Origin of the sequence: Streptomyces sp. NBC_01775, from assembly GCF_035917675.1 — a bacterium.
GTDB lineage: Bacteria > Actinomycetota > Actinomycetes > Streptomycetales > Streptomycetaceae > Streptomyces.
The window spans coordinates 6,829,031-6,944,373 of the sequence record NZ_CP109104.1; the positions used below are offsets into that span (position 1 = coordinate 6,829,031).

Annotated in this window: 94 protein-coding genes, 1 pseudogene and 1 riboswitch (2 of these 96 running past the window's edge); of the genes and pseudogenes, 46 read left to right on the forward strand and 49 right to left on the reverse strand. The window is 72.4% G+C overall.

Annotated elements, in window-relative coordinates:
* Both OHB04_RS30395 and OHB04_RS30400 read left to right on the forward strand, forming a co-directional pair.
* On the forward strand, positions 1 to 731 hold the 3' portion of the coding sequence (locus OHB04_RS30395; protein WP_326808712.1) for an alpha/beta hydrolase. It extends 169 nt beyond the left edge of the window; only the last 731 of its 900 coding nucleotides appear in the window; its start codon lies beyond the left edge, outside the window; the stop codon is at positions 729 to 731.
* 192 nt (positions 732 to 923) lie between these two features.
* Positions 924 to 1,175, forward strand: a pseudogene (locus OHB04_RS30400) (nuclear transport factor 2 family protein); the annotation flags it as partial.
* A gap of 181 nt (positions 1,176 to 1,356) precedes the next feature.
* Here the strand turns inward: OHB04_RS30400 and OHB04_RS30405 are convergent.
* A complete protein-coding gene (locus OHB04_RS30405; protein ID WP_326808713.1) occupies positions 1,357 to 4,410 on the reverse strand; it encodes an FAD-binding and (Fe-S)-binding domain-containing protein in 3,054 nt (1,017 codons plus the stop codon).
* A 167-nt stretch (positions 4,411 to 4,577) separates the two neighbouring features.
* Positions 4,578 to 5,804 carry a pyridoxal-phosphate-dependent aminotransferase family protein gene (locus OHB04_RS30410; protein ID WP_326808714.1) on the reverse strand — a complete coding sequence of 409 codons (1,227 nt, stop codon included), beginning with the start codon at positions 5,802 to 5,804 and terminating at the stop codon, positions 4,578 to 4,580.
* Positions 5,805 to 5,901: 97 nt separating this feature from the next.
* Here OHB04_RS30410 and OHB04_RS30415 point away from each other — a divergent pair, with 97 nt between their 5' ends.
* From OHB04_RS30415 to OHB04_RS30440, 6 genes are all read left to right on the forward strand, one after another.
* Positions 5,902 to 6,714 carry an IclR family transcriptional regulator gene (locus OHB04_RS30415; protein WP_326690831.1) on the forward strand — a complete coding sequence of 271 codons (813 nt, stop codon included), beginning with the start codon at positions 5,902 to 5,904 and terminating at the stop codon, positions 6,712 to 6,714.
* A gap of 222 nt (positions 6,715 to 6,936) precedes the next feature.
* Positions 6,937 to 8,562, forward strand: a complete 1,626-nt coding sequence (locus OHB04_RS30420) for an SLC13 family permease (protein WP_326690832.1) — start codon at positions 6,937 to 6,939, stop codon at positions 8,560 to 8,562.
* 90 nt (positions 8,563 to 8,652) lie between these two features.
* Positions 8,653 to 10,509 (forward strand): UvrD-helicase domain-containing protein, encoded by a 1,857-nt coding sequence (locus OHB04_RS30425; protein WP_326808715.1) that lies wholly within the window; start codon positions 8,653 to 8,655, stop codon positions 10,507 to 10,509.
* Positions 10,506 to 11,228, forward strand: a complete 723-nt coding sequence (locus OHB04_RS30430; protein ID WP_326690834.1) for a DarT ssDNA thymidine ADP-ribosyltransferase family protein — start codon at positions 10,506 to 10,508, stop codon at positions 11,226 to 11,228. The genes OHB04_RS30425 and OHB04_RS30430 overlap by 4 nt, the downstream gene beginning before the upstream one ends.
* Complete coding sequence (locus OHB04_RS30435) at positions 11,225 to 12,682, forward strand: ADP-ribosylglycohydrolase family protein (RefSeq protein ID WP_326808716.1); 1,458 nt, start codon at positions 11,225 to 11,227, stop codon at positions 12,680 to 12,682. Before OHB04_RS30430 ends, OHB04_RS30435 begins: the two co-directional genes overlap by 4 nt.
* Positions 12,683 to 12,767: 85 nt before the next feature.
* On the forward strand, positions 12,768 to 14,987 hold the full coding sequence (locus OHB04_RS30440) for an NADP-dependent isocitrate dehydrogenase (protein ID WP_326690836.1): 2,220 nt from the start codon (positions 12,768 to 12,770) through the stop codon (positions 14,985 to 14,987).
* Positions 14,988 to 15,117: 130 nt separating this feature from the next.
* Here OHB04_RS30440 and OHB04_RS30445 read toward each other — a convergent pair whose 3' ends face one another.
* From OHB04_RS30445 to OHB04_RS30455, 3 genes are all read right to left on the reverse strand, one after another.
* Positions 15,118 to 15,972 (reverse strand): DUF1206 domain-containing protein, encoded by an 855-nt coding sequence (locus tag OHB04_RS30445; RefSeq protein ID WP_326808717.1) that lies wholly within the window; start codon positions 15,970 to 15,972, stop codon positions 15,118 to 15,120.
* Positions 15,973 to 16,106: 134 nt separating this feature from the next.
* Complete coding sequence (locus OHB04_RS30450) at positions 16,107 to 17,435, reverse strand: DUF5685 family protein (protein ID WP_326808718.1); 1,329 nt, start codon at positions 17,433 to 17,435, stop codon at positions 16,107 to 16,109.
* A gap of 173 nt (positions 17,436 to 17,608) precedes the next feature.
* Positions 17,609 to 18,667: a serine hydrolase domain-containing protein gene (locus OHB04_RS30455; protein WP_326690839.1), complete on the reverse strand. Its 1,059-nt coding sequence runs from the start codon at positions 18,665 to 18,667 to the stop codon at positions 17,609 to 17,611.
* A 280-nt stretch (positions 18,668 to 18,947) separates the two neighbouring features.
* Between OHB04_RS30455 and OHB04_RS30460 the strand changes: the two genes are divergently transcribed.
* Complete coding sequence (locus OHB04_RS30460; RefSeq protein WP_326808719.1) at positions 18,948 to 19,967, forward strand: GbsR/MarR family transcriptional regulator; 1,020 nt, start codon at positions 18,948 to 18,950, stop codon at positions 19,965 to 19,967.
* A gap of 444 nt (positions 19,968 to 20,411) precedes the next feature.
* Here OHB04_RS30460 and OHB04_RS30465 read toward each other — a convergent pair whose 3' ends face one another.
* Entirely contained in the window at positions 20,412 to 21,143 is a 732-nt protein-coding gene (locus tag OHB04_RS30465) for a DUF7873 family protein (RefSeq protein WP_326690841.1), read from the reverse strand.
* A gap of 172 nt (positions 21,144 to 21,315) precedes the next feature.
* Here OHB04_RS30465 and OHB04_RS30470 point away from each other — a divergent pair, with 172 nt between their 5' ends.
* The gene (locus tag OHB04_RS30470; RefSeq protein WP_326808720.1) at positions 21,316 to 23,538 is read left to right on the forward strand and encodes a family 2 encapsulin nanocompartment cargo protein terpene cyclase; all 2,223 of its coding nucleotides are present in this window, start codon (positions 21,316 to 21,318) and stop codon (positions 23,536 to 23,538) included.
* A gap of 106 nt (positions 23,539 to 23,644) precedes the next feature.
* Here the strand turns inward: OHB04_RS30470 and OHB04_RS30475 are convergent, their stop codons facing one another.
* The 4 genes from OHB04_RS30475 to yczR form a co-directional block, all read right to left on the reverse strand.
* On the reverse strand, positions 23,645 to 23,881 hold the full coding sequence (locus tag OHB04_RS30475) for a hypothetical protein (RefSeq protein ID WP_326692992.1): 237 nt from the start codon (positions 23,879 to 23,881) through the stop codon (positions 23,645 to 23,647).
* Positions 23,882 to 24,063: 182 nt separating this feature from the next.
* Positions 24,064 to 25,785 (reverse strand): FAD-dependent oxidoreductase, encoded by a 1,722-nt coding sequence (locus tag OHB04_RS30480; protein WP_326808721.1) that lies wholly within the window; start codon positions 25,783 to 25,785, stop codon positions 24,064 to 24,066.
* A gap of 287 nt (positions 25,786 to 26,072) precedes the next feature.
* Complete coding sequence (locus OHB04_RS30485; RefSeq protein ID WP_326690844.1) at positions 26,073 to 26,963, reverse strand: TIGR01777 family oxidoreductase; 891 nt, start codon at positions 26,961 to 26,963, stop codon at positions 26,073 to 26,075.
* A gap of 9 nt (positions 26,964 to 26,972) precedes the next feature.
* A complete protein-coding gene (gene yczR / locus OHB04_RS30490) occupies positions 26,973 to 28,403 on the reverse strand; it encodes an aminotransferase-like domain-containing protein (protein ID WP_326808722.1) in 1,431 nt (476 codons plus the stop codon).
* A 64-nt stretch (positions 28,404 to 28,467) separates the two neighbouring features.
* Here yczR and OHB04_RS30495 point away from each other — a divergent pair, with 64 nt between their 5' ends.
* Positions 28,468 to 28,830 (forward strand): cupin domain-containing protein, encoded by a 363-nt coding sequence (locus tag OHB04_RS30495; protein ID WP_326690846.1) that lies wholly within the window; start codon positions 28,468 to 28,470, stop codon positions 28,828 to 28,830.
* Between the two features lie 15 nt (positions 28,831 to 28,845).
* On the opposite strand, the gene OHB04_RS30500 is transcribed toward OHB04_RS30495, so the two are convergent.
* Positions 28,846 to 29,829, reverse strand: coding sequence for an SMP-30/gluconolactonase/LRE family protein (locus OHB04_RS30500; protein ID WP_326690847.1), 984 nt, complete (start codon positions 29,827 to 29,829; stop codon positions 28,846 to 28,848).
* Between the two features lie 205 nt (positions 29,830 to 30,034).
* On the opposite strand from OHB04_RS30500, the gene OHB04_RS30505 reads away from it, so the two are divergent.
* The gene (locus tag OHB04_RS30505) at positions 30,035 to 30,478 is read left to right on the forward strand and encodes a MarR family winged helix-turn-helix transcriptional regulator (RefSeq protein WP_326690848.1); all 444 of its coding nucleotides are present in this window, start codon (positions 30,035 to 30,037) and stop codon (positions 30,476 to 30,478) included.
* Between the two features lie 37 nt (positions 30,479 to 30,515).
* Here the strand turns inward: OHB04_RS30505 and OHB04_RS30510 are convergent, their stop codons facing one another.
* Positions 30,516 to 31,040 carry a DUF4240 domain-containing protein gene (locus tag OHB04_RS30510; protein ID WP_326692993.1) on the reverse strand — a complete coding sequence of 175 codons (525 nt, stop codon included), beginning with the start codon at positions 31,038 to 31,040 and terminating at the stop codon, positions 30,516 to 30,518.
* A 232-nt stretch (positions 31,041 to 31,272) separates the two neighbouring features.
* Here OHB04_RS30510 and OHB04_RS30515 point away from each other — a divergent pair, with 232 nt between their 5' ends.
* Positions 31,273 to 32,286, forward strand: coding sequence for an SDR family oxidoreductase (locus OHB04_RS30515; protein WP_326690849.1), 1,014 nt, complete (start codon positions 31,273 to 31,275; stop codon positions 32,284 to 32,286).
* Positions 32,287 to 32,297: 11 nt separating this feature from the next.
* Here OHB04_RS30515 and OHB04_RS30520 read toward each other — a convergent pair whose 3' ends face one another.
* The 5 genes from OHB04_RS30520 to OHB04_RS30540 all read right to left on the reverse strand — a co-directional run bounded on the left by OHB04_RS30520 (position 32,298) and on the right by OHB04_RS30540 (position 40,034).
* On the reverse strand, positions 32,298 to 33,320 hold the full coding sequence (locus tag OHB04_RS30520; protein WP_326690850.1) for a helix-turn-helix transcriptional regulator: 1,023 nt from the start codon (positions 33,318 to 33,320) through the stop codon (positions 32,298 to 32,300).
* Positions 33,321 to 33,411: 91 nt separating this feature from the next.
* Positions 33,412 to 36,117 carry a pyruvate dehydrogenase (acetyl-transferring), homodimeric type gene (aceE, locus tag OHB04_RS30525; protein WP_326808723.1) on the reverse strand — a complete coding sequence of 902 codons (2,706 nt, stop codon included), beginning with the start codon at positions 36,115 to 36,117 and terminating at the stop codon, positions 33,412 to 33,414.
* A gap of 231 nt (positions 36,118 to 36,348) precedes the next feature.
* Positions 36,349 to 36,978: a GntR family transcriptional regulator gene (locus OHB04_RS30530; RefSeq protein WP_326690852.1), complete on the reverse strand. Its 630-nt coding sequence runs from the start codon at positions 36,976 to 36,978 to the stop codon at positions 36,349 to 36,351.
* A 126-nt stretch (positions 36,979 to 37,104) separates the two neighbouring features.
* Positions 37,105 to 38,463: a copper amine oxidase gene (locus OHB04_RS30535; protein WP_326808724.1), complete on the reverse strand. Its 1,359-nt coding sequence runs from the start codon at positions 38,461 to 38,463 to the stop codon at positions 37,105 to 37,107.
* Positions 38,464 to 38,492: 29 nt separating this feature from the next.
* Positions 38,493 to 40,034 (reverse strand): hypothetical protein, encoded by a 1,542-nt coding sequence (locus OHB04_RS30540; protein WP_326808725.1) that lies wholly within the window; start codon positions 40,032 to 40,034, stop codon positions 38,493 to 38,495.
* Positions 40,035 to 40,176: 142 nt separating this feature from the next.
* Between OHB04_RS30540 and OHB04_RS30545 the strand changes: the two genes are divergently transcribed.
* The gene (locus OHB04_RS30545) at positions 40,177 to 44,148 is read left to right on the forward strand and encodes an nSTAND1 domain-containing NTPase (RefSeq protein WP_326808726.1); all 3,972 of its coding nucleotides are present in this window, start codon (positions 40,177 to 40,179) and stop codon (positions 44,146 to 44,148) included.
* Positions 44,149 to 44,260: 112 nt separating this feature from the next.
* Here the strand turns inward: OHB04_RS30545 and sucB are convergent, their stop codons facing one another.
* From sucB to OHB04_RS30585, 8 genes are all read right to left on the reverse strand, one after another.
* Positions 44,261 to 46,030 carry a 2-oxoglutarate dehydrogenase, E2 component, dihydrolipoamide succinyltransferase gene (sucB, locus tag OHB04_RS30550; protein ID WP_326690856.1) on the reverse strand — a complete coding sequence of 590 codons (1,770 nt, stop codon included), beginning with the start codon at positions 46,028 to 46,030 and terminating at the stop codon, positions 44,261 to 44,263.
* 58 nt (positions 46,031 to 46,088) lie between these two features.
* A complete protein-coding gene (gene lpdA / locus OHB04_RS30555; protein ID WP_326690857.1) occupies positions 46,089 to 47,477 on the reverse strand; it encodes a dihydrolipoyl dehydrogenase in 1,389 nt (462 codons plus the stop codon).
* Positions 47,478 to 47,787: 310 nt separating this feature from the next.
* Entirely contained in the window at positions 47,788 to 49,362 is a 1,575-nt protein-coding gene (locus tag OHB04_RS30560; protein ID WP_326690858.1) for a leucyl aminopeptidase, read from the reverse strand.
* Positions 49,363 to 49,638: 276 nt separating this feature from the next.
* Positions 49,639 to 50,439 (reverse strand): adenosylcobinamide-GDP ribazoletransferase, encoded by an 801-nt coding sequence (locus tag OHB04_RS30565; protein WP_326690859.1) that lies wholly within the window; start codon positions 50,437 to 50,439, stop codon positions 49,639 to 49,641.
* Positions 50,440 to 50,450: 11 nt separating this feature from the next.
* A complete protein-coding gene (locus OHB04_RS30570) occupies positions 50,451 to 51,149 on the reverse strand; it encodes a hypothetical protein (protein ID WP_326690860.1) in 699 nt (232 codons plus the stop codon).
* A gap of 42 nt (positions 51,150 to 51,191) precedes the next feature.
* A complete protein-coding gene (locus tag OHB04_RS30575; RefSeq protein WP_326690861.1) occupies positions 51,192 to 52,928 on the reverse strand; it encodes a phosphatidylglycerol lysyltransferase domain-containing protein in 1,737 nt (578 codons plus the stop codon).
* A gap of 201 nt (positions 52,929 to 53,129) precedes the next feature.
* Positions 53,130 to 54,275: a nicotinate-nucleotide--dimethylbenzimidazole phosphoribosyltransferase gene (locus tag OHB04_RS30580; RefSeq protein WP_326690862.1), complete on the reverse strand. Its 1,146-nt coding sequence runs from the start codon at positions 54,273 to 54,275 to the stop codon at positions 53,130 to 53,132.
* A gap of 86 nt (positions 54,276 to 54,361) precedes the next feature.
* Positions 54,362 to 55,567 carry a bifunctional adenosylcobinamide kinase/adenosylcobinamide-phosphate guanylyltransferase gene (locus OHB04_RS30585; protein ID WP_326690863.1) on the reverse strand — a complete coding sequence of 402 codons (1,206 nt, stop codon included), beginning with the start codon at positions 55,565 to 55,567 and terminating at the stop codon, positions 54,362 to 54,364.
* Positions 55,568 to 55,823: 256 nt separating this feature from the next.
* Between OHB04_RS30585 and OHB04_RS30590 the strand changes: the two genes are divergently transcribed.
* Complete coding sequence (locus tag OHB04_RS30590; RefSeq protein WP_326690864.1) at positions 55,824 to 56,078, forward strand: hypothetical protein; 255 nt, start codon at positions 55,824 to 55,826, stop codon at positions 56,076 to 56,078.
* 271 nt (positions 56,079 to 56,349) lie between these two features.
* Positions 56,350 to 56,787 carry a hypothetical protein gene (locus tag OHB04_RS30595; protein WP_326690865.1) on the forward strand — a complete coding sequence of 146 codons (438 nt, stop codon included), beginning with the start codon at positions 56,350 to 56,352 and terminating at the stop codon, positions 56,785 to 56,787.
* A gap of 134 nt (positions 56,788 to 56,921) precedes the next feature.
* Here the strand turns inward: OHB04_RS30595 and OHB04_RS30600 are convergent, their stop codons facing one another.
* The gene (locus OHB04_RS30600; RefSeq protein ID WP_326692994.1) at positions 56,922 to 57,671 is read right to left on the reverse strand and encodes a class I SAM-dependent methyltransferase; all 750 of its coding nucleotides are present in this window, start codon (positions 57,669 to 57,671) and stop codon (positions 56,922 to 56,924) included.
* Between the two features lie 11 nt (positions 57,672 to 57,682).
* Positions 57,683 to 58,279, reverse strand: coding sequence for a DUF3043 domain-containing protein (locus OHB04_RS30605; protein WP_326808727.1), 597 nt, complete (start codon positions 58,277 to 58,279; stop codon positions 57,683 to 57,685).
* Positions 58,280 to 58,532: 253 nt separating this feature from the next.
* On the opposite strand from OHB04_RS30605, the gene OHB04_RS30610 reads away from it, so the two are divergent.
* From OHB04_RS30610 to OHB04_RS30630, 5 genes are all read left to right on the forward strand, one after another.
* Entirely contained in the window at positions 58,533 to 59,330 is a 798-nt protein-coding gene (locus OHB04_RS30610; RefSeq protein ID WP_326808728.1) for a PspA/IM30 family protein, read from the forward strand.
* A 26-nt stretch (positions 59,331 to 59,356) separates the two neighbouring features.
* Entirely contained in the window at positions 59,357 to 59,635 is a 279-nt protein-coding gene (gene pspAA / locus OHB04_RS30615; protein WP_326690868.1) for a PspA-associated protein PspAA, read from the forward strand.
* An 88-nt stretch (positions 59,636 to 59,723) separates the two neighbouring features.
* Positions 59,724 to 61,016, forward strand: coding sequence for a sensor histidine kinase (locus OHB04_RS30620; RefSeq protein ID WP_326690869.1), 1,293 nt, complete (start codon positions 59,724 to 59,726; stop codon positions 61,014 to 61,016).
* Positions 61,013 to 61,699: a response regulator transcription factor gene (locus OHB04_RS30625; RefSeq protein WP_326690870.1), complete on the forward strand. Its 687-nt coding sequence runs from the start codon at positions 61,013 to 61,015 to the stop codon at positions 61,697 to 61,699. Before OHB04_RS30620 ends, OHB04_RS30625 begins: the two co-directional genes overlap by 4 nt.
* Before the next feature lie 163 nt (positions 61,700 to 61,862).
* Positions 61,863 to 65,009 (forward strand): efflux RND transporter permease subunit, encoded by a 3,147-nt coding sequence (locus OHB04_RS30630; RefSeq protein WP_326808729.1) that lies wholly within the window; start codon positions 61,863 to 61,865, stop codon positions 65,007 to 65,009.
* A 100-nt stretch (positions 65,010 to 65,109) separates the two neighbouring features.
* On the opposite strand, the gene OHB04_RS30635 is transcribed toward OHB04_RS30630, so the two are convergent.
* Positions 65,110 to 65,991, reverse strand: a complete 882-nt coding sequence (locus tag OHB04_RS30635) for a GNAT family N-acetyltransferase (RefSeq protein ID WP_326808730.1) — start codon at positions 65,989 to 65,991, stop codon at positions 65,110 to 65,112.
* 10 nt (positions 65,992 to 66,001) lie between these two features.
* Positions 66,002 to 67,189 (reverse strand): quinolinate synthase NadA, encoded by a 1,188-nt coding sequence (gene nadA, locus OHB04_RS30640; RefSeq protein ID WP_326808731.1) that lies wholly within the window; start codon positions 67,187 to 67,189, stop codon positions 66,002 to 66,004.
* Positions 67,190 to 67,435: 246 nt separating this feature from the next.
* Between nadA and OHB04_RS30645 the strand changes: the two genes are divergently transcribed.
* A complete protein-coding gene (locus OHB04_RS30645; RefSeq protein ID WP_326690874.1) occupies positions 67,436 to 67,789 on the forward strand; it encodes a HesB/IscA family protein in 354 nt (117 codons plus the stop codon).
* Between the two features lie 203 nt (positions 67,790 to 67,992).
* On the opposite strand, the gene OHB04_RS30650 is transcribed toward OHB04_RS30645, so the two are convergent.
* Together OHB04_RS30650 and OHB04_RS30655 are read right to left on the reverse strand one after the other, a co-directional pair.
* Positions 67,993 to 69,516, reverse strand: coding sequence for a hypothetical protein (locus OHB04_RS30650; protein WP_326808732.1), 1,524 nt, complete (start codon positions 69,514 to 69,516; stop codon positions 67,993 to 67,995).
* 98 nt (positions 69,517 to 69,614) lie between these two features.
* A complete protein-coding gene (locus tag OHB04_RS30655) occupies positions 69,615 to 69,818 on the reverse strand; it encodes a hypothetical protein (protein ID WP_326690876.1) in 204 nt (67 codons plus the stop codon).
* 162 nt (positions 69,819 to 69,980) lie between these two features.
* Here OHB04_RS30655 and OHB04_RS30660 point away from each other — a divergent pair, with 162 nt between their 5' ends.
* Positions 69,981 to 70,955 (forward strand): carbohydrate kinase family protein, encoded by a 975-nt coding sequence (locus tag OHB04_RS30660; RefSeq protein ID WP_326690877.1) that lies wholly within the window; start codon positions 69,981 to 69,983, stop codon positions 70,953 to 70,955.
* 365 nt (positions 70,956 to 71,320) lie between these two features.
* Here the strand turns inward: OHB04_RS30660 and OHB04_RS30665 are convergent, their stop codons facing one another.
* On the reverse strand, positions 71,321 to 72,820 hold the full coding sequence (locus OHB04_RS30665) for a cysteine desulfurase/sulfurtransferase TusA family protein (protein ID WP_326808733.1): 1,500 nt from the start codon (positions 72,818 to 72,820) through the stop codon (positions 71,321 to 71,323).
* 285 nt (positions 72,821 to 73,105) lie between these two features.
* Here OHB04_RS30665 and ctaC point away from each other — a divergent pair, with 285 nt between their 5' ends.
* From ctaC to OHB04_RS30685, 4 genes are all read left to right on the forward strand, one after another.
* Positions 73,106 to 74,080 (forward strand): aa3-type cytochrome oxidase subunit II, encoded by a 975-nt coding sequence (gene ctaC / locus OHB04_RS30670; protein ID WP_326690879.1) that lies wholly within the window; start codon positions 73,106 to 73,108, stop codon positions 74,078 to 74,080.
* Positions 74,077 to 75,807 carry an aa3-type cytochrome oxidase subunit I gene (ctaD, locus tag OHB04_RS30675; RefSeq protein WP_326690880.1) on the forward strand — a complete coding sequence of 577 codons (1,731 nt, stop codon included), beginning with the start codon at positions 74,077 to 74,079 and terminating at the stop codon, positions 75,805 to 75,807. Before ctaC ends, ctaD begins: the two co-directional genes overlap by 4 nt.
* Positions 75,804 to 76,202, forward strand: a complete 399-nt coding sequence (locus OHB04_RS30680) for a cytochrome c oxidase subunit 4 (protein WP_326690881.1) — start codon at positions 75,804 to 75,806, stop codon at positions 76,200 to 76,202. Before ctaD ends, OHB04_RS30680 begins: the two co-directional genes overlap by 4 nt.
* A gap of 109 nt (positions 76,203 to 76,311) precedes the next feature.
* Positions 76,312 to 77,631, forward strand: coding sequence for an Ig-like domain-containing protein (locus OHB04_RS30685; protein WP_326808734.1), 1,320 nt, complete (start codon positions 76,312 to 76,314; stop codon positions 77,629 to 77,631).
* Positions 77,632 to 77,753: 122 nt separating this feature from the next.
* Here the strand turns inward: OHB04_RS30685 and OHB04_RS30690 are convergent, their stop codons facing one another.
* Positions 77,754 to 78,164 (reverse strand): hypothetical protein, encoded by a 411-nt coding sequence (locus tag OHB04_RS30690; protein ID WP_326690883.1) that lies wholly within the window; start codon positions 78,162 to 78,164, stop codon positions 77,754 to 77,756.
* Between the two features lie 209 nt (positions 78,165 to 78,373).
* Between OHB04_RS30690 and ctaE the strand changes: the two genes are divergently transcribed.
* From ctaE to trpD, 5 genes are all read left to right on the forward strand, one after another.
* On the forward strand, positions 78,374 to 78,991 hold the full coding sequence (gene ctaE / locus OHB04_RS30695) for an aa3-type cytochrome oxidase subunit III (RefSeq protein ID WP_326690884.1): 618 nt from the start codon (positions 78,374 to 78,376) through the stop codon (positions 78,989 to 78,991).
* Between the two features lie 98 nt (positions 78,992 to 79,089).
* A complete protein-coding gene (gene qcrC, locus OHB04_RS30700; protein ID WP_326690885.1) occupies positions 79,090 to 79,902 on the forward strand; it encodes a cytochrome bc1 complex diheme cytochrome c subunit in 813 nt (270 codons plus the stop codon).
* On the forward strand, positions 79,899 to 80,966 hold the full coding sequence (gene qcrA, locus OHB04_RS30705; protein ID WP_326690886.1) for a cytochrome bc1 complex Rieske iron-sulfur subunit: 1,068 nt from the start codon (positions 79,899 to 79,901) through the stop codon (positions 80,964 to 80,966). The genes qcrC and qcrA overlap by 4 nt, the downstream gene beginning before the upstream one ends.
* On the forward strand, positions 80,963 to 82,612 hold the full coding sequence (gene qcrB / locus OHB04_RS30710; protein ID WP_326690887.1) for a cytochrome bc1 complex cytochrome b subunit: 1,650 nt from the start codon (positions 80,963 to 80,965) through the stop codon (positions 82,610 to 82,612). The genes qcrA and qcrB overlap by 4 nt, the downstream gene beginning before the upstream one ends.
* A 164-nt stretch (positions 82,613 to 82,776) precedes the next feature.
* Positions 82,777 to 83,844, forward strand: a complete 1,068-nt coding sequence (gene trpD, locus OHB04_RS30715; protein WP_326690888.1) for an anthranilate phosphoribosyltransferase — start codon at positions 82,777 to 82,779, stop codon at positions 83,842 to 83,844.
* Positions 83,845 to 83,975: 131 nt separating this feature from the next.
* Here trpD and OHB04_RS30720 read toward each other — a convergent pair whose 3' ends face one another.
* The 3 genes from OHB04_RS30720 to OHB04_RS30730 all read right to left on the reverse strand — a co-directional run bounded on the left by OHB04_RS30720 (position 83,976) and on the right by OHB04_RS30730 (position 85,685).
* Positions 83,976 to 84,458: a VOC family protein gene (locus OHB04_RS30720; RefSeq protein ID WP_326690889.1), complete on the reverse strand. Its 483-nt coding sequence runs from the start codon at positions 84,456 to 84,458 to the stop codon at positions 83,976 to 83,978.
* A 68-nt stretch (positions 84,459 to 84,526) separates the two neighbouring features.
* Entirely contained in the window at positions 84,527 to 85,453 is a 927-nt protein-coding gene (locus OHB04_RS30725; protein WP_326808735.1) for an EamA family transporter, read from the reverse strand.
* Positions 85,437 to 85,685, reverse strand: coding sequence for a hypothetical protein (locus OHB04_RS30730; protein ID WP_326808736.1), 249 nt, complete (start codon positions 85,683 to 85,685; stop codon positions 85,437 to 85,439). Before OHB04_RS30730 ends, OHB04_RS30725 begins: the two co-directional genes overlap by 17 nt.
* 73 nt (positions 85,686 to 85,758) lie before the next feature.
* On the opposite strand from OHB04_RS30730, the gene OHB04_RS30735 reads away from it, so the two are divergent.
* The 8 genes from OHB04_RS30735 (at position 85,759) to OHB04_RS30770 (ending at position 97,116) form a co-directional block, all read left to right on the forward strand.
* Positions 85,759 to 86,679 carry a LysR family transcriptional regulator gene (locus OHB04_RS30735; protein ID WP_326690892.1) on the forward strand — a complete coding sequence of 307 codons (921 nt, stop codon included), beginning with the start codon at positions 85,759 to 85,761 and terminating at the stop codon, positions 86,677 to 86,679.
* A gap of 101 nt (positions 86,680 to 86,780) precedes the next feature.
* Positions 86,781 to 88,265: an MFS transporter gene (locus OHB04_RS30740; protein ID WP_326808737.1), complete on the forward strand. Its 1,485-nt coding sequence runs from the start codon at positions 86,781 to 86,783 to the stop codon at positions 88,263 to 88,265.
* Positions 88,266 to 88,269: 4 nt separating this feature from the next.
* A complete protein-coding gene (locus tag OHB04_RS30745; protein ID WP_405803250.1) occupies positions 88,270 to 90,417 on the forward strand; it encodes a molybdopterin oxidoreductase family protein in 2,148 nt (715 codons plus the stop codon).
* Positions 90,414 to 92,090 (forward strand): FAD-dependent oxidoreductase, encoded by a 1,677-nt coding sequence (locus OHB04_RS30750; RefSeq protein WP_326808738.1) that lies wholly within the window; start codon positions 90,414 to 90,416, stop codon positions 92,088 to 92,090. Before OHB04_RS30745 ends, OHB04_RS30750 begins: the two co-directional genes overlap by 4 nt.
* A 71-nt stretch (positions 92,091 to 92,161) precedes the next feature.
* On the forward strand, positions 92,162 to 94,675 hold the full coding sequence (gene nirB, locus OHB04_RS30755) for a nitrite reductase large subunit NirB (RefSeq protein WP_442815114.1): 2,514 nt from the start codon (positions 92,162 to 92,164) through the stop codon (positions 94,673 to 94,675).
* Positions 94,676 to 94,710: 35 nt separating this feature from the next.
* Positions 94,711 to 95,106, forward strand: coding sequence for a nitrite reductase small subunit NirD (gene nirD, locus OHB04_RS30760; protein ID WP_326690896.1), 396 nt, complete (start codon positions 94,711 to 94,713; stop codon positions 95,104 to 95,106).
* Between the two features lie 28 nt (positions 95,107 to 95,134).
* Positions 95,135 to 96,340, forward strand: a complete 1,206-nt coding sequence (locus tag OHB04_RS30765; protein ID WP_326690897.1) for a uroporphyrinogen-III synthase — start codon at positions 95,135 to 95,137, stop codon at positions 96,338 to 96,340.
* Positions 96,337 to 97,116, forward strand: a complete 780-nt coding sequence (locus OHB04_RS30770; protein ID WP_326690898.1) for a sirohydrochlorin chelatase — start codon at positions 96,337 to 96,339, stop codon at positions 97,114 to 97,116. The genes OHB04_RS30765 and OHB04_RS30770 overlap by 4 nt, the downstream gene beginning before the upstream one ends.
* Before the next feature lie 57 nt (positions 97,117 to 97,173).
* Here OHB04_RS30770 and OHB04_RS30775 read toward each other — a convergent pair whose 3' ends face one another.
* Together OHB04_RS30775 and OHB04_RS30780 are read right to left on the reverse strand one after the other, a co-directional pair.
* Positions 97,174 to 97,401 (reverse strand): DUF397 domain-containing protein, encoded by a 228-nt coding sequence (locus tag OHB04_RS30775; RefSeq protein ID WP_326808740.1) that lies wholly within the window; start codon positions 97,399 to 97,401, stop codon positions 97,174 to 97,176.
* A gap of 13 nt (positions 97,402 to 97,414) precedes the next feature.
* Positions 97,415 to 98,260, reverse strand: a complete 846-nt coding sequence (locus OHB04_RS30780) for a helix-turn-helix domain-containing protein (protein ID WP_326692996.1) — start codon at positions 98,258 to 98,260, stop codon at positions 97,415 to 97,417.
* 179 nt (positions 98,261 to 98,439) lie between these two features.
* Positions 98,440 to 98,558: riboswitch (SAM riboswitch) on the forward strand.
* Positions 98,559 to 98,773: 215 nt separating this feature from the next.
* Between OHB04_RS30780 and OHB04_RS30785 the strand changes: the two genes are divergently transcribed.
* Positions 98,774 to 100,225: an aminotransferase class V-fold PLP-dependent enzyme gene (locus OHB04_RS30785; RefSeq protein ID WP_326690900.1), complete on the forward strand. Its 1,452-nt coding sequence runs from the start codon at positions 98,774 to 98,776 to the stop codon at positions 100,223 to 100,225.
* A gap of 36 nt (positions 100,226 to 100,261) precedes the next feature.
* Here OHB04_RS30785 and OHB04_RS30790 read toward each other — a convergent pair whose 3' ends face one another.
* Both OHB04_RS30790 and OHB04_RS30795 read right to left on the reverse strand, forming a co-directional pair.
* Positions 100,262 to 100,912 carry an NAD(P)-dependent oxidoreductase gene (locus OHB04_RS30790; RefSeq protein ID WP_326692997.1) on the reverse strand — a complete coding sequence of 217 codons (651 nt, stop codon included), beginning with the start codon at positions 100,910 to 100,912 and terminating at the stop codon, positions 100,262 to 100,264.
* A gap of 71 nt (positions 100,913 to 100,983) precedes the next feature.
* Positions 100,984 to 102,120 carry an MFS transporter gene (locus OHB04_RS30795; RefSeq protein WP_326808741.1) on the reverse strand — a complete coding sequence of 379 codons (1,137 nt, stop codon included), beginning with the start codon at positions 102,118 to 102,120 and terminating at the stop codon, positions 100,984 to 100,986.
* A 192-nt stretch (positions 102,121 to 102,312) separates the two neighbouring features.
* On the opposite strand from OHB04_RS30795, the gene OHB04_RS30800 reads away from it, so the two are divergent.
* Complete coding sequence (locus tag OHB04_RS30800; RefSeq protein WP_326690902.1) at positions 102,313 to 103,203, forward strand: LysR family transcriptional regulator; 891 nt, start codon at positions 102,313 to 102,315, stop codon at positions 103,201 to 103,203.
* Between the two features lie 39 nt (positions 103,204 to 103,242).
* Here the strand turns inward: OHB04_RS30800 and OHB04_RS30805 are convergent, their stop codons facing one another.
* The 9 genes from OHB04_RS30805 to OHB04_RS30845 all read right to left on the reverse strand — a co-directional run bounded on the left by OHB04_RS30805 (position 103,243) and on the right by OHB04_RS30845 (position 110,741).
* The gene (locus OHB04_RS30805; protein WP_405803248.1) at positions 103,243 to 103,479 is read right to left on the reverse strand and encodes an aromatic-ring hydroxylase C-terminal domain-containing protein; all 237 of its coding nucleotides are present in this window, start codon (positions 103,477 to 103,479) and stop codon (positions 103,243 to 103,245) included.
* 197 nt (positions 103,480 to 103,676) lie between these two features.
* Complete coding sequence (locus OHB04_RS30810) at positions 103,677 to 104,036, reverse strand: hypothetical protein (RefSeq protein ID WP_326690903.1); 360 nt, start codon at positions 104,034 to 104,036, stop codon at positions 103,677 to 103,679.
* A 9-nt stretch (positions 104,037 to 104,045) separates the two neighbouring features.
* Positions 104,046 to 105,425, reverse strand: a complete 1,380-nt coding sequence (locus OHB04_RS30815; RefSeq protein WP_326690904.1) for a glycerate kinase family protein — start codon at positions 105,423 to 105,425, stop codon at positions 104,046 to 104,048.
* 92 nt (positions 105,426 to 105,517) lie between these two features.
* Positions 105,518 to 106,966, reverse strand: a complete 1,449-nt coding sequence (locus tag OHB04_RS30820) for an SLC13 family permease (RefSeq protein WP_326808742.1) — start codon at positions 106,964 to 106,966, stop codon at positions 105,518 to 105,520.
* A gap of 115 nt (positions 106,967 to 107,081) precedes the next feature.
* A complete protein-coding gene (locus OHB04_RS30825; protein WP_326808743.1) occupies positions 107,082 to 107,741 on the reverse strand; it encodes a response regulator transcription factor in 660 nt (219 codons plus the stop codon).
* Entirely contained in the window at positions 107,738 to 109,156 is a 1,419-nt protein-coding gene (locus OHB04_RS30830) for a sensor histidine kinase (RefSeq protein WP_326692998.1), read from the reverse strand. The genes OHB04_RS30825 and OHB04_RS30830 overlap by 4 nt, the downstream gene beginning before the upstream one ends.
* An 88-nt stretch (positions 109,157 to 109,244) precedes the next feature.
* Complete coding sequence (locus tag OHB04_RS30835) at positions 109,245 to 109,592, reverse strand: hypothetical protein (RefSeq protein WP_326690907.1); 348 nt, start codon at positions 109,590 to 109,592, stop codon at positions 109,245 to 109,247.
* 112 nt (positions 109,593 to 109,704) lie between these two features.
* Positions 109,705 to 109,986 carry an Lrp/AsnC family transcriptional regulator gene (locus tag OHB04_RS30840; RefSeq protein WP_326690908.1) on the reverse strand — a complete coding sequence of 94 codons (282 nt, stop codon included), beginning with the start codon at positions 109,984 to 109,986 and terminating at the stop codon, positions 109,705 to 109,707.
* Positions 109,983 to 110,741: a rhomboid family intramembrane serine protease gene (locus OHB04_RS30845; RefSeq protein WP_405803247.1), complete on the reverse strand. Its 759-nt coding sequence runs from the start codon at positions 110,739 to 110,741 to the stop codon at positions 109,983 to 109,985. Before OHB04_RS30845 ends, OHB04_RS30840 begins: the two co-directional genes overlap by 4 nt.
* Before the next feature lie 175 nt (positions 110,742 to 110,916).
* On the opposite strand from OHB04_RS30845, the gene OHB04_RS30850 reads away from it, so the two are divergent.
* From OHB04_RS30850 to OHB04_RS30865, 4 genes are all read left to right on the forward strand, one after another.
* On the forward strand, positions 110,917 to 111,156 hold the full coding sequence (locus tag OHB04_RS30850; RefSeq protein WP_326693000.1) for a hypothetical protein: 240 nt from the start codon (positions 110,917 to 110,919) through the stop codon (positions 111,154 to 111,156).
* A 182-nt stretch (positions 111,157 to 111,338) separates the two neighbouring features.
* Positions 111,339 to 112,640: an NYN domain-containing protein gene (locus tag OHB04_RS30855; RefSeq protein WP_326693001.1), complete on the forward strand. Its 1,302-nt coding sequence runs from the start codon at positions 111,339 to 111,341 to the stop codon at positions 112,638 to 112,640.
* A gap of 372 nt (positions 112,641 to 113,012) precedes the next feature.
* Positions 113,013 to 114,038, forward strand: coding sequence for a C40 family peptidase (locus OHB04_RS30860; RefSeq protein ID WP_326690909.1), 1,026 nt, complete (start codon positions 113,013 to 113,015; stop codon positions 114,036 to 114,038).
* Positions 114,039 to 114,296: 258 nt separating this feature from the next.
* Positions 114,297 to 115,343, forward strand: partial view of a C40 family peptidase gene (locus OHB04_RS30865; protein WP_326690910.1) — the 5' portion only. 18 nt of this gene lie beyond the right edge of the window; 1,047 of the gene's 1,065 nt are visible here — the first part of the coding sequence; the start codon lies at positions 114,297 to 114,299; its stop codon lies beyond the right edge, outside the window.

The window sequence follows — 115,343 nt, forward strand, 5'->3', positions numbered from 1 at the left end:
AGCTGGCCCGACGCGGCTTCGCGGCCCTGTCCTTCGACTTCACCGGATACGGCGAATCGGCAGGTGAGCCGCGCGACTACGAGTCGCCGGAACTGAAGATCCGGGACATCCGCGCGGCGGCCGACTTCCTGACCGGGCATCCCGCGGTGAGCGACGGACAACTGGGAGCGTTGGGGGTGTGCGCCGGCGCGATGTACGCGAGCGCCTTCGCCGCCGAGGATTCAAGGGTGCGGTCGCTCGCCCTGGTGGCGCCGTGGCTGCACGACCGCCGTATCTGCGAGGAGAACTACGGCGGCCCGGAGGGCATCGACGCGAAGAAGGCCGCGGCGGCCGAGGCCCGCCGCAGGTACGAGGAGACCGGGGAGGTCGCCTACGTGCCGGTGGTCAGCGGCAGCGACCCGGACGCGGCCATGCCCTTCGACATCGACTTCTACCTCAACCCGGAGCGCGGCGGAATCCCGCAGTGGCCCAACCGGTTCGCCGTCATGGCCTGGCCCGGCTGGCTGGACTTCGACGCCGTCGCGATCGCCCCGAAGGTGACCGCGCCCGTGCTGCTCGTGCACAGCGAGGACGCCGCCGTCCCGGACGGCGCCCGCCGCTTCCACGACGGCCTCGCTGGCCCCGGCCAGGTCATCTGGACCGAGGGCGTCCAGTTCGACTTCTACGACCAGTCACCGCAGGTCGGCATCGCCTCGGACGCGGCGGCCGAGCACTTCGCCCGCACGCTGTGAGCACCCCGCACCCCGCACCCCGCACCCCGGCCACCCTTCACTCCGTACCCCGGCCACCCCGCACATCGCCCCGACAGGAGACCACCCCGTCATGTCCGAGCCCCTTGAGGCCGCCGCGCCGTCCCCGTCCGGGACCAGGACCGAGGTCGTCGAGACCTGCACCCGGATGGCCGTGCACGCCGACCGCCGTGAATGGGCCCTTCTGCGCGGCCTGTTCGCCGAAAGGTGCACCTCGACTACACAAGTCTCAACGGCGGCGAGCCCGTCCAGCTCACTCCTCAGGAGATCGTCGATGCCTGGTCGGCGACGCTCGGCGGATACGACGCCACCCAGCATCTGATCGCCAACCAGCTGGTCCAGGTCGACGGGGACCGCGCCGTCCGCACCGCCTCCTTCCAGGCCACCCACCGCCTCGCCACCCCGCACGGGTCTTCGCTGTGGACGCTCGGTGGCGACTACCGGTGGGGACTGGAGCGGGCCGGCGGCCGATGGCTGATCGACTCCGTGGTGATGACCGCGACGTGGGGGGACATCCAGGCCCCGATGACCGCCGAGGAAGTGGAGCGGCGGAGGGCGCGGGCCGGGCGGCAGCGGGGCCGCGGCTCCGCTCACCGCCCGGTGCCGGCTACCGCGGCTCCACCACCTCCCGCACCAACTCCAGCGGGTGCCGGGCGCGTCGGTGGGTGCCGTGGTGGACCTGCTGGCGGCAGGAGACGCCGGTGGCGGCTATCACCGTGTCGGGGGGTTCGGCGTTGACGGCGGGGAACAGGCGGTCCTGGCCCACGGTCATGGACAGGTCGTAGTGCTCCGACTCGAAGCCGAACGAGCCCGCCATGCCGCAGCATCCGGCGTCCACCTCCTCCACCTGCGCACCGGGGATGCGGGAGAGCAGGGCGACGGTCGCGGCGGTACCGACCTCGGCCTTCTGGTGGCAGTGGCCGTGATAGAGCACGCGCCGCCCCGCCGGCCAGACGTCGTCGCGCAAGCGCAGGCGGCCCTCGTCGATGGCCTCGACCAGCAGTTCCTCCACCTGGCGGACCCGTCCCGCGAGGTCCTGGACGGCCGGGTCGCCGGGGAGCAGTGCCTTGTGCTCGTCGCGCAGCGTCATCAGGCAGGAGGGCTCGCACCCTACGACGGGGGAGCCGGGCGCGCTCTCCTCGGTGAGCAGCCGGGCGAGGTGGGCGGCCTTGGCGCGGGCGTCGTCCACCAGGCCCTTGGACAGGCTCGACCGCCCGCAGCAGCCGCGGCTCTCCAGGCGTACGCGCCAGCCCGCGTGCTCCAGCAGTTCGATCGCCGCGCGGCCGATGGCCGGTTCGGTGTAGGTGGTGAACGAGTCGGCCAGGAAGGTGAGTTCGCCCTGGGGGGATACCCCTTCGTCCTGGGAAGCGGGCGCGGGCCTCCTCGTCGTCGCGGGCGCCGCTCCTCCCCGCCGTCGGCCGTCTCGCCACAGCACGTCCCATCGTCGTCCCCGCGCGCGGAACCACCGCGTCAGGCTCCGGCGCGCGAAGACCGGCAGGGGGCGTTCGCGTGCGATCCCCAGCCTGCGGTCCAGCAGGCGGCGCAGGGCTGCGATCCGGCCCGGCAGGTTGGACAGCGGCGCGGTCGCCGAGCCGAGCCGGTTCAGCAGGCGGATGGCGCCGAAGACGCGCGAGCGCAGCGGCGTGCCGTGCAGGTCGTGGTGGTGGGAGAGCGCCTCGCTCTTGAGTGTCGCCATGTCGACGCCGAGCGGGCACTCGCTCTTGCAGGCCTTGCACATCAGGCACAGATCGAGGATCTCGTGCAGCCGCTCGTCGCCCAGCGCGGTGCGCGGATCCGGCTCGGACAGCGCCTTGACCAGCGCGCCGGCCCGCCCGCGCGTGGAGTCCTCCTCCTTGCGGGTGGCCATGTAGGACGGGCACATGACGCCGCTGCCGCTCTTGCGGCACAGCCCGATGTTCATGCACCGGTCGGCGGCGCCGCGCATCCCGCCGACGACCTCGAACGAGAGCCGCGTACGCAGCGGGCCCGGCGCGGGCAGGGCGGCGTCGCGCAGGTTCTCCGTCATCGAGGGCGCGTCCACGATCTTGCCCGGGTTCATCAGGTTGTCCGGGTCGAAGACGCGTTTGACCTCGCGCATCGCCTCGTAGAGGTCCTCGCCGAAGATCTGCCGGTTGAACTCGCTGCGGGCCAGGCCGTCGCCGTGCTCGCTGGAGTTGACGCCGCCGTACTCGGTGACGAGGTCCTTCACCTCCTCCGCCACCGCCCGCATGGTGCGCTCCTGTGCCGGGTCGGCCAGGTCCACGAAGGGCCGTACGTGCAGACAGCCGACCGAGCAGTGGCCGTAGAAGCCCGCGGTCAGCCCGTGCCGGTCCAGCACCTGCTTGAACCGGCGGGTGTAGTCGGCCAGATGGACAGGGTCGACGGCGGTGTCCTCGACGAAGGCCAGCGGGCGCCGGGTGCCCTCGCTCGCCGCCATGAGCAGGCCAAGGCTGGACTTGCGGACCTTCAGCAGCGCCGACTGCTGGGCCGGGGTGACGGCCTTGAGGGTGTGGTAGCCGTGCCCGTGCCGCTCCCACAGCCGGGTGAGCCGCTCCAGTCGCCCCGTCAGCTCGTGCTCGTCGTCGCCGGTGAAGCTGACGAACAACAGCGCGTCCGGGTCGCCCTCCAGCAGCGCGCCGAGGGAGGCGTACTCGATCCGCTGCCGCGACAGGTCCAGGATCGTGCGGTCCATCAGCTCGACGGCGGCCGGGTCGCACTCCAGCGCGTCCTCCGTCGCGGCGACGGCGGCGGCCACCGAGGTGAAGTGGCCCACGGCGATCACCGTCCTGGCAGGCTTGGGTACCAGGTCGACCAGGGCCCGGGTGGCGAGAACGAGGGTGCCCTCCGAGCCGACGACGAACTTGGCGAGGTCGAAGGGGACGTCCTGGCGCGCCAGCCGGTCGAGCCGGTAGCCGCAGGCGCGCCGCCAGAACGGGGGGAAGTCCTCGGCGACGGCCTTGGCGTTCTCCAGCAGGATCCGGGGCAGCGCGCGGTAGAGCCGGCCCTCCAGGGTGGTTTCGCGGGCCCGGCGCACGACCTCGTCGTCCCCCACGGGGGCGAGGCGGGCGAGGCTGGCGTCGGAGAGCACCACGTCGAGTTGCTGTACGTGGTCGATGGTCATGCCGTACCGCAGGGAGCCGCTGCCCGCCGAGTTGTTGCCGATCATCCCGCCGAGGGTGGCGCGGTTGCTGGTGGAGGTGTCGGGGCCGAACATCAGGCCCAGCGGAGCGGCGGCGCGGTTGAGCTGGTCCTGGACGACGCCGGTCTCCACGAGCGCGGTGCGGGCGCCCTCGTCGATCTCCACGATGCGGTTCATGTGGCGGGACAGGTCGAGGACCAGGCCCGGCCCCACCGTCTGCCCGGCCAGGCTCGTGCCCGCGCCCCGGGGCACCAGCGGCACGCCGTACTCCCGGGCCGCCGCCGTCGCCGCCTGCACGTCCCCGACGTGCCGGGGGAAGACGACGCCGACGGGCGTGATCGTGTACATGCTGGCGTCGCGGGAGAACAGATGGCGGGTGTAGTCGTCGAAGCGGACCTCGCCGTCGAGGTCCCGGTGCAGCCGGTGCGCCAGCCCGGCGGTGGCGTCGGGGGGCGGGGCGTCCCGCTCCGCGCGCTCGGTGCTGTCACCCGCCGCGGCGGCGCCGGTGCTGATCGCTGTCATGTGCGCGTGCTCCCTTGGCCTTGGGGGGAGGAGGGTTACGGGATGCGCCGATCCTTGAGGGGCGGGGGGCCTGTTCGGGGCTCGGGGCTCGGGGCCCTTTGGGGGCGCTCCGCGCGCGGTCCGTCCGTCGTGCGCGGTCACGAGGTGCGCGGTCACGTGGTGCCCGGTCACTCCGCGCGCAGCACGTCCAGCGCCGCCGCCAACCCGCCCTGGTCGACGGGTACTCCGGCCAGCTCCAGCCCCATCTGCACCCCGGCGAGGGTTCCCGCCAGGGTCAGGTCGCTCAGGTGTCCGAGGTGGCCGATGCGGAAGACGCGTCCGGCCAGCTTGCCGAGCCCGGCACCGAGTGACATGTCGAACCGGTCCAGCACGATCTCCCTGACCTTGTCCGCGTCGTGGCCTTGAGGCATCAGCACCGCGGTGAGCGAACCGGAGTGCTCGCGCTCGTCGGCACACAGCACCTCCAGGCCCCAGCCCCGTACGGCGGCCCGGGCGGCGCGCGCGTGCCGGGCGTGCCGTGCGAAGACGGCGGGCAGCCCCTCGGCGTTGAGCATGCGGAGTGCCTCGTCGAGCCCGTAGAGCAGGTTGGTCGCCGGGGTGTACGGGAAGAAGCCGTTCCGGTTCGCCTCCAGCATGGGCTGCCAGTCCCAGAAGGACGTGCGCGAGTGCGCGCGGCGGGAGGCGGCGAGGGCCTTCTCGCTGACGGCGTTGAAGCTCAGGCCCGGGGGCAGCATGAGCCCCTTCTGCGAGCCGGCGACCGTCACGTCGACGCCCCACTCGTCGTGCCGGTAGTCGATCGAGCCGAGCGAGGAGATGGTGTCGACGAGCAGCAGCGCGGGGTGGCCGCTCGCGTCGATCGCCCCCCGGATCTCGGGGATCCGGCTGGTCACACCCGTCGAGGTCTCGTTGTGGACGACGCACACGGCTTTGATCAGGCGTTCGGTGTCCGCCGCCAGCTTGTGGGCGAGGGTCTCGGGGTCGGCGCCGTGGCGCCAGTCGCCCGGCACGAGGTCCACGTCCAGGCCGAGTTCGTCCGCCATCCGCTGCCACAGCGTCGCGAAGTGCCCGGTCTCGAAGCACAGCACGCGGTCGCCGGGGCTGAGCGTGTTGACGAGTGCGGCCTCCCAGGCACCGGTGCCGGAGGACGGGTAGATCACCACGGGTCCCGTCGTCCCGAACACCGGCTTGAGCTCGGCCAGCAGACGCAGCGTCAGTTGGGCGAACTCCGCCCCGCGGTGGTCGATGGTGGGTGCCGCGAGGGCGCGGAGCACCTGGTCGGGGACGTTCGTCGGGCCGGGGATCTGGAGGAAATGACGGCCGGTGTGCAGGGTCTTGGCATGCGGCGCCCCGGCGCGTGGGGTCCCGGCGTGCGGCGTCCCGGTGTGCAGGGTCAAGGAGCCAGCCCCCTTGAATTTTGTGCCGCCTGACGGCACGATGTGTCGTGCGATGGCACGGCGGAGCATAGGTGCGACCGGCTGAGGGAGTCAACGGATGCAGAACGTCCGCAACGCGCTGCGCGTCCTGGAAGAGGTCGCCGAGCGGCAGCCCGCCGGGGTCGCCGACCTCGCCCGTGCCCTGGAGATCCCCAAGAGCACCGTCCAGCGGGCCCTGTTGACGCTCCAGGACGCCGGTTGGCTGCGCCCCTCGGACGGCACCGGCGCCACCCGCTGGGTGCTGACGACAAAGCCGTTGCTCATCGGGCGCAGCACCTCGGGAGACCTGAGCCTGCGCGATGTGGCGGTGCCGGTGATGGAAGAACTGCGGGGGCGCTGCGACGAGACGGTCCATCTGGCCGTGCCGGAGGGCGGCAAGGTCGTGCTGATCGAGCGGCTGGAGACCTCCCAGCCGGTGCGCATCATCCTGCCGCTGGGCAAGAACCTGCCGCTGCACGCCTCGGCGAACGGCAAGGCCGTGCTGGCCGCCAGCGGGCCGGAGTTCATCGAGCGCTATCTGGCCGAGGGCCTGACCCGGTTCACCGGCACCACGATCACCGAACGGGAGCGGCTGCGCGCGGAGTTGGCGCTCATCCGGAAGCGGGGCTACGCGACGAACGACGGTGAGTGGCGCACGGACGTCTCGGCCGCCGCCGCGCCCGTTGTCGGACGGTCCGGAGAGCCCGTCGCGAGCATCAGCATCAACGTGCCCAGCAGTCGTGTGACCAGCGAAACCCGCGCCCAGCACGGTGTGTTGGTGTGTGCGGCGGCGGCGGAGATCGGCTCCGCGCTGGGCGGGGTGCGTGAGGTGGGGTCCTCGGGGGGTAGGGGTAGACGGCGCGGTGACGCCCCGTCGCCGCACACCCCTTGACGGGGTGTGACGCAGGTCTCAATACTTCCCCGAGTGAATGATGTATTCCGCATCGCGGAATACATGCTGCCCGCTGGGCACCGCACGGCTGCGGCGCGGGCGCGGTCGTTCAGCGCTGCCCGCGCACCGGCGGGCCGGCGTGCTGAGGTCCCCACTGCGCCTCGCCCCGCTCCGCCCCGCGAGCCGGACCGCATGACCATCGGCCGAAGGCAGGGAAGCCTCGTGTCAGATCACGTCATCTCCATCATCGGGATTGTGCTGGTATTCCTCGTCGCGACCACGTTCAACGTCCATATGGGAGTGCTCGCTCTCGTGGCCGCCTTCGTGGTGGGAACGGCATTCGCGGCGCAGTCGACCGACGACATCTTCTCCGGATTCCCCGGTGACTTGTTCGTCGTCCTGGTCGGCGTGACCTTTCTGTTCGCCATCGCCAGGAACAACGGCACGGTGGACTGGCTCGTCCACATGTGCATGAAAGCGACCGGGGGCCGCGCCGCGCTCATGCCCTGGGTGATGTTCCTGGTCACGGCGCTGCTCGCCGGGGTCGGCGCGGTAACTCCCGCCGCCGTCGGAATCATCGCCCCCATCGGAATGAGCGTCGCCCGGCGCTACGGGATCAACCCGCTCCTGATGGGAATCCTCATCATCAACGGAGGCAGCGCGGGCGGATTCTCGCCCATCGGCGTCTACGGCACCATCACGAACGGCGTCGTCGCCCGCAACGACCTCCCGGGAAGCCCCGGCCTGATTTTCCTCTACTCCCTCCTGTTCAACCTCCTGTTGAACACCGCCGCTTTTCTTCTGTTCGGCGGACGGGAATTGCTCGGCCGCCGCGGCGAGGTTCCGCTGCCGCCGTCGCAGCCGCGTGAGACCGCCGCCGTGGGGGTGACGCCCGCTTCGACGGTGACGGCCGCGTCGGGGACGGCGGTCGTCCCGGAGGCGAGGGCCGGCACGGGGCTCGTGGAGCCGCCCGCCCCGGCCGACAGCCGGGAGCCGCTCGACGCCAACGGGCCGGTTGCCGCGGCCACCTTGGGCGGCGGCTCTGTGCCGGGCACCGAGCCTTCGGCCGACGGACCGGCTTCCGGCGACGCCTCGCCCGCGACGGGCGGCACAGGAACCATGGCTGGCGCCGCCGGGAGGGTTGGCGCCGACGGGCCGGTTGGCGCCGTCGCGACGGATGGCGGCCCGGCCTCCGTCGGCGGTCCGGCCGCCGACGACGGGGCGGGTTCCGGCCCCGGGGACGGGAGCCCGCCGCTGGACCTCTCGCGGGGGCTCACGCTCCTCGGGCTCGTCGGAGTCGTCGTCGGCGCCCTCTTCTTCGACCTCGACGTCGGACTCATGGCGCTCACCGTGGCGGTCGTGCTCTCGCTCGTCTCGCCGCAGTCCGCGAAGGGCGCGGCGGAGAAGTGCGCGTGGACGACCGTGCTGCTGGTGTGCGGCATCGTGACGTACGTGAACCTGATGGAGCGCATCGGCACCATCGACTACCTCGGCGACAAGGTGACCTCGATCGACGCCCCGCTGCTGGCGGCCCTGCTCATCTTGTTCATCGCGGCCCTCGTCACCGCGTTCGCCTCCACCACCGGCATCCTGGGCGCCCTGATCCCGCTGGCCGTGCCGTTCCTGCTGAGCGGCGAGGTGGGCGCGGTGGCGCTCATCGCCGCGCTGGCGATCTCCTCCTCGGTCGTCGACGCCTCCCCCTTCTCCACCAGCGGCGCCCTCGTCACCGCGAACGCCGTGGAGGCGGACCGCGAGCTCGTCTTCCGCCGTCTGATGATGTGGGGCTTCAGCCTGGTGATCGTCGTACCGCTCGTGACATGGGGGGTGTTCGTGGTGCCGGGCTGGTAGTGGGGGCTGGTGGGGCGGGCTGTCGGCCGGGGCCGGGCTCCGGCGTGATCCCCTCTTGTCCCTCGTCGCCGAGGTCCGGAGGATACGGGCATGGCGGAGGAGCGTTGTGTGCACGAGATGGTGGTCGGACAGTGCACGGTGTGCGCCCCGGCCCCCAAGGGGCTGTCGGCATGGGTCTACATCACGCGAGGGGGCTCGGTCTTCCACCGTACGACCGGCTGCGAGGCGCTGTACGACGGGCAGCGCAAGGCCGTTCGCTCCGGCAGGGACACCCACGCCCCGCAGCACATCCCCCTGGCCGACGTCCAGGAGAAGCGGGGGCCCTGCGTCATCTGCTTCCCCGCGCACCGCCCCTCGGCCATCCCAGGCACCGGCACCAACCCGGGCACCGGCACCCGCATCAACCCCGGCACCGGCCACAGCACCCGCACCGGCACCAACGTCCGTACACGATCGGGTACATCGGCGTCCCCCAAGGCGGCGGGGCCCGAGCTGCCGGAGCCGAAGGGCCACCAGCGGGACGTCGTGTTCCTCAAGACCGAGGGCCACTGCGTCGTCCTCGGCACCGCGGGCAGCGGCAAGACGACCATGGCGGTGCACCGCGCCCACTTCCTGGCGGGGGCGCCCGGCATCGGCGGGCCGACGCTGCTCGTCACCTTCAACCGAGCGCTGGTCAACCACCTGCGCGCTGTCGCGGGCGGGACGCCCGGCCTGCGCATCGAGACCTATCACGAGTTCGCGCGCGGTTATCTCAACGGGCGGAGACCCACGCCGGTCAGCATCTGCGGGGACAAGGCGGCCTTGGTCGAACGGGCGTTGGCGGCTGTGCGGCCCGTCCATCCCACCCAGCCCGTCGCGCGGCGTCCCACGCGGTTCTTCCTCGACGAGCTGCGCTGGATCGCCGGCCACGGCATCGACGAGAGAGCCGCCTACGTCGATGGCCGTACCCGCCGGTTCGGCCGGGGCTCCGGACTCCGGTCCGCCGAGCGGGAGGTGGTCTTCGACGTGTACGAGGCGTACCTCGAACTCCGGCGCGCGCGAGGCTCCCACCACGACTGGGACGACCTCGCCTCCGCCGTGGCGGAGGAGCTGGCGGCCGACCGGTCGCAGCGGCACTACCGCCACATCGTCGTGGACGAGGGACAGGACTTCACCCCCGAGATGCTCCGGAGCCTGGCCGCCGCGGTTCCGGCCGACGGCTCGTTCACTTTCTTCGGAGACTACGCACAGCAGATCTACGGCAGGCGCATGTCGTGGCGTTCGGTGGGCCTGGAGGTCTCCGGGGTCGTGAAGTTCGTCAACAACTACCGCAACACCAGGCAGATAGCGGCGCTGACGCGGGCCGTCGCGGGGATGCCGCACTTTCGCGGCGAGACCGCTCCGGGCCGGAGCGCGGAGCCGGGCCAGGACGAGACCGGCCCTGGCCAAGACGACGAGGCCGATCTCGTCCAGCCGGTACGGCCCGCCGTCAACGGCCCGGCGCCCACGCTCCTTCAGGCGGCGAGCAGGGCGGAACAGCTCCGGATGGCCGTGCGGGTCGCCATCGCGCGGGTCGCGGAGTACAAGCGGGTGGGGGTCCTCATGCGCACCCGCGAGCACGAGCGGGAGCTGGAGCGGCTGTTCGGCGCCGCCCGGGTCACCGCACGCCGGCTCGACCGGCACCTGGAGGGCTGGGTCGAGGGGCCGGGGCTGTGCTACGGGACATACTCCGCCGCGAAGGGGCTGGAGTTCGACTCGGTGATCCTGCCCCGGTGCGACGCCGACAGACTGCCCCACCCGGAGGAGGTGGCGGCCCACGGCCCCGTCGAGGCGCGGGCCAGGGAGGCGCGCCAGCTGTACGTGGCCCTCACCCGGGCCCGCACCGATCTGTTCCTGCTGCACTCCGGTCCGCTCACCGACCTGCTCCCGGACGAGATGTCAGACCTCTTCCATAGGGTCGTCACATGAACGCGATCCTCGACGAGGCACGCCGCAGGGGCATCACACGGCTGTGCCATCTGACCCCCTCGGCAAACCTGGCGCACATCCTCGCAGCGGGTGAGCTGCGGCCGGTGGCCGACCTGCGCCAGGGCGGGGACGCCTACCGGCCCGTCGACCGCGAGCGCCGCGACGGCGCGCCGGGGCACCTGTTCCTGTCCGTCGAGTACCCCAACGTCTGGTACCACGGCAGGGCTTCGGCCCGGGATGCGAACTTCACGGGCTGGGTGGTGCTGACCTTCGGTGCCGAACTGCTGGCGCGGCCCGGCACCCGGTTCTCGCCGTACAACTCCGCGCGGGACGGCAGCGCCGGTGCCCTCGAGGGGCCGGCGGGATTCGGCGCGCTGTTCGCGCCCGCCGTCACGGGCAACGCCACGCGGGTGCGCCGCCCCGGCCACCCGGACTGGTGGCCCACCGACGACCAGGCGGAGATACAGATCTCCGGTGCCATACCGCTCTCCGCCGTGCGCGAGGTGCTCTTCCCCTCCGAACAGCAGGCGGCTCTCGACCACTTCGCACTCGCGCGGCAGTTCGGGATGGGGCACCTCCTGCCGCCGCTGTCGGTCGCACCGGAGGTCTTCGACGCGCCCACGCTGAGCGGTGCGGTGCGCGCGGGCAGCCGGGTGGGGGAGACGCGGTTCGTCCCGGCCGCCGAGGGAGCGGCCCCGGCCGGGGGAGCCACCCCGTGAGCGCCGGGCCGCACCCGTGGGGCGACCGGGCCCGGGGCATGCTGCTCGGCGCGGCGGTCGGGGACGCGCTGGGCTGGCCGGACGAGCGGCGGGACCGCACCCGCTCCGTGCGCCCGCCGCAGGAGACCGGCACGAGCTTCCCCGCATGGGAGCGCGTCGCGGGCAACCGCTTCCGCCCCTTCACGGAAGAGGTGGCGCCGGGGGAGTACAGCGACGACACCCAGATGATCCTCGCGGTGGCCCGCGCCCGGCTCGCCGCCGGGGCGGCGTGGCCCGGGTGGCTCCAGCGGGTGGAGTGGCCCCTCTTCCCCGCCTACGAACGGGGCGCGGGAGCGAGCGTCAAGCGCGCCTGTCGTGCCTGGGAGGCACACGGCGCCCCGTGGGGACGCCGGGCCGACGACGCCGCCAAGTACTTCGCGGCCGGGGCCAACGGCGCCGCCATGCGGATCGCGCCGCACGTCATCGCCCATCACGCCGGGCCGTTCGAGGCCCTCGCCCAGGATGTGGTGTGCGACGCGGCCACCACGCACGGACATCCGCGTGCGCTGGTCGGCGCCCTGGTGCACGCGTACGCGCTGTGGGCGGCCATGCGCCGTCCGACGCCGCCGTCGTACGGCTGGCTGCCGGAGGCGGTCGCCGAGGGGATCGACGCGTGGCGCGCGCCGGTGTGGCGGTCCCTGGACCCCGACTGGCGCACGGCGGCAGCCGAAGCCTTCCCCTCCGGCTACGCGCGGGCGTGGGACGAGACGGTGCGTGAGGTGGCGGACCTGCTGGAGGTCGCCCGGGACGAGCCGGGAGCCCGCGACGAGCCGGGCGCCGGGGACGAGCCGGGCGCCGGGGACAGCGGGGACAGCGGTGCCCTGCGGGAGCCGTCCCGCTTTCTGGAGGCGCACGGGCTCACCCGCCGGAAGACCAGCGGCTCCGGCACGCTGTGCGCGGTGGCCGCCGTCCTCCTGGCCGCCGCGCACGCGCACAGCCCCGCGGACGGCCTCGCCGTACCCGCGCACCTGCCCGGCGCTGACACGGACACGCTCGCTTCGATGACGGGCAGCCTGCTGGGGGCCGGGCTGGGCCAGGGCTGGCTGGGTGGCTACGGCCAGGAGGTCCAGGACGCACAGCTCCTCGCCGCGCAGGCCGAGGCACTGTTGCGCGCGCCGCACGACGGCCACGACGGCCACGGCCACGACCACGACGATCACGACGGTCACGACGGTCACGACGGCGAGGTTCCGCCCCGTGAGCGGGCGGGGGAGGAGCTGAAGCGCTTCCGCGCCGCGCTGGACGGCGCGGCCCCGGGCGACGGCCTGTCCCTCCCCGGCGGGCGCACGGCCCGCGTCCTGGCCGCCGATGAGGCCGTGGCGGGAAAGTGGCGGGCCCGTCGCCACCGGCTGGTGACAGCGGACGGACAGACCCTCGTCCTCCTCCACGGCGTGCACGCCGCTCCGAAGCCGTAGGGTCCGATGCCGGGGTGCTGTCCGCACCGGCCGCGCTACGAGATATCTTGATATCGAGACGATGTAGACGCGAAGCGGAGTAGCGGTGACTGACTCGACCATCATCTATACGCACACTGACGAGGCCCCGGCCCTGGCGACGTATTCGTTCCTGCCCGTGGTCGAGGCATACGCCTCCACGGCGGGTGTCGCCGTGGAGAGCCGCGACATCTCGCTGGCCGGGCGGATCATCGCCGGCTTCCCCGAGCGCCTCGAAGAGGGGCAGCGCGTCGAGGACGCCCTCTCCCAGCTCGGCGAGCTGGCCAGGACGCCCGAGGCCAACATCATCAAGCTGCCGAACATCTCGGCGTCCATCCCTCAGCTCAAGGCCGCCATCGCCGAGCTCCAGGAGCAGGGCTACGCGCTGCCGGACTACCCCGACGACCCGAAGACCGACGAGGAGCGGGACGTACGTGCCCGCTACGACAAGGTCAAGGGCAGCGCCGTGAACCCGGTGCTGCGCGAGGGCAACTCCGACCGGCGGGCGCCCGCCTCGGTCAAGAACTACGCCCGCTCCAACCCGCACCGCATGGGCGCCTGGTCGGCCGACTCCAAGACGAACGTCGCGCACATGGAAGGCGACGACTTCCGCTCCACGGAGAAGTCCGTCGTCCTCGCCGAGGACGCCACCTTGCGCATCGAGCTGGTCGGCGACGACGGCAGCACCACCGTGCTGCGCGAGTCGGTGCCGGTGCTGGCCGGTGAGGTCGTGGACGCCTCCGTCATGCGCGTCGCCGCGCTGCGGGAGTTCCTCGCCGCGCAGGTCGCCCGTGCCAAGGAAGAGGACGTGCTCTTCTCCGTGCACCTGAAGGCGACGATGATGAAGGTCTCGGACCCGATCATCTTCGGCCACGCGGTGCGCGCCTTCTTCCCCAAGACGTTCGCCGCGTACGGCGACAAGCTCGCCGCCGCCGGCCTGACGCCGAACGACGGGCTCGGCGGCATCTACAAGGGCCTGGAGTCGCACCCGGAGGGCGCCGAGATCAAGGCGTCCTTCGACAGCGAGCTGGCCCAGGGCCCCGACCTGGCGATGGTCGACTCGCACCGCGGCATCAGCAACCTGCACGTGCCCAGCGACGTCATCGTCGACGCGTCCATGCCCGCGATGATCCGCACCTCGGGTCACATGTGGAACAAGGACGACCAGGAGCAGGACACCCTCGCGGTCATCCCCGACAGCAGCTACGCGGGCATCTACCAGGCCGTCATCGAGGACTGCCGCGCCAACGGCGCCTACGACCCGGCCACCATGGGCTCGGTCCCCAACGTCGGTCTGATGGCGCAGAAGGCCGAGGAGTACGGCAGCCACGACAAGACCTTCGAGATCCCCACCACCGGCACGGTGCGGGTCCTGGACGGCGCCGGCAACGCCGTGCTGGAGCAGGCCGTCGGCGAGGGCGACATCTTCCGGATGTGCCAGACCAAGGACATCCCGATCCAGGACTGGGTCAAGCTGGCCGTCTCCCGCGCCCGCGCCACCGGCGACCCGGCCGTCTTCTGGCTGGACGCGGGCCGTGCGCACGACACCAACCTGATCGCCAAGGTCCGGCAGTACCTCGCCCTGCACGACACCGAGGGCCTGCGCATCGAGATCATGTCGCCCGTCGACGCGATCGCCTTCTCCCTGGAGCGCATCCGCCGCGGCGAGGACACGATCTCCGTCACGGGCAACGTGCTCCGCGACTACCTGACCGACCTGTTCCCGATCCTGGAGCTGGGCACCAGCGCCAAGATGCTCTCGATCGTCCCGCTGATCAACGGCGGCGGGCTGTTCGAGACCGGCGCAGGCGGCTCGGCCCCCAAGCACGTGCAGCAGCTCGTCAAGGAGAACTACCTGCGCTGGGACAGCCTGGGTGAGTTCCTCGCGCTCGCGGTCAGCTTCGAACACCTCGCGCAGAAGACGGGCAACGCACGCGCCCAGATCCTCGCGGACACCCTCGACCGCGCCACGGGCACCTTCCTGAACGAGAACAAGTCGCCCAGCCGCAAGCTCGGCGGCATCGACAACCGCGGCAGCCACTTCTACCTCGCCCTGTACTGGGCCCAGGAGCTGGCCCAGCAGACCGAGGACACGCAGCTCGCGCAGGCGTTCTCCGCGCTCGCCCAGACCCTGGCCGAGCAGGAGCGAACCATCGTCGACGAGCTGCTGGCCGTCCAGGGCTCCCCGGCCGACATCGGTGGCTACTACCAGCCGGACTCGGCCAAGGCCGCCACCGTCATGCGCCCCTCGAAGACCTTCAACGAGGCGCTCGGCGTGCTGAGCTGACGCGTATACGCGGGCCGTGTGTGCGTACGCGTACGCACACACGGCCCGCGGGACGAGGGTCCCGGGAGCGCCGAACGGCTGCCGCTCCCGGGACCTTTCGCGTTTCCCGCCCGTCAGGCGTCAGGCGCGCTCACACCTTGCGCCAGCGCGCGACCGCGAAGGAGAAGACCCCGAACAGCGCGAGGCACAGCGCCACGGCCACCAGCAGCCACGGCCCCGCCGGGGTTTCGGTGAAGGAGCGCAGGGTGTCATCCAGGCCCTTGGCCTTGTCCGGCTCGTACTCGACGGCGGCACGTACCGCGAACGCGCCCGCAGCCGCGAACACCAGCCCGCGCGCCGTCCCGCCCGCGACCCCGGTCCCGTCCACCAGCCGCTTGGTGGCACGGGACATCTGGCCCATACGCAGGTGTTCGTGGTACTTGCGCAGCAGTGCCCGGATCGCCATCCACACCCCCGCGACGACGATCCCGGCCGCCACGATCCCCACCAGCCACTGCCCGCCCGGCAGATCGAGGGCCTTGGCCGTCACGTCCTGCGACTGCTTGTCGCTCGACCCGCTGCCGCTGCCCTCGTCACCGGCGGCGAAGGCGAGCACCGAGTAGGCGACGAACCCGTAGAAGACCGCGCGGGCCGCCGACAGCAGCCGCTTGCGCACCTTTTGCCCGTCCGGCCCGGCGGCGCCGAACAGCGCCTCGAACAGCCGCCACAGCGCCATCGCCGCCAGCCCGAGCCCCAGCGCCCACAGCAGGAACGCGCCGAACGGCTTGCCCGCGACCTCCTCCAGCGCCCCGCCCCTGTCGGCCTGTCCGCCGCCCTTCTTGCCTCCCTCGAAGGCGACCTGGAGCGCCAGCAGCCCCACCAGCAGATAGATGACCCCCCGCGCCGCGAACCCGGACCGCGCCGCACCCCCGACCACGGGCCGCGCATTGGCCTTCGCCTTGCGTGCGTTCCTGCGGCTACGTCCCCTCGCGACGGATATTTCCATGTAACCCTCCCGGCGACTCCTGCGGCGAGTGCCCACAATCGGTCGGGGCACACTCGCCGTAGCACGGGGCTACGTGGGGTTACAGATGGTGGGGCGGTCGGCCCCCTGGGACGCCGCCGGGCGCTGCGGCTCCTTCAAGCCCCGCAGTCGCAACAGCCGCAGCATTCACAGCACTCACAACTGTCGCAGCAATCGCAGCAGTCGCAGTCCTGGCAGCACCCCTCGCGCTTCTTGCGGGACCAGGGACCTTCGTACTCCTCGGCGCAGCACAGCTTGCAGGTGCAGCACAGGCCCATGAACGCGCCGCATCCGGCGAGGAATCCGCGCGGTGGCTTCCGCCCGTGCGGCAGGTGGGGTCCCGAGCCGCCGGGGCCGCCCGGTCCGCCGCCGTGGCCGTCACCGCCCGCGCCGCCGGGCGGCACCTGGTCGCCCGCGTACGGGTGCTGAAGCCCGTTGAGCCCCTGCGGCCCTTGCCCGTAGGGCGGCTGCTGGCCGTAAGGCGGCTGCCCGTACGGGGACTGCCCGTAAGGCGGCTGGCCGTACGGGTACGGGCCGCCGGGCTGTCCCTGGTGCGGGTCCGCCGCGCCGTGGCCCGGGTGGGAGCAGGTGGTGGTGCCGAACGCGCGGTCCACCGAGCGGGGCAGCTCGTGCACCAGCAGCGCGTGGGCCAGCGCCGGGTCGGTGAACTCCACCTCCCGCAGCGCGAGCCGGATGCCGTGCAGCGCGTCGTCGCACAGCCGACGGGCCTCGGCGAGCGTGGCGCCGGTGGCGGTGAGCGGGTTCCAGGCGCCCTCGGCGGCGTCCGCCGCGCGGTCCTCCACGGCGTCCAGCAGATGCGCCAGGCGCCCGAACAGCCGTCCGGCCTCGGCGAGCGGCGCGGCGTTGCCGGGCCGTCCCGCCAGCTTCGCGGTGTGGGCGAACGCCGCCGAAGTTGCCGTCTCCGTCGGCTCGGTCACGGCCGTCAGCGGGGTGCCGGGGCCCGCGAGCAGCTCGATGCCGGTCTGCCGGTCGACCGCGTCGACCAGCACCGCCGTGTCGAAGCCCAGCGTGCCGCCGGAGCGCGCACCGGCCCGGTCCCAGCCCTTCGCGATCTTGCGCGCGGCGGCGGCGAGGGGGCGGCGGCGCAGCATCCCGTTGCCGTCGGCGATGTGGTCGCGGACCTTCGCCGAGGCGAGCACGAGCGAGACGGAGGCGGCCAGCCGCGCGCCCTCGCCCCGCGCCACCGAGGCGGTGCGCATGCCGCGCAGCGGGCAGGGCCCGGCGGTGCGGCGGTCGGCGTCGGCGCGGCCCGTCTGCGCGTCGGTCAGCACCGACACCAGCAGCCCGTCGTAGTTGGTGACGATCCGCGCGAACTGCCCGTGGTCGCCGCGGAGTGTGAGACACAGCCCGCACAGGTGTGCCATCCACTCGGACCTGAGCCCCTCGGACAGGCGGTGCTGGCAGGGCCTGACTATTCCGAACACGTGAGTATCCCCCCGTACCTCTGCGCGGTGCTTGTGCAGTGCGGCGATCGTATCCACGGAGGCCACGGCTCTGTCCATGGGAGGGGTTCAGCGAACGCGCGGGCGGAAGCCTGCCGAGGGCTGCGACGGCGAAGCCGTCAGCGGCCCGGTCAGGGGCCCGGCCGTGGATCCCGTCACGGCATGTGTGCCGCGGGCCGGAACGCGGCGTGCAGTACGTCGTCGAAGATGCCGATGGGGTCCTCCCAACACCCCTCGGTCCAGTCGCTGTTGACGTTGAGGGCGACGGTGCGCGTGCCGTCCCGCGAACCGTAGACGTAGGTCCAGGAGCCGAACAGGGCCCCGCCCATGCCCCACAGGCGGCGGCCCGAGGGCAGAGTGAGGGAGGAGATGCCCAGGCCGTAGGCGGTGTTCGGGATCCAGTCCCGGGTCGGGGTGGTGGTGAACATCTCACGGCCGGAATCCGCCGGGAGCACCTGCCCGTCCAGCAGCGCTCGGAAGAACGCGCTGAGGTCGCCGAGGGTGGAGATCATGCCCCCTGCCGCCCAGAAGAGGGAGCTGTCCAGCTCCGTCGCGTCGTGGACGGGGGCCTCGGGGCCGGGGACGAACAGCTTTGTGTAGTGGCGGGCGTGCGGGCCGCGTATCTCCGGGTCGTCACCGTTCGGCAGGTAGGTGCCGGTCAGCCCCAGCGGTCCGGCGACGCGGCCGGTGATCTCGTCGGCCAGCGCGCCGCCGGTGGCGCGCTCGATGATGAGTCCGGCCAGGACGTAGTTGGTGTTGGAGTAGCCCCAGTGCGTGCCCGGCGGAGCGAAGACGGGCGGGTGGGCGGCGGCGACGCCGACGAGCTGCTCGGGGGTGTGGGTCTCGCGGCGGTTCAGGGCCTCCTGGTCCTGGGTGTAGTTGAAGATTCCGCTGGTGTGGCCGAGCAGCTGGCGGAGGGTGGCGCTCCCGCCGCCCTCGTGGAGCAGGCCCGGCAGCCACTGTTCGACGGTGTCGTCGAGGCTCAGCCGGCCTTCGTCGGCCAGGCGCAGCGCCACGGTCGCGACGAAGGTCTTGGTGACGCTGCCGACGCGGAAGCGTTCGGCCGCCGTCCGTGGCGCGCCGGTCGCCGTGTCGGCCGTCCCGGCCGTGCCGAACCAGCGCTCCGCACCGTCGCGGATCTCCGCCACGATGCCGGGGACGCCGCCCTCGCTCACGGCCCGGTCGAGCACGCGCTGGACCTCACTTGTCGTCATCGGCTCCTGCCCCGTCCGGTCGGTCGCGCACGCCGGTGTGCGCGTCGGTGGTGCACGTCGGCGGCACACGGCGGTGCGCCCAAGTCGCGCGCGGCTGTCGCACGCGGCTGTCGTGCACGGCGAAGCTACGTTGCGTTTTGCCGTCTCTCAACGCTTCCCGGACGTTCAGCGGCCACAATTCGCGTAATTGTGGCCCTGTGTTGCAATGGCCTGAGCGCGAACGCACACCCGGCGCCTTCGGGCCGACGGACAGGAACGGACAGGAAGCGGGTGGCCGCCGATGCCAGGGGGACGGCTGACGTACGAGGACCGGCGGGGCATAGCGGCCGGGCTGGCCGAAGGGCTCGGGTACGCCGCGATCGCGCGCAGGCTCAACAGGCCCACCTCGACCGTCAGCCGGGAAGTGGCCCGCAACGGCGGCACCGGCGGCTACCGTCCCGACCACGCCCACCACGCCACGGCGCACCGCGCCCGCAGGCGCCGGGAGACGGGGTGGGGCGCGGAATCCGCGCCCTCCGGCACGCAGCGGGACGCGGCGGAGGACACGGCCGGCACGACGGACGGGTACGGGCGCGACCCCGGCGCGGTGCGCGCCTTCGGGGAGCGGTTCGCCGCGCTGCTGACCCGTACCGGCGTCCCGCGCATGCCGGCGCGCGTGCTCACCTGCCTGGTCACCACGGACTCCGGCGCCCTCACCGCCGCCGAACTGGTCGAGCGGCTACGGGTCAGTGCCGCCTCGGTCTCGAAGGCCGTCGGGTACCTGGAGGGGCTGGAGGTGATCCGCCGCGAACGCGTCAGCGGCGGCACCGGCGCCACCGGGCCCAACCGGCGGCGGCGTGACCGCTACGTCGTCGACGACGGGGTCTGGCTCCGGGCATGGGCCACGAGCGCCCGGAAGACCACGCTGTGGGCGGAAGCGGCGCGGGAGGGGACCGCGGCCCTCGGCCCCGGCACCCCCGCCGGGGCCCGGCTGGGCGACATGAGCGTGCTCTTCGCACGGCTCGGCGGCGACATGGCCGGCGGCCCCGGCGACGCGGCCGTGTCCGATGTGCGCACCGTCGCCGCCGCGCTGGTCCACACCGCCCCGCCCCTCACGGCGGATCAGCTCGCCACGGCTTTGGGCTGGCACCGCCCACGCGTCATCGCCGCGCTGCACGACGCCGAACGCCGGCCCGATCTCACCGATCCGGTCGCCGTGGGCCGCGCGGCCGACGGCGGCTGGTCCGCCGCCGCCCGGAACGAACGCCTCACCCCCGCGCAGCGCGAGGCCCTCGGCCGCTTCGGCGGGGTACGGCTGTGAGGCCGCCGAAGGCCCCCGCCCTGGCGGCCCGGTGCAGCGCCTCCAACGGGAGCACAAGAGGGACCCCGGGGCTTTGCCCGGCCCCGGGGTCCTGGTTGCCGCTCGTTCGCACACCCTGACGGTTCATGGGCGGATCGTTAGGCGATGTCCTTGCGTGGAGCCACTCCACCACGGCCGCACGTGGAACGGCCGGCCGGGTTCGAACCGGCGTCTCAAGGTCGTCACCGCCCCGGTTGCCGGGCGATGAGCGGCGGGTGCTGAGCTTGGAGCGAGAGTCTGAGCTTGACCGGGCCCCTGCGTCGGGCAGGGTGACCGGGGGTTCACGACATCAGCTTCAGCTTCAGCTTTGCGCTCCTGGCGCACCCCGGGCCCGACGCTGGGGCCCGGCCCGGGGAGTCTGTGTCACGGACAAGGGTCCGTCACGGGTCAGGAGAGTACGGCGGATCAGGCGAAGAGGTAGCCGAAGACGGCATCCCCGACCCGCTTGTCGGTGACCTCGGCGGCGTTGGCCTCCTCACGGGCGAACTTCACAGCGGCGGCCAGCTTGTCCAGCCGCTCCAGCAGCTCGTTCACGCGCCGGGCGGGCAGGGCGCCCGAGAACTTCACCGTCGTCCAGTATCCGACGGGTATGTCCTCGTAGTACACCTCGACCTGCGCCGGGTGCTTCTCCGTGGCCTCCGCCTTGACGTGGTTGCGCGGCACCTTCTTCGTGCGGACGGTGCGCACCTGCTCGGTCTTCCACCAGTCCGTGGACGGGTCGAGCGACCACGCCTCGGCGCCGTCCAGTATCGGCAGGCGGCGCAGGAAGGAGCCCAGCTCGCCCAACTGCTTCTCCAGGAAGAGCAGGTAGGAGACCGGCACCTCGGCCAGCACGGTGTGCCCGTCGACGACGACGTCCGCGCGGGCACTGAGGTTCGCCCAGTCCTTCGTCGCCGTCACATCGAACAGCCGCGACAAGACCTTCGCGGTTTCCTTCAGCACATCCTCGGCCTTGACCTGCACCCGCGTGGACTCCGGAGGAAGCTGCTCGCCCTCCTCGTCCTTCGGCTGGTACGTACGCGAGATACCGGCCAGCATCTGGGCCTTCCCCAGCCCGTGCTGCGCCTGCGCCAGGTCCTGGGCAACCTTGGACTTGACGCCCTTCTCGACCGCGATGATCTGATTCAGCTTAGCCACGTTCGCGAACGTACCAGCGCAACAGGCCCATGCGCCAAACCTTTTGGCGCCCGGTCCGTTCGAACGTGCACCGCTGCACCGTCACCCCTTCGGGTGCAAAAGGGTGGCCTCCCGACACACCGGGGTAGACCGAGGCCGCAATCCGACGCGCCCGAGTGGGGGGAACCGCACGTTGTCGCAACCCTTCGAACTGCCCGACTTCTACGTCCCGTACCCCGCCCGACTCAACCCCCACCTCGAAGAGGCCCGCGCCCACACCCGCGAGTGGGCCCGCGAGATGGGCATGCTGGAGGGCTCGGGGATCTGGGAGACCCAGGATCTGGAGGACCACGACTACGCGCTGCTGTGCTCCTACACGCACCCCGACGCCACCGGCCCCGACCTCAGCCTCGTCACCGACTGGTACGTGTGGGTCTTCTTCTTCGACGACCACTTCCTGGAGGAGTTCAAGCGCACCCAGGACCGCGAGGGCGGCAAGGCGTATCTGGACCGGCTGCCGCGCTTCATGCCGCTGGACGACACGACGCCGGTGCCCGAGCCGGCCAACCCCGTCGAGGCGGGCCTGGCCGACCTGTGGGCCAGGACGGTGCCGTCGATGTCGGCCGGCTGGCGCGCCCGCTTCGCCGAGAGCACCGAGAACCTCCTCAACGAGTCGCTGTGGGAGCTGTCCAACATCAACATCGGCCGGGTGCCCAATCCGGTCGAGTACATCGAGATGCGCCGCAAGGTCGGCGGCGCTCCCTGGTCCGCGGGCCTGGTGGAGTTCGCCGCGCACGCCGAGGTCCCCGGCCAGGTGGCCGGCTCGCGCCCCCTGTGCGTGCTGCGCGACTCCTTCTCGGACGCGGTGCACCTGCGCAACGACCTGTTCTCCTACCAGCGTGAGATCCAGGACGAGGGCGAGCTGTCCAACGGCGTGCTCGTACTGGAGACGTTCCTGGACTGCACCACCCAGGAGGCGGCCGACGCCGTCAACGACCTGCTCACCTCCCGGCTCCAGCAGTTCGAGCACACGGCGCTCACCGAAGTGCCCCCGCTGTGCGTGGAGAAGGGCCTGGACCCGGCCGCGTGCGCCGACATCACCGCGTACGTCAAGGGACTCCAGGACTGGCAGTCCGGCGGCCACGAGTGGCACATGCGCTCCAGCCGCTACATGAACGGCGCGGCGGAGCGACGGGAGGCGGACGCCGTCCCCTCACCGCTGCCGCTCCAGCCCGCCGGGCTCGGGACCTCGGCGGCCGGGCTCGCCGGCACCATGGCCCGCGCCAACGCCCGGCGCGTACGCGCCTTCACACACGTACCGCACGAGTACACCGGCCCCTCCCGACTGCCCGACTTCGACATGCCGTTCACCGCGAAGCTCAGCCCGCACCTGGACGGCGCCCGGGAGCGGGTCGTGGAGTGGTCGCGCGCGATGGGCCTGCTCGACCCGCAGCCCGACGTCCCCGGCGGCCGGGTGTGGGACGAGGGGCTGGTCCGCGACCACGACCTGCCGCTGTGCGCGGCCGGCATCCACCCCGACGCCACCTCCGAACAGCTCGACCTCAGCTCGGCCTGGCTGGCCTGGGGCACCTGGGGCGACGACTACTATCCGGTCCGCTTCGGCCGTACCCGCGACCTGGCCGGGGCCAAGCTGTGCACCGACCGGCTCCCGGCGTTCATGCCCGTCGAGGGCGAGCCGGCGCCGCCCGCGACGAGTCCGCTGGAGCGCTCCCTGGCCGACCTGTGGGCGCGCACGGCGGGCCCGATGGGCGTGGACAAGCGCCGCAAGTTCCGCAGGACCATCGAGGTCATGACCGACAGCTGGCTGTGGGAGCTGAACAACCAGGCGCAAAACCGCATCCCCGACCCCGTCGACTACATCGAGATGCGCAGGATGACCTTCGGGTCCGACCTCACCATGAGCCTGTGCCGCCTCGCCCACCCGGACACGATCCCGCAGGACATCTACCGCAGCGGACCCATGAAGTCCCTGGAGAACGCGGCGGCCGACTACTGCTGTCTGCTCAACGACGTCTTCTCGTACCAGAAGGAGATCGAGTACGAGGGGGAGGTCCACAACGGGCTGCTCGTCGTACGGAACTTCTTCGACTGCGACTACCCGACGGCGCTGCGCATCGTGGACGACCTGATGAAATCGCGCATGCGGCAGTTCCAGCACGTCGCGGCGCACGAATTCCCCGTGCTCTACGACGACTTCGGGCTGGACGACGAGGCGCGCGCCACCCTCGACGGCTATGTGCGCGAGCTGGAGAACTGGATGTCGGGCATCCTCGTGTGGCACCGCGACTGCCGCCGCTACACCGAGGCCGACCTGCGGCGCCACGCCTCGCCCGGCTGGCCGTTCGACGGCCCGGCGGGTCTGGGCACCTCGGCTGCCCGGTTGGTGGCGCTCTAGCGGACGGGCTCACATGGCGCGGAGGAAGACCTCGCCCCGGGTGCGTCCTTGAACGCACCCGGGGCGAGGGCCTCGGTGTTGGTCTCGGCCGGTGTTCGCCCGGCCGCTACGGGAGCAGGGCCCGCACCAGGCGGCAGGTGGTGAGCGACGGGGGATGGACCCCGATGCACTCGGCTGTGTACCGGATCGTGTGGTTGTGCGCCCGAGCCGCGGTGTAGACACCGGTGTCGAGCAGCGCTATGGCGATACGCATCGCCTTCAGCTGGCGGTTGTGGGTCTCGTACCACTCCCTGGGGCGCCCGGCCGGCAGCGGTTTCTTCGGCAGGACGGGCAGCGTGGACATCTTCGGCAACGGCTGTTGATGTGCGGTGGGGCGGGGGTGCGAACGAGAGGTGCGGGTACGGACAGCAGTCATCGACGGCCTCCTCCAGAACGTCGGTGCGCTTCCTGGTAACTACCCCTATTCTACCCCGCTCCACTGACAAAACCCGCTGGTCATTGGGGAGTTCGGGATCTTTGTTCGATTCAGGCGGCAGCCTCCTCAGAGATGTCTCCCGGCACCACGGGGCGTCCGAAATCCCGCAGGATCTCCTCCGTCGCACGCTCCGCGGAACGCAGCGCGCCGCGCGGTGTGCTGGTGTCCCTGTGGTCACCGCAGACATACAGCCCGGCCAGCACCCGCACCGGCCGCCGCGGATCGTGCGGTGCCGGCATCGCGGGGACCGCGTCCTGGTCGTAGAAGGAGGCGAGCAGTTCCCAGCGGTCCGTGCAGGTGCCGTAGACCCCGGACAGCTGGTACCGCGCCGCCTTGTCCAGCGCCGCGAGGGGCTCGCCCGTCTGTTCGCCCAGCACCACGGAGGTGACGAGCGTACGGCCGGGCTCGGCCCGCGAGGGGTCGACGGCGGAGGCGACCCACGTATGGCTGACCGGGTGCGCGTCGGCCGCGAGGCCGCCGGCCGGAGCGCCCCGTCCCTCGCGGAGGGAGCCGGCACCGCCCTCCGCGCGTGCGGCGCGTTGAGTGCGCTGGGTACGTTCCACGCGCTCCGCCCGCTCCGCGCAGACGGTGAACGACGCCCCGTGCGGGTCGTGCTGACCGAGCGGGAACGGCTCCTCCACCGCGTGGTGCAAGACCGTCACCGGGTGGAACTCCGGCACCCGCAGCCCCGGCAGCAGCTCGGCCGCCGAGCGGGCGCCCGTCGCCACCAGCACCGCCTCGCAGGCGAGGGAGCCATGCCCGTCCGTCCCGACCGAGTGGGTGCTCACGGAGGTGACGCGTACGCCCGTGCGGATCGTACCGGCGGGCAGAGCGGCTGCCAGCAGCTCGGGAAGCGCTCCCTGGCCACCCGCCGGAACGCACAGCCCCCCGCGCGCGAAACCGCGCAGTGTCAGGTCCGCGACGCGGCTGGACGTCGTCAGGTCCGGGTCGGACAGCAGCGCCGTCAGCAGTGGGCGCACCAGCGAGTCGACCGTACGAACGGGCAGCCCGCGCTCCGACAGGGCCTGGATCGCGGGGAGTTCGGGCTTCCCCAGCAGGCTCTGCGGCGGCAGCGCGGCGTAGCGGTCCAGCGCGGCGCGCAGCCGCGCCAGATCGAGCGCGTCGGACATGTCGGCGCGGCTTCTCGCTCCGGTGAGGGCGCGCGCCGTCGTGAATGCGCCCCGTGTGCCCCTTGTGCGCCGGTTGAGCCGTGTGCGCGGGGACGCGCCCGTACGGGACGCCTTCTCCGCTCCGCCGGTCGCCTTGGAGGTGCCGGTCTTGAGGTGGGCGGTGTTCCTGTCGGACCTGTCGGACCTGTCGGACCTGTCGGTCCTGGCGGGCCTGTCGGGCCGGCTGGGACGTCCCGTCCGGCCGGGCCGGGGGTCCCGGTCCGCGCCTTGCGAGGCGATGCGCACGGTGCGGCCCTCGGAGTACAGCAGGGCGCCCGGTGCGAACGGGCGCAGTGCCAGCGGGTCCAGCGCTGGCAGCCGTGCGAAAGCGTCGACGTCCTGGTCCAGGCCGAGGAGGCCCGGCCCCCGGTCGAGGCGGTAGCCCTCCACTCTCTCGGTGCGCAGCCTGCCGCCTACGCGTGATGCCGCCTCCAGCACCACGACGCGCAGCCCCGCACTCGTCAGCCGGTGCGCGGCGGCAAGCCCCGCGAGCCCCGCACCAACGATCACCACATCCGCCGCTACGCCCCGGCCGACGGCATCCGCTCCCTCATCCCCCTCTTCTGTCTGCCCTGTGCCTGCGCGTGCGCTGCTGATCAGCACGGTTCCTCCCCGTCGTCGACGCGCGGTGCGGGTCCGGTTGTGCGTGCGCTGTCGTCCTGATGCCCCAAGCAGCACGCGTCATACCCGCCTTGTAGCGTCGGTGCGTGAACCGCGCCGCGGTACGTCGCGCGAGGGGGCGCCCTGGGGCACACCCGGAGCCTGCGGTCCGCCGGACGGGGAGAGGAGAGGGCCGCGGAGCCCACCCACCCACCCGCCCGTCGGGCCGCTCACCACCGCCGCGCACCGGGCGGGGTGACGGGCTGGTGGGTGGAGGAAAAAGCGCGGTCTCAGCCAAGCGCGGCGCGGATGGCGTCGTCGAGGCGGGGGAACGCGAAAGTGAACCCGGCGCCGAGAAGCGCCGCCGGCACCACCCGCTGGCTGCCCAGCACATCCGAGGCGAACTCTCCCAGCGCGACCCGCAGCACGGGCGCGGGCACCGCGAAGAGCGTGGGGCGGTGCAGCACGCGCCCCATCGCCTTGGTGGCCTCGCGGTTGGTGACCGGCTCGGGCGCGGTGAGGTTCACCGGGCCCGCGAGCGACCGCTCCTCCAGCAGAAACCTCAGCGCCGCCACATGATCGTGCAGCGCGATATGGCTCCAGTACTGGCGCCCGTTCCCGAGCCGCCCGCCGAGCCCGGCGCGGAAGAGGGGGAACAGCGGTCCCCACGCGCCCCCTCGGCGGGCCACGACCAGCCCCGTACGGCCGTACACCGTGCGGATGCCCGCCGCCTCCGCGGGCCGCGCCGAGGCCTCCCACTCCTGGCACAGCTCGGCGAGGAACCCCTCGCCGGGACCCGCCGTCTCGTCGACGGCGCGGTCACCGGTGTCGCCGTAGTAACCGACGGCCGTGCCGACGATCAGTGTGTGCGGCGGGGAGTCGAGCGAGGCGAGGGCCTCGGCAAGCGCCGTCGTGCCGAGCACCCGGCTGTCGCGCAGCTCCCGCTTGTACGCGGCGGTCCAGCGGTGGTCGCCCACCCCCGCGCCCGCCAGGTGGACGACGGCCTCGCAGCCGGCGAGCCCCGTGGTGTCCACGTACTGCCGTACGGGGCTCCACTCGACCTCGTCGGCGGCTGCGGCGGGCCGCCGCACGAGGCGCAGGACGTCGTGCCCCTCGGCACGCAGGGAGCGGGTGAGCGCGGACCCGATGAGCCCGGTGGAACCGGTGACGGCGATACGCATGGGGCGACCTTAGACCGCCATCACCGGCCGCGCGGCGGTCGGGCGCCGGGTGTCGTCGTAGGCATGCCAGGCCCGCGCCAACCGCCGTACGCCTTCGGCCAGTTCCGCTTCGTCCAGCCTGAAGTGCAGCCGCAGGAACTCCCGGCTGCCGCCGCCGGCGTCGAGCCCGGCTCCTGGGAGTACGGCCACACCGTGACGCAGCGCCGTCTGTGCGAAGGCCGCCCCGTCCCCTCGGGGCAGCCGTACCCACAGGGTCTGCCCTCCCCGCACCGGCGGCGCCTCCCAGTCGGGGAGATGGCGGGCGAGCTGGGCGCGCAGCCGGTCGTGGCCGGCCGCACGCTCCCGCGCCCGGGCGGGGTCGGTCTGCGGCAGCGCGGGCAGCAGCTCGGCGGCGACGAGCTGGGCCGGAATGTTGCCGCCGATGTCGTGCACCGCGCGCAGCCGCGCCAACCGGGCGACGGTCTGCGGCGTCGCCCGCACCCAGCCGACGCGCAGCCCGCCCCAGACGAGCTTGCTGAGCGAACCGACCGAGAGCACCGTGCCTTCGGGCGCGTGAGAGGCCAGGGGCGGGGGCACTTCCTCGCCGGGGAAGGGCAGCCTCGCGAGGACCTCGTCGTCGATCAGCGGGACGCTGTCGGCGGCGGCAGCCTCGGCGAGCGCGCGCCGGGCCGCGGGCGGGAGCGTGGCGCCGGTGGGGTTGTGGAAGGTGGGCACCGCGTAGGCGAGGGCGGGACGGTGGTCCCGGACGGCCTCCGCGAACCCCGCCAGGCCGGGTGGCAGCGCGCGGGGTACGGCCGCCTCCTCACGGAACGCCTCCAGCGCGCCGGGGTAGGTGGGCGCCTCCACCAGCACCCGGTCCCCTGGGGTCAGCAGGGCGCGGGCGAGCAGGGCGAGAGCGTGCTGCCCTCCGTTGGTGACCATGATCTGGTCCGGCCCGGTGGGCAGTCCGCGCCGGGTGTAGTCCTCGGCCACGGCCTCGCGCAGTACGGGGTGCCCGGCCGGGTGGTAGCCGATGTCCCCCGTGGTGGCGGCGAGCCGGGGCAGGATCCGGGAGTAGGCGTCGACCAGTTCGGGCGGCGGGGCCTGCGGTGCGGCGCAGGCGTGCATGAGGACGCCGTCCCTGGGCTCCATCAGGTGCAGGAACGCGGGCTGGGCGGTGGTCTCCTGCGGCGGGGTGCCGGGCGTCCCCGCGACGCGGGTGCCGCTGCCCTGGCGCCGTTCGATGCGGTCTTCCGCCCGCAGCGTCTCGTAAGCGGCGATGACGGTGCCCCGCGCCACGGCGAGCGCGGCGGCCAGCGCGCGGTCGGGCGGCAGCGGGGCGCCAGCGGGGAGTTCGCCCTCCTCGATGAGGCGTCGCAGTGCCGAGCTGAGCAGGGCGTGCAGCGGGCCGCGTCCGGAGGACCACCGCCCCAGCCGTTCGGCCAGTTCCATTGGTTCCATAGGTGGACCAATTCTGCCTCATTGGATCTGGGCGGGGCCGGCGGGCGCGGCGAGGATGACGGCCATGACGACACGACACGAGGTGCCCCGGCACCACTCCGCACCCGGCGCGGTCTCCGTGGACGCGGCGGCAGCCGCCCTGCCCGGTCCCTTCCAGCAGCACAACCTCGCCTTCGTGAACGACACGACCGCGGTGCGCCTCGCCCGGCTGGAGGGGGCCTTCCCCTGGCACCATCACGACGAGGACGAGCTGTTCCTGTGCTGGGAGGGCACCTTCCGAATCGAGCTGGAGGGGCGCGAGCCCGTGACGCTGCGGGCCGGGGAGCTGTTCGTGGTCCCGCGTGGGCTGCGGCACCGGCCCGTCGCCGACGAGCCCGCGCACACACTGCTGATCGAGCACCCCGACACCCGGCAGTACGGCTCCTGAGTGTTCCGGCCCGCCTCACAGCCCCCTGACGGCCGCCACCGTGAACGGGGTCTGAGGGGTGCCGGGCCCCATCGGGCCGCCCTTGTCGAACTGGGAGCGGACGACATACAGCGTGCCGTGCTCCCGGGCCACCGTGGTGGGCAGTTGGAGCGCGGGGTCGCTCTCGCGGCGCTCCAGGTGCGCCGCCGTGCCGTCGCGGTCGAGGCGCCAGCGGCTGAGCGCGTAGTCGGTGTTGTGGACGGCCCACAGCTTGCCGCCCGCCGCCTCCAGGCCGTCCGCGTTGCGCAGGTCGCCGCCGCGCAGCGCGACGCGTTCCGCCTCGCCGGTGGCGGGGTCGAGGCGGTAGAGGCCGCCGTGGATCATGTCGGCGGTCAGCAGATAGCGGCCCCCGGGGCCGGCCACGATGCCGTTGAGGGCGCTGGGCTTCCCGCCCGGCGGGGCCTCGGGCAGCAGGCCGGTCAGGTCGAAACGGGGCACGAGCTCACCCCGTCCGCCGTGTGCCCTCACGTGCGCCAACTGCCCGGACGTGACGCGGTAGACGACGCCGCGGGTGCTGTCCGTCAGATAGGCGGAGCCGTCGGGGGTGAGCGTGACGTCGTTGACGAAGGCGGGGTCCCGCGTGTCCTTCCCGGCGTCGCGCGGTACGTCGAAGCGGGCGAGCAGTTCGCGGGTGCGGGTGTCGTAGACGAAGACGCCCGAGGTCGAGTCGGTGACCCACAGCCGCCCGGCCCGGTCGACCTTGAGGCCGTTGGCGGTGTGCCGGCCGTCGGCGCCCGGCGGCAGGAAGGTCTCGGCGACGCGGTGGCCTGGAGTCATGCGGTAGACCGCGCCGTTCTCGTAAGAGGCGGCGTACAGCCGGTCCGAGCGGGGGTCGGCGCCGATCCCCTCGGGGTAGACGCGGTCGCCCGGCAGTTCGTACGCGGTGGATATGCGCAGGTGGGACGCCGGGGGAGCGGTGAACGCCGTCAGCGCGGTGGCCGCGGTGACGGCGGCGAGCACCGCGAGGGCGCGGGGCCGGTACGGACGGATGTGACGGGCGGGATCACGGACGGACCCGTGGGAGGGATGGCGGGAAATGGTGTGCCTCCTGTAGCCGCACCCGGGCCTCGATAAGGCCCGTACGTGTAGGACATATACTTACGTTAATTAGAACTCTAATCCTCGTCAAGAGTCTTACTTCCTCGCGGGTCGTTACGATGCGCTGATGACCTCCATGCCCGCCTCCGAGCGCCTGGGCTCGCACATCAAGGGCGCGGCCAACGCGCTCAACGCGACGAAGCACGCCGTGCTCAAGCCGGCCGGCCTGACGGTGCCTCAGTACGCGGCCCTGCTCCAGCTCGCGGAGAACCCCGGCATTCCCGCGGCGGCACTGGCCAGGGCGTGCCGGGTCACGGCGCCGACGATGAACACCATCCTGAAGAACCTGGAGCAGCGCGGCCTGGTCGTCCGCACCCCGCACGAGTGGCACCGCAACGTGCTGGAGACCCGGCTGAGCGACCTGGGTGCCGAGGTGATGAAGGAAGGCGACGCCGCGGCCGTGCGCGTGGAGCGGGGCCTGGCGGCGGAGTTCAGCGACGAGGAGCGCGAGCAGCTCATCTCCCTGCTCGCGCGCTGCGCCGGCTACCTGGAGTCCGTACGCCCGGAGTGAGCGGGAGGAGCCGGGCGGGCCGGAATCACAGGCCGGGCTACCGGTCGCCCCCGAAGCGCGCCCACAGCTCCGGCAGGCGCTCGGCCAGCGTGGCCGGGTCCTCCATGTTCAGGGCCATCCCCTCCGGGTCGGGCGGCGGGTCGGGGAGGCCGAGGTCGGGCAGTACGGTGCCGGTGAGCTGCTCGTACGCCTCGTCCGCTGCGAAGCCCAGGTCCTCCGCCTCGCCGTCCAGCTCCGGGTCGAATTCCACGAGCAGCTCGGCCAGCGCGTCGGCGTCGTGTGCCGCGCCCTCGAAGACCTCCCGTCCCTGCCCGATCAGCCAGCAGCGGAACGCGTCGAAGACGTCGTCGCTCGCGCCGTCCAGCAAGATCCACGCCGCGGCCCACAGATCCCACTGGTAGGCGCGGTTGTAGCGCGACTCGAAGTGGCGGGCGAAGAACGTCACGGCGTCCGGGTCGAGCTGGGTGAGCTGCTCGATGAGCAGGTCGGCCTGCTCCTCCGGGTCGCCCTCGGCGGCCCGGCGGGTGGAGTCGATCAGCTCCCAGAACTCCGTCTCGTCCATCACGCCCTCAGCATCGGGCCTGTGGCCCCGCCACGCACGTGGAGTGCGCCAGATGCGGCTGTGTCGTTATGTGCGGAGCGGGAGGGGATTTCCGGGACGACCCGTTCGCGGCACGCCGGCGATCCGTTCGGGGCGCTTCCGCGATCCGTTCGCGATACCGGACAGAAGCTGACGGGTATCGCTGTCAGCGTGGTCCTCCGGACGGAAAGCACCAGATGAGGAGGGGCTACGAGTGAACGCACAGGCCGCACACGGTGAGCGGGACACCGCGAAGAACGCGAACGGAGCCGGACGGGGGCCGCTCACCGGGAAGGTCGCGCTCGTCGCGGGCGCGACCAGGGGAGCGGGCCGAGCCATGGCCGTCGAGCTGTGCCGCGCGGGCGCCACGGTCTACGCCACGGGCCGCACCACGCGCGGGGACGGCCGCCAGGGCACCGGCGCCGGCCGGGTCAGCGAGGTCGGCAGGCCCACCGAGACGATCGAGGAGACCGCCGAGCTGGCCACCGAGGCGGGCAAGGAGAGCGGCGGTACGGGCATCGCCGCGGTGGTCGACCACCTTGTGCCCGAACAGGTGGACGAGCTGGTCGCGCGCATCGACCGGGAGCGGGGCGGGCTCGACATCCTGGTCAACGACCTGTGGGGCGGCGACCCGCTCGTCGGGTTCGGCAAGAAGATCTGGGAGCACGACCTGGCCGACGGCCTGCGCATCCTGCGGCTCGGCATCGACAGCCACCTGATCACCGCCCACTACGCGCTGCCGCTGCTGAACCGGCGCCCCGGCGGGCTGCTGGTCGAGGTGACCGACGGCACCGAGGAGTACAACCAGCACTACCGCGAGCCCGTCTACTACGACCTCGCCAAGGCCGGGCCGCTGCGGCTGGCCCGCGCGTTCGCCGAGGAGACCAAGGAATACGGCACGACCGCCGTCTGTCTGACCCCCGGCTGGCTGCGCTCGGAGGCGATGCTCGACACCTACTTCAAGGTCACCGAGGAGAACTGGCGCGACGGCTGCGCGCACGACCCGCACTTCGCGATCTCCGAAACCCCGGTGTTCGTGGGCCGCGCCGTCGCCGCACTCGCCGGCGACCCGGACTTCGCCCGCTTCAACGGCCAGTCCCTCTCCAGCGGCGGCCTGGCCCAGGTGTACGGCTTCACCGACGTGGACGGCTCGGCCCCGGACGCCTGGCGCTACATCACCGAGATCCAGCACCCCGGCAAGCCCGCGGATGTGACGGGCTACCGCTGATCCGTGACCGGTCAGCTCTGGTCCTCCGCGCGGTCCTCTGAGCGGCCTTCCGCGTACAGCGCCGCCGTCCGCCGCGCCGCCTCCCCGAAGCGGGCACGCAGCGACGGCGGCGCCAGCACCTCGCACTCGGGCCCCAGCGCGAAGAGTTGGCTGTAGCCGACCTCCTCGTTCTCCACCCGCAGCCGCACCGTCGTACGCCCCTGTCCGTCCACGGTGCCGGCGGCCAGCGCCTCGGCGGCGGCGGCGCTGTCGGTGACATGGCGCAGCCGCCGCGCGCCCGCCTCCGACAGCCGTAGCGTCACCTCGGTCCGCAGGAGGGCGCGGGCGAAAGCGGTGGCGCGCTCCGTCCAGAACGCGGGCAGGTCGAAGTCGGCCTGCCGGGTGAAGAGGTCGTCGCGGACGGCGACCTCGGTGAACCGGTCGACGCGGTAGACGCGCCAGGCGTCCCCCCGCCGGTCGCCCTCGCTTCCCCGGACGCGGGCCGCGAGATACCAATGCCCGGCCTTCAGCACCAGCCCGTACGGCTCCAGCTCGCGTTCGACCTCGGCGTCCTTGCGGCGGTAGCGGACGGCCGCCTGCCGGTCCGACCAGACCGCGTCCGCGAGCGCGGGCAGCAGCGGGGGCGTCTTCGGTGCCTGCCACCAGCCCGGCGCGTCCAGGTGGAAGCGCTGTGCGGTGCTGTCGTGGACGTCGCGCAGGGAGGGGTCCAGCGCGGCGGAGACCTTCAGCTTTGCCGCTGACGCGATGTCGTCCAGGCCCATGTCGCGCAGGGCGGAGGGCACACCGGACAGGAACAGGGCCTCCGCCTCGCTGCGGCCCATGCCGGTGAGGCGGGTGCGGTACCCGCCCACCAGGCGGTAGCCGCCGGCGCGGCCCCGGTCCGCGTATACGGGTACGCCCGCCTCTGAGAGGGCCATCACGTCGCGCGAGACGGTGCGCTCTGAGACTTCCAGCTCTGTTGCCAGTTCTGCGGCGGTCATCTCTCTGCGTGCTTGCAGGAGCAGCACCATCTTGATGAGGCGGGAGGCACGCATGCCTCTGATTCTCCCCTGACCTCTTGCCGGGGCTCCGCCCCTGGGTCCCCGTCTTGGGGCTTCGCCCCCAGGGGGCGGAGCCCCGAGCGGACTACGCCAGGCCGTACTTTTCGGCGGCCCGGCGAACATCGTCGGGCTTTACATCACCGCGCCGCGCCAAACGAGAAAGCGAGGCGACAACAATGGACTCGGCGTCGACGCCGAAGTGGCGGCGGGCCGCCTCGCGGGTGTCGGAGAGGCCGAAGCCATCCGTCCCCAGCGACGACCAGTCCTGCTCGACCCACTGGGAGATCTGGTCGGGCACGGCCCGCATCCAGTCGCTGACGGCCAGCACCGGCCCCGGTGCGCCCTCAAGCGCGCGGGTCACATACGGCACCGAGTCCTCGCCGCGCAGCGCCGCCGCGTCGCACTCCAACGCCTCGCGCCGCAGCTCCGTCCAGGACGGCGCCGACCACACATCGGCGGCGACCCCCCACTCGTCGGCGAGGATCTGCTGCGCCTCCAGGATCCAGTGGATGGCCGTACCCGAGGCCAGCAGCTGGATGCGGGGGGCGTCGTCGGAGGCGGGGGCCACCGCCGCCGCCTCTTCCGCGCCGCGGAAGCGGTAGAGGCCCTTGAGGATGCCCTCCTCAACGCCCTCGCCCTCCGGCATGGCGGGCTGCACCTTGGTCTCGTTGTAGACCGTGAGGTAGTAGAAGAGGTCCTCCTGCGCCTCCGCGTCCGGACCATACATCCGGCGCAGGCCGTCCTTGACGATGACGCCGACCTCGTAGGCGAACGCCGGGTCGTAGGAGATGGCCGCCGGGTTGGTGGAGGCCAGCAGGTGGGAGTGGCCGTCGGCGTGCTGGAGGCCCTCGCCGGTCATCGTCGTACGGCCGGCCGTGGCGCCGATCACGAAGCCGCGGCCGAGCTGGTCGGCGAGCGCCCAGAACTGGTCGGCGGTGCGCTGGAACCCGAACATCGAGTAGAAGATGTAGAACGGGATCATCGGCTCGCCGTGGGTGGCGTACGACGTCGCGGCGGCGGTGAAGTCGGCCAGCGAACCCGCCTCGGTGATCCCCTCGTTGAGGACCTGACCGTCCTTGGCCTCCTTGTAGTACAGGAGCTGGTCACGGTCGACCGGGTCGTAGTTCTGGCCCAGCGGGGAGTAGATCCCGGCGGACGGGAAGAGCGACTCCATGCCGAAGGTGCGGGCCTCGTCGGGGACGATCGGGACCCAGCGTTTGCCGGTCTCCTTGTCCCGCATCAGGTCCTTGACCAGCCGGACCAGCGCCATCGTGGTGGCGATCTCCTGCGAGCCGGAGCCCTTCTTGAGCACGTCGAAGGGTTTGTCGGCGGGCGAGGGCAGGCCGACCGGGTGCACCTTGCGGGCCGGGGCGGGGCCGCCCAGCTCGGCGCGGCGCTCCTGGAGGTAGCGCACCTCGGGGGAGTCCGGGCCGGGGTGGATGTAGGGCACCAGTTCGCCGTCGAGCTTGCTGTCCGGGATGGGCAGCTCCAGCAGGTCCCGCATCGCGCGGAACTCCTTGCCGGTGAGCTTCTTCATCTGGTGGTTGGCGTTGCGCGACTCGAAGCCGGGGCCCAGCGTCCAGCCCTTGACGGTCTGGGCGAGGATCACGGTCGGGGCGCCCTTGTGCTCGACGGCCGCGCGGTAGGCGGCGTAGACCTTGCGCGGCTCATGGCCGGCGCGGGAGGTCTTGAACAGCTCGGCGATCTTGTCGTCCGTCAGCAGCTTGCCGATTTCCGCGAGCGCGGGGGAGGCCCCGAAGAAGTGCTCGCGGATGTAGGCGGCGTCGCGGGTGGCGTACGTCTGGAACTGCGCGTCGGGCACCTCGCGCAGGCGGCGGGTGAGCGCGCCGGTGGTGTCGAGCGCGAAGACCTCGTCCCAGGCCGAGCCCCACAGCGACTTGATCACGTTCCAGCCGGCGGCGCGGAACTGGGCCTCCAGCTCCTGCACGATCTTGAAGTTCGCGCGGACGGGGCCGTCGAGCCGCTGGAGGTTGCAGTTGATGACGAAGGTGACGTTGTCGAGCTGCTCACGCCCGGCGAGGGCGAGGGCGGCGGTCGACTCGGGCTCGTCCATCTCGCCGTCACCGAGGAACGCCCACACGTGGGAGGTCGAGGTGTCCTTGATGCCCCGGTTGGTCAGGTAGCGGTTGAACCGCGCCTGGTAGATCGCGGAGATCGGGCCCAGGCCCATCGAGACCGTCGGGAACTCCCACAGCCAGGGCAGACGGCGCGGGTGCGGGTAGGAGGGCAGGCCCTCGCCGCCGGCCTCCTGGCGGAAGCGGTCGAGGTGGTCCTCGGCGAGCCGCCCGTCGAGGAAGGCGCGTGCGTAGACGCCGGGGGAGGCGTGGCCCTGGACGTACAGCTGGTCGCCCGAGCCGCCTTCCTTCCCCTTGAAGAAGTGCTGGAAGCCCGTCTCGTAGAGCCAGGCCGCCGAGGCGAAGGTCGCTATGTGGCCACCGAGGCCGTAGCGGCTGCCGCGGGTGACCATGGCGGCGGCGTTCCAGCGGTTCCAGGCGGTGATGCGGGACTCCATCGCCTCGTCGCCCGGGAAGTCCGGCTCGGCGGAGGTGGGGATGGTGTTGACGTAGTCCGTCTCCAGCAGACCGGGCACGCTCAGACCGCTGTGCTGGGCGTGCTCGACGGTGCGACGCACCAGGTATGCGGCACGGTCGCCGCCCGCGTGGTCAGTGACCGCGTCGAGCGACTCGCGCCACTCGCCGGTCTCCTGGGGGTCACGGTCCGGGAGCTGGTCCAGCTCGCTCGGATACGGCGGGCGTACGGGATCGGGCATGGTGGCCACCTTCCGGACGTTGGGGGCCCCCGGACGGGTCACGAGGGCGTTGTGCGGTGGGTTCGCGGACCCTGACGGGCAGGACAGGGGGCACCCAACGAAGGGACTGTACGCCTGTGATCGATGATCGATCAAAGGATGTCCGAGTAAAAACCGTCCGCTCAGCGAAATTGGCATTCCGTGCCCCGAAAACGGGCACTCTGTGCCACGCCCTCTGGTTGCCTTTGAGGCTTATGCCCGGGGAGCAGGGGCGCACCCCAGCACGTGGTCCTTGATCAGCGCCCCGATGGCCGGGTCCCGCCGCTCGATGGCGGCCAGCACCGCCTCGTGCTCCTCCGCGTACGACTGCTGCACCGTGCCCAGCCAGCGGATCGACAGCGCGGTCCACACCTCGATCCCCAGCCCTTCCCAGGTGTGCAGCAGCACGCTGTTGCCCGCCGCGCGCACCAGCTCACGGTGGAAGGCCACCGTGTGCCGCACCTGCGCCTCCCCGTCGCCGAGCCGGTCGGCCTCGTACAGCGCCTCGACGTGCGGGCGCAGCGCCGAGGCGTCACCTGCCAGCCGGGGCGCCGCCAGCTCCGCCGCGATCTGCTCCAGACCCGCCCGCACGGGGTAGATCTCCTCCAGATCGGCGGGCGACAGCTCCCGTACCCGTACGCCCTTGTTCGGCGCCGACTCGATCAGCCGCAGCGTCTCCAGCTCCCGCAGGGCCTCGCGCACCGGCGTCTGGCTGACCTCGAGTTCCACGGCGATCCGGCGCTCCACGATCCGCTCGCCCGGCTTCCAGCGGCCACTGACGATCCCCTCCACGATGTGCTCGCGGATCTGCTCGCGCAGCGACTGGACGACGGGCGGGGTCATGAGGAGGCTCCTCGCGGCGAGAGGGTGGGGCCCCTAGACGATACGACCTGCCACGGCACGCGGTGCCACTTCGCAGGGTGAGGGATCCGTCACCGTAGCGCGGCGGCGGATCCCTCACCCGGCGGCTCAGTCGTCGGCCTCCTCCGGCTCCCCGTTGTACTTCGGCTTGCGCAGCCGGTCGGGCGTCAGCGGGCTCATGCTCGTCACATCCCGGGGCGCGACCGAGAAGCCCTGCCAGTGCACCGGCATCGGCGTCTGGTCCTCGTCCCGCGCGATGTGGTGGAAGCCCACGTTGACCCAGGTGACCGGGTGCTTGAGCGCCTCACCGTTGGTGAACTTGCCGACGTCGTCGGCACGGTGGCTGCCGAAGCGCGCGTTGTCGCTCGCGTACTGCTCGAACTTCTTGTAGCGCGTGAAGTAGACGTCGTACTTGGTGAAGGCGCGCGCCGTGTACTTCGCCTGGTTGCGGTGCACGATCTCCCAGGAACGCCGGTGCCCGTCCGCGTTCTTGCCCTTGGCGCTCACCACCCGCCACCAACGTGACCCGTTCGCACCGGTGTTGCCCGCCGTCTCCTTGGCGAGGCGCTTGCGGGTGGTGCGGTAAGTGGGAATGCCCTCCTGGCCCTTGCCCGCGTACTTGGTGTCGAACTGCTCGACCTTGGCGTCCGAGGAGCCGTCCGGCTTGAAGTTGAGCCGCCAGAAGATGTTGTGGTGGTGGCTGGTGGCCCGGTCCTTGCTGCCCTTGCCCACCGGCCAGCCCTGCTTGTCCGAGGCGTCGTAGTCACTGGGCGAGAGGTTGCCCGTGGCGCCGGCCTTGGGGGTGATGGTGCCGTCGTCGGAGAAGTTCCACTGGTTGATGTAGTGGTAGTAGCCCGCCGAGTTGACGGTGTAGAGGACCAGGTCCTGGCCCTGCTCGGCGTCCTTCTTACCGGGCTCCTCGCCGATGTCCCCGCTGTTGCCGTGGAAGGCGAAGCCCCGCTCCTGGGTGGTGACGCACAAGCCGTTGACCTGCTTGGTCTCGCCGGTGTCCGGGTCCACCCCGGGGATCTTCATCAGGACCCCGCCCGGACAGTCCTTGGGCCGCAGCGCCTCCGCGCTCTCCCCGAGCTGCATGTCGGTCACATCGTTGTACTCCGCCGCCGCGTTGTCGTACGGCACATGGATCTGGCCGAGCTTCGCGCTCTTGAGGATCGTGATCGGCTTGGCCTCGTGCCGGGGCTGGAAGGAGATGTCCTCCAGCACCAGCCCGGATGTGCTGTCCGTGTGCCAGCACATCCGCCATACGCCGCCACCGCGCATCTTCTGCTCGACGGCGGAGCCCGAACCGCACTTGGCCGCCTGGGCGGCTGCCGCCGGTGCCGTGCGCGCGCGCTCGGGCGCGGTCTGCGCGGCCTGCGCCGCCGGGGCGAGCGCGGGGACGGCGGGCAGGACGAGCAGGACGGAGGCCGCCAGCACCGGGCGGCGGAGTCTGTTTCCGCTGTGCATAAAGGTCGTTCTCCCGTTCGCTTGGCCGGTCACCGGGCGGTCAGCCGGTGGACGGTCCGGTCGCTGAGATTGATGACGAAGCGCTGGGTGTCGATCCACGGACCGCCCCCCGCGACCCGTGTGAACAGCCGCACACAGCGCTGCTTCCCGCACTTCGCGAGCGCGTCGCCGCGCGCCTCGCGCGGCACGTAGCCCAGGCCCTGCGTGCCCAGTTGGTCCGCGCTCTTGAGGTCCTTGCCGGTCTCCCCGCGGTAGTCGGCCCGCAGCCCGGCCCCCAGCGGATCCTTGACCAGCAGCTCCGCCGCCTCGTGGGCCTCCGCCCAGGCGGGCGGGGGCTGGGCGCCGTGCGACTTCTCGGAGTGCGCGACCTTCGACGCGGTCAGATCGACGCTCTTGTGGATCAGCGCGTCGTCGGCGTAGTCGTAGAAATAGACCTCGGCGGTGCGGGCGCCACCCGACCCCTCGTCCTCGGCCAGATCGGTCGCCACATGCTGCGGCGCCCCCGCCTTGCCGGTCACATCCTCACCGGCGCCGCGCAGACCCTGGCCCCCGGACAGGGCGATCTTCCACGCTCGGGTGCGCTCGTCGCCGGTCAGCGGCTGCCGGCCCCGGCCGCTCCCGCTCGCCGCGGGAGCGTCCTGCACCTTCGCCGGCGGCCCCTCGCCCTGGACGCTCCCCGGAAGCGCGGAGCCCCGGCCGGCGGTCCGCGCCTCGTCCGAGTCCCCGGAGGCGTTCATCGGAAGGGTGACGGCGAGCATCCCCGCGGTGGCGACAAGGGCCAACGCCCCGCCCCACACCATCCGCCGCACCCCCACCGCTCGCGCGGCCCCCGCTCGCGCGGAAGCCGCCCGCGAAGCCTTGGCCCGGACGCCGGCTCCCGGCCGCCCGCGCCCGGTGCCCACGGAGTGGCCTGCCGCCTTGCCCACGTCGGAGCCGGTACCCGCCTCGGCGTCGTCGTCCGCGTCCACGGCGGGGCGAACACCCCCTGTGTCCTTCGCCTCCGTGTCTGTGGCGTGGCCGGCGCCCGTTTCGGCTGCGGGCTCCTCGGGTCCCGGGCGAGCGGCGTCGCTCGTACCTGGAGTCTTGGCTTCCTTGCCCGCGCCGGTGCCCGTCTCGACGGCGGCCGGCTTCGCCGGGGCCGGGGTTTCCGGGCCGGTATCCGCCCCGCGCGGACCCCCGGGGCCCGGTTTGGGCTTCTCGGCCGCGTCGGCGGGGGTGTTCCCCGCCGACGCGGGGGCGCCCCCGGCAACCGCGTCCGCCCCCGCGTCGGGGGCGGAGCCTCCTGTGTCCTGCTCCGCCTTCCCCGCACCAGCGCTCCGCGCCTCCGCCTCCGCCTCCGCGGCGGTGCCGCTTGTGTCCGGGGCCGCCGGCCCGGTGGTCCCCCGACCCATGGGTGCGGCTTCCGCTTCCGCCGCTGCGGCGTCCGCGGCCTTCCCCGTTTCCGGCTCTCCGGGCTCCGCCGCGGCCCCCGTGCCGCCCGCACCCGTGCCGCCCGAACTCGGGTCCGGGTCCGGGCTGGTCGCCTCCGGGCCCCCCGGCCCGGTGGGCGTTGTTTCCCCCTCGTCGGTCATCGTCGGCCCCTCGCATCGCCGTTCCACGACGGGTTCCCCGTCGCCTTGCCCAAGTGATTCCAGGCCACGATCAGTTGTTCGGCACCCCCGTTTCACCAGGGCGAACAATCCCGTAGCGTGGCCCGGGGGACAGGGGGTAGGCGTGGGGCGCAAGGAACGACCGGTCGATCCTGCCGGGGGGCCGGTGCAGCGGTTCGCGTACGAGTTGCGCAAGCTGCGCGAGGAGGCGGGCGGGCCCACCTACCGGCAGCTCGCGGACCGCTGCGAGTTCTCCGTCACCACCCTCTCCCAGGCCGCGGCCGGCGACCGGCTGCCGTCGTTGGCCGTCACGCTCGCCTACGTCACCGCGTGCGACGGCGACGCGGGCGAGTGGGAGCGCCGTTGGCGGGCCGCCTGCGTGGAGGAGACCGAGGAGCGGGCGCGCGTACGGGACGACGAGGAGGAGCCGGGCACCCAGGATCCGCCCTACCGGGGCCTCGCCCGCTTCGAACCGGGCGACCACCAGCGCTTCTTCGGCCGCGACGACCTGACCGCCGAGCTGCTGGAGCTGGTGGGCGACAAGCGGTTCGCCGCCGTCTTCGGGCCCTCGGGCAGCGGTAAGTCCTCGCTGCTGCGCGCCGGGCTCATACCCCGGCTGCGCGCCGGCGACGAGTCCGGCGGCCCGCGCCCGGCCGCGGTGCGCATCCTCACCCCCGGCGAGCACCCGGCACGCACCCACGCGACGGCCTGCGCCCCGGCGGAGAGCGACACCGGCAGCGCGGGGGACACCGGCAGCGCAGGCGAGGACGACAGCGCAGGCGACGACGGCAGCGCGGGGGGCACCGACAGCGCGGGGGAGGGCGACGGGGGCGGTGAGACCTGGGTGCTCGTCGACCAGTTCGAGGAGGTCTTCACCCTCTGCCACGACCCCGCCGAGCGCGCCTGCTTCCTCGACCTGCTGCTGAGGGCCCGCGACCCCTCCTCGCGGCTGCGCGTCGTGATCGCCGTACGCGCCGACTTCTACGGGCGCTGCGCCGAACACCGGGGCCTGACCGCCGCGCTGCGCGACGCCGGTCTGCTCGTCGGGCCCATGAGTCCGGCAGAGCTGCGCGCCGCCGTCGTACGGCCCGCCGCCGCGCAGGGGCTGATCGTCGAACGCGCGCTGACCGCCCGCCTCCTGCGCGAGGCGGAGGGCGAGCCCGGCGCGCTGCCGCTGCTCTCGCACGCGCTGCTGGAGACCTGGCGCCGCCGCAAAAGCCGCGCGCTGACGCTGGAGGCGTACGAGGCGGCGGGCGGCGTGCACGGCGCCGTCGCCCAGACCGCCGAGGACGTCTACACCCAGCTCTCCTCCCACCAGGCCGTCCTCGCGAGGCGCATCCTGCTGCGGCTCATCGCGCCGGGCGAAGGCGCGCAGGACACCCGCCGCCCCGCGGCCCGCGCCGAGCTGGAGCCGGCCCAGGCGGACGGCGACACCGGGCACGTCCTCGAACGCCTCGCCGCCGCCCGGCTGCTGACCCTCGACAACGACACCGTCGACCTCGCGCACGAGGCCCTCATCACCTCCTGGCCCCGGCTGCGCGGCTGGATCGAGGCGGACCGCGAACGGCTGCGCGCCCACCGCAGGCTCACCGAGGCCGCGCACGGCTGGGAGGAGCTGGAGCGCGACCCCGGGGCGCTCTACCGGGGCAGCAGGCTCGCGGAGGCCACCGAGCAGTTCGTCCGCGGACCGGCCGGACTCGAACGTTCCGGCAGGCCGCGGGACGTCTACGACCCCGGGCTCACGCTCCTGGAGCGGGACTTCCTCGCCGCGAGCCAGGGCGCCAGGCTCCGCGAGAGGCGACGCAGAGGCGGCGGCGCCGTCGCGGTGTGCATGCTGATGACCCTCGCCCTGCTCGCCGGCGTCATCGCCTGGCAGCAGACCCGCACCAACACCCGCCAGCACACCGAGGCCGAGGCCCGCAGGATCGCGGCCGTCGCCGACAGCATGCGCATGTCCGACCCGGTGCACGCGATGCGGCTCAGCGTCGCCGCCTGGCGCCTCGCCGACACCCCCGAGACGCGCTCCGCGCTGCTCGGCGCGCTCTCCCAGCCGGAGGAGGAAGCCCTCACCCTGCCCAGCGGCGCCGGCGCCGGGACCGAGCGCCTCCTCAGCGCCGACGGGCGCACCCTCGTCAGCGCCGGGGGCGGCAGGCTCAACCGCTGGGACGTCGCCGGGCACCGCAGGCTCCACAGCACCGAGGGCCCCCGCGAGGAGCCCGACCCGGGGACGGCCATCGAGGCGGTCCTCTCCTCGGACGGCGACACCCTGGCCACCTCGGACGAGGAGTCCACCGTCACCGTCCGCCCCACCGACGGCGGCGCCCCCCACCCGCTGCACGGCGTCAAGGGCACCCCCGAGGGCTTCAGCCCCGACGGGAAGCTCCTCCAGGTCAGCGAGGATCTGGCCCCCCTCAGCGAGCGGATGAGCGCCCAGCTGTGGGACGTGCACCGCCGCCGCAAGGTCTTCGAGCGCGAGGTGGAGGACGAGCAGTCGGCCACCACCGCCGTCAGCCGCGACGGGAACCGCGTGGCCGTGTGCCCCGACGGCGATCCCCTGGAGCTGTGGCACCTGGACCGCACCCGTGCGGGCGGCGACAAGGAGCTGCCGCTCGACGGCTGGAGCGCGCGCGCCCGCCGCGCCGTGTGCCGCTCCCAGCTGGTCACCTTCACCCCCGGCGACCGCAGCCTGGTCGGCCTGGACAGCAGCGGCATCCGCTCCTGGGACCTGGCCACGGGCCGCTCCCGCGCGCTCGCCTCCCAGCGCCGTTTGACCGAAGCGCGGCTCAGCGACGACGGGAAGCTGCTGGTCGCCACCGACTCCGAGCGGATACTCGTGTGGCGCCCCGGCGTCTCCCGCCGCCCCGTCCTGAGCTATCCGCTGGTCAGCGAGTACGTGAGCGGGCTGAGTGTGGACACCGAGCAGGGCGTCGTCCGCTATCTGAGCGGGATGACGGGCCAGTCCGTACGCACCCTCTCCCTCGCGGGGACGCACCGTACGCACTGGGACGACGAAGCCGTCGGCCACGCGCTCTTCAGCCCCGACAGCCGCCACCTCCTCACGGCGCGGCTGAGGCCGCCGCACGCCCGCTTCCAGCTTCGCGACGGCCACACGGGCGCCCTCCGCGCGCGCCTGCCCGACCTGCCCTGTCACCGCGACACGGAGGCACTCGACGAGGGCGGCACCGGGAGCGACGCGGCTTGCAGCACCCCCGTGATGGCCTTCCGCGGCAAGGGCGCCGCCCTCGCCTACGGCACCAGCGAGTGGACGCCCGATGGCGGGGTGACGGACCGGATCGGGCTGTGGGACACCCGGCGGCGTGTGAGCGACCGGTTCCGCCTCCGACCGCCCCGGCACGAGCGGGCCCTGAGCAACGACCTCAACGGCCTGGCCTTCACCCCCGACGGCCGCTCCCTGCTGGTCTCCCGCACCCCCGACAAGGAGCGGGTGGAGATGTGGGACCTCCGCAGCCACCGCCGTACGCGCGTCCTGCGGCGGGCGGGCGGCGAGGCGCTGGCCGTACGTCCCGGAGGCGGGCTGGTGGTCACCAACCACGGCCAGCGCTTCTCGCCCGCCACCGGCAAGGTCGCCCGGCGGGCCCTCACCCAGGACCAGACCAACTCCGTGGTCTTCAGCCCCGACGGCCGTCTCCTGGCGGCCGGTGACGACTCGGGCCGGGTCACGCTGTGGGACGGGCGGGCCCGCCGCAGTCTCGGCCTGCTTGCCGGGACCGACCGCGAGAACGGTGGAACGGGCGACGGCGCCGGACGGCCCGAGCCCGTCGCGGCCCTGGCCTTCTCACCGGACGGGCGCACGCTCGCGGTCGGCGGGGGAGACGGCACGGTACGCCTGTGGGACACCACCGCCCACCAGCCGCTCGGCGGCCCCCTGCCCACCGGCCGGGACAAGGTCGCCGCGCTCGCCTTCTCGCCCGACGGCGGCACCCTGCGCGTGGCGGGCGCCCGTACCGGCGTACGCCGCTACACCGTCGCTCCCGAACGCGTCGTCTCCCGGGTCTGCGCCCGCGCCGCCGGCGGCCTCACCCGCGCCCAATGGCACGCCACCCTCCACGATGTCCCCTACCGCCCCACGTGCTGACGCGCCCCGGACGCGCGGGCGCCCCGGAGGCCGGATCGCCCGGCCCCGCACGCGACGGTGCCCCCGCCCTCGAAAGAGCGGGGGCACCGTCGCGTGCGGCGGAGCGGCGGGGCTACAGGCCCAGCTCGCCCTCGAACTCGCCGGCCTCCAGGCGGGCCTTGACGTCCGCCAGGTAGCGCGCGGCGTCGGCGCCGTCGACCAGCTGGTGGTCGTAGGACAGCGTCAGGTAGACCATGTCGCGGATCGCGATGGTCTCACCCAGGTCCGGGTGGTTGATGACCATCGGACGGCGCACCGTCGCACCGATGCCCAGCTCGGCCACCTGCGGGTAGTTCACGATGATCGTGTCGAAGAGCGCGCCCCGCGACCCGGTGTTGCTGATCGTGAACGTGCCGCCGGACATGTCGTCCGGGCCCAGGCCGCCCTCGCGGACCTTCTGGGCCAGCTCGGCGGTCTTGCGGGCGATGCCCGCCAGGTTGAGGTTCCCGGCCTCCTTGATGACCGGGACCATCAGGCCCTTTTCCGAGTCCACCGCGATACCGACGTTCTCCACGTCGTGGTACGTGATGGTGCCGTCGTCGTTCAGCCGCGCGTTGACCGACGGGTGCGCCTTGAGCGCCTCCGCCGCCGCCTGCACGAAGAACGGCATCGGGGAGAGCTTGACGCCCTCGCGCGCCGCGAAGCCGTCCTTGGCGCGGGCCCGCAGCTTCATCACGCGGGTGACGTCCACCTCGACCACGGTGGACAGCTGCGCCTGGTTGTGCAGCGCCTTCATCATGTTGTCCGCGATGAGCTTGCGGATCCGCGGCATCTTGACCGTCTGACCGCGCAGCGGCGACGGCTCCAGCTTCGGCGACTTCGGTGCCGAGGAGACGGCCGGGGCCGCCGCGGGGGCCTGCTTGGCGGACTCGGCCGCCGCGATGACGTCCTGCTTGCGGATACGGCCGCCGACACCGGTGCCGCGCACCGAGGAGAGGTTCACACCCTGCTCGGCCGCCAGCTTGCGCACCAGCGGGGTGACGTAGGCGCCGTCGCTCTCGGGCGCCGTGGCCGGGGCCGGGGCGGCGGGAGCGGCGGGTGCGGTGGCCGCCGGAGCGGGCTGCGCGGGAGCGGCCGGCTGGGCGGGCGCCGGCTGTGCCGGGGTGGGCTCCGGCGGCGTCTGCGGCGCGGCGGGCTGCGCGGGAGCGGGCTGCTCCTGCGCGGGCGCTGCCTGCTGCGGGGCCGGGGCCGGGGCGGGCTGGGCGGGGGCCTCGGCCTGCGCCGGTGCGGCACCGGCCGCGCCGATGACGGCCAGCTTCGCGCCGACCTCGGCCGTCTCGTCCTCGCCGACCACGATCTCCAGCAGCGTGCCGGCGGCCGGAGCCGGGATCTCGGTGTCGACCTTGTCGGTGGACACCTCCAGCAGCGGCTCGTCCTCGGCCACCTCCTCGCCGACCTGCTTCAGCCAGCGGGTGACGGTGCCCTCGGTGACGGACTCGCCCAGCGCGGGCAGGACCACATCGGTGCCCTCGGCCGAACCGGCGGCGGGCGCCGGGGCAGCCGCGGGCTCGGGCTGGGCCTGCGGCTCCGGGGCGGCCTGCGGCTCGGCGGCCGGAGCCTCCTGCGCGGGCTCGGCGGCCGGGGCAGCCGCCGCGGGGGCGCCGGAGCCGTCGTCGATGACGGCCAGCTCGGCGCCGACCTCCACCGTCTCGTCCTCGGCCACCTTGATGGAGGCCAGCGTCCCGGAAGCGGGGGCGGGGATCTCGGTGTCGACCTTGTCGGTGGAGACCTCGAGCAGCGGCTCGTCGGCCTCGATGTGCTCACCCTCGGCCTTCAGCCAGCGGGTGACGGTGCCCTCGGTGACGCTCTCGCCGAGCGCCGGCAGGGTTACGGAAACCGCCATGGTTTCTGGTGCTCCTTAAAAGCTGTGCGGATGGGTCGCGCCCTGACGGACTCGGTGATCAGTCGTGGGAGTGCAGCGGCTTCCCGGCCAGCGCGAGATGCGCCTCGCCGAGTGCCTCCGTCTGCGTCGGGTGGGCGTGGATGAGCTGGGCCACCTCGGCGGGCAGCGCCTCCCAGTTGTAGATGAGCTGGGCCTCGCCGACCTGCTCACCCATACGGTCACCGACCATGTGGACGCCGACCACGGCACCGTCGCGGACCTGGACGAGCTTGACCTCGCCCGTGGTCTTCAAGATCTTGCTCCGGCCGTTGCCCGCGAGGTTGTACTTGAGCGTGACGATCTTGTCCGTGCCGTACCGCTCCTTGGCCTGCTCCTCGGTGAGGCCCACGGAGGCCACCTCGGGGTTGCAGTAGGTCACCCGCGGCACCCCGGCGTAGTCCACCGGCACCGGGTTCAGGCCGGCGAGCCGCTCGGCGACGAGGATGCCCTCGGCGAAGCCGACGTGCGCGAGCTGGAGGGTCGGGATGAGGTCACCGACCGCCGAGATCGTCGGCACGCTGGTGCGGCAGTACTCGTCGACGGTGACGAAGCCGCGGTCCATGGCGACCCCGGCCTCCTCGTAGCCCAGGCCCTCCGAGACGGGGCCGCGGCCGATGGCGACCAGCAGCACCTCGGCCTCGAACTCCTTGCCGTCGGCCAGGGTGACCTTGACGCCGTCCGCTGTGTACTCGGCCTTGTCGAAGAAGGTACCGAGGTTGAACTTTATGCCCCGCTTGCGGAAGGCCCGCTCCAGGAGCTTGGAGCTGTTCTCGTCCTCGACCGGCACCAGGTGCTTGAGGCCCTCGATCACGGTGACGTCCGTGCCGAAGGACTTCCACACGGAGGCGAACTCGACGCCGATGACGCCGCCGCCCAGGATGATCGCGTTCTTCGGGACCCGGTCCATGACCAGCGCGTCGTCGGAGCTGATGACGCGCTCGTGGTCGATGGTCAGACCCGGCAGGGACTTGGGCACCGAGCCGGTCGCCAGCAGGATGTGCCGGCCCTCGTAGCGCTGCCCGTTGACGTCGACGGAGGTCGGCGACGACAGGCGCCCGGTGCCCTCCACGTACGTCACCTTGCGGGAGGAGACGAGTCCCTGGAGGCCCTTGTAGAGCCCGGAGATCACGCCGTCCTTGTACTTGTGCACACCGGCCATGTCGATGCCCTCGAAGGAGCTCTTGACACCGAACTCGGCGCTCTCCCGCGACTGGTCGGCGATCTCGCCGGCGTGCAGCAGGGCCTTGGTCGGGATGCAGCCCCGGTGCAGGCAGGTGCCGCCTACCTTGTCCTTCTCGATGAGGGCGACATCCAGACCGAGCTGAGCGGCGCGAAAGGCAGCGGCATAGCCACCGCTACCGCCTCCGAGGATCACTAGGTCGAAAACGGTGCTGGCGTCGTTCGCCACGTCACGTCCTCCATGCATGGGTACGCCGTAACCGGTCTCCTGTGACCGGGCGGCTTGAGGTTCGGCCGCTGCTTTGTCTGCTCGGCCCTGGTCTGCGGATCGGCTGCTGCCAAGCCGCGCGGGGCCCTGTCCTGCCGGGAAACCATCTTCGCACTTGTTGAGGGAAACCGGGACGCGGGGCCCCACTACCTGAAAGTAGGGCCCCCGGTCCACGGCCCCGATCGCCGAGGGCGAACGGGGCCGTGGACCTGCCGGTTGTGACCGCGGTCGATCGCGCGGCCGGGTGTGCGTACGCTCCGTCAGCCGGGCGTCACACGGTCTCGCCGTCGGCAGTGCGCTCCACGAGCCGCACCAGGGTACGCACGGCGGAGCCGGTGCCGCCCTTGGGTGTGTAGCCGAACGGCGCCGACTCGTTGAAGGCCGGACCCGCGATGTCCAGGTGCGCCCAGGCCGTGCCCTCGGGGACGAACTCCTTCAGGAACAGCCCGGCGACCAGGCCGCCGCCCATGCGCTCGCCCATGTTGGCGATGTCGGCGATCGTCGAGTCCATGCTCTTGCGCAGGTGGGGGAGCAGCGGCATCGGCCAGGCGGCCTCGCCGGCTTCCCCGGCCGTCTCGTGCACAGCGGTACGGAAGGTGTCGTCGTTGGCCATGATCCCGAAGGTGCGGTGGCCCAGCGCGAGCACCATCGCGCCGGTGAGGGTCGCCACGTCCACGATGGCGTCCGGCTTCTCCTCGCAGGCGCGGGTCAGCGCGTCCGCCAGCACCAGCCGGCCCTCGGCGTCGGTGTTGAGCACCTCGACGGTCTTGCCGCTGTACATCGTCAGCACGTCGCCGGGGCGGGTGGCCGAGCCCGAGGGCATGTTCTCGGCCAGCGCCAGCCAGCCGGTGACGTTGGCCTTCAGGCCCAGGCGGGCCGCGGCGACGACGGCGGAGAAGACGGCGGCGGCGCCGCTCATGTCGCACTTCATCGTCTCGTTGTGGCCCGCGGGCTTGAGGGAGATGCCGCCCGAGTCGTAGGTGATGCCCTTGCCCACCAGCGCCACGGACTTCTTGGCCTTCGGGTGGGTGTAGCCGATGCGGACCAGCCGCGGCGGCTGCGCGGAGCCGCCGCCGACCCCGAGGATGCCGCCGTAGCCGCCCTTGACCAGCGCCTTCTCGTCCAGCACCTCTACGGTGAGGCCGTGCTCCTTGGCGGCGGTGCGGGTGTGCGCCGCGAAGGACTTGGGGTGCAGGTCGTTGGCGGGGGTGTTGATCAGGTCGCGGGCGCGGTGCACCTCTTCGGCGAGCACGAGCGCGCGGTCGACGGCGGCCTTGTGCGCCTTGTCGCGCGGCTTCGCGCCGACGAGGGCGACCTCGGCCAGCGGCGCCGAGGAGTCCTTGCCCGCGCCCTTCGCCTTCTGCGTTTTCTGCGCCTTGTCCTCCTTGCCCCGGTAGGAGGTGAAGGAGTACGCGCCCAGCAGCGCGCCCTCGGCGACGGCGGCGACGGACCGGGCGTCCTCGGCGGGCAGCGCGAAGGCGGCCTTCTTCGTCCCGGCCAGCGCGCGGGCCGCGGCACCGGCGGCCCGGCGCAGCGTCTCGGGCTCGTACGTGCCCTTCTTGTCCGGCGCCTCGCCGAGGCCGACGGCCACGACGACGGGGGATTTCAGGCCATCGGCCGGTGCCGGGAGCTTGGTGACCTCCCCCTCGCCGCCGCCGGCCCCGAGGGTCTCCAGCGTCGTGGCGAGCTTGCCGCCGAACGCCTTGTCCACGGCCTCGCCGCCCGGGGCGACCACGACGGTGGCCTTGGCGGCCTTGTCCGAGGACGGGACCTTGGCGATACCGACGACGACAGCGTCCGCGCGCAGTGTCGCCGCGGACGAGGTGCTGAGAGTCAGTGCTGACACGGTGGGAGTGACCTTCTTCCTTGAAGTGGCCGAAGGGCATACGCCAACGGCTTCGGACGCTTCCGGCATCGTATGCCCGCCTCTGCCCGCTCTATCGGTGGGCGTCGCGTCCTTCTTTCCGTCCGCCGCGGAGGCAGGGCTGCGGGACTGTGTGGCCCGGGCGGTGCCCAACTGACGGTACCCATCGCGTGGTTGGCGGGTGCGGGTTCGGCGCCGCCCGTCACCTCCGTTCCGTGTCCCGCCGTCGCGGCGGACAACGCGGCCGGCAACAAACGGTCACAGAACGGTCAGGGCGACGAGTGCGGCCGTCGCCGCGGTCTCGGCGAGCGCGCCGAAGACATCGCCGGTCACCCCGCCGAACCGGCGGACACAGTGCCGCAGCAGCAGTTCGGCAGCCCCCAGCCCCAGCACGGCGGCGGCCCCGGCCCCAAGTGCCGCGCCCGGTCCCGGAAGCCCGCTCGCGGCGGCGAGGACAACGACGGCGCCCGCCACCAGGAGCGCGCCGGAACGGGGCACCGTTCCGGCGACGGCGGCGCCCAGCCCTCCGCTCCGGGCGGCCGGCACCCCCTCCCGCGAGGCGAGGGTCAGTGCTGTGCGGGAGACGAGCGCGGCCACCGCGCCACCCGCGGCGCCCACGGCCCAGCCCCGGTCGTAGAGCGAGGCGAGCGCCGCGGCCTGCCCCAGCAGCACCAGCACGAGGGTGACGACGCCGAACGGGCCGATGTCGGATCGTTTCATGATCCGCAGGGCCTCTTCGGCGGGCTTGCCGCTGCCCAGCCCGTCGGCGACATCGGCGAGCCCGTCCAGGTGCAGGCCCCGGGTGAGTACGGCGGGCACCGCCACCGTCGCGACCCCGGCGAGCAGTGCGGAGACCCCGCACACCAGCAGCAGGGCGCCGACGGCCGAGGCGGCGAGCCCCACCACGAGCCCGGCCAGCGGCGCGCACTCCATTCCGCGCCGCGCGGCGGGACGGTCCCAGCGGGCGACCCGTACGGGCAGCAGCGTCAGCGTGCCGAAGGCGAACCGCACGCCGTCGGCGAGCGAGGCGCGCTCGGCGTCGGGCGGGGAGCTGTTCACGAGGACGCAGGCTACCCGGGCCCTGGCCGCAGCCTGCGGGGAGGGCGCAGCACCCGCAGCGCGCACAGCGCCAGCACCACGCCGACGGCGGCCAGGTGTTCGCGCGCGGCGAGGTTCGGCATCAGCACGTACTCGGCGGCCATCGCCAATACCACCAGTACACAGGTGAGCCAGGCGCGGTAGCACCAGGCCACATACGCGGCCAGCGCCACGACGGCGGCCGAGGGGCCGGTGTCGTGGATGCCGGCGGTGTCGGCGGGCAGCCCCAGGACGGGGAAGCCGGGCCCGAGCGCGGTGCCCAGTCGTGCGTACCACGTTCCGGCGAGCGTGCCGAGGTAGGCGACGGCGAGCGTGCGCGCGGGCCCCACGGTGGTCTCCGCGACGGCGAAGAGGAAGAGCACCTGTACCAGCGCGCCCCACAGCGGCAGGTCGGCGGCCGGGACGAACAGCGAGAGCGGGGTGCGGGCCAGCGCCTCCCACCAGGGCAGCCCCGCCGAGATCCCGCCGAGCCGGTGCACCAGGGCGTGCGCCCCGGCGCCGGTGTCCTGCCACAGCTGGAAGGCGAGGGTCAGACACAGGCAGGCGAGGGTGAGGGGCAGGGCCGCCGCCTTGCGCGCGGCCAGCGCGTCGTGGACGTCCCGGTACAGCGGCAGCCACTCGCGCCGTACGGCCTCCCGCGTCCGGGCCCGCGCCCGGACGCGGGCGCTCACCGGGCCGCTCACCGGGCGCTCACCGCGTGCTCAGCCGGGCGTTCACCGGGTGCGCCGCATGCAGCGGGAGACCACGGGAATGTCCAAGAAGCCCTCGGCCACCGCGCCGGCGAAGCCGATCCTGGGCAGCTCGCTGCTCTTGGCGAACAGGATGAAGCGCGGCTCCCACACGGGCCGGTACTTCACGTTGGCGCGGTAGAGCGACTCGATCTGCCACCAGCGCGAGAAGAAGCTCAGCAGCGAGCGCCACAGCCGCAGCACGGGCCCGGCGCCCAGCTGCGCCCCGCGTTCGAACACGGAGCGGAACATGGCGAAGTTCAGCGAGATCTGGGTGACGCTCACCTCGTGGGCGCGCCGGATCAGTTCCAGGACGGCGAACTCCATCAGCCCGTTCTCCGCTTCGCGGTCCCTGCGCATCAGGTCCAGCGACAGCCCTTCGCGGCCCCAGGGCACGAACGAGAGCAGGGCGCGCAGGGCGCCTTGGGAGTCGCGGCACTCGACCATCACGCACCGCCCGTCGGCGGGGTCGCCGAGCCGGCCGAGCGCCATGGAGAACCCGCGCTCGGTCTCACTGTCGCGCCACTGTTCGGCGCGACGCATCAGCCGGGCCATCTCTGCGGGCGGGATGTCCTGGTGACGCCGGATCCGCGCCTGGTAGCCGGCGCGCCGCACCCGGTTGTACGCCTGGCGCACGGCCCGTATCGCGCGGCCCTCCAGGGTGAAGTCCGCGGTCTCCACGATCGCTTCGTCGCCGAGTTCGAGCGCGGCCAGACCGTGCCGGGAGTAGATGGTGCCCGCGATCTCGCCGGCGCCCATCACGGCGGGCGCCCAGGCGTGCTCCTCGGCCTCGGTGAGCCAGGCGTCGATGGCGCCGGGCCAGGCTTCGGGGTCGCCGATGGGGTCGGCGGAGGCGAGGGAGACGCCGCCGAGGACGCGGTAGGTGACGGCGGCCTTTCCGGTGGGGGACCAGATGACGCTCTTGTCGCGGCGCAGCGCGAAGTAGCCGAGGGAGTCGCGCTCGCCGTGCCGCTCCAGCAGCAGCCGCAGCCGCTCCTCGTCCTCGGCGGTCATCGGCTGGGTCGCGCGGCGCGAGCGGAAGGCGGCCAGCAGGACGAGCAGGAGCAGCAGCGCGGCCATGACGTTGATGAACACGTCGACCCAGCCGGGGATGGCGATGCCGTCCGCCCGGTCCTCGGTGCCGGCGATGAAGACGAGCCGCCCCACCGCGTACGCCAACCGGCTGCCCAGGTCCGAGCGGGCGTCGACGGGGGACTGGTTGGTGACGGTGACCAGGAGGGTGGCCAGCGCGGTGGTCACCAGCAGCCCGCCGAAGGCGACGGCCAGCGCCAGCCGGGGGTTGGCGCGGTCGCCCTTGGCGGGGAATTCCCGGCGGCCGACCAGCAGACAGAGCACGAACAGCGCGGTGAGCGACCACGAGAGCCAGTCGAAGGCGTGCGCCCGCAGTTCGGGGAAGGTCGCCATCACGGCCGTGTAGAGCGCCAGGACCAGCGCGCCCATGGCGAGGTTGAGGATCCACGCCGCGCGCTTGCGCCGCCGCATGGTGACGGCCAGCACCGCCACGAACAGCGCGCCCGTGAACCCGGGCGCCACCAGGTGCGGGGTGAAGAAGTCGCCGTCGTTGTGCCGCTTCAGGTCACGGCCGAAGGAGATCCAGACCGCGCCGAGCAGGTTGACGACGGTGGCGGCCCGCAGATACCAGATGACGAAGGCCGAGGCGTACTCGCGCGGGCCCGGGTGCGCGGACGAGGGCTCTCCCATGCGGGGGAGCATATGCGACGTAAGGAGTGAAACGGACGGTAGGTCGGTGCGCCGCCGTACGCCCTGGTGCACCCCGGTGTGCCGACCCGCCGGCGAGCGTACGGAGCTGTCCGCGCGCCGGAAGTTTCCGTCAGCGCGCCGAAAGCGTCGTCAGGGCGTCGTCGGCGCCATCGGCGCGCCCTCGCGTCCCGTCCGTGGATCTCAGGTGGCGTCCACGGCGCCCCGGCCGCCGTCCGAGGGTCCCGCCGCCGTGTTCTCCGCTGCCGCGCCGTCCCCGCTCCCGTCGTCGTCCTTGTCCGCCTCCCGGACGGGCAGTTCGGCGGCCAGCGCCGCCGCCGCACGCACCAGCGGGAGCGCCAGCAGCGCCCCGGTGCCGCCACCCACCGCGATGCCCTGGTCGAGCAGCGGGTCGACGGCCATCCGGTCCAGCGCCTTGGCCTGCGCGGGCTCGCCTGTGCTCTGCCCCGCCAGCCACCAGTCCGGCGCCCGGAACGCGACCCGCTGGCCCACCAGCGCGCACGCCGCCGAGACCACCCCGTCCAGGATGACCGGCGTGTGCCGCACGGCCGACTGGAGCAAGAAGCCCGTCGTCGCGGTCAGGTCGGCGCCGCCCACGGTCGCCAGCAGCTGGAGCTGGTCGCCCAGCACCGGCCTGGCCCTGCGCAGCCCGTCCCGGATCGCGGCGCACTTGCGCATCCACGTCAGGTCGTCGATGCCGCCCCCGCCGCGCCCGGTCACCACCGAGGCGTCCGTGCCGCACAGCGCGGCGATCAGCGTCCCGGCCGCCGTGGTGCCGCCCACGCTCAGGTCGCCGAGCACCACCAGGTCCGTGCCCGCGTCGGCCTCCTCGTCGGCGACGGCCATTCCCGCGCGGAACGCCTCCTCGGCCTCCTCGGGCGTGAGCGCGTCCTCGATGTCCAGCCGGCCCGAGGAGCGGCGCACCCGGTGCCGGGTCACCTCGGCGGGCAGCTCGCCCGGGTCGCAGTCCAGCGCCATGTCCACCACGCGCACCGGCACCTCGAAGCGCCGCGCGAGCACGGCGGCGGGCGAGGCGCCCTCCAGTGTCTCCCGCACCAGTTCGACGGCGGTGCCCCCGGCGTGGGTGGAGACGCCCAGCCCGGCCACACCGTGGTCGCCCGCGAACACCACCAGCCGGGGAGCGGTCACCGGCCGCACCGGCACCTGGGCCTGCGCCGAGCCGAGCCACTCGCCCAACTCGTCCAGCCGCCCCAGCGCTTGCGGGGGCAGCCCGGTCAGCGTCCGGCGCTCCTCGGCCTCCTGGCGCAAACCGCCGTGGGGTCGCTCGATGAGGTCGGAGAAGTCGTCCAGGTCCAGGCGCTCACTCATGGTGGCTGAGCGTACGTGACGCCCCGGCGGCCTTCATCACCCCCGGTGCCGGCCCGCCGTCGCCCGGCGCCCCCGGGCAGGAGCGCTCAGCGCAGCGGGGTGGCGATGCCCCCGACGGTGAGCAGCACGTGCTCGCACTCGGCGGCGAACGCGGCGTTGAGACGGCCCAGTTCGTCGCGGAAGCGCCGCCCGGCGGGGGTGGCGGGCACCACCCCGGAGCCCACCTCGTTGCTGACGGCCACGATCCGCCGCCGCGTGCCCCGTACCGCCTCCGTCAGCGCGCCGACCCGCTCCTTCAGCCGGTCCGCGCCGCCCTTGGTCCACAGCGTGTCGTCCCACGCCTCGACCTCGTCCATCACGTGTGTCAGCCACAGCGACAGACAGTCGATCAGCAGCGGCGGCCCGTCCGCCGCCAGCAGCGGCACCAGGTCGCACGTCTCCTCGGTGCGCCAGGACGCCGGGCGCCGGTCGCGGTGCTCGGCCACCCGGTCGCCCCACTCCGGGTCCCCGTCGCGGCTGCCGCTGGTGGCCACGTACACCACGCCGGGGAACGCCGCCAGCCGCCGCTCCGCCTCCACCGACTTGCCCGAGCGCGCCCCGCCCAGCACGAGGGTGCGGCGCGGGACGTCGGGGACCGCGTGGTAGGCGCCGACGCTGAGCGTCGTGCCGTCCGGCACCGCGCGGGCCCCGGCGGCGGCCAGCCGGCGGTGCAGCTCGGGGCCCGGTACGCCGTCGTGCCCGAGGTGGACGGCCAGCACGTCCGTGGCCGGGCCGACGGAGCCCGCCGCGCGCAGCCGGGCCAGCGCGTCCGGCCGCCCGAGGACGTCCAGCAGCACCATGTCGTACGACGGGATGTGCCGGCCCGTCTCCCCGGCCCCGGCCAGTGCCGTGCCCGGCGGCAGGTACAGCAGCCGCTCCCCGCCGGGCCCGGTCACCTGGTAGCCGGTGCCCGGCGAGTCCAGTGCCATGGCCCGCACCCGGTGCCCGCTGATGAGCGCCAGCTCCTGCCGGTCCGGGACCCGCACGGGCGCGGGCAGCCCGACGGGGACCTCCAGCGCGGGTCCGTCGTGCGGGTGGGAGAGCAGCACCTGGCGTACGCCGCTGAGCGACTGCCCGGCCCGCGCGGCGGCGAAGGCGGGCCCCGGGGTCAGGTCGAGCAGCAGGGTGCCGTCGACCAGCAGCGCCGTGGCGGCCCGCGCCTCCGCGCCGGTCGCGGCGGCGCAGCGCGCGCAGGGGCAGTCGGGCCGGGGGAGTCCGGCGGGCTCGCCGGTGCCGAGCAGAGTGAGTTCCACCTCACGATCGTCTCGCGACCCGCCGCCGCGTGCGCACAGGGGACTGAAGCGGGCGCGGGGAAGTCAGGTGCGGTTCGGGAGCGCCCCGAAGGGGTGCGGGACCGTGTCACATGCGGCTCCGCCGCGATGGGGGAACGACAAGTCCGGGGGCACCTCCCTGCTCGAAGAGCTCGGGGGAGCTCCCGCAGACGGCGTACCGGACTTCCAGCGGAGCGCTTAGGCTTCCGGGAGCAACCGGCGATCTCGGGAGGCACTGATGGCGTGGACGTGGCGGTTCGAGAAGTCCGACGGCTCGGAGACGGAACCGGCGGTCCAGCCCGAGGAGTTCCCCACTCAGGGGGACGCGGAGTCGTGGATCGGCGAGGTGTGGAAGGAACTGCTGGACGGAGGCGCCGATCAGGTGACCCTCCTGGAGGACGCCACCACCGTCTACGGCCCCATGAGCCTGCACGCCGAGACCTCGGGCGGCGAGGAGACGGAGGTCGCCGAGGGCACGGGCGCCGTCGACTGAGCCCCGGGCCGTCAGTCGCGCGTCTGTGAGCCGCGCGCTCCGGCAGCCGCGCGTCTGTGAGCCGGCCCGGTCCGGCGGCCCGCGGTGGTCCGTCAGCCGCCCGCTCTGTCAGCTCCGCGGGTCCGTCAGCCGTACGGGTCCCGTGGGGCCAGTGTCTCCCGTACCCTGGTTTGTCCGGCTTTCAACTCCCGTTTCCCCTCCGTACGTTGGGCGGGGAACGCCGCCCGACGCGGTGCGGAAAACGTCGCGCGGGCCGATACGCTCGGTTCCCATGAACGTACGTGGCGCGGTATTCGTGGTCCTGCGCGGCCCGGCGGGCAAGCGGGACGAGACTCTGGCGACGATGCGGAAGGCGGGGATCTTCGCCGAGAGGTCGGTACGCGGCCCCGATGTCATCGAAGCCTTCTTCTACGGCGGTGAGGAGCGCCCCAGCCCCCGGTTCATGGACGCCTGCGCCGCCCATGTGACCAAGGCGGCGCTCGGCACGGACTTCGCCGTGGAGGAGACAGGCACCATCAGCAGCGGCGCCGCCTCCCGCCGCCTCGCCTACAACCGGCGTACGGGGGAATGGCTGGGCGCCTTCATCGACACCGAGGCCCCCGAAGAGGCCCGCACGCGGACACTGGCCCACCTCGCGCAGGAGCGGGGCATCGAGGTGGCCGACATAGAGCTCCGCGAGCCCCCCGAGTTCCAGATCCCCGCCAGCTGACCGGATCGGCCACCCGGGTGCGCGGCTGCCCCAGCCGCGCACCCGGACACCCGTCACACGTCACCCGTCAGACCGGCGACGGCCGTATGAGCCGCGCCCCCGTCACGGGTGAGGCGCGCCCCGTCGCAGCCGTGTCAGCCGCGCACCCCGCACAGGTGCAGCGAGGCCGCCACCGCGCGGTAGGGGTCCGTGCGCCCGGCCCGCTCCTCGGCGTCCGACCGGGCCGCCGGGATCTCCGCGGCCACGGAGGCCTCCGTGCCGTCGGGCACCTCGGCGGGTCCCCCGGCGCCGGACGGTTCGTCCGACGAGAAGACCCCCACGCCGTACCACTGCACCAGCGGCACTCCGATGCGCGTCAGGAACGACGTCAGCGACTCCAGCCGCAAGAAGCGGTCCTGCTGGTCCTGCCCCTCGGCCCCCTCGGCGGCCGGTCCGGTCAGGGACTCCAGCGCGCCCTCCCAGTCTCCGGCCAGCCCGGGGCGCATCGCCCGCGCCGTCACGTTCGGGATCACCAGCGAGAGCAGCCCGCCCGCGTCCAGGACCCGGGCGAGCCCGGCCAGCGTGCTGTCGGGATCGCGGGCCTGGTCCAGGACGTCGTGGCACAGCACCACGTCGAACGTGCCGGGAAGAAAGTGTGCCCCTGTGTCCTGGCCGCTCCCCGGCACGACCCGGAACCGCTCGCGTATGCCCTCCGGCTGCCGCTCCAGCGAGCCCCGCACGTGGGCGAGCAGCGTCGGGTCGGACTCCAGGCCGGTGACCTGGTGTCCCGCGCGGAGGAGCCGCAGGGCCTGGTTGCCCTCGCCCAGTCCGATGTCGAGCACCCGGAGCCGCCGCCCCACCTCGAAGTGAGCGGCGATCCGCTCATCGAGCTGCCGGGCGACCAGCTCCTGCCGGATCAGGGCTTCTCGCCGCGTGCGACCTGCGGCTTGGGCAGGCGCATCCGGCGCATCTGGAGGGTCCGCATCAGTGCGTAGGCGACGGCGCCGCGCCTGGGCTCGTCGGGGTAGCGCTCCCGGATCCGCCTCTTGAGACGTACGGTCACGCCGACCGAGTCCACGATGATCAGCACGATCACCACGAGCCACAGCAGCAGCGAGATGTTCTTGAGCTGGAGCGAGGGGAGCATGCTCAGCACGAGGATGACCACGGCCATGGGCAGGAAGAACTCCGCCACGCTGAATCGCGCGTCCACGAAATCCCGCGCCAGGCGCCGTACCGGGCCCTTGTCGCGGGCAGGCAGATAGCGCTCATCGCCGCTGGCCAGCGCTTCGCGCTGCTTCGCCATGTCGGCACGCCTGGCCTCCCGCTGACGCTTGACGGCGTCCTTGCGGTTCATCGGCGTCGAGGCGACGGAGCGCCGTGGCCCCCGGGCCTCGCTGCGCTTGGGGGTGGGGCGGCCCTTGGGTGCCTCAGGGTCGCGGGGCTGTTTGGTCTCGGCCGCGCTCACCTGGGGTGACGCGGCATGACCTTCTTTCGAACGGCTTCGGAACACTCTTCAAGAGTACGGTGTGGTCAGGAGTGGGCCCCAGTCCCTGGGGGCACGATCCCGCAACACCGGTCCTCACTGCTGAGCGCCGCCTACTCCCTGCGCCGGAGAGGTCACGCTCCTGATCGTCCTACAGGAGGAGCGTATCCACGCTTGAACGGTGCGGTAATGGAACAAGGCCCCGTACTCTGGGGTCTGTATATGTGCCGAGGGCTTGAGTCCGTTACGAAGGGGGCGCGCGAGGCCCATGAGCGGTGTCATGAAGCGTATGGGGATGATCTTCCGCGCGAAGGCCAACAAGGCCCTGGACCGGGCTGAGGACCCGCGCGAAACGCTTGACTACTCCTACCAGAAGCAACTGGAACTGCTTCAGAAAGTGCGCCGGGGTGTGGCCGACGTCGCCACCTCCCGTAAGCGTCTGGAGCTACAGATGACCCAGCTCCAGGGGCAGTCCACCAAGCTGGAGGACCAGGGCAAGAAGGCCCTCGCCCTCGGCCGTGAGGACCTGGCCCGGGAGGCGCTCTCCCGCAGGGCGGCCCTCCAGCAGCAGGTCACCGATCTGGAAGGGCAGCATCAGACGCTCCAGGGCGAGGAGGAGAAGCTGACCCTCGCGGCACAGCGCCTCCAGGCCAAGGTGGACGCCTTCCGCACGAAGAAGGAGACCATCAAGGCCACCTACACCGCGGCCCAGGCCCAGACCCGGATCGGCGAGGCGTTCTCCGGCATCTCCGAGGAGATGGGCGACGTCGGCATGGCCATCCAGCGGGCCGAGGACAAGACGGCACAGCTCCAGGCCCGCTCCGGCGCGATCGACGAGCTGCTCGCCTCCGGCGCGCTGGACGACCAGTCCGGCATGGCCAAGGACGACATCACCGCCGAGCTGGACCGCCTCTCCGGCGGCACGGACGTGGAGCTGGAGCTCCAGCGGATGAAGGCGGAGCTGGCAGGCGGCCCCTCCGGCGGCCAGCAGGCCATCGAGGGCGGCGACCAGCAGGGCCAGACGGGCCAGTCGGGAGCACAGCAGCCGCAGGACACGCCTAAGTTCAGCAAGGAGTGATCCGCGAGCCCGCGAAGGAGACCGGCATGATCGTAAGGATCATGGGTGAAGGCCAGGTGAAGCTGGACGACAGCCACTTCGCCGAGCTGAACAAGCTGGATGACGAGCTGCTCGCCGAGATGGAGAGCGGTGACGAGGCGGGCTTCCGCCGCACGCTCGGCGCCCTGCTGGACGCGGTGCGCCGGCTGGGCTCTCCCCTTCCCGACGACGCCCTCGAACCTTCCGAGCTGATCCTTCCCGCACCCGAGGCGTCCCTCGAAGAGGTGCGGGAGATGCTCACCGACGAAGGACTCATTCCGGGTTAGACCCTTGTGCCGCTTCTCCGGGGGCCGGGCCTCGCCGGGCCCCCGGAGAAGCGGGACAGCGGCAGATTTCAAGAGAGCCGGGCATACGGTGCCTGCTGTGACACTCCGCGAGATCCGCGAGCGACTCCGCGCACATCCCCACGCAGTCGACGTTCTGCTCGCCATGGGCACGTTCGGCTGCATCCTCCTCAGCGCCGCCACCGAGCCGCACGGGCCCAACGCCTCCCCCCACTTCGCCGAGCGCGGGATCAACGGCCAGACGGTGCTGCTGGCCGCGCTCGCCTGCGGGGTGCTGACGCTGCGCCGCCGGGCACCGCTGCCGGTGCTGATGCTCACCAGCCTGATCTCGGTCATCGCCCTCGTCGTCGACACCGGCACGGCCGCCAACTCCGGCCGCCAGACCACCCTCGTCTTCGCCGCGGTCATCGCGCTCTACACCTTCACCAACACCACGGGCCGCACCACCGGCTGGCGCGTCGGCGCCACCACCGTCGTGGTGCTCACCGGCGCCGGCATGCTCTTCGGGGCCCGTCCCTGGTACGCGCAGGAGAACCTCGGCATCCTCGCCTGGACGGGGCTGGCCGCCGCCGTCGGCGAGGCCGTGCGCAACAGACGGGCCTTCGTCGCCGCCATACGCGAGCGCGCCGAGCGGGCCGAGCGCACCCGCGAGGAGGAGGCCAGGCGGCGCGTCGCCGAGGAGCGGATGCGCATCGCCCGCGAGCTCCACGACGTGGTCGCCCACCACATCGCGCTGGTCAACGTCCAGGCCGGCGTCGCCTCGCACGTCATGGACCAGCGCCCTGACCAGGCCAAACAAGCCCTCGCTCATGTGCGCGAGGCCAGCAGGCACGCGCTGGGGGAGCTACAGACCACCGTCGGGCTGCTGCGCCAGTCCGGGGAGAGCGCCGCGCCCACCGAACCTGCCCCCGGGCTCGCCGTGCTGGACGACCTCGTGGCCGGCTTCCGCCGGGCCGGGCTGTCCGTTGACCTGTCCGCGCCTCCGCCCGGCGAGGACGGGCAGAAGCTGTCCTCGGCCGTGGACCTGACCGCCTACCGCGTCGTCCAGGAGGCGCTCACCAACGTCCAGAAGCACGTGGGCAGCGGGGCGCACGCCGAGGTCGGCATCGGCCGGGCGGACGGCGCCCTGGAGATCACCGTCGTCGACGACGGAGCCGGGCACGCGGCCCAGGGCGGCGACGACACGGGCGATCCCGAGCCGGGCGAGCCCGGGGCGGGGGGCCACGGGCTGGTCGGCATGCGCGAGCGGGCCGCGGCCCTGCACGGCGAGTGCGAGACCGGACCGCTGCCCGGTGGCGGCTTCCGGGTCCACGTACGGTTGCCGCTGGAGACCGCAGCGCGCCGTGAGGAGACCCCCGCATGATCCGTGTCGTACTCGCCGACGACCAGGCGCTGTTGCGCAGCGCGTTCCGGGTGCTGGTCGACTCCGAGCCCGACATGGAGGTCGTCGGCGAGGCGGCCGACGGGGCGGAGGCGGTCGCGGTGGTGCGCGAACTCGGCGCCGATGTGGTGCTGATGGACATCCGCATGCCCGGCACCGACGGCCTCGCCGCGACCCGCGCCATCAGCGCCGACCCCGCGCTCGACCACGTCAAGGTCGTCATCCTCACCACCTTCGAGGTCGACGACTACGTCGTCGGCTCGCTGCGCGCCGGGGCCTCCGGCTTCCTCGGCAAGGGCGCAGAGCCGGGCGAACTGCTCTCCGCGATCCGCACGGCCGCCAAGGGTGAGGCACTGCTGTCGCCGGTGGCGACCAAGGGCCTCATCGCCCGGTTCCTCGCCCAAGGTGGCCCCGACGGGTACGACGGCACGGACGGGGCCGGGGCCGCCCGTCTCAACGCGCTGACCGGCCGGGAGCGCGAGGTGCTCGCGCAGGTCGGCGCCGGTCTGTCCAACGACGAGATAGCCGAGCGCCTCGACGTCAGCCCGCTGACGATCAAGACGCACGTCAACCGCACCATGTCCAAGCTCGGCGCCCGCGACCGGGCCCAGTTGGTCGTGGCGGCGTACGAGAGCGGGCTCGTGCGGCCCTCGGGTGGAGGCTGACGTACTCCGCCCGCAGTACGCGGCGCGGGGAGAAGGGGACCTGGGGCGGACAACTCCGTGTCTCCGGTGGGTCAGGGTGTAGGCGGCACAGGTGTCTGCCCGTAAATGCCCGTACAGCGGCGACACCGGCACCACCCCTTCCCGAGAGAGAGACCTGGCTCCCATGTCCTGGCTGTCCCGCCTCAGCCTCCTTCAGCGTGGGCTGATAGGGCTGATGGCGCTCATCGCCGTCGCCTTCGGCGCCATCGCCGTCCCCCAGCTCAAACAACAACTCCTGCCCTCCATCGACCTGCCCATGGTCTCGGTCATCGCGCCGTACCAGGGTGCCTCGCCCGACGTGGTCGAGAAGCAGGTCGTGGAGCCCCTGGAAGACAACATCCAGGGCGTCGACGGCATCACGAGCGTCAACTCGACGGCGAGCGAGGGCTCCGCGGTCGTCATGGCCCAGTTCGACTACGGCGACAAGTCCGAGCAGACCATCGCCGATGTCCAGCAGGCCGTGAACCGCACCCGCGCCACGCTGCCGGACGGAGTCGACCCGCAGGTCGTGGCCGGTGGCACCGACGACATCCCGACCGTCGTCCTCGCCGCCTCTGCCGACGGGCGGGACCAGCAGTCCCTCTCCGACGCGCTGGACAGCTCCGTCATCCCGGTCCTCAAGGACATCAAGGGCGTCAGCCAGGTCACCGTCGACGGTGTGCAGGACCAGGTCGTCGCCGTCACCCCCGACACCAAGAAGCTGGCCAAGGCGCGGCTGTCCCCGGCCGATCTGTCCAAGGCCCTCCAATCGGGCGGCGCTTCGGTCCCGGCCGGCTCCTTCGCCGAGGACGGCAAGAGCAAGACCGTCCAGGTCGGCAACGGCTTCACCTCGCTCAAGCAGATCGAGGGGCTGCGCATCCCCGCCAAGGGCGGGGGCGGGGACCCGGTCAGCGTCGGTGACGTCGCCGAGGTCCGGCAGGCCCCCGACCAGGCCACCTCCCTCACCCGCACCAACGGGCACCGCAGCTTGTCCGTCTCGCTGACCATGGACACCGACGGCAGCGCCGTCGACATCTCCGACGAGGTCAAGGACAAGCTGCCCCAGCTCCGCGACGACCTGGGCAAGGGCGCCAAGCTCACCGTCGTGTCCGACCAGGGCCCGCAGGTCTCCAAGTCCATCAGCTCCCTGACCACCGAGGGCGCGCTGGGCCTGGTCTTCGCCGTCGTGGTGATCCTCGTCTTCCTGCTGTCGCTGCGCTCCACGCTGGTGACGGCGGTCTCCATCCCGCTGTCCGTGGTGCTGACACTGATCGTGCTGTGGTCGCGGGACCTGTCCCTCAACATGCTGACGCTGGGCGCCTTGACCATCGCCATCGGCCGGGTCGTCGACGACTCGATCGTGGTGCTGGAGAACATCAAGCGGCACCTGGCATACGGCAAGGAACGCACCACCGCCATCCTCGACGCCGTCAAGGAGGTCTCCGGCGCGATCACCGCCTCCACGCTGACGACGGTGGCCGTCTTCCTCCCGATGGCGTTCGTCGGCGGCATGGTGGGCGCGCTGTTCGGCGGCTTCTCCCTCACCATCACGGTCGCCCTGCTGGCCTCGCTGCTGGTGTCGCTGACGGTCGTGCCGGTGCTCTCGTACTGGTTCCTGCGCGCACCCAAGTCCCTCCGGGGTCTCGCCCCCGAGGAGCAGCGCCGCAAGTCCGAGGAGAAGGAGTCGCGCAGCCCGCTCCAGCGGCTGTACGTGCCGGTGCTGCGGTTCGCCACCCGGCGCCGCCTCACCAGCTTGGTGATCGCCGCGGCGGTGCTCATCGGCACCTTCGGCATGGCGTCGCTGCTGAAGACCAACTTCTTCGACCAGGGCGAGACCCAGCAGCTCTCGATCAGCCAGGAGCTGCCCCCCGGCAGCAGCCTGGGCGCGGCCGACAAGCAGGCCGAGAAGGTCGAGAAGATGATCTCAGGCATCGACGGGGTCGAGGACTACCAGGTCACCGTCGGCTCCGCCGGGCTGATGGCGGCCTTCGGCGGCAGCACGAACACCAACCAGGCGTCGTACCAGCTCAAGCTGGAGGAGACCGCCGACAGCGCCAAGGTCGAGGACGCCGTGCACGACGGGCTCGACAAGCTCGGCTCCTCCGTCGGCGACACCACCGTCAGCGCCGGTGACGGCTTCGGCAGCCAGGACCTGAGCGTGGTCGTCAAGGCCGGCGACGCCCAGGTGCTGGAGAAGGCGTCCGAGCAGGTGCGGGCCAAGGTCGACAAGCTGGACGGCGTCACCGACGTGCAGTCCGACCTGTCCCAGTCCGTGCCGCGCGTCTCGGTCACGGCGAAGGACTCCGCCGCCCGCTACGGGCTGAACGACGCCGCGATCGGCCAGGCCGTCACCCAGGCGGTCAGCGGCACCAAGTCCGGCAAGGCGATCCTGGACGACACCGAGCGCGATGTCGTCGTCCGCTCGCCGGAGCCCGCCGAGACGGTCGCGGCTTTGAAGAAGCTGCCGCTCGGCAAGGTCACGCTGGGCAAGGTCGCCGATGTCCGCACGGTCAACGGCCCGGTCCAGATGACCCGGATCGACGGCGCCCGCGCGGCGACGGTCACGGCGAAGCCGACCGGGGAGAACACCGGCGCGGTCAGCACCAAGCTCCAGTCGGAGATCGACTCGCTGGACCTGCCCAAGGGCGCCACCGCCGAGATCGGCGGCCTCTCGCAGGACCAGGACGAGGCGTTCAGCTCGCTGGGGCTGGCCATGCTGGCGGCCATCGCGATCGTCTTCATGCTGCTGGTCGCGACGTTCCGCTCGCTGATCCAGCCGCTGATCCTGCTGGTCTCGATCCCCTTCGCCGCCACCGGCGCGTTCGGCCTGCTGATCCTCACCGGCACCCCGATGGGCGTCCCGGCGATGATCGGCATGCTGATGCTCATCGGCATCGTGGTGACCAACGCGATCGTGCTGATCGACCTGATCAATCAGTACCGCAGCCAGGGGTACGGCGTCATCGACGCCGTCATCGAGGGTGGCAGGCACCGGCTGCGGCCCATCCTGATGACCGCGCTCGCCACGATCTGCGCCCTGACGCCGATGGCACTCGCGGTCACCGGCGACGGCGGCTTCATATCCCAGCCCCTGGCGGTCGTCGTCATCGGCGGCCTGGTCACCTCAACCCTGCTGACCTTGCTGCTGGTGCCGACGCTCTACGCGATGGTCGAGCTGCGCAAGGAGCGCCGGGCGGCCAAGAAGGCCGCCAAACGAGGGGGCAAGGGGAAGGACGAGGCACCCCCGTCGCCCCGCGAACCCGAGGCGGCGGAAGCCCCCGCCACCTCCTGAACCGCCGGGGTCCGGTCGCACCCGTGGGGGGCCACGACCGGACCCCGGCTCCCGTCAAAGAACCGCGCCGGCGCGGCTCATAAGAACGCGTCGGCGCGGCTCACAAGAACGCGCCCGACGGTATGTACGGCGCGGGAGGCCGAAGGCCCCGATAGCAAACGAACCCCTCGGCGCGAAGCTCCATCCCCGCGGCGAGCCCCACGTCAACAGCCCACTGCTGTCCGGCAGTAACGTCATGCACCTCAGCCACCACCCCCTCGTCCACCCCCAACAGCGCGGCGCTCAGCACCCGGGTGGCCAACCGCCGCGAGGTGGCGGCGAGAAGCTCCACCTGTCCTCGCTCACTCACATAGCAATACCCGCTCCCCGCGAGATCGTCCGCGACGACCAGCCGGTGGTGCCGCATCAAGAAGTCGTGGTCGGGCCCGTGGGCCCCGCCCCGCAGCCGCCGGTCGACGGAGTCGAGCAGGTCGCGGTCCCGCGCCGATCCCTCGACCGCCGCGCCCTCCGGCGTCCCGAGCCGGGCCCGGTCGACCACGCCCCGCATCCGGATGGTCGGATGCAGCTCGAAGCCCGCCTGCCGGTACACCCGCGCGGCGGCGGGGTGCCGGGAGCAGCAGATGATGCCCCGCAGGCAGCCTCGCCCGTACTCCATCGTCCGGCGCAGCAGGGCGTTGCCCACGCCTTTTCCCTGTGCGCCGGGCAGGACGACGAGCAGTGCGAGCCCCCAGGTGCCCTCGCGGATGAGGGACTGGGCAGCCCCTACGGCCTGCCCCGTGTCGTCCTCGGCGATCCAGCTCCCCGCGGGGTCCGTGAGCACGAGGTGCTGGACCTTCTCCCGGCCCCGCGCCAGGTGTTCGGCCGAGGGCGGGTCCGAGGGTGCGTCGCCCTTCAGAACGTGGGAGGCCCCGAAGGACGCCTCCGCCACCACCCGTACCGTCTCCGCGTCTTCCTCGGTCTCCCTGACTGGTCGCAGCAGCATTCGCCGCAGGCTACGGCAGCGCCAGCATCCGTTCCAGAGCGAGCTTGGCGTACTTCTCGGTCTCGGCGTCGACCTCGATCCGGTTGACCATCGTGCCCTGGGCGAGGGACTCCAGGGCCCACACCAGATGCGGCAGGTCGATCCGGTTCATCGTCGAGCAGAAGCAGACCGTGCGGTCGAGGAAGACGATCTCCTTGCCGCCCTCGGACTCGGCGGCGAAGCGGTTGGCCAGCCGCCGAACGAGGTTCAGCTCCGTGCCGATCGCCCACTTGGAGCCGGGCGGGGCCGCTTCCAGGGCCTTGATGATGTACTCCGTCGAGCCCACCTGGTCGGCGGCGGAGACGACCTCGTGCTTGCACTCGGGGTGGACCAGCACATTGACACCGGGGATCCGCTCGCGGACCTCGCGCACCGATTCCAGCGAGAAGCGGCCGTGCACCGAGCAGTGGCCCCGCCACAGGATCATTCTGGCGTCGCGCAGCTGCTGGGGCGTGAGCCCGCCGCCTGGCTTGTGCGGGTTGTAGACGACGCAGTCCTCCAGCGTCATGCCCATTTCGCGCACCGCGGTGTTCCGCCCCAGGTGCTGGTCGGGCAGGAAGAGGACCTTCTCGCCCTCCTGGAACGCCCACTCCAGCGCGCGCCCGGCGTTGGAGGAGGTGCAGATCGTGCCGCCGTGCCGGCCGGTGAACGCCTTGATGTCCGCCGAGGAGTTCATGTACGAGACGGGTACGGTGACATCGGCCACGCCCGCCTCGGTCAGCACGTCCCAGCACTCGGCGACCTGCTCGGCCGTCGCCATGTCGGCCATGGAGCAGCCCGCCGCCAGGTCGGGGAGCACGACCTGCTGGGCCGGGGAGGTGAGGATGTCGGCGGACTCGGCCATGAAGTGCACGCCGCAGAAGACGATGTACTCCGCCTCGGGGCGCGCCGCCGCGTCTCTGGCCAGCTTGAAGGAGTCGCCGGTCACATCGGCGAACTCGATGACCTCGTCGCGCTGGTAGTGGTGGCCGAGCACGAAGACGCGGTCGCCGAGCTGCTCCTTGGCGGCGCGTGCGCGGGCCACCAGGTCGGGGTCGGAGGGGGAGGGGAGATCGCCGGGGCACTCCACTCCCCGCTCGCTCTTCGGATCGGCCTCACGGCCGAGCAGCAGCAGTGCGAGCGGGGTCGGCTGTACGTCCAGCGGCTGGGCGGTACTCACAGGACCCACCCTTTCTGTAGCGCCATACGGAAGCCGCACACGGCGGGCTTCTCGTCTAAGTGACGCGATCTATCATAGCGGCTTCACGTCAGTTTGACGATGGGGATCATGTCGATGTGACGCATTCCCACCCCCTCGGGCGGTGTGCGAGCATGAAGTGACCACTCGGTCCTGGAATGAATCAGGGAAGCCGTCGGTTGTCCCGACGGTAAGAGAGCAGTCCGTACCAACCCGGGAGAGAAGCAGATGTCCGTTTCGGACGAGACCGCTGTAAGCGAGGGCATCATCCTGTCCGACGCCGCAGCCGAGAAGGTCAAGACCCTGCTGGAGCAGGAGGGCCGTGACGACCTGGCGTTGCGCGTCGCCGTCCAGCCGGGTGGCTGCTCGGGCCTGCGGTATCAGCTCTTCTTCGACGAGCGTTCGCTCGACGGCGACGTGGTCAAGGACTTCGACGGCGTCAAGGTCGTCACCGACCGGATGAGCGCCCCCTACCTCGGCGGCGCCTCCATCGACTTCGTCGACACCATCGAGAAGCAGGGCTTCACGATCGACAACCCCAACGCCACCGGCTCCTGCGCCTGCGGCGACTCTTTCAACTGATGCCCCCCGCGTCGGCCAGGCGGCCGGCGCGGCAGCGTGCGGCGGGCGCCCGGCGCCCCGCACCCGTACGCACCCGGCACAGGACAAGGGCGGCGGACTCCCCCCACCAGGGGCCCGCCGCCCTTGTCGTCCGTTCGCACCGAGAGCGCCCGTCGGGGTGTGCCCTCAGCGGCCGGTGACGACCGGCCGGTGCGAACAGACGTTTACTTGCGGGGCAGCTTGCGGCCGTCCCGCCCGTCCACGACCTTGCGGTCGCCCAGGGCCTTGTCGAGCTGGACCTCGACACTCTGCCGCTTGGCGATCTTGACGCAGACCTTCTTGTCGCCCTTCTTCTTCTCCGGCTTGACCGTGACCTTCACCGAAGAGCCCGACTCGTCGGCCGTGGCCTTGTAGTCGTCGCACACGCCGCCCCAGAAGCGCACCGTGAGGGTGCGCCCGTCGGCCTTGTACGACTCGGCCGCCTGTGTGCCGGCCTTGCCGCCGCCGGTGCCCATGTCCCCCTCACCCGTCGAGGGGCCGGAGGGCGGAGAGGCGGGCCGCTCGACCTGCGGCGGCGCCGACTGCTCGGCCCCGCTGCCCGGAGCGGCCGGATCCTCGCCGCTGGGCGTGGACTTGAGGAACTTCGGCTCGACGGCGGGATGCGTCACCTTCAGATCTCCGCCCCCGCCGGGCCGCTTCACGTCGAAGATCCACGCGGGCACGAGCACGGGCTTGCCGTGCGAGCGCTCCAGCGAGAGGCCGAAGGCGGCCCCGCTCACCTTGGACGGCTCGTTCCGGTCCTTGCCCTTCGGGCTCTCGCGCTTCGGCACCTTGCCGCCCTTGGCCGGCGCGCAGTCGGTCGCGCCCTCGCCGGACTGCTTGGCGCAGGAGGGCCGCGGGCCGTGTCCGCCGGAGGACTGGCTCACCTTGTTCATCTCGTCGAGCGTCGCGTCCGCGCTGAGCACGGGGTATGCCGTGCCCTTGCGGGTCTCGTTCCAATTGCCCTGCCCGCGAGTGATCTTGCCGTTCGCGCCGACCACGAAGGTGCTGTCCCAGCCCTGTGTCGGCAGCCCGTCGACCTTCGGGGAGACGGTCACCGTGCGCGTGCCGCCCACCGCGGGACCGGCCTTGAGCGAGGCGTCCTTGAGGTCCAGGGCCTTCAGGACCGGGCGCACCGCGTCCTTCGCCTTGTCCTCGGGAACGGGCTTGCCCGACGGCGAGGGGGCGCTGTCGACCTCTGTGTCGAGCGGGACCGTGCCCGCGCCCATGTACGTCCACGCGCCGCCCGAGGCGCCGCGCTCGGCGGCCAGCTTGGGACCCTTGCCCCGCTTCTCCCCGCCGACCTGCCAGCGGCCGTCCGTCACCTTCGGACTGCCCTTGATCTTCAGCGCCTTGGCCAGCTCGGCCATCTCGGACTTGCCGACCCGGTGGCCCGTGTGGCGGACGGCGGCCTTGTCGGGCCCCTTCGGCAGCTCGCCCTCGGCGCGGTACGCACGCGGGCCCATCGGCTCACCGGCCGCGATGCCCCGGCTCTCACTGGCCGACGCGGCCTCGCCGTCGAGGGACAGCTTCGGGGGGCCACCCGCCGAAGCGTCGTCTCCGGAATCGGAGGCGGCGGTGGACGCCCAGTACGCACCACCACCGCCGGCCAACAGGACCGCGGCGGCCACGGAGAGGATCACCGGCTGCCGCCGGCGGCTCCGGGGGCCGGGCCGGTCCTCGGGCTCGGGGGACTGGTCTGTACTCACCGAAAACTCCTTTGGCTCCACGCGTCCATGAGGTCCGTCCGTCATGCGGGCACGGAGGTTGGACGGAGTCAGGGAGCGTGTGGTTCCCCGCGGCCCGTTCAGTCGCCGTATTCGGACATACCATCCAGGAGTCGTGCGGACCGTGAAGGCACGCTCACCCCGTGCAACACCTGTGGCGGAACAGGCCGTCCGTCGTCCCGCGGGGCCCGCTGGGCGGTCCAGTGCGGAGCCATCCGGGCGCAGTCGCCGCGCAGTTGCTCCATCGACTCGGGCTCGGACGCTGAAGTCGCCGTTTTCCTCATAGGGTCGACGCTACGCATCGGACGCACTGCCCGGAAGACCCTACTATTTGGTAGTTTTGCCCTGTTCGAGTCCGGAGGTCCAGCGGGTAGCGTGAAGCACGCCCTCCCCCTGTGCGCTGCGCGTACGGGGTACCTCAATGTCTCTCAGGAGCAGAATTCGTCGTGCGTATCGCAGTGAGCGGCTCTATCGCAAACGACCACCTGATGACCTTCCCGGGGCGTTTCTCCGACCAGCTGGTCGCCGACCAGCTGCACACGGTCTCGCTCTCCTTCCTCGTCGACAAGCTCGACATCCGCCGCGGCGGTGTCGGGGCCAACATCGCGTTCGGCATGGGCCAGCTGGGCGCGCGGCCGGTCCTTGTCGGCGCCGCGGGAGAGGACTTCGAGGAATACCGCGTCTGGCTCGAACGCCACGGCGTGGACACCGCCTCGGTCAGGATCTCCGAGGTGCTGCACACCGCGCGCTTCGTCTGCACCACCGACGCGGACGCCAACCAGATCGGCTCCTTCTACACGGGCGCCATGAGCGAGGCCCGGCACATCGAGCTCCAGCACGTGGTCGACCGGGTCGGCCCCCTGGACCTCGTCCTCATCGGCGCCGACGACCCCGAGGGCATGATCCGCCACACCGAGGAGTGCCGGACGCGGGGCATCCCCTTCGCGGCCGACTACTCGCAGCAGATCGCCCGCATGGACGGCGAAGGCATCCGTGAGCTGACCGAGGGTGCCACCTACCTGTTCTCGAACGAGTACGAGAAGGAACTGATCGAGGCCAAGACCGGCTGGAGCGACGAGGAGGTCCTCCAGAAGGTCGGCACCCGTGTCACCACCCTCGGCAAGAACGGGGCGCGCATAGACCGCGCGGGTGAGGAGTCCATCCACGTCGGCTGCGCGGAGGAGCGCACCAAGGCCGATCCGACCGGCGTCGGCGACGCCTTCCGCGCGGGCTTCCTCTCCGGCCTGACCTGGGGCGTCGGGCTGGAGCGCGCGGCACAGGTCGGCTGCATGCTCGCGACCCTCGTCATCGAGACGGTGGGCACCCAGGAGTACGAGCTCACGCGGGTCCACTTCATGGAGCGCTTCACCAAGGCCTACGGCCATGACGCGGCCACCGAGGTCCAGGCCCACCTGGGCTGAGGCCGGCCCCTTCTTCGTCCTCCCGCCGGACAGGCTCGAGCGAGCTGGCCCGGCGGGAGGACGTGCTCGCTAGTGCCGTGACCGGCAATGTTTGCCCGTCAAGGAGCGTCGTCGTGGGGGCACCGCCCGCGCGAGCGGGGCCGAGCGTGGGGGAGCGTGCGATCGCAAGGCGGCCGGAAGTCCTTGATCGGGGTCTCCCCTGCTCTGGGGGCACCTCCCGGCCGAAGGCCGGGGGAGAAGTTGAGAGCCTGGGGAAGGAGCTACCAGGGCTTTTGGCCAACGCCGCTGGGGGCACCCCCTGCTCGGAGAGCTTGGGGGAGTGCGTGCCGGGCGGCGCGACGGGGCAAAGCTCGCCGGGAGGGACACTAGCTCGCCGCTTCGACCCGGCGTACCCGGAACGTGGTGCCGGTGGCTTCGACCAGCACGTGCCCCGTCATCCCGCACCAGGCCGGAATGTCCAGCTTCGCCGCCTCGTCGTCGGCGAGCACCGTCACCACGCCTCCGGGCGGCACCTGCTCGATCACCTTGGCCAGCTCGATCACCGGTACCGGGCACCGCTTGCCCAGGGCATCGACGGTAAGCGCGCCGACGTCCGGGGTGGGGTCGGCATCCGGGGCGGACGCGGCATCGGGGGTGGACGCGGCATCCGTGGCGGACGCCGTGTCGGGGGTGGATGCCGCATCCGGCGCGGACGGCTCGGCGGAAGAAGGGGAAGCGGAAGAAGGGGAAGGGGAGGGTGCGGCTCCCAGCTGGGCCCGCACCCCTTGCACCACCCCGGGCAGCGCCGAAAGGAACCCCTCCACGTCGGACTCCGCCGTCCCCGGCGGCAGGGAGACCCGCACGTTCCCCTCCGACAGCACTCCCATCGCCCGCAGCACATGGCTGGGGGTCAGGGTGCTGGAGGTGCACGAGGAGCCGGAGGAGACCGAGAAGCCCGCCACGTCCAGCGCGTGCAGCAGTGCCTCTCCATCGGCGTAGAGACAGGAGAACGTCACCAGGTGCGGCAGCCGCAGCACCGGATCGCCGACGACCTCCGTGTCCGGCACCAGCGCGGGCACCCGCGCCCTGATCCGGTCGATCATGGCCCGCAGCCGCGCCCCCTCGGTCTCCGCCTCGGCTCGTACGGCGCGCAGCGAGGCCGCGGCGGCGACGATCGCGGGGATGTTCTCGAAGCCGGAGGCCCGCCCGGTCTCGCGCTCGTCTGCCGGTCCGGGCGCCGCGAAGCGCACCCCCTTGCGGATCGCGAGCAGCCCCACCCCCGCGGGCCCGCCCCACTTGTGGGCGCTCGCGGTCAGCAGCGACCAGCCGTCGGGCGCCGGGCCCCAGGGCAGCGACTGCGCGGCGTCCACCAGCAGCGGCACCCCCGCCTCGGCGCAGACGGCGGCGGTCTCCTCGACCGGCTGTACGGTCCCCACCTCGTGGTTCGCGGACTGGAGACAGGCCAGCGCACTTTCCTTGCCGAGCGCCTCCTGGTACTCCTGTGCGTCCACGCGCCCCGTACGGTCGACGGTCACCTCGCGCACCGAGCCGCCGGCCCGCTCGTGGGCCTCGGCGGCGTGCAGTACGGCAGAGTGTTCGACCGCGGAGACGACCAGTCCGCGCCCCACCCTGTGCCGCCCGGCGAGTGCCCCGGCGATGCCGGTGTGGAGCGCGTGCGTACCCGAGGCGGCGAAGGACAGCTCGTCGGGACGGCAGTCGAGCATCTCGGCCGCGCTCTCGCGCGCCGCGTCCAGCAGCATGCGCGCCCGCCTGCCCTCGCGGTGGGGTCGCGCGGGATCGGCCCACCCCTCGTCCAGCGCGGCCAGCAGCGCCTGACGGGCGACGGGATGGAGCGGCAGAGAAGAAGCGGCATCGAATGAGGACACTCCCGCACGCTACCTTTACAGGTGGGCTTTCCGGGCTTCGAAGACGTCCGCCGAGGCGCTGGCGGACAGCCTCCGAAGCGTCAGAAGTCCGGTGCCGAGGCGGCATTCCACCCCATTGGGGTGGGACGCGGCGCGTTACGCCCCCTCCCCGCGCGACCCCAAATGGCGTCGGCTAGGGTTTGGTCCGCATAAACATCAAACCCCTGCCCGCGCATGGGCCGGCGCCCGACCACTCAGAGGGCCGCGCCCGACCGACGCGGGCCGAGACTCTCGGGAAGGCGCTACGTGAGTCCCAACGGCTCCGACCGCTCGTCGCGGCGCCCGATGCGGCGGAAGCTGCAGCAGGCGCTGGCCGCGGGCCTGGTCCTGGCGACCGCGACCGGTTGCACATCAAAGGACTTCCCCCGCCTCGGAATGCCCACCCCGGTAACGGACGAGGCTCCGCGGATCCTCTCCCTGTGGCAGGGCTCCTGGGCGGCTGCGCTCGCCGTGGGCGTGCTGGTGTGGGGCCTGATCCTGTGGAGCGTCATCTTCCACCGGCGGACGCGGTCCAAGGTCGAGATCCCTCCGCAGACCCGGTACAACATGCCCATCGAGGCGCTGTACACGGTGGTCCCGATCATCATCGTGGCGGTGCTCTTCTACTTCACCGCGCGCGATGAGACCAAGCTTCTGGCGACATCGAAGAAGCCCACGCACGTGGTCAACGTCGTCGGCTACCAGTGGAGCTGGGGCTTCAACTACGTCGAGGACGTGGACGGCGACGCCAAGACGGACGTCAACACCGACCATGCCCTGGACAAGGAGCTGAAGGCCATCCCGGACCGGATGGCCAAGGGCTTCCCCAAGGGCGCCGAGGGCGTCTACGACGCAGGCACCCCCGCTGAGCGGAACCCGCAGAACAACAACCCGGGTCCGACGCTGTGGCTGCCCAAGGGCGAGAAGGTCCAGTTCATCCTGACCTCCCGCGACGTCATCCACTCCTTCTGGGTCGTGCCGTTCCTCATGAAGCAGGACGTCATCCCGGGCCATGTCAACCGCTTCGAGGTGACCCCCAACAAGGAGGGCACCTTCATGGGCAAGTGTGCCGAGCTGTGCGGCGTCGACCACTCCCGGATGCTCTTCAACGTGAAGGTCGTCTCCCCGGAGCGCTACCAAAAGCACCTGGAGGCTCTGGCGAAGAAGGGCCAGACCGGATACATCCCGGCGGGTACCGCCAGTATCGGCGACGCCAAGAATGCGGAGACGAATAACCCGTGAGCATCCTCAACGAACCCCAGGGTGCCGCCACAGCCACGGCAGAGGCAGCACCGCCGGTACGCCGTAAGAGCCCCGGAAACGTCGTCGTCTCGTGGCTGACGACGACGGACCACAAGGTCATCGGCAGCCTGTACCTGATCACGTCGTTCGTGTTCTTCATCATCGGCGGCGTCATGGCGCTCTTCATGCGCGCCGAGCTGGCCCGTCCGGGTATGCAGCTCCTGTCGAACGAACAGTTCAACCAGGCGTTCACCATGCATGGCACGATCATGCTGCTGATGTTCGCCACTCCGCTGTTCAACGGCTTCGCGAACTGGATCATGCCGCTCCAGATCGGTTCTCCCGATGTGGCCTTCCCGCGGCTGAACATGTTCGCGTACTGGCTCTACCTCTTCGGCTCGATCATCGCCGTCGGCGGCTTCATCACCCCGCAGGGCGCCGCCGACTTCGGCTGGTTCGCCTACTCGCCGCTCTCGGACGCGGTCAGGTCGCCCGGCGTCGGCGCCGACATGTGGATCATGGGTCTGGCCCTCTCCGGCTTCGGCACGATCCTCGGTTCGGTCAACTTCATCACCACGATCATCTGCATGCGCGCTCCGGGCATGACGATGTTCCGGATGCCGATCTTCACCTGGAACGTGCTGCTCACCGGTGTGCTGGTGCTGCTGGCCTTCCCGGTCCTGGCCGCCGCGCTGTTCGCCTTGGAGGCGGACCGAAAATTCGGGGCGCATGTCTTCGACGCCGGAAACGGAGGAGCGTTGCTGTGGCAACACCTCTTCTGGTTCTTCGGCCATCCAGAGGTGTACATCATCGCGCTGCCGTTCTTCGGCATCGTCTCCGAAGTCATTCCGGTCTTCAGCCGCAAGCCGATGTTCGGCTACATCGGACTGATCGCCGCCACCGTTTCCATCGCCGGTCTCTCGGTGACGGTCTGGGCGCACCACATGTACGTCACAGGCGGCGTGCTCTTGCCGTTCTTCTCGTTCATGACCTTCTTGATCGCGGTGCCGACCGGTGTGAAGTTCTTCAACTGGATCGGCACCATGTGGAAGGGATCGTTGTCCTTCGAGACACCGATGCTGTGGACCGTCGGCTTCCTGATCACCTTCCTGTTCGGCGGTCTGACCGGCGTCATCCTGGCCTCGCCGCCGATGGACTTCCACGTCTCGGACTCGTACTTCGTCGTCGCGCACTTCCACTACGTCGTCTTCGGCACCGTGGTCTTCGCGATGTTCGCCGGATTCCACTTCTGGTGGCCGAAGTTCACGGGCAAGATGCTGGACGAACGGCTCGGGAAGATCACCTTCTGGACCCTGTTCGTCGGCTTCCACGGCACCTTCCTCGTCCAGCACTGGCTGGGCGCCGAGGGCATGCCGCGCCGGTACGCCGACTACCTGGCGGCCGACGGCTTCACCGCGCTGAACACCGTCTCCACGATCAGCTCGTTCCTGCTCGGCCTGTCGATGCTGCCGTTCTTCTACAACGTCTGGAAGACGCACAAGTACGGCAAGAAGGTCGAGGTCGACGACCCGTGGGGCTACGGCCGCTCACTCGAATGGGCGACCAGCTGCCCGCCGCCGCGGCACAACTTCCTCACGCTGCCGCGTATCCGCTCCGAATCCCCCGCCTTCGAGCTGCATCACCCTGAGATCTCCGCCCTCGACCAGATCGAGAACGTGGACTCGGACGAGAAGGCGCTGGCCGGCAGCAAGGAGGCCGGGAAGTGAAGATCCAGGGCAAGATGTTCCTTGGGCTGGCGCTGTTCCTCCTGGCGGTGGCCATCATCTACGGCCTGTGGTCGAAGGAGCCCGTGGGCACCACGGGTCTCTTCCTGGCCTTCGGCCTCTCGGTGATGATCGGCTACTACCTGGCGTTCACCGCGCGCCGGGTGGACACCGGGGCGCAGGACAACAAGCAGGCAGACGTCGCGGACGACGCCGGTGAGCTGGGCTTCTTCAGCCCCCACAGCTGGCAGCCGCTGCTGCTGGGCCTGGGTGGCGCCTTCGCCTTCCTGGGCGTGGCCCTGGGCTGGTGGCTCGTGTACGTTTCGGCGCCGCTGCTGCTGATCGGCCTCTTCGGCTGGGTCTTCGAGTACTACCACGGGGAGAACCGCACCCAGTAGGCACCTCGGCGGCGAAAAAGCAAGGGTCGACCCCCCGACACTCCGGGGGGTCGACCCATTTGTATGTACTCAGCAGGCCCGAGTTGACGATTATTCATATTTTGGGCCCATGAGTAACAGGCCGGATTCCCCGATTCCCGGGGCCCTGACCCCCGGGATCCCCAGCACCTCCATATCCCCCGCCGGACGGAACAGGCGCCGGCTGGTGAAGAGCTGCGCCATGCTGCTGGCGCCCCTGACCGTGGGGCTCGCCGCCTGCGGCACCAGCGGCAGCACCAGCTCGGACCCGCTCGCCTCCTCTCCCTACGACGCCACGGACGCCGTGGCCGTCAGTGCCGGTGCCGACAGCCACGACGTCGACCCCGAAAAGCCGCTCGATGTCACCGCCGAGGGCGGCGCGGACAAGATCACCGACGTGTTCGCCACCGACGCGGCCGGGCGTGTACTGCCCGGCGACCTGTCGGCCGACAGCAAGCACTGGCGCAGCACCGGCCCGCTGGCCGCCGGCGTGCGCTACGACCTCCAGGTCAGCACCGAGAACGACGAAGGCGCCCCAGGGCGCCGCACGCTGCACTTCGAGACCAAGCCCCAGGGCAAGCACCTCGACGTCAAACTGGGCCCGGACAACGGCACCTATGGCGTCGGGCAGCCCCTCACGGCGGAACTCAGCCGCCGCGTCAAGAACCCGAAACAGCGCGAGATCATCGAGCGCGCACTGCGGGTCAAGTCCAGGCCTCACGTGGAGGGCTCCTGGCACTGGGTGGACAGCAAGGAGCTGCACTTCCGCCCCCGCTCCTACTGGCCCGCGCACGCCTCCATCACGCTCACCTCTGCGCTCAAGGGGCTGAAGGTGCGCAAGGGGCTCTACGGCGGCTCTGCCGCACCCGTTCGGATGAAGACGGGCGACAGGATAGAGGCGATAGCCGACGCCTCGTCGCTGGTGATGAACGTCAAGAAGAACGGCAGGACCGTCCACTCCATGCCGATCACCACGGGCAAGGCGGGCTACGAGACCCGCAACGGCATCAAGGTGATCCTCGCCAAGGAGTCATTCGTACGGATGACGAGCGCCAGCATCGGCGCCTCCGACTTCTACGACCTGCCGGTCTACTGGGCCACCCGGCTCACCAACAGCGGCGAGTACGTGCACGGCGCCCCCTGGTCGGTCGGCTCCCAGGGCGTCTCGAACACCAGCCACGGCTGCACCGGCATGAGCAGCGGAAACGCGCGCTGGTTCTTCGACAACGTCCGCCAGGGCGACATAGTCCAGCACGTCAACACGGCGGGCGAGAGCATGGCGCCCTTCGGCAACGGCTTCGGGGACTGGAACATGGGCTGGAAGCAGTGGCGCAAGGGCAGCACCGTGGACCCCGGCAAGCACGAGGGCAGCGGCCCCGCCGACGCCGCGCGGCTGCGGCCCCAGGTGTGAGCCGCACTCGAAGGTGTGAGCGGCTCCGCGAAAAGTGAGCAGTTCCGCACAGCACGGGTCCGGGACGCCGCGCGCGTCCCGGACCCGGTGTTTCTGGGGCTGCCGTCGTCCGGCGGCGGGGCTCAGGCCGGGGTCAGCCGGCCCTCGGTGCCGTCGCGCAGCAGGCCCGCCAGCGCTCCGGCCAGCGCCACCGGGTCCACGGGGTGCGAGACCGTGGCCTCGGCCCTGCTCCAGGTCGCCAGCCAGGCGTCCTGGGGGCGGCCGATCAGCAGCAGCACGGGCGGGCACTCGAAGATCTCGTCCTTGATCTGCCGGCACACGCCCATGCCGCCGGCCGGAGCGGTCTCGCCGTCCAGCACGCACACGTCGATGTGCCGCTCCTGGAGGGCCTCCAGGACCGCGGGCAAGGTGGCGCACTCCAGGTACTCGACCGAGGGCACGTCGGACGCGGGCCTGCGGCCCGCTGCGAGCCGGACCTGCTCGCGGGTGTTGGCGTCGTCGCTGTAGACCAGCACCGTGGCGGTCGGCTGCATTGTTCCTCCGCGTTCGGATCGGGTGGTTCGCTGGTGTCACCGTGGGGAGACAGGTGGCGCCGCTGGGATGCTACTCCTTCCGACGCACCGTCAACACTGCTTCGCACGGGCTCGATGCTGCGCCATATGAGCAGGACAGGGCGGCGCGCACGGGCCGGACACACCGAACGGGACCCCCCGAAGTGAGGCCGGGATAAGCGACCGACATAATGTCGGTCGTGGCGACAGCAACAGCAGTAGAAACCGGGCACGCGCACCCGTCGGTCAACCGGCCGAACCTCACCAGTGTCGGAACCATCATTTGGCTGAGTTCCGAGCTGATGTTCTTCGCGGCCCTCTTCGCGATGTACTTCACCCTGCGATCGGTGACGGGCGCCGACTACTGGAAGGAGCACGCAGAGGCGCTGAACCTTCCCTTCTCGGCGACGAACACCACGATCCTGGTGCTTTCCTCCCTGACGTGTCAGCTCGGCGTGTTCGCCGCCGAACGTGGGGACGTGAAGAAGCTCCGGGCGTGGTTCATCGTCACCTTCATCATGGGTGCGATCTTTATCGGCGGCCAGGTCTTCGAATACACGGAGCTGGTGAAGGAGGGCACGTCGCTCTCCTCGAGTCCGTACGGATCGGTGTTCTACCTGACCACCGGGTTCCACGGGATGCACGTGACGGGCGGGCTCATCGCCTTCCTGTTCGTCCTGGGGCGGACCTACGCGGCCAAGCGGTTCACGCACCACCAGGCCACCGCTGCCATCGTCGTGTCCTACTACTGGCACTTCGTCGATGTCGTCTGGATCGGCCTTTTCGCCACGATCTACCTGATCAGGTAACCGTTCGGGCCGCGGCCCGGCCGGGCGCCGTACCGCGACACACGGACATACGTCCAGACCCAGCATCGACGCAGAAGATCCTGACACCGGGGTAATCCGTGAAAAAGCTCTCCGCACGACGGCGCCATCCGCTGGCGGCGCTCGTCGTTCTACTCTTCGCGCTGGCGGCCACCGGGGGGCTGTACACCGCGTTCGCTCCTGCGGGTGAGGCCAAGGCCGAGCAGGAGTCGAGTCAGTCCCTCGCCATCGAGGAGGGCAAGAAGCTCTACGCCACCGGCTGCTCCAGCTGCCACGGAACCGGCGGCCAGGGGACCAGTGACGGTCCGAGCCTGGTCGGCGTCGGAGCCGCGGCGGTGGACTTCCAGGTCGGCACCGGCCGCATGCCGGCCCAGCAGCCGGGCGCCCAGGTGCCCAAGAAGAAGAAGATCTACGACCAGGACGAGACGAACCAGCTCGCCGCGTACGTCGCCTCACTGGGCTCCGGTCCGAGCCAGCCCAACAAGAAGATGTACGACCCGAGCGGGGCGGATGTCGCCAAGGGCGGTGAACTCTTCCGCAACAACTGCTCGCAGTGCCACAACTTCACCGGTGAGGGCGGCGCGCTCACCCACGGCAAGTTCGCCCCGGACCTGGCAGACGTCGATGAGAAGCACATCTACGAGGCCATGCAGACCGGCCCCCAGAACATGCCCTCCTTCACCGACGGTGCGCTCCCCGAGAAGGACAAGCGGGACATCGTCGCGTACGTGAAGGAGGTCAACAGCGACAAGTCGGAGAGCCCCGGCGGGTTCAAGCTCGGTGGCTTCGGCCCCGTCAGTGAGGGCCTGTTCGCCTGGGTCTTCGGTCTCGGCGCGCTGATCGCCACCGCTGTCTGGGTCGCCGCGCGGACCGCAAAGGCCAAGAAGTCATGAGTAGCCAGACTGGACCACACGAGAACGTGTCAGACGAGAACCTGCCCAGTGCGCAGGAAGAAGCCCATGGCGCGGTAGCGGTCAAGGACGATCCGTTCGCGGATCCCGGCCTGCCCCCCCATGAGCACCGCATCCAGGACATCGACGAGCGGGCGGCCAAGCGCTCCGAGCGTGCCGTCGCCTTCCTCTTCACGCTGTCCATGCTGGCCACGGTGGCCTTCATCGCCTCCTTCGTGGCCTTCCCGATCGACAAGATCGTTTATGTCTGGCCGCTCGGGCACATCAGCGCGCTGAACCTCGCGCTGGGGCTCACCCTCGGCGTGGCCCTCTTCTGCATCGGTGCCGGCGCGGTCCACTGGGCCCGCACGCTGATGTCCGACGAGGAGATGGTCGACGAGCGGCACGCCGTCGCGGCCGAGCCGGAGGTGCGCGAGAAGGTCCTCGCGGACTTCAAGCAGGGCGCGAAGGAGTCGGCCTTCGGGCGCAGGAAGCTCATCCGCAACACGATGTTCGGAGCCATGGCCCTGGTGCCGCTCTCCGGCGTCGTCCTGCTGCGCGACCTGGGCCCGCTGCCCGAGGACAAGCTGCGGCACACGCTGTGGAAGAAGGGCAAGCTGCTCGTCAACGAGAACACCAACGAGCCGCTGCGTCCCGAGGACATCGCGGTCGGCTCGCTGGCCTTCGCCAAGCCGGAGGGCCTGGAGGTGCACGACGAGGAGTTCCAGGAGGAGATCGCCAAGGCGGCCCTGATGATCGTCCGGCTGGAGCCGAAGGACATCAAGGACAAGCGCGAGCTGGACTGGTCCCACGAGGGGATCGTCGCCTTCTCGAAGATCTGCACGCACGTCGGCTGCCCGGTCAGCCTCTACGAGCAGCAGACCCACCATGTGCTCTGCCCCTGCCATCAGTCGACGTTCGATCTGTCCGACGGTGCGCGGGTGCTCTTCGGTCCGGCCGGCCACCGGCTGCCGCAGCTCAAGATCAGCGTCAACAAGGACGGCTTCCTCGAAGCGCAGGGCGACTTCGCGGAGCCCGTCGGTCCGGCCTTCTGGGAGCGCGGATGAGTACTGCAACCGATACCCGGGGCAGCGCGGCTGCCGAGGGCAAGAAGAAGGCACCCGCGGGTGAGCGGGTCGCCGACTGGGCCGACGGACGGCTGGGCATCTACAGCCTGGCCAAGGCCAACATGCGCAAGATCTTCCCGGACCACTGGTCCTTCATGCTGGGTGAGGTCGCGCTCTACAGCTTCATCATCATCATCCTGACCGGCGTCTATCTGACGCTGTTCTTCCACCCGTCGATGAACGAGGTGGAGTACCACGGTTCCTATGTGCCGATGCAGGGTGTCCTGATGTCCGAGGCGTTCGCCTCGACGCTGGACATCAGCTTCGACGTGCGCGGCGGTCTGCTCGTACGGCAGATCCACCACTGGGCGGCGCTGATCTTCCTCGCGGCGATGTTCGTGCACATGATGCGCGTCTTCTTCACCGGCGCCTTCCGCAAGCCGCGCGAGGTCAACTGGCTGTTCGGCTTCCTGCTGTTCGTGCTGGGCATGTTCACCGGCTTCACCGGCTACTCGCTCCCGGACGACCTGCTGTCCGGCACCGGCGTCCGCTTCATGGAGGGCGCGATCCTGTCCGTGCCGATCGTCGGCACGTACCTCTCGATGTTCCTGTTCGGCGGGGAGTTCCCCGGGCACGACTTCGTGGCGCGGTTCTACTCGGTCCACATCCTGCTGTTGCCCGGCATCATGCTGGGCTTGCTGGTGGCGCACCTGATCCTGGTCTTCTACCACAAGCACACGCAGTTCGCGGGCCCCGGACGGACCAACAAGAACGTCGTCGGCATGCCGCTGCTGCCGGTCTACATGGCCAAGGCCGGAGGCTTCTTCTTCCTGGTCTTCGGTGTGATCGCGGCCATCTCGGCGCTCTTCACGATCAACCCGATCTGGGTGCTGGGCCCCTACCGGCCCGACCACGTGTCCACGAACGCGCAGCCCGACTGGTACATGGGCTTCACAGAGGGCCTGGTCCGGGTCATGCCGGGGTGGGAGATCAACCTGTGGGGTCACACGCTGGTGATAGGCGTACTCATCCCGCTGCTGCTCCTGCCGGTGGTGCTGGGTGCCCTCGCGGTCTATCCGTTCATCGAGTCGTGGGTGACCGGCGACAAGCGCGAGCACCACATCGCGGACCGGCCGCGGAACGCGCCGACGCGTACCGCGTTCGGTGTGGCCTGGATCGCGTGGTACTTCGTGTGCCTGGTGGGCGGCGGTAACGACCTGTGGGCCACCCACTTCCACTTGTCGCTCAACGCCATCTCATGGTTCGTCCGGATCGGCTTCTTCGTCGTACCGGTCGTGGTCTTCATCATCACGAAGCGCATCTGTCTCGGCCTTCAGCGCAGGGACCACGCCAAGGTGCTGCACGGGCGGGAGAGCGGCACCATCAAGCGGCTGCCGCACGGTGAGTTCGTGGAGATCCACGAGCCGCTCTCGCAGGAGCAGCTGCACACGCTCACGGCGCACGAGCAGTACAAGCCGGCCGAGATCGGGGCGGAGACCGACGAGAACGGCGTCGAGCGGAAGCTCTCGCGGGGCCAGAAGATGCGGGCCCGGCTCTCGAAGGGGTACTTCGGCGAGGCGGGGCAGATTCCCAAGCCCACGCGGGAGGAGTACCGCGAGATCGAGAGTGGCCACGGCCACCACTGAGGCGCTTGCGCTTGGCTGAAGCCACCACAACCGGAGGGGCTCGCGGGGTTGTTCCCCGCGGGCCCCTCCGGCGTTGTCCGGCCGGTATCGGTGACGGGGCCGCTCCGGGGAAAGTCGATAGGGTGGCGAGACCCCGATCGGTCTACTGCCAGGAAGTGGTTCCCATGAGCGCTGCTACCCCCGCCGGAGGCGACACCATGGCGGCGCGTACCTGGCCGGACGTGCTGAGCGCGCTGGTGAAGGGCGAGGACCTGAGCGCGGACGCCACGGCCTGGGCGATGGACCGGATCATGAGCGGCGAGGCCACCGACGTGCAGATCGCGGGCTTCGCCGTGGCCCTGCGCGCCAAGGGCGAGACGGTGCAGGAGATCTCCGGACTGGTGCGGGCGATGTACGAGCACGCGTTCACCGTGGACATCCCCGGCCCCTCCGTCGACATCGTCGGGACCGGCGGGGACATGGCCAAGACGGTCAACATCTCGACGATGTCCTCGATCGTCGTCGCGGGCACCGGCGTGAAGGTCGTCAAGCACGGCAACCGGGCCTCCTCCAGCGCCAGCGGCGCTTCGGACGTCCTGGGGAAGCTGGGCGTGAACCTGGAGCTGACGCCGCAGCGGGTCGCCGAGGTGGCGGCCGAGGCGGGGATCACCTTCTGCTTCGCGATCAAGTTCCACCCGTCGCTGCGCCATGTCGCCGCCGCGCGGGCCGGGCTGGGGATCGCCACCCCGTTCAACTTCCTCGGCCCGCTCACCAACCCCGCGCGGGTGCGGGCGCAGGCGACCGGCGTCGCGGACGCCCGGATGGCGCCGATCCTCGCGGGAGTGCTCGCCGAGCGGGGCAGCAGCGCGCTCGTCTTCCGCGGGGACGACGGCCTGGACGAGCTGACCACCACGGCCACCTCGACGGTGTGGGTCGTACGCGATGGGGCCGTGCGGGAGGAGAGCTTCGACCCGCGTGATGTGGGGATCGAGCTGGTGCCCGTAGAGGCGCTGCGCGGCGCCGACGCCGCGTACAACGCCGATGTGGCCCGCCGGCTGCTGGAGGGGGAACACGGGCCCGTACGGGACGCGGTGCTCCTCAACTCCGCGGCTGCCTTCGTGGCGCTCGCGCCGACGGACGCCCCGCTCACCGAGCAGATCGGCGACGGGATGCGGCGGGCGGCCGAGTCCCTCGACTCGGGGGCGGCGCTGGCCGCGCTGGAGCGGTGGGTCGCGGCCAGCACCAAGCGGTGACGGCGGCGCGGCCCCTGCCGCGCGCCCTGTGTGCCCCGGCTGCCCCGCCTGCCCGCGTTCCGCAGTGATGCGGTGCGCGGGGCAGGCGGCCGGGGTGCCGGACGCGGCGGGCGGTGCCGTCCGGGTGGGGCTCACTGCTTGGCCGCGGCCTCCAGGGCCGGGAGGTCGAGCTTCTTCATCGTGAGCATGGCCGCCATGACGGCGGCGGCCTTGGCCCGGTCCGGGTCGCTGATCAGCTCCATGAGCCGTCGGGGGACGATCTGCCAGGACAGCCCGTACTTGTCCTTGAGCCATCCGCAGTCGTTCTCCTGGCCGCCGTCCGCTGTGAGCTTCTCCCACAGGGAGTCGACCTCCTCCTGCGAGTCGCAGTCGACCTGGAGCGAGATGGCCTCGGTGAAGGAGAACACCGGGCCGCCGTTGAGCGCGACGTACTGCTGGCCCGCCAGCTCGAACAAGACGGTCATCACCGAGCCGGTCTCGCCGGGGCCGGTCTCCGTGTAGCGGCTCGTCTCCAGGATCCTGGAGTTGTCGAACAGGGAGACGTAGAACTCCGCCGCCTCCTGGGCCTGGGTGTCGAACCAGAGGAATGTCTTGATCTTCTGCGGCTGCTGCATGGCGCGACCTCCTGGTCGTCGGAAGGGGTGCGAAGCCTGTGTGTACAGACCCGCCCCGGACCCGGAACTCATCGGGCGGTGGGCGATTTCTCCGATCCCACCAGAGCCTCGGCCCCGGAAGGCCGCGACACCGCGCTCCTGACCGCACCCGCTGACGCGAGGGTGACGCAGCAGACCGCCAGCCACTGGAGCGGCGTCAGCCGCTCGCCGAGCAGCACGAGCCCCGCGCAGGCCGCGGCGACCGGCTCCAGGCTCTGGAGCACCCCGACGACGCGGGCGGGAAGGCGGCGCAGCGCGGCCAGTTCCAGGGAGTAGGGGACGACGGCGGACAGCACCGCCACCCCCAGCCCGGCCGCCAGCACGCGGGGCTCCGTCACCCGGGGACCTGCCTCGGCCAGCCCGAAGGGCAGCGTCAGCAGCGCGGCCCAGCACACCGCGAGGGCCAGCGGGCCGCCGCCGGACATCCGGGCCCCGGTGCGCCGGCTCAGCAGCAGGTACGAGCCCATCGCCACGGCCGAGGCCACCGCCCAGGCCACCCCGGCGGGCGACAGCGCGCCCGCTCCCGCGCCCGGGAGGGCGAACAGCGTGATCCCGGCCGCTGCCAGGGCGCCCCAGGCCGCGTCCGTCCACCGGCGGGACATCAGCAGGGCAACGGTGAGCGGGCCCGAGAGCTGGAGGGTCATCGCGACGCCCAGCGGCAGGCGGTCCATCGCGAGGTAGGAGAGGTTCATCCCGGCGATCGCCGTGCCGAACGCCAGGATGAGCAGCGCGCCGGAGCGGTCGTCCGGCAGCCGGGGCCGCCACAGGGCCAGCAGCACCAGCGCGGCCAGCCCCAGCCGCAGCGCCGCTGTGGCGAGCGGCCCCCCGGCGGCGCCGAACAGCCCTTTGCCCAGCGCCTGCCCCGTCTGGACGCTGACGACGCTCGCGAGGACGAGCAGGGGAGCGGGTGCCGTGAGCCGGGTCCGGTACCCGGCGGGCTCAGTCCGGGAGGTCATCAGGGGCCCGCCGTGGGCGGTCGTCGTCGCGTACGGTGCTGCGACCGCCGACGACCAGGCGCTCGCCACCTCCGGCGCGCTCCAGCCACCCGCGGAGGGTTCCGCAGGCGCAGCGGGTGTAGACGATGACTCCCTCGGTGACGGGGTGGCGGGAGACGACGGTGTACGGGTCGCGCAGCGGCCAGCCGCACGCGGCACAGCGGCCACTGTTCTCACTGCGGTGGTTGTCCATGCGGACAGCGTCACCGGCAGCCGACGTGCACGTCCATCGCATCTTTCCGCAGGGAATCGTTTTGAATTACCGCATGATTGACTTGCGGCTCCTCCAGACGCTCCGTGTCCTGCACTCCGAGGGCACCGTGACGGCCGCGGCGCGCGCCTTGCACCTGTCGCCCTCGGCCGTCTCCCAGCAACTGCGCCAGCTCGCCCAGCAGGTGGACGCCGAACTGCTGCGACAGGACGGGCGGCTCCTGCGGCTCACCCCGGCGGGCCGGGTGCTGCTCGGCCACGCCGACATCCTGCACGCGCAGTGGGAGCAGGCCCGCGCCGACCTGGCCGCGCACGGCGGCGGGCGCCACCCGACGCTGCGGATGGAGGGCTTCACCACCAGCGTCGCCTCCCTCCTCGTGCCCACGGCCGGCGACCTGCGGCAGGCCGACCCGCCCGTCCGGGTCCTCATCCACGAGAGCGACACCTATGAGAGCTATCAGCGGCTGCTGGCGGGCCAGTCCGACATCGCGGTGCTCACGCCGCTGCCCGACAGCCCGCCCGCCGACGATCCGCGCTTCGATCAACAGCCGCTCCTGGACGACTTCCTGGACCTCGTCGTACCCGTCGGCCATCCGCTGGCAGGTCCGGAGCCCGTCGATCTGGCGGCGGCGGCCACCGAGGACTGGATCTCCCCGCACCACGACCAGGACCGGCTGATCCAGGCCCTGTGCGCGGCGGCCGGGTTCGCCCCGCGCCGGGTCCACCACTCCGACGAGTGGCCCGCTGTGCTCTCCATGATCGGGCATGGGCTGGGCGTGTGCCTCGTACCGCGGCTGATGTCGGTGGCCGCCTACCCGCAGGTCGTCCGGGTGCCGGTGCAGGGCACTCCGCCCCCGTTCCGGCGGGTCCTGACCTGCGTGCGCAAGGGCAGCCATCCCCAGCCGGCCATCGCGGCCGGCCTGGCCGCTCTGCGGGCCCGCGCGGAAGTCCTCACACCGCGCGAGGGGGCGAAGTGAACGAGAGCTTTCGTGCGCGTTACGCACCGACACGGTAAGGAAACGGCAGGTCAGTAGCGTCAGCCCTCCGCACACCGCACCACAGCACCAGGAGGCGCGACGTGACAGCAGGATGGACCAGCCGCCGGGAGCGGCGGACCGGCAGGGCACCGTGGATCAACCACTGGGAGCCCGAGGACCCCGGCTTCTGGGCCCGGGAAGGGCGGCGCACGGCGCGGCGCAACCTGTGGCTCTCCGTCTTCGCCGAGCACACCGGCTTCGCCGTGTGGAGCCTGTGGTCGGTCCTGGTGTTGTTCATGACGCCGGAGACCGGCTTCGCGCTGTCGGCGGACGACAAGTTCCTGCTCGTCTCGGTGGTCTCGCTGGTGGGGGCCGTGCTGCGGCTGCCGTACGGGTTCGCCGTCACACGGGTGGGCGGGCGCACCTGGACGGTGTGCAGCGCCGTCGCCCTGCTGGTGCCCACCGTGCTGGCCGCCGTGCTGATGCGGCGCCCCGAGACCCCGCTGTGGGCGCTGCTGGGGTGCGCGGCGCTGGCCGGGCTGGGAGGCGGCAACTTCGCCTCGTCCATGGTCAACATCAACCACTTCTTCCCCGAGAGGGAGAAGGGCTGGGCGCTCGGGCTCAACGCCGGGGGCGGCAACCTGGGCGTCGCCTCGGTGCAGCTCCTGGGGCTGCTCGTCCTCGCCACGGTGGGGGCCGCGCACCCGGAGGCAGTGCCGCTGCTGCTCGTTCCCGCGCTGGCGCTCGCCGCGCTGCTGGCGCACCGGCACATGGACAACCTCGCGACCGCGCGCACCGACTACTCCTCCTACCGCGCCGCCGTCCGCGACCCGCACTGCTGGATCGTCTCCCTGCTGTACGTGGGGACGTTCGGCTCGTTCATCGGCTTCGGCTTCGCGTTCGGCCTCGTCCTCCAGAACGACTTCGGCCGCACACCCGTGCAGGCCGCGGTGCTGGCCGTGCTGGGGCCCCTGCTGGGCTCGCTGGCCCGGCCGCTGGGCGGGCGGCTGGCCGACCGGTGGGGCGGGGCGCGGGTGACGGCGGGGGCGTTCGCCGCGATGGCGCTGTGCGGCGCGGGAGCGCTGGCCGCCTCGGCGGCGGGGTCGTTCGCCGGATTCGTCGCCGCCTTCATCGCCCTGTTCGTGCTGACGGGGCTCGGCAACGGCTCGACGTACAAGATGATCCCCGCCATCTACGCGGCGCGGGCCGAGAGCGCCGTGGAGGCCGGGCGGGACCCGCAGGAGGCGCGGGCCGAGAGCCGGCGGCGCGCGGGCGCGGTCATCGCGATCTCCGGCGCGGTCGGCGCGCTGGGCGGCGTCGGCATCAACCTCGCCTTCCGGCAGTCGTACCAGGCGGCGGGGGACGCGGGGCCCGCGATCGCCGCCTTCCTGGCGTTCTACGTGCTGTGCCTGGCCGTGACGTGCTGGGTGTATCTGCGACGTCCCGTGGCGGGGACACCCGCCGACCGTGAAGCGGAGGCGCGGAGCGGGGCCGGGCGTACCGGGGCCGACCGGGACGGGACCGGGCAGGACGCCGACACCCGGCTGGACCCGGCCGGAACCTCCGCCGCCGGTCCGGGAGCGTGACCCCTTGAGCGAAGGCACCGCCACACACTGTCCCTACTGCGCCCTCCAGTGCGCCATGACCCTCACGCCGGGCGGCACCCCGGGCACGCTCGACGTCACGCCGCGCGACTTCCCCACCAACGCGGGCGGGCTCTGCCAGAAGGGCTGGACCTCGGCCTCGCTGCTCACCTCGCCCGAGCGGCTCACCACCCCGCTGGTGCGGGACGCGTCGGGGGCGCTGCGCGAGGCGGGCTGGGACGAGGCACTCGACCTGGTGGCGCGGGGCATGGAGCGGGCGCGCGACAGCCGGGGGCCGGACGCCGTCGCCGTCTTCGGCAGCGGAGGGCTCACCAACGAGAAGGCGTACGCGCTGGGGAAGTTCGCCCGCGTCGCGCTGGGCACCTCGCAGATCGACTACAACGGACGGTTCTGCATGTCCTCGGCGGCAGCCGCGGGGAACAGGGCGTTCGGGCTCGACCGCGGACTGCCCTTCCCCGTCACCGATCTGGACGCCTCCGAGGCCGTCGTCCTCGTGGGCGCCAACCCGGCCGAGACGATGCCGCCGCTGATGGGACACCTGGATCCCGCCCGGCTCATCGTCGTCGACCCGCGCCGCACCGCCACCGCGCAGGCGGCGCTCGACGGCGGCGGCCTGCACCTCCAGCCCGCGCCCGGCACCGACCTGGCGCTCGCGCTGGGGCTGCTCCATGTCGCGCTCGTCGACGGTCACCTGGAAGCCCCCGGGCGCGTCGCCTACCGGCGGGAGCGGACCACCGGGTGGGACGAGGCACGCCGGTGCGCCGCGCGGTGGTGGCCGGAGCGCACCGAGCGGCTGACCGGGGTCGCCGCCGCCGACCTGCGCAAGGCGGTGGGCGTGCTGGCCGGTGCCCACCGGGCCCACATCCTCACCGGGCGCGGCGCCGAACAGCACAGCAAGGGCGTGGACACCGTCGCCGCCTGGATCAACCTCGCGCTCGCGCTGGGCCTGCCGGGCACCCCCGGCTCCGGGTACGGGTGCCTGACGGGACAGGGCAATGGGCAAGGCGGCAGGGAACACGGCCAGAAGGCCGACCAGCTGCCCGGATACCGGCACATCTCCGACCCCGCGGCGCGCGCCCACATCGCCAGTGTGTGGGACGTCCCCGAGGAGTCGCTGCCAGGCCCCGGCCGCAGCGCGTGGGAGCTGCTGGACGCGCTCGGCACCCCCGACGGGCCCTCGGCGCTGCTGGTGATGGGCTCCAACCCGGCCGTCTCCGCGCCCCGTTCGCGCCGCGCCGTGGAGCGGCTGCGCGCCCTCGACCTGCTCGTCGTCGCCGACTTCGTGCGCTCGGAGACCGCCGAACTCGCCGATGTGGTCCTGCCCGTGACGATGTGGGCCGAGGAGTCGGGGACGATGACCAGCCTGGAGGGCCGGGTGCTGCGGCGCCACCGCGCCCAGGCGCCGCCGCCCGGGGTCCGCACGGACCTGGAGGTGCTCCACGGGCTCGCGGTGCGCCTCGGGCGAGGCGGCGCGGAGTTCCCCGTCGACCACGCCGAGGTCTTCGAGGAGCTGCGGCGGGCCTCCGAGGGCGGCACCGCCGACTACTCCGGTGTGCGCCCCGAGGCGCTGGACGCGGGGGAGGCCGTGCACTGGCCGGCGCCGCGCGGGCAGCGCGGCTCCGGCACCCCCCACCTCTTCCTCGACCGCTTCGCCCACCCGGAGGGGAAGGCCCGCTTCCTGCCCGTGGAGCACCGTGAGGCCGCCGAACTCCCCGACGCGGCACACCCGCTCTACGCCACGACCGGGCGCGAGCTCCAGCACTACCAGTCGGGCGCGCAGACCCGCCGGGTGCCCGAACTGGCGGCTGCGGCGCCCGGCGCCTATGTGGAGGTGCACCCCGACACGGCGCGCCGCGCCGGACTCGCGGACGGCGACCAGGCGCGCGTGGTCTCGCGGCGCGGCAGCGTGCTGGCCCGCACCCGCTGCGTCCCCACGCTGCGCACCGACACCGTCTTCCTCCCCTTCCACTACGCGGGGACGGGCACGGCCAACGCGCTCACCAACCCGGCGCTCGACCCGGTCAGCCGGATGCCCGAGTTCAAGCTGTGCGCCGTACGGCTGGAGCCCGCCGGAGCCGGGGACCGGGGAGCGGACGACCGGGGCGCGGACCACCCGCGGGCGGTGTCCCCGTGAGCCGGGCGCTGGAGGTCGTGGTCGTCGGCAACGGGATGGTCGGGCACCGGCTGGCCCAGGAGGTGCGTCGCCGTGACCCGGGAGGCGTACGGGTACGGCTCACGATCGTGGGCGACGAGCCGACCGGCGGCTACAACCGGGTGCTGCTGCCCGGTCTGATAGCCGGGTCCCTGACCGAGGCGGACCTCGCACCGGATGAGGACGGAAATTCCTTCGCACCGGATGAAGGCGGAAAACCCCTCGCACCGGATGAAGCACGGAAAGCGGCTCCCGGCGGGGTGCGCGGGGGCACCACCGTCACGCGCGTCGACCGGGCGGAGCGCACCGTGACCACCGCGGACGGGCACCAACTCCCCTACGACAGGCTCGTGCTGGCCACCGGCGCCCACGCCAACATCCCCCCGCTGCCCGGACTGCGCCGGGACGACGGCGCCCCGGCCCGCGACGTCTCGGCGCTGCGCACCCTCGCCGACGCGCGCAGGCTGCGCCGTCTCGCCCACCGCGCCCGTGCCCGGGGCGCGCCCATGGCCGTCCTCGGCGGCGGCATCCTCGGCCTGGAGGCGGCCCGCGCCCTGGTGGCGCGCGGCGTCGGGGTGACCGTCGTACATCAGGCGACCCACGTCATGGACCGCCAGCTGGACGCGCCCGCGGGCCGGGTGCTCGCGCGCTCGCTGCTCCGCACGGGAATCGCCCAGCGGCTGGGCGTCGCGGCGACGGCCTGGGTGCCCGAGGAGGGGCTGCACCTCGCGGACGGCAGCGTCGTACCCGCCGCCGGGCTGCTGCTGAGCACCGGCGCACGGCCGCGCACGGCGCTCGCGCAGGAGTGCGGGCTGGCGGTCGGCCCTGCGGGCATCGCCGTCGATGACGCGCTGACCACCTCCGACCCCGACGTGTACGCGCTCGGCGACTGCGCCGACGCCGACCCGGGGCTCGTCCAGCCCGGCTGGGAGCAGGCCGCCACGCTCGCGGCGCTGCTGACCGGCGACAACCCGCAGGCGCGCTACGTCGGCACCCCCAGGGTGACCCGGCTGAAGGCCGCAGGCATCGAACTCGCCTGTCTGGGCGACCCGTTCGCCGAGCCGCACGAGGCGGCGGCGCCGGTCTCCGACGAGGCGGCCCCGCTGCTTCCCGGACCGGCGGCCCCGCAGGACCCGCGCGGATCCGCGGCCCCGGGCGGGTCCTCGACACCAGGAGGATCCGCGACCCAGGACGGGCCGGAGGCGGAGCGCGCGCCCGAGGTCCTGCGCCTGGAGGACCCGTCCAGAGAGCGCTACGCCAAGCTCGTCCTGCACGGCGACCGCGTCACCGGAGCCATCCTGCTCGGCCTGCCGGACGCCGCCGCCGGGCTCGTCCAGCTCTTCGACCGGGGCGCCCCGGCCCCCTCCGACCGGCTCGCCCTCATGCTGGGCCGGGCCCTGCCGCCCGAGGTGTCGGGCGGCCCCGAGTCGCTGCCCGACCACGGGCTGGTGTGCCGCTGCAACGGCGTCACCAAGGGAGCGCTGCGCTCCGCCTGGCACGCCGGGGCGCGCTCACCGCGCGAGCTGGCCGACTCGACCCGCGCCACCACCGGCTGCGGCAGCTGCCGCCCCACCGTCGAGAAACTCGCGGCCTGGCTCGCCGAGACAGACCCTTCGCAGTCGTCCCCGTCCCCGACCCCGACCCACCCGAGGTGAGCCCCGTGCACTCCACTCCCACTCCTGACTCCGCCGCCGGCCCCCGCAGGCTCGTCGTCGTCGGCCTCGGCATGGTCGGGCACCGGCTGGTCGAGGCCCTCACCTCCCGTGACGGGGACGGCGACTGGCACATCACCGTGCTGGCCGAGGAGTCCCGCCCCGCCTACGACCGCGTCGCCCTCTCCACCTGCTTCGACGGCGCCGACGAGGAGACCCTGCGGCTGTCCGGCCTCGACGAGGACCGCGTCGAGGTACGGCTGGGCGACCCGGCCACCGCGCTGGACCGGGACGCGCGCACCGTGACCACGGCATCCGGCGCGCGCCTGCCCTACGACGCGCTCGTGCTGGCCACCGGCTCGCGGCCGTTCGTGCCGCCGCTGCCCGGCAGCACCGCGCCCGGCTGTCTCGTCTACCGCACGCTGGACGACATCGAAGCCCTCCGCGCCGCCGCCGCCGCCAACACCAGCGGGCGCGGCGTCGTGGTCGGCGGCGGGCTGCTGGGGCTGGAGGCCGCCAACGCGCTGCGGCTGCTGGGCGTGACCCCGCACGTGGTGGAGCTGGCGCCGCACCTGATGGCCGTCCAGCTCGACGAAGGCGGCGGCGCGCTGCTCGGCCGCATGGTCGAGGACCTGGGCGTACGGGTGCACACCGGCGTCGCCACCGAGCGCGTGGTGACCGACCCCGCGACGGGCGCGGCCGTCGCCGTCGAACTCGCCGACGGCACCCGGGTGGAGACCGACCTCGTCGTCTTCGCCGCGGGCGTGCGGCCCGCCGACGAGCTGGCGCGCGAGGCCGGGCTGCGCGTGGGGGAGCGCGGCGGCGTGGCCGTCGACGACGCCTGCCGCTCGGTGACGGACCCGCACGTGTGGGCCGTCGGCGAGGTCGCCTGCGTGGAGAGCGAGGGCCGGACCCTCGGCCTGGTCGCACCCGGCTACGCGATGGCCGAGACCGTCGCCGACCGGCTGCTCGGCGGCGCGGCCAACTTCCCGGGCGCCGACACCTCCACCCAGCTCAAGCTGCTAGGTGTGGACGTCGCCTCGTTCGGCGACGCGCTGGCCGCCACGCCCGGCGCGCTGGAGGTCGTCCTCAACGACCCCGTCGCCGCCACCTACGGCAAGCTCGTCGTCTCCGACGACGCCAAGACGCTGCTCGGCGGCATCCTCGTCGGCGACGCGTCCGCCTACCCGCTGCTCAGGCCGCTGGTGGGCAGCGCGCTGCCCACCGACCCGGCGACGCTGCTCGCCCCCGAGTCCGCGGGCGGTACGGCCGCCGGGGGAGGGGTGGCCGGGCTGCCGGACAGCGCGCAGATCTGTAGCTGCCACGCCGTCACCAAGGGCGCGCTGACCGAGGCCATCACCGGACAGGGCTGCGCCGACGTTCCCGCGCTCAAGTCCTGCACCAAGGCCGGCACCGGCTGCGGCTCGTGCGTACCCGCGCTCAAGCAGATCCTGGAGGCGGCGGGCGTCGAGCAGTCCAAGGCGCTGTGCGAGCACTTCGACCACTCGCGGGCCGAGCTGTTCGAGATCGTCGCGGCCACCGGCATCACCACTTTCTCGCAGCTGGTGGCCGAGCACGGGCGCGGGCGCGGCTGCGACGTGTGCAAGCCCGCCGTCGCCGCGATCCTCGCCTCGCGCGACAGCGGCACCCACATCCTCGACGGCGAACGCGGCGGCCTCCAGGACACCAACGACCGCCACCTGGCCAATATGCAGCGCAACGGAACGTACTCCGTCGTGCCCCGCGTCCCCGGCGGCGAGATCACTCCGGCCCGCCTCATCGTGCTCGGCGAGGTGGCCCGCGACTTCGGCCTCTACACCAAGATCACTGGCGGTCAGCGCATCGACCTGCTCGGCGCCCGCCTCGAACAGCTCCCCGCCATCTGGCGCCGGCTCACCGACGCCGGCTTCGAGTCGGGGCACGCCTACGGCAAGGCCCTCCGCACGGTGAAGTCCTGCGTGGGCTCCACCTGGTGCCGCTACGGCGTACAGGACTCGGTCGGCCTCGCCATCGAACTGGAGCTGCGCTACCGGGGCCTGCGCGCCCCGCACAAGCTGAAGGCGGGCGTCTCCGGCTGCGCTCGGGAGTGCGCGGAGGCCCGCAGCAAGGACTTCGGCATCATCGCGACGGAGCAGGGCTGGAACCTCTACGTCGGCGGCAACGGCGGCTTCACCCCCCGGCATGCCGAACTCCTCGCCTCCGACCTCGACCACGCCACGCTGGTGCGCACCATCGACCGCTTCCTGACGTTCTACATCCGCACCGCCGACCGCCTCCAGCGCACCGCCGCCTGGCTGGAGAGCCTGGAGGGCGGCCTCGACCACCTGCGGGCCGTCATCATGGACGACTCGCTCGGCATCTGCGCCGAACTCGACGCCGCCATGGAACGGCACGTCGCCGACTACCACGACGAGTGGCGCGGCGTCCTGGAGGACCCCGCGAAGCTGGCCCGCTTCACCTCCTTCGTCAACGCCCCCGAAACCCCCGACCCGGCGATCTCCTTCGCCGTCGAGCGGGACCAGCCCGTCCCCGGCCCGGTCTCCCTCGGCATGCCGAAGCTGTCCGCCGAGGGCGCGAGCACCCACTGACCACCGCTGTCCGAACGAGCCGGAAGGTGACCATCATGTCGACCATCGCTGTCAGCCCCATCAGCTCCAGCACGGACTGGTCCGCCGTCTGCCCGCTGGACGCCCTCCCCGTCGAGCAGGGCCGCGCCGCGCTGCTGCCGGACGGCAGCGCCGCCGCCCTCTTCCGGCTGTACACCGGCGAGGTGTACGCGGTCGGGAATCTGGACCCCTTCAGCGGGGCACCCGTCATCTGCCACGGCATCGTCGGCGACCGCGAGGGCGTCCCGGTGGTCACCGGGCCCCTCGGCAAGGAGGCCTTCGAGCTGGCGACCGGCCGCTGCCTGGACGACGAGACCGTCCGGCTCCCCGTCCACGAAGTGCGGCTGACCAGCGGAATGATCGAGGTCTCGGCCCGGCGAAACACGGTGGAAACGCTGGTCGGGCGAGGATGAACGCAAGCTACAGCTGAGAGGAGACGCGGTGTCGGCACCTGACCCGTCGCGGAACCGCACGGGATCCGTTCCCCCGCTGGCGGGGTTCACCGTCGCGGTCACCGCCGCGCGCCGGGCCGAGGAGCTGGGCGCGCTGCTGGAGCGGCGCGGCGCCGAGGTCGTCCACGCGCCCGCGCTGCGCATCATCCCGCTGGCGGACGACGTCGAACTGCGCGACGCCACCAAGGAACTGGTGGCCCGCCCACCGGACGTGGCCGTCGCCACCACCGGCATCGGCTTCCGCGGCTGGATGGAGGCCGCGGACGGCTGGGGCGAGGGCGAGGCGCTGCGCGGGGCGCTGGCCGCCGGCGAACTGCTGGCCCGGGGCCCCAAGGCGTGCGGCGCCATCCGCGCCGCCGGGCTGCGCGAGGCGTGGTCCCCGGCCTCGGAGTCCTCCACCGAGGTCCTCGAACGCCTGCTGGACCGCGACGACCTGGCCGGGCTGCGGATCGCCGTCCAGCTCCACGGCGAACCGCTGCGGGACTTCATCGACGCGCTGCGCGGCGCGGGCGCCGAGGTCGTACCGGTGCCGGTCTACCGCTGGACCGGACCCGCCGACCCCGCCCCCCTCGACCGTCTCCTCGACGCCCTGCTGGCGGACGGCATCGACGCCGTCACCTTCACCAGCGCCCTGGCCGCCGCCGGGCTCTACGCCCGCGCCGAGGAGCACGGCAAGAGCGAGGCGCTGACCCGCGCGCTGCGGGAGCGCACCCAGGTCGCCTGCGTCGGCCCCGTCACCGCCGCGCCGCTGCTCGCCCGCGACATCCCCGCCTACTGGCCCGACCGCTTCCGCACCGGCGCCCTCGTCCGCAGGCTCTGCGACAGCCTGCCCGCCGCCGCGCCCACCCTGCCCGCCGCCGGGCACACCCTCCAGGTGCGCGGCACCGCCGCCGTGCTGGACGGCGAGCTGCGGCCGGTGAGTCCGGGTCCCATGGCCGTCCTGCGCGCTCTGGCCCGCCGCCCGGGACAGGTGCTCTCCACCACCGACCTGCTGCCCGCGCTGCCGGGCGGCGGCAAGGACGAGCACGCTGTCGAGTCCGCCGTCGGCCGCCTGCGCACGGCGCTCGGGGCGCCCGCCGTGGTGCAGACGGTGGTCAAGCGGGGCTACCGCATCGCGCTCGACCCGGCGGCGGCCTGCGAGCCGGACGAGGGAGACATGCGGGAGACAGGAGAGACGGGGGAGACGGGTTCATGACGGCACTCGCGCGCACCGCCCCGCGCGGAGAACGGGACGGGCAGGGGTACGGGCACGGAGGCAAGGACAGGGGCGGGGGCCGGGCCGAGGTGCTGCTCGTCGCGCACGGCACACGCAGCGCCGAGGGCACCCGGACGGCACGGGAGCTGGCGCGCGGCCTCGCGGCCCGGCTGCGGCGGCCGGTGGAGGTGGCGTACGCGGATGTGCGCGGGCCCACCGTCACCGAGGCGCTGGCGCGCCGCGCGGGACCGGTCACCCTCGTCCCCGCCTTCCTCGCGTCCGGCTACCACGTACGGGCCGACATCCCCGCACAGGTCCGCCGCGCGGGCGCCGCCGAGGTGCTGGCGACCCCCGCGCTGGGCGCCGATCCCGCGCTCCTGCCCGCGCTGGCCGACCGTCTCGCAGCGGCGGACGTACGCGAGGGGGACAGCGTCGTGCTCGCCGCCGCCGGCTCCAGCGACCCAGAGGCCCGCGCCGAGGCGCACACCATGGCCGGGCTCCTGGGCCGCCTGCTGCACCGCCCGGTGCCCGTCGCCTGGGCCGCCACCGCCGAGCCCTCCGTCGCCGCGACGGTCGCCCGGCTGCGCGCGTCGGGCGCCCGCCGGGTGGCCGTCGCCACCTGGCTGCTGGCCCCCGGCGTCTTCGCCGAACGCCTCGCGGCCAGCGGCGCCGACACGGTGGCGGCGCCGCTCGCGGCCCACCCCTCGGTACTGGAGACGCTGGCGCGCCGCGTCACCGAGACCGAGCGGGTGGCTCGCGCCGGGCGGGCCGCGTAGCGGGGTGAGTGCGGCTGAGTGGCTCAGCCCTCATGACTCAAGCTGAATTCGGTTGCCCTACACGTGAGTTCGCGCCGCCTGCGGTTGCGCCTCCGCGCCCTTGAGGGCGCTGATGAACGCGGTCCAGGCGTCGGCACCGCAGTGGAATGCTCCGAGCGAGCGGTTCTTGGAGTCGCGGACCGCGACGGTGGCTGCGCCGAGGTGTCGGCACTCCACGCAGTTGGCGCCAGCATTGCTGGTGTAGGAGGACGTGTACCAGGTGCCGTCGGTGATGTGTCGCAGCATGATCCTTGGTCCTTCACTCTGAGTCGAGATCTCTCGCGATGTCGGAGATCAGATTCATGGACTGACGCGTGGACAGAGCTGATGACCGGATTTGGTCAAACGCCATCCTGTAGCGCTTGACCGGCGCATCGTCCTCAAGGTATAGAGCGCCATCCAAATACTCTACGTTCACCACATCCAGGTCCATGGGTTCGGGATACGAGTAGATGAGGAATCCGCCCATCAAGCCCAGATGCACGCCTTGGGCGTAGGGCAGCACCTGGATCGTGCGACGCGGCGGCTTACTCACTTTCGTCAGATGCCATAGCTGCTCCGCCATGACCTTCCGGCCCCCGATCTCCTGGCGCAGCGCGCTTTCCGTCACCACGCAGACGTAGTGCGGCGGTCGCTCTCTCGCGAGAATTTCCTGCCGCGCCAGACGAACCGACACGTGCGATTCGACCTCTGTGTCGATCAGTTGGGGAGGAAGCTGGCTGATTACGGTGGCCGCATATGCCCTCGTCTGAAGGAGTCCCGGGATGAGCTGCGGATCGAACACGCAGATCTGCTCCGCGTCGCTCTCCATGCTCAGGGCCTCTTGGAAGCTGGGGTCCAGCATCTCCCCGTACTGGCGCCACCAACTGCGCTTATGTGCCTCGATTGAGAGGGCCGTCAGCCCCTCGCGCAGGCGCGCGTCCTTCACCCCGTACAGCTCCAGCAGCGCCTCCAACTCCAGGCGCGTGATGCGCTGGCGGCCTGTCTCCAGGCGGCTCATCTTCGTGTTGTCGCCGTGGATGCGCTTCGCTGCTCGGTCGACCGGGATGCCAGCTGCTTCGCGGAGTGCCTTGAGCTCGGATCCGAGCTTGCGTCGGCGCGAGATGGCTGAGGGCTTCGGCTATGTGCCGACCGCTGGGGGCAAGCGCGTGTGGGTCCGAGTGCGGGCGTCAAGGGCTGGGCGTCAGGGGTGATGTCCGACGAGTCATGGGCCCGAGGGGCCCTGTCCGGCATGCGGACGGGGCCGTGTGCGGGATCAGGGGGCTGTGGCATACTCCTCGACCAGGTCACGAGCGACAGCGATCAAGGCCCCGGCCCGCTGTCCGGCAACCCTCCGTCCGTGGCGGGGTGCCCCGGGTGATGACCAGGCCGTAGGACAGCAAGGTCCGCGGCAAGCGCGGGTCCCTCATTCCAGGGTCCCTGGTCTACGAGGGAGTCTTCTGTGAGCCAGCGAATGCGATAGGGCCGTCGGACCGTTCCCGGTCCGGCTCTTCGGCCCCTTCCCCGGTTCCGTACCTCCGGTATCCGTATCGCCGGTACCTCCGGCAGTCGTCGCCACCTTCACCTTCACCGCCGTACGTGTTTCCGCCGTGCGCGCGCTCTGCTCATGGGAGACCTCATGTCCTTCGCCAGTGCTTTTGCCCCGGTTTCTTCCTCCGTCGAGGCCCCCGGCGGCTCCTGTTCCGCCGCCCCGGACGCCCCGGACGCCCCGAACACTCCCGCCGCCCCGGCCGCCCATGGCTCCCCCCTCGCCGTCCTCGGCCGCGATGTGCGCGTCCCGCTGGTGACCGGTGGCGAGGTGACCTACGCCGCGCTCGACTACGCCGCCAGCGCCCCGGCGCTCCAGCGGGTGTGGGACGACATCGCCGCCTACGCGCCGTACTACGGCAGCGTCCACCGGGGTGCCGGCTACCTCTCCCAGCTCTCCACCGAGCTGTTCGAGCAGAGCAGGCAGGCCGTCGCCGAGTTCCTCGGCTGCCGGGAGGGCGACCAGGTCGTCTTCACCCGCGCCACCACCGACTCCCTCAACCTGCTCTCGGCCGTGCTCCCGGCCGGTACCCGGGTGTTCGTGTTCGAGACCGAGCACCACGCCTCACTGCTGCCGTGGCGCAGCCACGACGTGACCTACCTGGACGCGCCCCGCTCGCCCGAGCAGGCCGTCGCCACCTTGGAGTCCGCGCTGCACGGCGCGCCCGCCGGCCCCAAGCTGGTGTGCGTCACCGGCGCCTCCAACGTCACCGGCGAGGTCTGGCCGGTGCGCGAGCTGGCGCGTGCCGCGCACCGGCACGGGGCCCGCATCGTGCTGGACGCCGCGCAGCTCGCCCCGCACCGGCCCGTGGACCTGGGGGAGCTGGAGGTCGACTGGGTGGCCCTCTCCGGACACAAGCTGTACGCGCCCTTCGGCGCCGGGGTGCTCGCGGGCCGGGCCGACTGGCTGCGCGAGGCCGAGCCCTACCTCGCGGGCGGCGGCGCCAGCCGCCGGGTGGAGCGGCGTACCGACGGCGGGGTCGACGTGGAGTGGCACACCAACGCCGCGCGGCACGAGGCCGGTTCGCCCAACGTGATCGGCGCCTACGCCCTCGCCTCGGCCTGCCGCGCCCTGACCGAGGCCGGGTTCGACAGCCTGGTGGCCCGCGAGGAGGAGCTGCTGGCCAAGCTGCGCGCGGGGCTCGCCGACGTGCCCGAGGTCACCGTCCTCTCCCTCTTCGGAGAGGGCGCCGACCAGGTCGGGGTGCTCTCCTTCGTCGTCGAGGGCTGGAACAGCTCGCACTTCGCCGCCGCGCTCTCGGCCGAGCACGGCATCGGGGTGCGCGACGGCCTCTTCTGCGCCCACCCGCTGCTGCGCACCCTCCTCGGCCAGCAGGGGGACACCCCCGGCGAGTGCGGCGCCCCGGAGGCGGCTCCCGGCGAGCGCTCGCTGAACGCGATCCGCGTCAGCTTCGGCGCCGGGACCCCCGACGAGCACGTGGACCGCTTCGTCGCCGCCGTACGGCAGCTGGTCCGCGACGGCGCGCGCTGGAACTACCGTACGGAGGACGGCCGCTGCGTCCCGCAGGACGTGGCTGCCTGAGCGCGGCTCTGCCCCCAGGGGTCCGGGGCACGGGGTTCAGTAGGCCACCGTGAAGCGGGCCCTGTGGTGCTCGGGCCGCTCCGCCTCGTCCACCAGGGCGACCGCCAGGTCCTCCATGGAGATCGCGGAGCGGCCCTCGGCGTCCAGGAGGAGCTCGTCCCCGCCGAGGCGGTAGCGGCCCGTGCGCGTGCCGGGCTCCAGCAGCGCGGGCGGGCTCAGATACGCCCAGTCCGCCTGGGGCGGCGCGTGATGCAGGCAGATGGCGAGCTGCTTGTCGCAGGCGCGGGCGATCGCCCGCCACTGCGGGGGCACGAAGCGCGGGTCGTCGGCGGCGCGGACCGTGCCGCCCGTGCCGGGCACGGTCAGGCTGCCGGCTCCGCCGACGAGCAGCAGCCGTACGCCGGTGGCGCCGGTCCCCGCGAGCAGGCCCCGGGCGGCCATGGTCAGCCCGTCCTCGTTGCCCGGCGCCGGGCGGGTGGCGCCGACGACCAGGTCGTGTCCGTCGCTCAGCGCCGCCACGTCACCGGCGTCGGCCGCGTCGCCCACCCGGTGCGCGGCCGAGGGGTGCAGGGCGGGGAAGCGGACGGGGTCGCGGACGACCGCCGTGACCTCGTGGCCCCGGGCGAGCGCCTCGGTGACGACCCGGCTGCCGACGTTGCCCGCAGCTCCGAAGACCGCGATGCGCAGTGTCATGCCGCTCAACTCCCTGTGTCGATATAGCTCTTGATGTATATGCCGTCACGGTTCGGCCGCGTGGCTCAGGCGCGCGCCGCGGCGATCCGTTCCAGTGCCCACAGCGCCAGCGCGCCCGCCGCCAGCGCGGCTCCCAGGGCGCACACTCCGCTCCAGCCGCCGCGCGCCCAGATCACGGCCGTCAGGGCCGAACCGGTGGCGCCGCCGATGAAGAAGCTGGTCATGAAGACGGAGTTGAGGCGGTTCCGGGCCTCGGGGCGCAGCGCGTACAGCACGGTCTGGCTGCTGTTGAGCACCGCCTGCTGGCCGATGTTCAGCGCCACCACGCCGAGCGCCAGCCACGGCAGGGAGCGTTCTCCGGCGAGCATCAGCAGCCAGCCGCCGCCGAGCGTGAGGATGCCGAAGCCGGTCACGTGCTGGACGTAGCCGCGGTCGTTGAGCCGTCCCGCGAAGGTCATCGCCAGCACGCCGATGACGCCGAGGAGTCCCACCAGCCCGATCTCCCCCTCCGACCAGCCGAAGGGCGGGCGGGCGAGCAGGAAGGTCACCGCGGTGATCTGGCCGCTGTAGGAGGCGAAGGCGAGGGCGCTGAGTGCCGAGCGCCGGCGCAGCAGCGGTACCTCGCGCAGCAGGGAGAAGGACGAGCGCAGCAGGGCCGGGTAGGAAAGCCGGGCCGTCGGGCGGACGCGCGGCAAGAAGCGGTGCAGCAGCAGTGCCATCACCGCCACGGGTATCGCGCTGACCCAGTACACGGTGCGCCAGCCGCCGAGCGTGGCCAGCGCGCCGGAGACGGTGCGGGCGAGCAGCCCGCCCAGCAGGATGCCGGACATCACGGTCGCCACCGCCTGACCGCGCGCCGCGTCCGGCACCAGCGCCGCCGCGTAGCCGACGACGACCTGTGCGCCCACCGCCGTCAGCGCCACCGCGACGGTTCCCGCCAGCAGCGCGGGGCCGTTGGGCGCGGCGGCCGTCAGTGCGAGGAAGAGCGCGGTCGCCGCCATCAGGGTCACCGCGAGGCGGCGCCGGTCGAGCACGTCGCCGAGCGGGACGATCAGCAGCAGGCCCAGCGCGTACCCGAGTTGGGAGGCGGTCACGATCAGACCCGCCAGGGTGCTGCTGATGTGCAGGTCGCGGGTGATCAGGTCGAGGAGGGGCTGCGCGAAGTAGTTGCCCGCGCAGGAGAGTCCGGTGGCCGTGGCCATCAGCAGGAGGAGGCCCCGGCGCGGCGCGCGGTCCGCCGGTTCCCGGAGGGGGAGCGGGGCATCGGGTGGTGCGGCGTGAGGTGGTGCCGAATCCATCATGTGCTCAGGCTGCTGCCCGGGATATCAATGAGTCCAACACATCCTTGTCATCCCAGCGATCGTGGAACGAGATGGGTCTCGTACGCTGGGCGCATGGAACTCCAGCAGCTCCGCTACGTCGTCGCCGTCGCGGAGACCGGCGGCTTCACGCGCGCCGCAGAGCGCTGCCTCGTCGTCCAGTCGGCGCTCAGCCACCAGATCGCCAAGCTGGAGAAGGAGCTGGGGGCGCGGCTGTTCGAGCGCAACAGCCGCCAGGTGCGGCTCACCCCCGCGGGCGAGGCGTTCCTCCCGGCGGCCCGCCAGTCCCTGGAGGCCGCCGAACGCGCCGCGGCCGAGGTCGCGGCGGCCACCGGCGAGATCCGCGGCACCCTCGCCCTGGGCGCCATCAGCACCATCGCCTCCGTCGATGTGCCGCGCGCGCTCCGCGACTTCCACGACCGCTATCCGCAGGTGCGCATCAGACTCACCTCGCGGCGCAGCGAGGACCTGGTCGAGGAGGTACGCGGCGGCACCCTGGACCTGGCGTTCCTCGGAGTGACCCCCGCCTTCCGCGCGAAGGGCGTCAGGAGCCACACGCTGGTCCAGGACCGGCACGTCGTCGTGGTCGCCCCCGACCACCCGCTGGCCCGGGAGGGCGCGGGGCGCGCGGGGAAGCCGCTGGAGCTGGCGCGGCTGGCGGAGGAGGCCTTTGTCGACTTCGCCGCGGGCAGCAACGCCCGCGCCCAGACCGAGGAGACCTTCGCCGCCGCCGGACTGCACCACGATGTGGCCTTCGAGGTCTCCCACTGGGAGTTCCTCGCGGCCCTCGTCCGCAACGGCATGGGCATCGCGCTGCTGCCCGCCACCTTCGTCTCCCAGCTCTCGGGCCTGTGCGTGCTGCCCGTGCGCGACGGCCCCCGCCGCGAGGAACGCCTGGTGTGGAGCGAGACCCGCCTGACCCCGGCGGGCGCGGCCTTCCTGGCGGGGATGGGCGTACGGGACTGAGCCCCCCGGCGCACCGGGGGGTGGCCGTAGCAGGCCGTATCAGGCAGTCGTCAGGCTCGCGTTGATCGCGGGGAGCAGGGTGTTCCGGGAGGCGGCGGCGTCGTCCTCGGGGCCGTCGGCGGCCCAGCAGACGTAGCCGTCGGGACGGAAGAGCAGGGCGGCGGCGCCCGGTTCGCGCGTCTTCCCGGCCCCGTCGGGGCAGGTGGCGCGGACGAGGTCGACCGAGGCCGGGAGCCGGAGACCCGCCGGGACGACACCGGCGAGGTCGAGCAGCACGGCGTGGCCCGAGCCGAACAGCCCTGGCCTACGGCGAGCCCGCAGGCGAGCGCTACGCCGGGGCCGTCGACGACGCCGAGCACGCCTTCGCCCTGCTGGAGCACGGCTTGCGCGAGCTGCGCGCGTAGCGGCGACGCCCTCCCGCCGCCGCCCCACCGGAACTCATGCCGCCGGAGCCCGCGTCACCGGAGCCCGCGTCACCGGAACTCGTGCACCACCTGGATCGGCCCGACGATGTGCGCGTTGAACTCCGCCAGCTCCTCGGCCGGCACCCACAGCTCCAGAATCGTCCGCCCGCCCGCCTGCTGGACGGGGTACCGCTTCAGGAACTCCGACTCCACCTCGAACCGCGTCACGAAGCCGGCCCCGTCGTGCTTGACGTTCCAGTCCCGTGCGATCCGCACCGCGTAGTCCTCGTTGAGAACGGGATAGAAGATCGGCTGCTCCGGCAACCGGGCCGGCCACTCCCGCCACCCCGACTCCCGCACCAGTGCCAGCTCAACGGGCCCCACCGGCCGCCACAGCACACTCGTCCTCGCCGCCCCGCTCCCACTCATCCCCCGAAGCTACCGACTCGTTCCGGCCCAGGACCACCCGATTCCCTCCGGGACCGGTTCCTCCGCCGCCGTGGCCGCCCGGTTCGACAGCAGGCCGGCGAAGGGCTGAGGGGGACGAGGGGGATGAGGAGGGCGGGGCTGGAGGCGGGTGCCCAGTAGGACCATGCGGAGGGCGTGTTCGGTGGCGTCGGCCAGATACGCGGGCGCGTGGGTGAGGGCCTCGGCCAGGCCCAGCGGGGCGGGGAGTATGGAGCCGTAGGCGTCGATGCCGGTGGCGCGGGTCTCGTGGGCGCCCTCGCCCAGGGTCCCGGCCAGCGCGAGTACGGGCTTGCCGAACGCCTTCGCGCGGCGGGCCACTTCGGCGGGGACCTTGCCGCGTGCCGTCTGACTGTCGAGGGAGCCCTCGGCGGTGAGGACGAGATCGGCGCGGGCCAGCCGGGCATCCAGGTCGAGGCGGTCGAGCAGGACCTCGAAGCGGGGCAGCAGCCGTGCGCCGAGCGCGGCCAGGCCGGCGCCCAGGCCGCCGGAGGCTCCCGTCCCCGGCGCCGTACGCAGGTCCGTACGAGGCTCCGGAGGTGAATCCGTACGCAGGTCCGTACGCGGCTCGGCCTCCCGCTGTGCGGGTCGTCCTCGTACGTCCCGCTCCAGTACGTCCGCCCAGCGGTCCAGCCCCTCTGCCAGCGACTCGACCTGGGCGGGGGTCGCGCCCTTCTGGGGGCCGTAGACGCGGGCGACCCCGGAGGGCCCGCACAGCACGTTGAACGGGTTGCAGGCGACCAGGAGTTCGGTGTCCCGCAGCCTCGGGTCGAGGCCCGAGGGGTCGATACGGTCCAGCAGGGCGAGGGCGTGCCCGCCGCGCGGCAGCTCCGCGCCGGCCGCGTCCAGCAGCCGCGCGCCGAGGGCCTGGAGCGCGCCCGCGCCGCCGTCGGAGGTGCCCGAGTCGCCGCAGCCGACGAGCACGCGTCGCGCCCCCGCGTCCAGCGCCGCGCCGATCAGCTCCCCGACCCCGTAGGTCGTCGTCGTGCCCGGGTCGCGGCGGTTCGGGGGAACGAGGGACAGCCCGGCGACGGCCGCCATCTCCACCACCGCGGTCGGCAGGGAGGTCGGCAGGGTCGGTCCCGGGGAGGGGCCGCCCGCCGGGCCCAGCAGCGCGAAGTGCGTCCGCACCGGGTCGCCGACCGGACCGGTGGCCGCATGGGGCAGCAGCCGGCCGCCCGTGGCGAGGGCCAGCGCCTCGGCCGTACCCTCGCCGCCGTCCACCAGCGGGATCAGGTCGAGCGTGGCCTCCGGGGTGACCCGGCGGATGCCCTCGGCCATGGACTCGGCGGCCTGCCGGGCGGACAGCGACTCCTTGAAACCGCTGGGGGCCAGCGTGAAGTGATACGGCATCAGATACTCCAGGGAGAGGGAAAGGGGAAGGGGGAGGGGAAGGGGGAGGGGAAGGCCGGACGGGCCGGGGGCGGGGAAGAGGCAGGCGCGACTCACCGCACGGGCACGCCCAGCAGTGGCCAGACCGCGAGGGCGAAGGCGAGTACGAGCAGGGCCGTCAGCGGCGCCAGCACGGCCGACAGCCGCAGCAGGTCACGCGGTGTGTACGTCGGCGTGTGCGCGGGGGCGCCGGGCACCTCGGCGAAGAGCGCCACCGGCTTGGCGGAGGCGGGCAGCGTGTGGCAGAAACCGGCGGCGGCGGTCGAGGCGAGCGCGGCGGAGACCGGGTTGACCCCGGCGCCCGCCGCAGCGGCCACCACCAGCGGCACCAGCACACTGGAGCGCGCCGAGCGCGACTGGAGCAGCAGATGTGCCCCCGTACTCACCACCACGACGGCGGCGAGGAACGCCCACGGCGGCACGGCGGCCCCGCCCGGCAGCCCGCTGACCAGCCATCTCGCGGCGCCGGAGTCGGACAGTGCGAGTCCCATCGCCATGGTCGCCGCCATGAACAGCAGCAGCGACCACGGCACCGTCTTCAGCGCGTCCCTCAGCCCCACCGTCCCCAGCGCGGGTGAGGCGGCCACCACGGCGCCGGTCAGCGCGACCAGCGCGGGCGAGATCCCGTGCAGCGGCTCGCTGCACCACAGCGCGACGACGGTGACCAGTAGCAGCGCCGCCCTGGCCTCCGGCGGGGAGAGCGGCCCGGTGACGGTGGCCTCCGAGTGCCGCTGGATGTCCTCGACCGTGATACGGACGTCACCGCGCCGCTCCGCGCGGCGCGTGGTCGTCAACAGCACGGCCTCGGCCGTCAGATGGGAGGACGCGATGGCCAGCGGCAGCCCCAGCAGCAGCCACTGGGTGAAGCCGACATGCTCGCCCGCCGACTCCCACAGCACGCTGACCGTGATCAGATGCGCGCCCGCGCCGATCAGCGTCGCCACGGCCGACAGCAGGATGACGGTGGGGAACAGCAGCGCGAGCATCACCACCAGCCGGCGGCGCTCCCGCAGCACGGCGGCCAGCGCGAGGAAGACCGGCAGCGCCAGCGCGGCCCGGCCGGAGGTCGCCGGTATCGCGAAGGCGCTCACCACCAGCGCGGCCGTCGTCAGATGCACCAGCTGCCGCACCGAGCGCGCCCCGCTGACCAGGAACGCGGCGGCCCGCGCCGCCAGCCCTGTCCGGGAGACGGCGGCTGCGAGGACGAAGGCGCAGATCAGCAGCCACACCGTCGCGTCGCCCAGGGTGCCGAAGAGGGTGTCGGAGGAGATGACACCGGTGGCGGCCAGCGCCAGCCCCGCGCCGAGCGCGATATAGGTGTCGTCGATCGGGGTGCCGATCCACGCGCAGGTCGCCAGTACGAAGACGGCCAGCGTGATCCGCGCGTCCCCGCCCAGCCCGGCGAAGTTGCCGGGCACCGCGAGCAGCGCGCACACGCTCAGCGCCCCGCAGAGAACACAGAGGGGGACCGCCTGCCGGAGAGTGAGCGCCGCTGCTGTCATGGACAGGAGTCTTCGGCCCGGGTATGAGCCCCCAATGAGCGCGTTATGAAGGCGACTTCATGCGGGCCCTCACGAAGGGGGCGTCGCGCAGGCCCTCACGAAGGCGGCCCAGCCCCTACGGCAGCCGGTATCCCATACCCCGCACCGTCTCCACCCGCTCGGCGCCCAGCTTCTTGCGCAGGGCCCGGACATACACGTCCACGATGTTCGAGCCGGGGTCGAAGTCGTAGCCCCACACGTGCGAGAGGATCTGCTCGCGCGCCAGCACCTGCCCGGGATGGCGCAGGAACAGCTCCAGCAGCACGAACTCACGAGCCGTCAGGTCCACCGTGCGCCCGCCCGCGCGGGCTCTGCGGGTGCGCAGGTCCAGCGACAGCTCTCCGCTGCGCAGCACGGTGACCTCCGGCACCCGCGCCGCCGTACGCAGCCGCAGCCGCACCCGGGCGAGCAGTTCCTCGAAGCGGAACGGCTTGGTCATCCAGTCGTCGGCGCCGCCCTCCAGCCCGGCGACGGTGTCCCGCACCGAGTCCCGCGCTGTCAGCACGATCACGGGGACCGTCACCCGCGCCTCGCGCAGCTCCCGCAGCACGGTGAACCCGTCCTTGCCCGGCAGCCCGATGTCGAGGACGACCAGGTCGAAGCCGCCGCTGCGGGCGTAGTGGTAGGCCGTGTCACCGTCGGCGGCCACCGTCGTGGTGAAGCCGCTGGCCCGCAGCCCCTTCTCGACGAACGCGGCGATCCTTGCCTCGTCCTCCACGATCAGAATCCGGTTCATGGCTCCTCCCCTGGAGTCCGGTGTGCGCCGTCCCGTGAGGCGCCGTCCGCCGCCTCGTCCCGTGCGTGGTCCGGGAGGAGGAGGACGAAGGTGGCGCCGCCGCCGTCGGTCGTCCGCGCGGCGACCCGGCCGCCGGGGTGTCCCTCGGCGATGGCCTTGACGATCGAGAGGCCCAGCCCCGCGCCGCTGCCCCGCGAGCCGCGCCGCGCGGTGCCTCTGCGGAACCGCTCGAAGATCACCTCGGCGTCCTGGGGGCTGACCCCGGGCCCGCTGTCCGCGACGTACAGCTCCACCGCGCCCTCCTCGGGGCGGCGCCGCGAGCCGATCCGTACGGGGGCGCCGGGCGCGGTGTGCTGCACGGCGTTCTGGGCGAGCTGCACCATCGCCTGGGTGACCCGCTGCGGGTCGAGCAGCACCGTGCCCTCGGCCACCTGTGCGAGCTGCCAGTCGCGCTCGGCCAGGGTGCGCGCCTTGACGAAGACGTCCGCCGTCAGCTCGGCCAGCTCCACCGGTTCGGGCGTGACGAAGTCGGGCCGCTCGGCCTTGGCGAGCAGCAGCAGGTCCTCGACGATGCGGCTCATCCGGTCCAGCTCGTCGGTGACCACCCGTACGGTCTCCTCGCGCTCCTCGGGCCCGTCGCCCATCAGCTCCAGGTGGCCGCGGACGATGGTGATGGGGGTGCGCAGTTCGTGCCCCGCGTCGTCCACGAACTGCCGCTGCCCGGCGAAGGCCCGCTCCAGCCGGTCCAGCATGGCGTTGAAGGTCTCGGCCAGCGCCGAGATGTCGTCCCGGCCGCGCACCGGGATGCGCCGCGTCAGGTCCTGCTCGGTCAGCTGTGCGGCCGTCGTGCGCACCAGCCGTACGGGCGCCAGGATGCGGCCCGCGACCGCCCAGCCGATGCCGCAGGTCAGCAGCAGTGCGACGCCGGATATGGCCAGCAGGACGCGGAAGACCGTCTCGGGCCCGGCCTGTTCGCGGTCGATGTGGAGCGCCGTCACGAAGGTGCCCGACGGTGCGCCGCCGCCCGGCTCGATGGTCACCCGCGCCCAGCGCACCTCGCCCTGCGCCCTGTGCAGGGTGCCGCTGCGCGCCTCGCCGGAGACGATACGGCGCAGCGCCGCCTTGTCCCGGTGCAGCGGCAGGGCGGAGGGGATGTCGCGGCCCTGCCGGATGACCTTGCCGCGCACCACGCCGAGCAACTCCTCGTCGGGGTCGGAGTACTGCCGCTCCAAGAAGACCTGAAGCAGCCGTCTGGCGTCGGTGAAGGGCCGCCCGGTCTCCGGGTCCCGGCCGCGCCGTACGAAGTTGGCGAACTCCCCGGTCTCCTGCTCCAGCAGCCGCGTCACGCGGTGTTCCACGTCCCGGACGAGGATCGAGCGGGTGGTGGTGGCCACCGCTCCGAGCGCCACGGCCATGACGGCCAGCAGCCACAGCAGGATGCGGACCCGCGCCGATATCCAGGTCGGTGCCGTGGACCTCGCCGGGCCCGGACCCCGCGGCTCCTCACCCGTCGTCGCCCGGACCGTCGTCGTCCCGCTCGTTCTTGTCGTCGCCCCGGTCGTCGTTGCCGTCGGTTCCGTCATCGTCGCTCGCATCGTCGGTGGCCGGCGGCTCGTCGGTGGCGGGCGGACGGGGCACCGTCTCGTCGCCGGGCGGCCGGGAGGCGGAGCCCGAGGGCTTGCCCGGCGTGCCGGGCGAGGAGGTGCCGGACGGTCCCTCGCTCTCCAGCTCGACCTTCGCGGGCGGCTCGGGAGGGTCCGGGCTGTCGGTGAGCGCGTAACTGGTGACGGCGATGCCCAGCGGGATCGCCACCACCGCGGCGAGAGTCGCTATGCGGTGGGAGAAGGCCATACGGGGAAGGCTGCCCGGCGCACCCCGCCCCCGGGATGAAGCCCGGATGAGGAAACCTTCATCAAGGAGTCAAGGCCGCTCAGGAACCAAGGTGCTCAGAGAGCGGGGCTGCTCAGGAGTCCAGGCCGATGGCGAAGGCCGACTCCAGGTCGTGTTGCGAGTACGTACGGAAGGCGATGTGGGTCTCCGTCGACTCCACCCCCGGCACCTTGCTGATCCGGCCCGGGATCACCTCCGCCAGGTCGTCGTGGCGGGCCACCCGGACCATGGCGATCAGATCGTGCGCACCCGTCACCGAGTAGACCTCGCTGACACCCTCCAGAGCGGCGATCTGCTCGGCGATCTCGGGGATGCGGTCGGTGCTGGTCTTGATGAGCACGATCGAAGTGATCACGGCTGGGTCTCTCCCTCTGACGCCGGGGTTGGCCCCGTCACCTTAGCCCGGCGGTATCTCAGCCAGGCGTAGAGGAAGCCGAGGGCGAAGCCGACCACATGAGCCAGGTACGCGACGCCGGGACCGTCCCCGTCCTGCCGCGCGGCCAGCCACTGGAGCGTCAGCCAGAACAGCAGGACGGCCCAGGCGGGGAAGCGCAGTGGCAGGAAGAAGAGGAAGGGGAAGACGCTGGTGACCCGGGCGCGGGGAAAGAGGTAGAGAAAGGCTCCGAGGACGGCGGAGATCGCCCCCGAGGCGCCCACCAGCGTCTCGGCGGACCCGGGGTGTGCCGCCGCGTAGCAGAGCATCGCGGCATAGCCGGTGGCCGCGTAGAACAGCGCGAAGCGCGCCGCTCCCATCCGCCGCTCGACCAGCCCGCCGAAGACGAACAAGAAGAGCAGGTTGCCGAGCAGATGCAGCCAGTTGCCGTGCAGGAACAGCGCGGTCAGCGGCGCCGTCAACGGCCGGAGCGCGCCGCTCAGCAGCGTGTGGGGCACCACCCCCCACCGGCTGAAGTAGTCCGACTGGGCCTCGCGCAGCGCCGCACCCGTGCCGTAGGAACGGACGAGGCCGGAGGCGGGCCCGGTCAGGAAGATCAGGCAGCAGGAGCCGATGAGGGCGTAGGTCATCAGGGGCCGCGCCCCCTCGTGCGGGCCGTGGCCGCCGTGCGGGTCGCGGTCCTGGGGCGTCGCGTCAGCGCGGTCCGTGGCGTCCATGGCCCGGATCATGACGGCTGGGTGTCGGCCCGTACTCCCCGACACACGCGGCGGTCCGCAGGCCGTAGGGTTTAAGGGAAGAGAGCCCGCGCTGCATGTCCGCGACGTGCCGTACGAAGTCGCCCCGGTCCCCGGAAGCCGACCGGGCGATCCAACGATGAGACGAGGCGAGACGATGGCGGTCCCCACGCCCACGGCCGAGACCCGCTGGCGCTGCACCCTGTGCGGCAATCTGACCCGGTTCGACGTGACGCGCTCCAGCAAGGTGGTGGAGTACGTCCATCTGGACCTGGCCGGTGCGCCGAAGGTGGAGGAGCGGGAGGTGCTCAGTGAGAGCATCGAGTCCGTGCGCTGCCGCTGGTGCAACGCGGTGGACCAGATCGAGCTGGTGGACCGGCCGAGCGCAGAGGTCTGAGGACTCAGGAACGGCAGGTGTGACCGGTGGTGGAACGGACGGGTGGTGACCGCGAGCAGTCGGCCTCGGCTGCCCAGGCGGGAGCGGCCCCCGCCCCGCCCGGGGAAGACACCTCGAGCGAGGATGGCCGGGCCCCCGGCGAGGACCAGGCCCGTGAGGAGGAGCAGCCCCGCGAGGAAGGGCTGGATCGGCCGCTGCCGGAGAAGGTGCGGCACAGGGTCGTCGCCTTCACCGGTGAGGCACTCGGCGGGCTGACCATCGCGGAACTCCCCGCCCCGTTGCGGCAGTACGCCCGCTTCACCCCCCAGCGCCGCGCCAAGTTCGGCGGCAACGCCATGGCGGCTGCCCTGGAGAGCGACGCCGCCTTCCGCCAGCGCATCGGCGCCCGGCTGCGAGAACAGGTTCCCGAGTTGTCGGCCGCACTCGACGAGGGAACGCCGCCGCCCGCCGCCGACCCGGTGGACGTGGCGGCGGCGGCCTATGTGCTGCGTCCGGCGGGCTGGGCCAAGCTCGTGGCCGCCGCGGGCGAGGAGGCCCAGCGCGCCCAGGCGGAGCGCGCGGGCGAGGAGGCCCAGCGGGAGCTGACGCGGCTGCGCGAGGAGCTGGACCAGGCCAGGGGAGCGGCCCGCGACGAGGGGGAGCGCGGCCGGCGCGAGCTGGAGGCACTGCGCAAGGAACTCGACGGCACCCAGCGCAAGCTGCGCAGCGCCCAGGCCGACGTACGCCGCGGCGAGGCGGCCCAGCGCAAGCTCCGGAGCGAGCTGGAGGCGGCACGCGGCGCGGCGAGCGCGGAGAAGACGGCGGCCGACAGCGAGGTCCGCCGGCTGAAGGCCCGCCTGGCCGAGGCCGAAACGGCGCTGGAGTCCGGCCGGCGCGCGGCGCGCGAGGGCCGCAGCGTCGAGGACATGCGCGTGAAGCTGCTGCTCGACACCGTGCTGGACGCCGCGCAGGGGCTGCGCCGCGAGCTGGCGCTCCCGCCGTCCGAGAGCCGCCCGGCGGATACGGTCGAGGCGGTCGAGCCCGGCAGGATGTCCCCCAAGGACGTGGCCGCGCGAGCCCTTTCGGAGACCGACCCCGCGCTGCTCGACCAACTCCTCGCGCTCCCGCAGGCCCACCTGGTGGTGGACGGCTACAACGTCACCAAGACCGGCTATCCGGCGCTGCCGCTGGAGAAGCAGCGGCTGCGGCTGCTGGGCGGACTCGCCGTGCTGGCGGCCCAGTCGGGGGCCGAGGCCACCTGTGTCTTCGACGGCGCCGAGCTGGCCGCGCCGGTGCTGCTCGCGCCGCCGCGCGGGGTGCGGGTGCTGTTCTCCAAGCCGAAGCAGACCGCGGATGAGCTGATCCGCCGTCTGGTGCGCGCCGAACCCCCGGGCCGTCCCGTGGTGGTGGTCTCCTCCGACCGCGAGGTCGCCGACGGCTGCGCCGCGGCGGGCGCCCGGCCGGTCGCTTCCACGCTGCTCCTCAAGCGCCTTGCGCGCACCTGAGATCGACCCCGCGCCGGGGCCCGCGCCGGAGCTCGTGACGAGGCCCGCGCGAAATCCGCACCGGAGCCGCACAACTGGAGCGCACGGGAGCCGGTAGGAGCCTGCACGGTTAGCGCTCCGTGAGCCCGTGCTCGCTGGCTGTGGGTGTTGAGTAAAGAATGCGCTTGTGGGGCGCCTTTTTCTCTGAGGGATTTGATCCGATCAATGGGCATGGCTAGTGTCTGGCCTCGAACCTTCGCTCGGTTGATCACCTACCCGGGGTGACAGCGGAGGACCGCCTTGTTCCGCCGAGTTGAGACCGCCCAGTCGCAGTGAACGCGGAGCCGGAAGTGACCGACCGGCAGGCGGCTGAGGAAGAAGGAGCTCGCCCCAGTGGCGTCCCACCGTCGTCCCAAGCAGCCGAGCCGCACACGCGTCAGCGTCCTCACGGTGACCGCAGCGGCAGCCGTCGCCCTCACCTCCCAGGCGGCCCACGCCGATCCGCAGTCCTCCAAGAAGGACGTCAAGGAGAAGGTCGACAAGCTCTACGAGGACGCCGAGGCGGCCACCGAGAAGTACAACGGCGCCAAGGAGAAGCAGAGCAAGCTCCAGACGCAGGTTGAGAACCTCCAAGGCAGCGTCGCGCGCGGTCAGGGTGACCTCAACAAGATGCGCAACAAGCTCGGTTCGATGGCCACGGCGCAGTACCGCTCGGGCGCCATCGACCCGTCCGTGCAGCTCTTCCTCTCCTCCGACCCGGACAACTACCTGGACCGGGCCTCGGCCATGGACCAGTTGAGCACCAAGCAGGCCTCGGCGCTCAAGAAGATCCAGGCCAAGCAGCGCACCCTCGCCCAGCAGCGCAAGGAAGCCTCCGGCAAGCTGAAGGACCTCGCCAGCACCCGCAAGGAGCTGGGCGACAAGAAGAGCAAGATCCAGGGCAAGCTCTCCAAGGCCCAGTCGCTCCTCAACTCCATGAGTGCCAAGGAGCGCGCGAAGATCGCCGCCAAGCAGAAGCGCGCCGACCGCGCCTCCAGCGACCGGGCGGATCTGGGCAACTCGAAGGGATCCGGGCGCGCGGGCGCCGCCTTCGCCGCCGCCAAGACCAAGATCGGCTCGCCCTACGTGTGGGGCGCCACCGGTCCCAGCTCCTTCGACTGCTCCGGGCTGACCTCCTGGGCGTACAAGCAGGCGGGCGTCTCCCTGCCGCGTACCTCCCAGGCGCAGGCGAGCGCGGGCACCAGGATCCCCAGCCAGAGCCAGCTCAAGGTCGGCGACCTGGTGATGTTCTACGACGACCTGCACCACATCGGCCTCTACGCGGGCAACGGCCAGGTGCTGCACGCGCCCAAGCCGGGTGCCAACGTGCGCTTCGAGTCGATCAACAACATGCCGTTCATGTACGGCGTGCGGGTCTGAACTACCGCGTGCGGGCCTGAACTTCCGGCGGGTTTCCGCCTGATCACCAGGCAGTGTGATGAGAGGTAAACGTCGTTCTTCCGGGTGAAACCGGCCGGGTGCGGATGACCTTCGAATCCGGCCGGTGACCTGCACCGTAGGCCACTTGCACAGGGACCGTGCCGATTCGCCGACGAGGCGCGGTCCTTGGACCCTCTGTAAGGACGCGGCTACATTCTGCGGGCGCAACTTCGCCTAGCGGAAGGACCGCCTCCTCCAGTGGCATCGCACCGGTCCCCTCGACGTACCCCGCAGCCCGGACGCGGCTGGCCCACCCGGGTCACCGTGGTCTCGGCAGCGGCGGCGGGCGCGGCATCCGCGCTCGCCCCAGCGGCACCGGCGGGCGCCGAGCCCGCCGACCACAAGCCGTCGTCCGCCACCGTCAACGCCCGCATCGACCGGCTCTACGAGCAGGCGGAGGGCGCGACGGAGAAGTACAACGCGGTCGCCGAGCGCACGGGCAAGCTGCGCCGCCAGGTCGAGCACACCCAAGACGCCGTCGCACGCGGCCAGTCCAAGGTCAACCGCATGCGCGACGCCCTCTCCGCCCTCGCCGGGGCGCAGTACCGCGGCGGCGGCATCGATCCGACCGTGGCGCTGATGCTCACCGAGGACCCGGACGGCTTTCTCGACAAGGCCGCGACCCTCGACCGCATCGGCAGCCGCCAGCTGGTCAAGCTCCGCCAGCTCCGCACGGCTCAGCGCGTCCTCGCCCAGCAGCGCAGCGAGGCGTCCGGGAAGCTGGAGCAGCTCGACAGCCTCCAAAGCGCGCTCAAGGCCCAGAAGCGGAACGTCCAGAAGAAGCTGGGCGCCGCCCAGCGGCTGCTGAACCGGCTCACCCCCGACGAGCGCGCCAAGCGCGAGCGCGCCTCGCGCGGCGGCGACCGCAAGAAGGCCCCCGGGGGCGCCGCCCCCGGCTCCGGCATGAAGGCTTCCTCGGGGCGGGCGGCCGAAGCGGTCGCCGCGGCCAGGTCTGCCGTGGGCAAGCCGTACGCCTGGGGCGCGACGGGGCCCGGCGCCTTCGACTGCTCGGGCCTCACACAGTGGGCGTACGGCCAGGCGGGCACGTCCATCCCGCGCACCTCCCAGGCCCAGCGCTCCGCCGGCCGGCAGGTCCCGCTCAGCCAGGCCCGCCCTGGAGACCTGGTGGTCTACCGCGACGACGCCAGCCACGTCGGGATGTACGTGGGCGGCGGCCAGGTCGTGCACGCCCCCCACCCGGGCGCGGCGGTGCGCTACGACCCGGTCGGCATGATGCCCGTCTCC

Excerpts from the sequence above, each read along its gene's own strand:
- OHB04_RS30405 (WP_326808713.1), bottom strand. The coding sequence starts at position 4,410 with ATGACAGCGATCAGCACCGGCGCCGCCGCGGCGGGTGACAGCACCGAG.
- OHB04_RS30415 (WP_326690831.1), top strand. The coding sequence starts at position 5,902 with ATGCAGAACGTCCGCAACGCGCTGCGCGTCCTGGAAGAGGTCGCCGAG.
- OHB04_RS30425 (WP_326808715.1), top strand. The coding sequence starts at position 8,653 with ATGGCGGAGGAGCGTTGTGTGCACGAGATGGTGGTCGGACAGTGCACG.
- OHB04_RS30430 (WP_326690834.1), top strand. The coding sequence starts at position 10,506 with ATGAACGCGATCCTCGACGAGGCACGCCGCAGGGGCATCACACGGCTG.
- OHB04_RS30445 (WP_326808717.1), bottom strand. The coding sequence starts at position 15,972 with ATGGAAATATCCGTCGCGAGGGGACGTAGCCGCAGGAACGCACGCAAG.
- OHB04_RS30455 (WP_326690839.1), bottom strand. The coding sequence starts at position 18,667 with ATGACGACAAGTGAGGTCCAGCGCGTGCTCGACCGGGCCGTGAGCGAG.
- OHB04_RS30460 (WP_326808719.1), top strand. The coding sequence starts at position 18,948 with ATGCCAGGGGGACGGCTGACGTACGAGGACCGGCGGGGCATAGCGGCC.
- OHB04_RS30475 (WP_326692992.1), bottom strand. The coding sequence starts at position 23,881 with ATGTCCACGCTGCCCGTCCTGCCGAAGAAACCGCTGCCGGCCGGGCGC.
- OHB04_RS30485 (WP_326690844.1), bottom strand. The coding sequence starts at position 26,963 with ATGCGTATCGCCGTCACCGGTTCCACCGGGCTCATCGGGTCCGCGCTC.
- yczR (WP_326808722.1), bottom strand. The coding sequence starts at position 28,403 with ATGGAACCAATGGAACTGGCCGAACGGCTGGGGCGGTGGTCCTCCGGA.
- OHB04_RS30495 (WP_326690846.1), top strand. The coding sequence starts at position 28,468 with ATGACGACACGACACGAGGTGCCCCGGCACCACTCCGCACCCGGCGCG.
- OHB04_RS30505 (WP_326690848.1), top strand. The coding sequence starts at position 30,035 with ATGACCTCCATGCCCGCCTCCGAGCGCCTGGGCTCGCACATCAAGGGC.
- OHB04_RS30510 (WP_326692993.1), bottom strand. The coding sequence starts at position 31,040 with ATGGACGAGACGGAGTTCTGGGAGCTGATCGACTCCACCCGCCGGGCC.
- OHB04_RS30520 (WP_326690850.1), bottom strand. The coding sequence starts at position 33,320 with ATGCGTGCCTCCCGCCTCATCAAGATGGTGCTGCTCCTGCAAGCACGC.
- aceE (WP_326808723.1), bottom strand. The coding sequence starts at position 36,117 with ATGCCCGATCCCGTACGCCCGCCGTATCCGAGCGAGCTGGACCAGCTC.
- OHB04_RS30530 (WP_326690852.1), bottom strand. The coding sequence starts at position 36,978 with ATGACCCCGCCCGTCGTCCAGTCGCTGCGCGAGCAGATCCGCGAGCAC.
- OHB04_RS30535 (WP_326808724.1), bottom strand. The coding sequence starts at position 38,463 with ATGCACAGCGGAAACAGACTCCGCCGCCCGGTGCTGGCGGCCTCCGTC.
- OHB04_RS30540 (WP_326808725.1), bottom strand. The coding sequence starts at position 40,034 with ATGACCGACGAGGGGGAAACAACGCCCACCGGGCCGGGGGGCCCGGAG.
- sucB (WP_326690856.1), bottom strand. The coding sequence starts at position 46,030 with ATGGCGGTTTCCGTAACCCTGCCGGCGCTCGGCGAGAGCGTCACCGAG.
- OHB04_RS30575 (WP_326690861.1), bottom strand. The coding sequence starts at position 52,928 with ATGGGAGAGCCCTCGTCCGCGCACCCGGGCCCGCGCGAGTACGCCTCG.
- OHB04_RS30580 (WP_326690862.1), bottom strand. The coding sequence starts at position 54,275 with ATGAGTGAGCGCCTGGACCTGGACGACTTCTCCGACCTCATCGAGCGA.
- OHB04_RS30590 (WP_326690864.1), top strand. The coding sequence starts at position 55,824 with ATGGCGTGGACGTGGCGGTTCGAGAAGTCCGACGGCTCGGAGACGGAA.
- OHB04_RS30595 (WP_326690865.1), top strand. The coding sequence starts at position 56,350 with ATGAACGTACGTGGCGCGGTATTCGTGGTCCTGCGCGGCCCGGCGGGC.
- OHB04_RS30610 (WP_326808728.1), top strand. The coding sequence starts at position 58,533 with ATGAAGCGTATGGGGATGATCTTCCGCGCGAAGGCCAACAAGGCCCTG.
- pspAA (WP_326690868.1), top strand. The coding sequence starts at position 59,357 with ATGATCGTAAGGATCATGGGTGAAGGCCAGGTGAAGCTGGACGACAGC.
- OHB04_RS30625 (WP_326690870.1), top strand. The coding sequence starts at position 61,013 with ATGATCCGTGTCGTACTCGCCGACGACCAGGCGCTGTTGCGCAGCGCG.
- OHB04_RS30630 (WP_326808729.1), top strand. The coding sequence starts at position 61,863 with ATGTCCTGGCTGTCCCGCCTCAGCCTCCTTCAGCGTGGGCTGATAGGG.
- OHB04_RS30635 (WP_326808730.1), bottom strand. The coding sequence starts at position 65,991 with ATGCTGCTGCGACCAGTCAGGGAGACCGAGGAAGACGCGGAGACGGTA.
- OHB04_RS30645 (WP_326690874.1), top strand. The coding sequence starts at position 67,436 with ATGTCCGTTTCGGACGAGACCGCTGTAAGCGAGGGCATCATCCTGTCC.
- OHB04_RS30655 (WP_326690876.1), bottom strand. The coding sequence starts at position 69,818 with ATGAGGAAAACGGCGACTTCAGCGTCCGAGCCCGAGTCGATGGAGCAA.
- OHB04_RS30685 (WP_326808734.1), top strand. The coding sequence starts at position 76,312 with ATGAGTAACAGGCCGGATTCCCCGATTCCCGGGGCCCTGACCCCCGGG.
- OHB04_RS30690 (WP_326690883.1), bottom strand. The coding sequence starts at position 78,164 with ATGCAGCCGACCGCCACGGTGCTGGTCTACAGCGACGACGCCAACACC.
- ctaE (WP_326690884.1), top strand. The coding sequence starts at position 78,374 with ATGTCGGTCGTGGCGACAGCAACAGCAGTAGAAACCGGGCACGCGCAC.
- qcrA (WP_326690886.1), top strand. The coding sequence starts at position 79,899 with ATGAGTAGCCAGACTGGACCACACGAGAACGTGTCAGACGAGAACCTG.
- qcrB (WP_326690887.1), top strand. The coding sequence starts at position 80,963 with ATGAGTACTGCAACCGATACCCGGGGCAGCGCGGCTGCCGAGGGCAAG.
- trpD (WP_326690888.1), top strand. The coding sequence starts at position 82,777 with ATGAGCGCTGCTACCCCCGCCGGAGGCGACACCATGGCGGCGCGTACC.
- OHB04_RS30720 (WP_326690889.1), bottom strand. The coding sequence starts at position 84,458 with ATGCAGCAGCCGCAGAAGATCAAGACATTCCTCTGGTTCGACACCCAG.
- OHB04_RS30725 (WP_326808735.1), bottom strand. The coding sequence starts at position 85,453 with ATGACCTCCCGGACTGAGCCCGCCGGGTACCGGACCCGGCTCACGGCA.
- OHB04_RS30730 (WP_326808736.1), bottom strand. The coding sequence starts at position 85,685 with ATGGACAACCACCGCAGTGAGAACAGTGGCCGCTGTGCCGCGTGCGGC.
- OHB04_RS30735 (WP_326690892.1), top strand. The coding sequence starts at position 85,759 with ATGATTGACTTGCGGCTCCTCCAGACGCTCCGTGTCCTGCACTCCGAG.
- nirB (WP_442815114.1), top strand. The coding sequence starts at position 92,162 with ATGGTCGGGCACCGGCTGGTCGAGGCCCTCACCTCCCGTGACGGGGAC.
- nirD (WP_326690896.1), top strand. The coding sequence starts at position 94,711 with ATGTCGACCATCGCTGTCAGCCCCATCAGCTCCAGCACGGACTGGTCC.
- OHB04_RS30770 (WP_326690898.1), top strand. The coding sequence starts at position 96,337 with ATGACGGCACTCGCGCGCACCGCCCCGCGCGGAGAACGGGACGGGCAG.
- OHB04_RS30775 (WP_326808740.1), bottom strand. The coding sequence starts at position 97,401 with ATGCTGCGACACATCACCGACGGCACCTGGTACACGTCCTCCTACACC.
- OHB04_RS30785 (WP_326690900.1), top strand. The coding sequence starts at position 98,774 with ATGTCCTTCGCCAGTGCTTTTGCCCCGGTTTCTTCCTCCGTCGAGGCC.
- OHB04_RS30795 (WP_326808741.1), bottom strand. The coding sequence starts at position 102,120 with ATGGCCACGGCCACCGGACTCTCCTGCGCGGGCAACTACTTCGCGCAG.
- OHB04_RS30800 (WP_326690902.1), top strand. The coding sequence starts at position 102,313 with ATGGAACTCCAGCAGCTCCGCTACGTCGTCGCCGTCGCGGAGACCGGC.
- OHB04_RS30810 (WP_326690903.1), bottom strand. The coding sequence starts at position 104,036 with ATGAGTGGGAGCGGGGCGGCGAGGACGAGTGTGCTGTGGCGGCCGGTG.
- OHB04_RS30815 (WP_326690904.1), bottom strand. The coding sequence starts at position 105,425 with ATGCCGTATCACTTCACGCTGGCCCCCAGCGGTTTCAAGGAGTCGCTG.
- OHB04_RS30820 (WP_326808742.1), bottom strand. The coding sequence starts at position 106,966 with ATGACAGCAGCGGCGCTCACTCTCCGGCAGGCGGTCCCCCTCTGTGTT.
- OHB04_RS30825 (WP_326808743.1), bottom strand. The coding sequence starts at position 107,741 with ATGAACCGGATTCTGATCGTGGAGGACGAGGCAAGGATCGCCGCGTTC.
- OHB04_RS30830 (WP_326692998.1), bottom strand. The coding sequence starts at position 109,156 with ATGGCCGTGGCGCTCGGAGCGGTGGCCACCACCACCCGCTCGATCCTC.
- OHB04_RS30835 (WP_326690907.1), bottom strand. The coding sequence starts at position 109,592 with ATGGCCTTCTCCCACCGCATAGCGACTCTCGCCGCGGTGGTGGCGATC.
- OHB04_RS30845 (WP_405803247.1), bottom strand. The coding sequence starts at position 110,741 with ATGGACGCCACGGACCGCGCTGACGCGACGCCCCAGGACCGCGACCCG.
- OHB04_RS30850 (WP_326693000.1), top strand. The coding sequence starts at position 110,917 with ATGGCGGTCCCCACGCCCACGGCCGAGACCCGCTGGCGCTGCACCCTG.